Genomic DNA, 88,411 nt, shown 5'->3' with positions numbered 1-88,411 from the left:
TGAAGGGCGTCCACACGCTCTCTTATCAGCCGTTCCACCGCCCCGGCAAAGACGCCTTTGGCCTGTCAAAGGACTGGGAAGCGGCCGCAGGCGCGGGCTTTGGTGCGGTGCAGGCGCTGCAGGAGTTTCAGCGCGAGACCGGCTTTAAACCCGATATTATTCTGGGTCACACCGGCTGGGGCGAGATGTCTTTCCTCAAGGATCTGTGGCCGGATGTGCCGGTGATTGGCTTCTTTGAATATTACTACAATATGGACGGCGGTCTGGTGGGCTTTGACCCCGAAGCGCCGCCCAATCCGCAGACGCCCTTTTTCAACCGCGCCCGCAATGTGGTCCCTTGGATCAACTTGGGCGCTGTGGATCAGGGCCATGTGCCCACCTATTGGCAGCGTGACCGCTTCCCGGATGTGTTCCACGACAAGATGTATGTCTGCCATGATGGCATCCGCTGTGACCGGCTGGGGCTGGATCAAAGCGCCTCTGTCGGGTTGGGGCGGCTTGATCAGCCGCTGACCCGCAACGATGAGGTCGTCACCTATATTGCCCGCAATATGGAACGCGCGCGCGGCTTTCATGTGATGATGCGGGCGCTGCCCGAAATCCAGGCCGCCCGTCCCAATGCCCGCATTCTGATGATCGGCGGCAATGAGACGTCATATGGCCGCGAAAGCAGCCACCCCGGCGGCCTGCGCGGGGAAATGGAGGCCGAACTTGGCGACCGCGTCAATTGGGACCGGGTGCACTTCCTCGGTCGCGTGCCCTATGACGACCTGTGCCGGATCATCCAGATCTCCAGCTGTCATATCTATCTGACCATGCCCTTTGTGCTCAGCTGGTCGCTGTTGGAGTCTATGGCGATGCAGGCCACGGTGGTGGCCGCCGATGTGGCGCCGGTGCGCGAAGCCATCACCCATGGCGAAACGGGGATGCTGGTTGATTTCTTCGACCCCTCAGCGCTGGCAGCGCAGGTGGTCGATGTGCTGGCGCGCCCTGATGACTACGCCCATCTTGGCCCCAATGCCCGCGCTCATGTGCTGCGCGACTATGATTTCCTGACCCGCTGCCTGCCGGAACACATCCGTCAGATCAACCAGCTGGTCACCACAGCCGCACCGATCCAGATCTGAGGGTGCAGGCACGTAAATCGCAGATAAAAACGGGCAGGAAATCCTGCCCGTTGTCCTGTCGTCTGGGGTCGTAATTTACCTTCCAACGGAGGTGGCAATGATCTGGTCGATGGTGCCATCTGCGATCATGGCCTTCAGCACAGTGTCCAGCGTGGCAATGAAAGAGGCCGCTTCCGGATCGTCCCAGCTGCCGCGGAAGCCAATCATGCTGTCCTCAACCGAAGTGTCGAGCACCCGCTCAATACCGGTCAGCCCCATGGTATTGATGGCACTTTCCACCGCCAGTTGCTCCTGCACGTAACAGTCAATGCGCCCGCCCGCCATTTTCTTCAGGTTCTGCTCGGTTGTGGGGGCCTCCTGCAGGGAGATCAGACCGCCCTCGACCAGAGCAAAGAACTCTGCACCGGGGGTGCCGAAGCCTGCATTATTGCCAAAGGTCAGCCCTTTGAAATCCTGCGGATAGGACCAGTCGGCCTGGGCAACCCCTTCGCGGCAGTAAACAGAGACTTTTTCGGTGAAAGGGGCGACGGAATAGGTGCCAATCCAGGGACGGCTCTCCGGTTTGTGGTAGGTGCCGACCAGACCATGGGCCTGACCGCTTTCCACCAGGTTGACGGCGCGGGACCAGGGCACCGCCTGAAGCTCCACCTCGTGATCCCCGCCGACACGGGTCAGGGCCTCTGCAATCACATCGGCCCAGATGCCGCTGGCCGCTTTGCCATCTTTGGTCATATAGGGGGCATAGGCCTGATCCTGCACCAATGTGATGGAGGCAGCAGGGGCAGAGGTTGCAACGACGGCCAGAGACAGGGCCGCGGCAGAAGGGGCGTGTTTGAACATGAGGAACTCCGATCGCGCTATGAAGGCTGTTGAGACGCAGAAAAGGCTGGGGGAGAGCCATTAATTTTGTCTTCCCAGCTGTGCATGGGGTGGCCTCGGGTGGGGGAATTCTCGATGGGATTTAATGGATATTTGACGCGGTTTTGCGCTGTATGAGGCGGCGCGCAGTTTTACAAAGGGAGCCGATATGAGTGTTTCAGCAGGAGAAAGCCGCAGTCTGGTGTTGGGGGCTGTGCCGATTTAGATGGCAGGCCTATGCCTGAAAACGGGCACTCTTTACCTGCGTAAAGCATCCGATGCTGGCGAGCTGGGGCCATTCTGTATATATTGGGCAGGCGGGGTTTTGTGTTTGCCCCGCTGGCAGCTTGCTTGCACGCTCTTTCGTCGTGTAATTGAGGGGATGTGTTTGATACTGCCACTGAATATTGTGTGTTACAAAGATGTTATGCGAAGGGTTCATTCATGAAAATCGCTGTTGCCGGACTGGGCTATGTCGGCCTGTCCAATGCCGTGCTGCTTGCCCAGCACAATCATGTCACTGCTGTTGATATCTCGGAGGAGCGCGTTGCGCTGGTCAATGCGGGCAAATCCCCCATTGTCGATGCGGAGCTGGAAACATTCCTGGCGGAGAAGAAACTGCATCTGTCGGCCACAACCGATGCAGAAAGCGCCTATCGGGATGCGGATTATGTGATTGTGGCCACGCCCACAAATTACGATGCCAAAACCAACTATTTTGACACCTCCAGCGTGGAGGCGGTGATCAAACAGGTGATCGCGGTCAATTCCAAGGCCTGCATTGTGATCAAATCCACGATCCCCGTGGGCTATGTGGCCTCGGTGCGCGAGAGCCTCGAGACCGATCAGGTGATTTTCAGCCCGGAGTTCCTGCGCGAAGGTCAGGCGCTTTATGACAATCTGCATCCCTCCCGGATCATTGTTGGCGAACAATCCGAACGCGCCACGATCTTTGCCAATCTTCTGTTGGAAGGGGCGATCAAAAAGGATGTGGAGATCCTTTATACCGATGCAGATGAGGCCGAGGCGATCAAGCTCTTTGCCAATACCTATCTTGCGATGCGGGTGGCGTTTTTTAATGAACTCGACAGTTACGCCATGGCCGGTGGCATGGACTCGCGCCAGATCATTGAAGGGGTCAGTCTGGACCCGCGCATTGGCAGCCATTACAACAACCCCTCCTTTGGCTATGGCGGCTATTGCCTGCCCAAGGATACCAAGCAGCTTCTGGCGAACTATTCCCATGTGCCGCAGAACCTCATTCGCGCCATTGTCGATGCCAACCGCACCCGCAAGGATTATCTGGCCGATCAGATCCTGATGACCGGGGCGCGCACGGTGGGGATCTACCGTCTGGTGATGAAGGCGGGCTCGGACAATTTCCGCCAGTCCTCGGTGCAGGGGATTATGAAACGTCTCAAGGCCAAAGGCGTCGAGGTCATTGTCTATGAACCGGTGCTGGAGGAAGAGGATTTCTTCCGCAGCCGGGTGGTGCGCGACCTGCAGTATTTCAAGGACAATTGCGATGTGATCGTGGCTAACCGCGTCACCGAGGACATCGAAGACGTTGCGGAGAAGATTTTCACCCGCGACCTCTTTGGCGGCAATTGAGGGCAGCGCACATATGCAAACCGTTCTGGTCACCGGCTCTGCCGGCTTTATTGGCTTCCATCTGTCGAAGCTTCTCCTGTCCCACGGCTATCGTGTCGTGGGGCTGGATTGCATCAGCGACTATTACGATGTCTCTCTGAAAGAGGCGCGCCACGCCATGCTGGCGGAGGCCGGGGGCGATGCGTTCCTGCCGGTCATTGGCAAGGTGGAAACACCGGGGTTGATGATGGCGCTCTTTGAGGAACATAACTTTGATTATGTTATCCATCTGGCAGCACAGGCCGGGGTGCGCTACTCGATCGAGAACCCGCGGTCCTATCTGGAAAGCAATCTCATCGGCACCTTCGAGATCCTCGAGGCCGCGCGTGCGCATCCGCCGAAACATATGCTGCTGGCGTCGACCTCTTCGGCTTACGGCGCCAATACGCAAATGCCCTACCGCGAAGATCAGCGCGCCGACCATCAAATGTCCTTTTATGCGGCAACCAAGAAATCGACCGAGAACATGGCGCATTCCTATGCCCATCTGTTTGATCTGCCGGTCACCATGTTCCGGTTTTTCACCGTCTATGGCCCCTGGGGCCGGCCCGATATGGCGCTGTTCAAATTCACCAAGGCGATCCTCGCGGGGCAACCGATCGATGTCTATAACCACGGCGATATGAAGCGCGACTTCACCTATGTCGAAGATCTGGTCGAAGCCATTCGCCTGCTTCTGGATGCGGTGCCCGTCCGCCCCGAAGACGGCGTGGTCCCCGAAGGCGACAGCCTGTCGCCGGTGGCGCCGCACCGGGTGGTGAACATCGGCAACTCAGACTCTGTGCAGCTCACGGATTTTATTGCCGCGATCGAGAAAGCCACCGGCCTCACGGCGACGCGCAACCTGATGCCCATGCAGGCCGGTGATGTGCCCGCGACCTGGGCCAATGCGGAACTTCTGAAAACCCTCACCGGTTACGCACCACAAACAGACGTCGAAGACGGTGTGGCCGCCTTTGTCAAATGGTACCGCGCGCATTACCGCCCCAATGAGGCGGGGCAGAGTTAAGCGATCTTGTCTGCCCTTTTTGGGGGCAGACCTTTTTCAGTAAGGCCGATAGAGCTGAAACGCAGGTGGGAACAGTGTTCCCGGAGTTTGTGACAAGTGAAATGAGGTTTTACTATGAAAAGCGCTCTGTTTGCGATTTCTGTGCTTCTTGGTCTTGCGGCCTGCCAGACGACAACCGTCTCAGCCCCATCGGCCTCTTCTGCGGTCAGCCGTGATGCCATTCTCGCAGCTACGACTGCGTCAGAGCTTCTGGCATTGGGGGCCCGGCGCCTCAACGGGCCTGACATTCGTGCTGAGCTTGTGGGCCAGAAGCTCAGCGAAGGCAGCTGGACTTGGAATATAAACAGTGATGGAACCGCGAATTCCGCCGCAGCGGATGGCACATGGGAGAGCACATCGGTCTGGGACATTGTGGGCAATCAATATTGTCGTCAGGGTGAAGACGCGCCTCGTAAATGCAGCGATGTGTATGAGCAGGACGGCATCTACCGGTTTTCCGAGACCGAAAGTGAGCTAGCAGGCTGGGCAGTCTCGGTCGTGCAGTAGCGCGACCATCTGTTCAGCCTGATCACCGTGCCCGCCAGCCAGAGCCATTGGGTGCTGTCATTTTTGCTGCACTGGAGCTTTCTGCCAGAGCTGCTGATCTGGGGATGGGCGATCTGGCTCTGGGCGCGGGCGACCCCAAACAGCATGTGATCCGTGACGCTGCACGGCACCTCTTGCGGATATATCTTCTGGGCGCTCAGGCCCGGTCTCCGGGCTATGTCTTTCGCTGATGTGCTTTGTCAAACCGCGTATAGCGTCGGCTTCTGTCGGGTGCGGGATCTGTGTCCTCTGTGGCCGCATCCGAGCCTTTGGGCTGGGCATCCAGCATCCAGACCCCGGAGGCAAAGATGAAGAACACAAAAGAATAGATATTTGCCCAGACATGAACCGTGCAGAGGGTGAAGGTCAGGCCGACAAAGCTGAAGACCCAGGCCCGGCGCACCTGCCACAGGGCCGGATCGCTGTCGAAATCCCGAAACATCACCTTCAACAGCACATAGAGATAGCCAATGATAATGAAGATGGCCGCGGGAAACCCATAGCGCACGGCCACAACCAGCCAGAAGTTGTCCATACTGTCGCCATACATCCAGGACGGCCGTTCCCAATCATTGAGCCCAATGCCAAACAGCGGGTTGTCCAGCGCGTTCTGGAAACCGTATTCAAAGATCAGCGCCCGCCAATAGGCGGTGTGGGCAGAAAACGTCGCATAGCTGAGGAACACCCGCAAAGGGGTGCGGTTCGACAAGAGGTCAATGGCGATATAGGCCAGCACGCCCAGGGCCACCAGAAGCCACCAGCGCCCTTTGAACCCATTGAGCACAAAAGCCCAGGTGATCAGACCCAATTGCAAAAACAGCGCCAGCATCGCACCCGAAGACAGAGCGAGAAAACAGCCCAAACCAATGAGCGCGCTGGAGACCCAGCGCCAGGCGGTGCCGCTGACCCCTTTGAGGGCGATGAAGCTCAGTGAAAACACAACCGAACAGAACAGACCGTAGTGGATCGGGTGGTTGAACGCGTTTTGCACGCGGTTCAGCCCCATCCGCCCGGGAATATTGACGTCCGGCACGGAAAACAGCCCCGGTATGCGTCGGATGAGGTCGGGAATAAACGGATCCGCCGTGCGCACCTCGAGCAGGCCAAAAGGCAGCAACACAAGGGTGAGGACCGCAAGCTGCTTGCACAGGCCGATGAAGGCGCCGGTCGACCGGATATAGGCGCGCCCCAGAATATAGCCGCCCAGAAACTCGGCCCCCGTCGAGCCACTTTGCTGCACAACCGCGTCCGGATTGTTCACGACCAGCGCCGGTATCGTCCACAGGAAATAGGCGACAAAGAAATAATCGGTGAGGATCACACGCCCGTAATGGCCCATCAGAAGCTTGGCCCACAGCGGGATCATCACCACCAGAAGCAGGGCGCGCAGCGTATTGAGATAGAGCGGCCCGACAAAGAAATAGACCGAGATCACAACGCATAGAATATAGGCGGTCACGAGCGGATGGACTTTGTCCTGCGGCCGTGTCTTTGACGGCCCGCGCTGTGCGGGCGCTGCGCCTTCAGTTACGCTCACCAAAACATATTCCTTCCGTGCATCCCAACCCAGCGCTCCAAGACGTTAACAGTAGCCGCTGAGATCAATGGGGTGGGTCACAAGCTCTGCCAGTCTTTCATTATGCGCAGTGTAGCGGCCTGCAAATCGTTTGGCGACATAGGCGCTGATCGGGCGTTTGCTGCCACTCAGGGATTTGAGCGGCCAGCGCCGGCTGAGCCCCCCGGCCAGACGATAGACGCCACCGGGGGTTTCTCCCAGATTGACGATCGGACAGGGGTTCAGGGTGCTGCGCTGCAGGTGATTGGCCCGCCGCAGCAGCGGGGCTGCATATTCGGGATAGCCTGCGGCATGGACCCGCTTGGCCTCGGGGCGCAGGCCGGAAAACAGGGAGGCGCCCATGAAATCCGCCAGATCACGCGCGGCCTGCTCCATATCGACCTGCAGGGATTCCTGCGTCAGCACATAGACATTCTCGGCTCCGAACAGCTTTTGGTAATGGGCGACAAGCACATCATATTCAAAATGTTCGTCGGTAAAGCCAAAATACCCGGGTCGGTTGGTGCCCTCATAGAACTGGTCAAAGGGCATGGTGCCGCCGCGCTGCAGGTATTGCATATAGACCGATGGAATGATCCGCATCTGATCGCGCACAGAAATCAGAATGCGGGCCTTGGGGGCGATCCGGGCCAGACGTTCGGCGTAGACATCGCTTTCATGGCCGCCCTGGAACGGGTGGCCGGACAGGACCTCAGATGACAGGACCGGCACTTCGCCGGGGGTCAGGGCGGCTTTGGCTTCGGCAATGGCGTCTTGTGCCGGGGTGGGGTCAAACCGCAGCCCATGCGGTTTGACGATCTTATCAAAGATCTCCTGGTGGCCGAGAAGCTGGCGATACCCGTGATGGGGCAGGAACAGATGTTTCTGCATCCATGTGGTTGCGGTCTTGTGATATCCGACGTGCAGCAGCACAGGGTCAGTGTCAGGCATTATGTCGTGGTGCCTCTTGGTTGTGAGGAGAAAAATGCTGTGCCGCAAACCGGCGCAGGTCGCCGGTCGCAGCAATCAGCAGGACAGGGGCGCAGAGGACAAACAGGATTGAAGGCCAGGCCCCCGTTAGCCCATCGGTCTGGCCGATCACGGGCAGGATCAGGGCAATGCCACCCAGACCCAGTGCCACGATCAGGCCCGGGATCATGGGGCCAACGCCGACGCCCAGTCGCACCTGCGCCAGCGCCAGCGCGGCAAAATACCCCAGAAGCTCGGCGCCAAGGGCGATCAGCACCACATGCCACAGCGTGCCGCCTTCCAGCACCACACCCCAAGCCAGAGGCAGCGCGGCCAGGCGGATCAGATTGGGCAAAAGCGCGTTTGTGGTGATGCCCTTGGCAACGGCGGCCGTGGAGGGGCCGCTTTTGAACACCCGCACCGCCTGCCCCGCGGCCAGCCAGATCAAGAGCGGCCCCAGATCGGCAAATTTGTCACCAAACAGCCAGCTCAGCAGGGGCACGCCAAGGACAAAAATCGCCAGCATCAGCACCAGACCGATCAGAAGGCTGGCCTGAAATGCGGCCCGCGCCGTGGTGACAAAACGGGCTTCATCCCCTGCCCGCAGGGCCGCCGACAGCAGCGGCAGAAACAGGTTCTGGGCGGATTTTGCCAGTATGAGGGTCGGTGTCAGGGTCAGCGTGACCCCCATGCCAAAAAGCCCCAAGGCCACCATGCCCAGTTCCCGGCCCACAATGATCTTGTCGCCCTGCATCACCGCAAACAGCAAAAACCCATTGAGCAGCAATGGCCAGCCAAAGCGCAGCGAGCCCGCCATGATCTTGCGGTCCAGCACCAGCCGGTAGCGCCGCTCGGCCATCACCTGCGAGGTCAGCGCCCCAAGCGCCTCCTGCAGCACCAGCGCAAACAGCATGACCCGGAAATCCCCCAGCCACAGCGCCAGCGGATAGACCGCCAGAAGCGACACCAGCGCAGGCACCCCGGCCGTCAGCAGCATCGGCCCATAGCGCAGCGACCGGCTGAGCCGGTGAATGTCAAAATGCTGCAAGGACCGCAGCACCGGCATCACCGCCATGACCTGATAGGCCCAGGCAACTTCGGGAATGCGCAGCAAGGTGGCAATCGGCCCGGCGAGCGCAAACAGCAGCGCCCCCGCCAGCACGCCGCGCAGCAGCTGAAAGCCCTGAAGGGCGGCCTGAAACCGTTCGTCTTCGCCATCTTTGCTCTGGATGATCTGCTGTTGCAGACCAAATTGCGTCGACATTTCGACCAGCGCCATGGTGATGGCAAATGTGGCCGCGATTCCATAGTCCTCGACCGGGATCAGGCGTGCCACCAGCAGGTTGCGCGCCAAGAGCATGACAGAGGCCGCCGCATTGCCGGACAGCAGCATAAGAACCTTGCGCAGCATTATTGCCCTATCGATTTGGGTTGCAGGGGACGCGACGACAGCAAACAGCGCGCGTCACTGAAAGAGGATCTGATGGCAGTCAAAGGTGATGGTCCAGAGCGTTGTGGAGGGAGTTGTGGCATGCCCAAGGGCCTCAATATCCGGCGCAGCCTGCTGCCGCTAACTTTTTTTTAATAAAACGGACACCCCGAGCTTTATCTTACGGCATCGTTACGGCTATGGAAACGTCAAAGCAACTAGACCAACGGACATTTCAATGACCAAGACTGTGACCCTTGCTTTGCTCTGGCATTCCATGAATTCGGATAATTTAGGCGTTGGTGCCTTAACCTTAAGCAATGTTGAAATCCTGCGCGCCGCAGCTGCCAAGGCAAATGTGAAGGCTCATTTTCTGGCCATGAGCTGGCAGGACCCGCGGCCGGACTACGGCACATGGGATGATATTGAAAACCTGCATTTCCGCACCCGGCACATTCCGGCGCCCTCGGGGCCGCTGAACGAAGGTCTGCGCCGCTCGGATATGGTGGTGGATATTGGCGGCGGTGACAGCTTTACCGATATTTATGGCCCCAAACGGTTCTTCACCATCTGGGCCACCAAACTGCATGCGCTGCGCATGGGCAAGCCGCTGATCCTGTCGCCGCAGACGGTGGGGCCGTTCAACACCCGCTATGCGCGGATGCTGGCCAAATGGTCCTTGAAACGTTCGGCGCTTGTGGTCAGCCGCGATGCGCCGACCACGGCGTTTCTGGATGGGATGGGGGTTGCGGACAATGTGCTCGAGGCCACCGATGTCGCCATGCGCCTGCCCTATGAGAAACCCGCAGAGAAACCCGCAGGCGGGCCGATCAAAGTGGGGCTGAACGTCTCGGGCCTGCTGTTTAATGGCGGCTATACCCAGTCCAACCAGTTTGGTCTGAAATCCGACTACCCGGCGCTGATCCGCAAGATCATCGAATATTTCCAGGCGCAGGACAATGTCGAACTGCATCTGGTGGGCCATGTGCAGTCGCGCGAGATCGAAGTCGAAGATGACCACCGCGTGGGCGAGGCACTGGCGGCGGAATACCCGGGCGTCGTTGTGTCGCCATTCTTCAAATCTCCGATCGATGCAAAGACCTATATCGCCGGGCTCGATTTTTTCCTGGGCGCGCGGATGCATGCCACCATTGCGGCGTTTTCCTCGGGCGTGCCGGTGGTTCCCATGGCTTATAGCCGCAAGTTCAAAGGGGTCTTTGGCACCCTGGGCTATGCGCGGTCGGTGGATTGTCAGAATGACAGCGCCGAGGACATTATGGCCGCGATCGACACCGCTTTCCATCAGCGCGACACCCTGCGCGAGGAGATCACCGAGGCCCTGACCCGCGTGGATGAACGTCTGGACCGCTACACCGATCTGATCGCCGAGCAGATGCGCGCCCTTTAGCCTGTTGTCCGTCCGGGGTCTGGTCAGGGATTGAACCCCCTGCTGCGCTGTCGCAGGATGGCGCAGCCGTGTCTGAGTGAACCACGAGGAGATCCCCTTTGGGAGAGGCCATTATTGAGGCTCTGGCGCAGGAGCAGTTGGTTCCCGCCTTGGTGCAGGACAGCTCTGAGACCGGTTTTGGCGGCAGCTTTGGCACCCGGATCGGCGCGAATGTCGCCTGGTTTTCCGGCAGCCGCGCCAACAACCTGGTGATCTTTGTCAATCAGCTCAAGGGCGCCCGCCCCTGGGATGATCCCGCCAACACCGGCCGCATGGCCTATGATGCCAATGGCTATCCGACGCGTGTGCCGGACGGCTATGTCGCCTCGCAGCTTCTGGTCCGTTCCAAAGATGTTGCCAATATCCCGCCGCATACGGGGACCTTTCGCCTGTTTGGTCAGGGCAGCGGCGTCTTCAGCCTGGTCCTGTCCAGCAACAAGGGCGCGGAGCGGCAGATCCGCACGGCGCTGCTGCCAACCGAAGAGATCGGCGGCAAGACCTATTGGTATGTGGATGTGGATTTCGAGATCGGCGAAGACGCGCTGACCCAGCTGCGCATGCGCAGCTTTTCGGTGATGCCGGGCGATCATATTCGCGATCTGGCCCTTGTGCATCACACGCATCTGACCGCCTTTCGCAATGGTCACATCTTTGCGCCCGAGTTTGTCGCCGATCTGCAGGCCTATGACAGCCTGCGGTTCATGGACTGGATGCGGGCCAATAAGATCGAAGAGGACGGCGACGGCTGGTCCAAGGCGGGGTCGGACTGGACATCGCCCAATCCCGAACAGCGCTTTGTGTCCCCCAGCTATTATACGTTTAACAACCACGCGGGCGGGCCCAAGAACGAGGGCCGCTTTGAGGTCACGGTGCCCATTTCGCATATTGTGGCGCTGGCCAATAGGACGGGCACCGACCCGTGGATCACCCTGCCGGTGGACACCACAGATGCCCGCGCCGCAGAATTGGGGCGCTATGTGGCCACACATCTGGACCCGTCCCTGACGGTGTTCTGGGAATATGGCAACGAGCTGTTCAACACCAGCCGTGGCTTTGAGGGCTATCGCTATGCGATGAAAATGGCAGGCGAGACCTTTGGCCCCCTGCCCGAGGCCGAGGGGCCCTTGGCTGTGGTGGAATGGGCCGCCTATCGGGGGCCGCAGCTCTATCAGATCCTTGGTCAGGCATTTGAGGCGCAGGGGCGCAAGGCGCGTTTTGTGGCGCCGGGCTGGGCGTTTTCTGGATCATTGCGCCGCAATGGCAGCCTGAATGACAAGGGCTATCTGGTGCGTTACTTCCGCGCCGCCGCCAGCCGGGCCAAAAACGATGGCACCCCGCTGCCGCTGGAGGTGGTCACAGATTATTCCGTGGCCATGTATTTTGGCGGCACGCTGGCAGACACCCGCCCCGACGCCCCGGTGGTCTATCACATCCGGGATAGTGTTCAGGGCGCCGAGGCGCAGGCGCTGGCGCTGGCCGATTGGCTGACCTTTGGCGCGGACCCGCAGACCACTGTCGAACTGACCCCGGCGCAGATCGAAGCCCCGCGGCGCAATGTGGTCTGGTCCGAAGATCTGGATATCGCCGCAACGCCGCTGATCTGGGCAGATATTCAGGCCGGTCTGGATCCGATCAAGGATCTCGACAAGGTGCTGCGCCTGTCGGGGACGCAGTTGCAATACAAAGGAGTTTCCGCGCCGGATTGGGTCACGGTGGCCCAGTTCGACAGCGTTCCCCCCCTCACCCTGCAAGAGATGATCGACCGGGTGCAGCTGATGGGCTATGGCGGCCGCCTGTTCGGGCAGGTCTTTACCGGGCTGCGTTCGGGGCTGGCGCTGAGCTCCGAGTGGCGGCTGGATGCCCATGCGGATTATGCCGCGGCTCTGGGTCTTGGGTTTCTGGCCTATGAAGGGGGCAGCCATGTCTCCTATCCGGTGGAGGGCAGCTTTCAGATGTATGACGCCTTCAACACCGGGCCCGCGTCGGCGTCCGTACTGGCGAATTGGCTGTCCTTGATGAGCGCGCATGGCGTGGAACAATACATGCATTTCATGTCCCATGACCGCACCAATGGCAACGACTGGTGGGGGGTGCAGGCCCATATTGGGCAGGATGTGTCGCAAGCCCCCGAGGCGCAGGTGCTCGCTGCGGCCCGGGCCGCCTATGACCCGGATGTCAAACGCGGCATGACCGGCCCCTTGCGCAGGGCAACGCGGGTCGCGACCAACCGCTTGGGCGACTTGTCCAGCCTCCCCAGCATCAGCTGGGCTCCGTCCGGGAGCTGGCAGGTCACGCCGCAAGGCGTCGCGGTCGAGGCAGAGGGCGGCATCAAGCAGCTGCGCTTGTCCAAACTGTTACCGGTCGACGGGGGTGCGTCCTACCAGCTGAGCCTTGATATTGGCCTGAATGGCACGGATAGCACCGGCCTGCGCGTCGTTGTTCGCGCGCGCGGTGGCGATATTGTGGAGGTGCTGCGGTGGCAGGGCGCGGTCGCGGAGGGCAGGCTTACGCTCGATCTGGCGCCGTTGGCGGCAGATCACCGGTCGTTGGCCATTGTGGTGCAGCGCGTTGGTCAGGACCGTGCGGGCACCCTGTCGATCGGGCAGGCCCGCCTGAACAAACTGGCCCGTCAGGACAAACAGGACGAGGGGTAATCCGGTGCGGCGCATGGTTTTCTGGGGGGGGCTGGCGGCGCTTGCGGGGCTGCTGGCGTTCTTGGTTCTGCCACGCTCAGTTGCCCCGGTTGTTCAGGCCTCTGCGCCCCGCGACCGCCCTCTGGCGCCGATCTTGGCAGACAGCGCGCCCCTTCATATTCTGGCCTTTGGCACCTCTCTGACGGCGCGCAATCACTGGCCTGACCGGCTGGCGGCCACACTGCGTGCCTGTCTGGAACACCCGGTGACCCTCAATCGTGTGGCCGCCCCCGGTGCCAATGCGCTCTGGGGTGTGCAGGCCGTGGAGCGGGTGATCGCCCAGGCCCCGGATGTGGTTCTGATCGAGTTTGCCATCAATGACGCCGATCTGCGCGACGGGGTGTCTCTAACACAGGCCAAAACGCATCTGGAGATGATCCTGACCCGGTTGCGCACAGAGCTGCCCCAGACACAGCCGGTGCTGCTGACCATGTCACCGGCCACTGGTTTGCGCGGCGGGCTGCGACCGCGTCTGGCCGCCCATTACGCGCAGGTGACAGAGATTGCTGCGGCGCAGGGTCTGGCGGCCATTGATCTTTATCCGCGCTGGCTGGCCGCTGGGCTGACGCGGGAAGAGATGCCCGATGGGTTGCACCCCACCGATGCGGCCACCGCGCGGGTGGTCGACCCCGCCCTGCGCGCGGCGTTTGTTACTGCGATGGGGGCGACTTGTCCGGCAGGGTAAATTCGGCGCGCAGCCCCAGATGGTTCGATCCAAGCCCCTGCCCCCAGGTCGCGATCCGGTGCAGCTCGACCCCGCCGCCAACCAGCATGTGATCAATCGGCACCCCCCAGCGGCCCAGCTTGGCAGGCCATGTGGCCAGCGGCCAGGGCGCGTGTTTCAGGGCAAAGCGATCCGACAGCCCCCGCAGGCGGCGGCTCCACGGCGCGGCATTGAAATCCCCGGTCAGGATCAGCGGCGGTGGCACTTTGGCGTCCAATGCAGCCTCCAGCGCTTCCATGTCTGTGTCGCTGAAGCCCGTGTACCAGGGTTTGACCAGATGTGCGCCAATGAGGTGCACGGTCGGATGGTTTTCCGAGGCATAGGTGACGCGCAGAAGCCGCCCTTCCCCCGATGAGAGATCGCGGATCATGCGAAACGCCAGCGGCACACGCGACAGCAGCAAAAGCCCGCAGTGGCTCTCGGCCGGGCACTCCAGAACATGCGGGTGCGTTTCCTGCATCAGCCCCGGCAGGGTCGCGGCCATGGGGGTGCTTTCTGCGAGGATCAGAATATCGACGTCTGCCGCGGTCAGGGCCTCAGCCAGACGGGTGTCGGGGATCTCATTGCTTTCGAGCATATTGAACCACAGGACCGACAGATCCGCGCGGGGCCCGGGGGAGGAGGCGCGCGCGCGGGTGTCGACAATCACCAGAACGGCAATGATCCCCGCACAGACCAGAGCCGCCAGCGCAATGCGCCCCTCGCCCAAGGTCCAAAGCAGCGCACTCAGGACAATCACGCCCAAAAGCAGATGCAGGCGCAGGCTGTCAAACACCCGCACGATCATGCTGACAAACTGACCGGCGCTGTCGGGAATGTACTGGCTGAAGCCCGCAAGGCCGAGCGTTGCCCCAAGCCCCAGAAGCAAAACCCCAATGAGCCGTTCTGTCCACATCGGTCAGCTGTCCGGCAGGCTGCGCTGGCTGACAACGCGGGCGGGGGAACCCACGATCACCGAATAGGGGGGGAAGGTGCCGCGCACCACCGCATGGGCCCCGACAATACAGCCCTGCCCCAGTTCGGCGCCCGCCAGAATGGTCGCCCCCCGGCCCAGCCAGCAATCGGGTCCAATGGTAATATCCGCCTCGTCCATGGCCTGATCGGTGACCGGCGCGCCGTCGTTGTAGCGGTAGGTGGTGGCCGTCACCATGACGTCCGGCGCAAAGAGCGCATCCTTGCCAATCACCACCCGGGCTTGGTTCGGGCCTGCCCAGATCTGGCAATAAGCGCCGAGGGTGACATTGTCCTCGATGACAATGTTCTGCGCATTGGCAAAGCCCGCATTGGGCGCAATATTGGCGGTGGGCGACACGGTCGCTTTGCGCAGCTCTTGCACATGGGTGTAATTGTAATAGTTCATCACCTTGACGAAATGGGCCCAGGCCCGCGGGTCAAAGGTGGCGAGGATCAGCCGGATCAGTCTCTGAACACGGCTTTTGCGCACTTTCTGTACGCCATCTGCCTCTGCGTGTTTCATGCGCCATACCCTTTGATCCAGTCCCGGCGATCGGACCAGATCTCGGACCATTTGGCGGCCGCCTCGCGCTTCTTGCCGGTGAGGCGCGCCAGCAGGCCCAGCGACAGCGCCCGGCTGCCCGCCCAGATGGTCATCATCAGCGCGCCAAAGGGCACGACCGGCGCGGCCCAGTGATCGCGGATCAGGGTCATGCGCGCCTTGGCGATCATCGAATATTTGCGCGCCTGCGCTTTGGAAGAGGCGCCCACCAGATGCATGATCTGCGCCTCCGGGGTCACCGCGGGCTGAAAGCCCAGGGCCTTGGCGCGCAGACACATGTCGGCCTCTTCGCCATACATGAAATAGCGCAGATCAAACCCGTCCAATTGGGTCCAGAGGTCGCGCGACATCATCATGAAACAGCCCACGACAATATCGACCTCGCGCACCGTGTCACGCTGCCAGTCGCCCATGGCTTCGGGGTTGAACAGGCTGGAGCGCGGAAAGATCGAGCTTAGCCCAAAGGCCGAACAGAAGGCTGACCAGGGGGTGATGCGCATCCAGCAGGACGCAATATTAAGAGAGCCATCGGGAAAGACCGTGCGCCCGCCGGTGATCCCAGCCTGCGGGTTGGCGCGCATGAACGCCATCAGATTGTCGACCGCGCCCGCATGGCATTCGGTGTCAGGGTTCAGCAGCAACAGCCAGTCGGTGCGGGCCTCAGCCGCGACAATATTATTGGCCTTGGCAAAGCCCAGATTGTCCGGCGAGGCAATCAGCTCCACCTGCGGGAAAGCTTCGGCAATGGCCTCGACAGAGCCGTCCGAGGAGGCATTGTCGAACACAACCGTATGAAAAGACGTGTGCTTGGTCGTGTCATACAACGTCTCAAGCGCTTTGATCGTCAGGTCTTTGGTGTTGTAGCTCACGATAATGACAGTCAGCTCAGGGACAGTCCGTTCAGGAACAGTCAGCTCGGGTGAGACGGGGGGAGTGTCAGACGCCATAATACCATTCGATTATGCAATTTTGAGGTTTTTATATACAGGCACAAGACTGCGGCCAAGGACATTTGGAGCCAAAGCGACGCCCCTCCCGATCTGCGCCCGCGAAACCCTAATTTCTGTGCGCCAGAGGGCAGGCGCTGAGGGGGCAAAACGGGGCGCCGCCCGTGCGGCCAGCGGGCGCAGTCAGCGGCGGCAAGGCCGCGCTGGCCGGGGGCGGATGTCAGGCCCCCCCCCCGGCAAGAGAGCCACTGATTCGGGTCATCGCGGCCCGCAGGGGCAAAAGGGTGACCTTGGGTCACCAACAATGCAGCTGTCCCTGCTGGATTGTGCGCATTGGATCAACAGCGCTTTTGATTTTGTGCCACTTGCGCAAGCGCAGATGATAAAATCAGGACGATTGCGAGAATTCTCGAACATTCGGTTAAAAACTTTATTCAAATGGTTTAGGTCCAACGGCGTTCTCCTCTAGTTTGAGGCGTGTTTAATGAATTTCCCCTGCACGCGAAGGCAGGCGTTAAGACAGACTAAGATTGGCATCCTGCTGGCATGACTCTTTGCCATCGAGACATTGGTTGGGAAGACTATGAAAGATTTCGACCACGATTTGCATTCTCAGGCTTTGATACAACCAGCGGCTCTGGCCTACGGGGACAGCTGGTATCTGACAGTCGGAAAGCGCCTTTTTGATGTGCTGTTTGCGCTGATGCTGGCGCCGATCCTTCTGCCCATTGTTTTTATGTTGTGGCTGGGCGTCCGGCTGGACGGCGGCCCCGGCTTCTTCCGACAGCCGCGGGTTGGGCAAAACGGGCGCGTTTTCATGTGCTGGAAACTGCGCACAATGTGCGTCGATGCCGAGCAGGAGCTGGAGCGTCTGTGCCGCGAAGATCCTGAAATTGCAGAAGAATGGCGCGTTCACCAGAAGCTCGACAAGGACCCGCGCATCACCCGTCTGGGCGGTTTCCTGCGCGCCACCAGCCTGGATGAGCTGCCGCAGTATCTGAATGTGCTCTTGGGGGATATGAGCTTTGTTGGCCCACGCCCCTTCCTGCCGGCGCAGGCGGATATTTATGACAGCGTGCCCGGGTCTGATGCCTATTATAAACTGCGCCCCGGCATCACCGGCCTGTGGCAGGTGCTGGGACGCAGCGAAACCACCTTTGTGTCCCGCGTCCGCTATGATGCGGAGTATATGCGTCAGCTGAGCTTTGCCTCCGATCTGCAGCTCATCTGGAAGACCGTGGGCGTGGTCCTGAACAAAACCGGAAAGTAAGACCCGCCTGTCTTCGGGCGGGGCGCTGGTCAAGACGGTGTCGAGGCGATCCGGGGCCAGATCCTGAGGGGCGCCTGCAGGCTGCGCCCGGATTTGAGGGGCTTTTGCCCCTCTGGCCTGCGTATGAAAGGCCACAGTGCCCTATTCATTTTTCTGAAATGACTGGCGAAAACGTAGAATTTATCTTAAACATTTCACTCTCTACTACGGGCATGGATTCAGTTTAAGAGGTTGAAGATGAAGCGCGGTATTGGTCTTGCAACGACATCTCTCCTTTGTATGGCGTCACTGGCGTATGCGGCACCGGTAGACGTCAATGGGCTGGATCAGAACGCCGATCAAACCATTGACCTGACCGATGGCTTGCTGGATGCGATTTCAGGGCAAGATGCAGGCTTTGTCTGGTCGCCTGAGTTTGGCTTTAGCCCGCTGCCGATTTTGGGCGGCAATCAGAAAATCATCGGACTGGCCGGCGCCTCTCTGCCGGGGGCGGTGCTGTCCTGGGATCCTGAAAAAGGCCTGGTCGAAGGGCTGGGGGAAGCCGGCGAAAAACCGGTGGCCTGGTCCCACGAGGGCGCATCCGTCAGCCCCGTCACCTGGTCTGCCGATTCCATTGCCGGGCTGTCCGATATGCTGGCGGACCAAGACGGCGCCACCATTACCTCGGTGATTGATATTGCCAGCAGCGGCCTCCTTCTGGGCAAGCTGCAGCTGAAAGACAGCGCGACAGAGCGCTTCTTTGTCTGGTCCAGCGACAGCGGCCTGACGGTCATGGATCCGGACAATCTGCCCGCCAACCTGTCCCTGCATGCCCTGTCTGACACCGGCCATGTGATTGGTCAGATCGCACAGGATGACGGCACGGATATTGGCGTGATCATCACCGCCTCGGGCGCGGTCATTCCGCTCCCCGGTCCCGATGGCGCGGGGGCGCGCGCCGAAGGCGTCAGCAGCCAGGGCCAGGTGGTCGGGCAAAGCCTGACAAGCCCCGCGGCGGCTTTGATCTGGGATGAGACCGGCGCACCGACCGCGCTGCAGGATATTCTCTCCAGCCCCCTGCCCGTCGATTTCCGGCTGACAAACGCCTATGACATCAACAGCAAAGGCCAGGTTGTCGCCGAAGCGGTTGGCCCCAAAGGCTCTGTGCAGGCTGTGGTTCTGACACCAACCGAGGATGGCTCCGGGCTGTTCACCCCCTCCCTGATCGGTGAAATCTATGCCGAAGGCAGTGACGTCCCGTCCCGCGTGCTGGCGCTGGCTGAAAACGGATCTGTTGTTGGCTCTTGTGGGGCGGGTTCGCGGGACTGTCCCACCCCCTCGATTGAATTTGGCGCTCTGGATCCAAGCATCACCAACTTTACCGCGCCTTTCGGGGATGCAGGTGGGTTTCTTCCGCTGATCAGTGGATCGTTCTTTGCGCCCGCCCCAGCCCCGGCGCCGGCCCCCGGTGGCGGGACCGGGGCGCCAAGCGGCGGTGCAGGTCAGGTGTCCAACGCCTCAGCATTTGGGCCCGCGTCTTTTCCAACGCTGACCACCGGCACCGGTGAAGCGGCCGATGCGGCCGCTGGCTCTTCTGCGATCCCGCTGCCGCCGACTGTGTTTATGTCGGTTCTTGGTCTCTTGGGTCTGCTCGGCGTCGGACGTTTGCGTAGCCTGCGCCGGCATCGCAGGGTTTACTGACCCCCAGCTGGATCAGATCCGAGCCTTTGAGCAGGAGCAATTCGCTCAGGCTGTGTCGCGCCACCGACAGATACCAGGTTTTCAGCACGCCGGGATAATGGGCTGCGATCAGACGAGAGGCGTGATCAAAGGTCGCGCGCTCAAGCGGCACCCCCCGTCTGGATGGCCCGTGAAAGCCAAACACCGTATTGGGGTTCACGCAGGTGCGCTCTAACCCCAGCAACATTGTGCAGCTGGAAAAGCAGACAGAGCCCTGGATTTTGATCGGCCGTTTGGTGGTGCGGAGACTGCGAATATCTCTCAGCCGGTCATTAACCGCTCCTCCATAATCTGCGCGTACAATGTAGGGAACACCAACGCCATATAGGGCGACCGAATCCTGTGCCGCTGTCACGGCGCTGCTGTTGCCAAAAAACGCAATGGCGCCCCCCATGACGGCGCCAGCCAGGGTTCGAAATGCTGTGTTAAGGGCCATTGATGTGCCGCCTCTGCAACTGTCCTAGATGCAGAAGGTCGGTCATCAATTTGGTGAAGCTGGATCTGAAATTTGGCTTTTCCTAGAACAAATTGGGCGCAGTTGCCTTATTCCGGAATAAAACGCGGCAAGTGTGGCAGAGATTGCGCCATAAAGGCCTGCAAGCGCGCATCGGCCGCCGCTTCCGGTGCGTCCCGGTCAATCGGCGTGATAAAGCGCACCATGGCCCCATCGGTCCGCCCCCGCACCAGCCCATCGCGCAGAACCGAGATTTTTGCGGCAAAATCATTGGTCATCCGGCGGCCGCGCTGTTCAAACCAGTAATAGACCAGCTGCCGCTCAAAGCCTTTCTCAATCACCGCCCGGTTCACCGCAAAGGTGCCATAGACCGTGCCGGGGATGGTCACCTCGTGCGTCTCCAGCGAGAAAATCTCCCAACCTGACGACGGCAGGCACACTTCGGGCGAATGGATCCCCTCGCCTTCGGTCTGGCTGTCATACCAGGCGGCGAAGAATTCGATCGAGGCGCTGCCATCCATCGTGCGATACAGCGAATTGTGGTAATCTGTGGCGCCCAGCACATCTTCGATGTCAGGCGTCAGCTTAAAGCTGTTGCCGACCCAGTCATCGATCATCAGCGGAAATTCGACAAACGGGGTGCGCTGCGGCAGATCCACGGGGGGGCGTGGCGTCAGGATAAACACGCAGGCCAGCCCCACCATTAGAAGCGCCGCCCCCCACTGCCAGACCAGGGGGCCGATGTGCAGGATCCGGGCCATATGGGGGCCCATCCCGCTGAAATCAAAATCCAACACCTCGCCCAGCGACAGAGGGTTCGGACGCAGGCGCTGCAGACCCAGCGCGGTGAAGAACAGGATTGTCACGCAGACGCCAAAAATCACCCAGCCTTCAAAGAAATGCAGGAAGCCTTCGGCATGGCCAATGCCATAGGAATTGACCAGCACGCCAATAATGCCGATGCGGATCGCATTCATCAGCACGGTCAGGGGCGCCGCCATGACAAACAGCAGCACCTTGTGCCAATAGGGCCCGCGATAGAGGATCGCGACCAGATAGCTGAAGGACAGGATCGGGAACAGATAGCGCAGGCCGGAACAGGCCTCGGCCACCAGAAGCTGATAAGAGCCAAGGTCAATAATATTGCCGTCCAGATAGACCGGAATATCAAAGGCCCGAATGACCATCACCCCAAGCTCTGACGAAATCGCCTGCAGCAGTGTCGTCATCTTCCAATAAAGATACTGCGGCAAGGGCAGCATAAAGATCAGATGCAGCACCGGCAGCTGATGGCGTTTGCCCTCGTGCCAGCCCATGGTCAGCAGCACCAGCCCCGCCACAAAGAAAATATAGGCATAGGTGACAATATCCGGGATGCCGGACAGGTTGCCGATAATGCTGAGGCAGACAGCGCCCAAGATCACCAAAAGCCCCGGCCATTGGATCATGGGTTGCGGGGTGGTGATGGCCGGTTTGTCACGCAGTTCGCGGGCAAAAAGATATAGCGAAATCAGCGGGATGAGGGGGCCGTGGCTATACTCCGGGGTGACCCAGGCGCGCGCCAGGGACACAAAGCCCAGCCAGAACAGCGGGAGCGAGGCCACTGTGATCAGCACAAACCAGACAAAGCCGACAGAGAAGGCGCCTGTTGTTCCTTTTGCAAAGTTCGACTGACTGGTCACCCTGTTTTCCCTGTCTCAGCGACTCTTGAATTCCCGGATAGTCTAAGGTTTCCGGGCAAGAGGAGAAATCCCAAACGGGCTGTCTCCTCTGCCATGACGCAACTGTGAGCGCGGCTCCGAAGGCCTAGGGGCGACGGCCGCTCCAGGCGCGGCTGACATTGACAAACAGCTCCTCAGAGCTGGCATTGCTTTGGCCGGTTTCGCGACGGTTGATGTAGTTGGCCCCGACCGCAAGCATCCAGTCTTTGTTGAGCTGGCGGCTGTATTGAATACGGGCCGAGGTCTCGCCGGTTGTGGTATCGGTTGCCAGCACGTTTTCATCGACAAAGAACATATCCAGCGACAGGCGCGACAGGGAGGTCAGCGCCAGATCATAGCCGATCGTGCCAACGGTGCTGCGGACCGGGTCATTGTCGTTGTTTTCCGTGATGCCCGAATTGAGGCTGACCTCAAAGGCGCTCTGCCGGGTCGGCTGGACGCGGTAATTCAGCCGCGCTTCCAGTTCGGTGTCAAAATCGTCCGAAACGGTGCCGCCAATGTCAAAGGTCAGCTGGCTTTGGGCGGTGGGGCGCAGCTGCGCGCCAATGGTGGCGGTTGTCCGGCTGGCGCTGGTGTCGGGATCGGCAAAGGCCAGACCGCTGCGCAGGGTGAAGACATCCGACCGCACCGCCTGCAGGCTCAGCGACAGGGCATTGGTGGTGCCTTCGGTCGCGCCTTCGGTGTCGCGGGTTGTGTGCGACAGTCTGCTGTCCAGACGCACGGCGGGGGTGAATTCAAAATGCGCGTTCAGCGCGGCATTGCGCGACGAGGTGTCTTCCAGCGAGGCAGAGGTCACGTCCGAATAGGTCAGATCAGACCCCGAAACGCTGGCGCCCCAGCCGAACCGCTGATCCTGATAGAATTGTGCAGACAGCCGGTAGCTTGTATTCCGGCGGGTGCCCGACCCAGAGATTTCGGTGGCATCTTCATCGACAATGATCGCGCCGCTGTCATCAACGGTGATCAGGTCCTCGAAATCCAGAAAGGAGACATCATCCTGCAGATAGCGCAGATTGGCAGACAGGGTGAAATTCTGGCCTGTATAGCGGTAGCTGAGATTGGCGTTTTCGCGCCCGAAATCAAAGCCTTTTTCATCTTCATCAAGATCACCAAAGGCATAGCGGGCCCGCGCGCCAATGCCGAGTTTGATGTCGGACCGGCGCGTCACAGAGGCAATCGAGAACCCCAGATCTGTGTTCAGGACAGACCGGACATCATCATTGTCGGGCGCCAGAGTGGGGTTGCTTTGGACCTCAAATCCCTGGCTCAGGGTGAATTCCGTTGTCACACCGCCCGTCTGCTGGCCGACCGCCGGAGCGGACAGCACAAACGCCAGAATGCCTGTTGCGAGGGCGGTGTTCCCCACGAAGAGATTATGTTTCATGTCTCGTGTCTGCTCGTTTTTTTGTTGGTCGAGACAAGGCTGATGTCAGCCGGTTGTTACTCGAACAGTCTGCGGGCCGGAACCACGATCAGGTCGCCTTCGACCATCTTCGACAGGCCCAACCCAATTTGCCCATCCAGAACGTTTTGGTAGTTCAGATAGAACAGCTCTTCCCGGCCATTGACAACCCGGCGCAGCTGGATCCGTTTTACGGCCGCAAAATCTGTGACCCCACCGGCAACCGCCAGCGCCTGCAGCAGGGTGGCGCCCGGCTCAACCGCGACCACGCCGGGGTTGTTCACTTCGCCCAGAACAAAGATGCTCAGTGGCTCTGCCAAGGAGGATTGCGTCGGCTCACGCAGACGCAGCAAAGAGACAACAACGGTCGGCTCTGTTGCAAAGCTTGACGCCAGCTGTGTCCGGATCCGCGCCTGTGCCTGCGGGATTGTAATGCCAGAGACCGAGACATTGCCGGCCAGAGGCAGCGAAATCCGCCCGTCCGGTGCCACCAGAACCTCACGGTTGATGGTTGTGTCTTCCAGCACTTCGACGCGCAGCAGGTCGCCGGATCGAATGACGAAGTTATTCGCCGAGGCGATGGACGCAGTCAGCAGCAGGATGGCTGCCATGAGGGGTGCAAAAAGTCTTTTCATTTTCACTATCCGTTCCTATGCAAGCGTTTCCGTTGCACCACCAAATTATCAGCGCCCTCCACTGCGGGCGGCCAATGGTTTATTGCCACTACCTCTACGGAAAATGCCAGATTCATCAATACGAAAGAGTCATTTCCCGCGCGGGCGTGGTTTCAGTGATACATGTCTTTTGGGTCTATTGAGAAAGTTCGGCGGCCAGGGCGCGCGCGGCATCCAGCTTGGGGATCAATTCGCTGTCCCCGGCCAGGGCAAAGCCGCGCTCCAGCTCCCGGCGGGCATCTTCGGCGCGATTGGCGCGGGCATAAGCAACAGCCAGATTGAACGCGACGGTCGGATTGTCCGGCAGACCACGCGCCGCCACCTGGAAATTGAGGATCGCCTCGGCCAGATCCCCCTGACGCAGTTTGATATAGCCCAGCGTGTCCAGGAAGGCCGGCACATTGCTGCCCACCAGAGGCGCGGCAATGCGTTCTGCTTTGGCCAGCGACTCCGGATCCTCACGGTAATAGGCCAGCATGCTGGCATAGTTGTTGATCACCGTCAGGTTCTCGGACTCCGTTTCATAAAGCACCTCATAGCGCGCCAGGGCCTTGTCGATCTCGGCATTGGCTTCCCACTCCAGCGCCTGCAGCAGGATCAGCGGGGTGGCATCCGGCTGCAGCTCCAGAGAGGTCACCAGCAGCGCACTTGCTTTTTCGACTTCTCCGGTCTGGCGCAGCAGCGCATAGAGGCGCTGCACCAGGATCAGTTCGGTCGGGTCTTCGGCCAGAAGATCGCTAAACAGCGCGATGGCGCCGTCAAAATCCCCCAGCAGCGACAACAGGTTGCCCTCGATGATCTGGATGGCGCGGCTGTTTGGGAACCGGGTTCTCAGATCGTCCAGCAGCGCCCGCGCCTCGTCAAAGCGCCCAGACAGCATCTGGATGCGCAGGATCTGCAGTTCCGCGCCGAGGTCATCAAACCCGTCGCCGTTCTCATCCAGAGAGTTGCGCAGGAAATCGAGACTGTCGTCGATGCGGTTTTCCTTAAACAGGATGGTTGCCTGCAAATTGCGGATCAACGGCGCTGCGGCCGGGTTGTTGCTGTCGACCAGCCGGGTCAGCAGGCTGCGGGCCCCGGCATTGTCCCCCAGACGCAGCTGCAGATCCGCCAGCAGCGCCACCGCTTCCAGATTGTCGATGTGCTTGGCCACGCTTTCGCGCATGATCCGTTCGGCGGCTCGGGTCTTGCCGCGTGCATCCTGAAAACGGGCAAAAATAATCGACGGCTGCGGTGCGCTCTGGCTGATTTCCACACCCTGTGCCAGACGCTGTTCGGCCAGTTCCACATTGCCCAGCCTCTGCTGCGCCTCCGCAAGGATCATAACCGCTGCCAGATTGCGCGGCGCCTGATCCAGCGCGGCGCGCAGATCATTGATGGCGCTGGTCGGATCGCCGCCGGCAATGGTCGCGCCCGCCCGCGTGATCAGGGCATCCACATGGTAGGGGTCACTTGTCAGCACGCGCTCAATGGTGGCGGAGGCCTCCGGAAGTTGTCCCAGCTCGCGCTGCACCCGGGCCAGGGTGACAAGACCATCATTGCGCAGTTCTTCGCCCTGAATGCGCTCAACAATATTGCGCAGGGTCGCCGGATTGCGGTCTGCGGCGGTGTTAAAGCGGATCAGCGCCGCCTGGGCTGCATAGCGCAGACCAAGGTCGGTTTCGCCATTGGCCTTGGACAGGCGGTCCATTTCCACAATCGCGGCCGCCGGCCCTCTGATCTGCTGCAGGAAGCGGGCCAGCACCATATGGGCTTCGGGATTTTCATGATCCGCGCCTGCTTTTTCGCGCAGAAAGGCCTCGGCCTCATCATAGGCGCGGCGCGAATAATACCACTGCAGCGCCAGTTCCGAGATTTCGTCATCGTCGGGGAAGATGTCATACATGGCCCGCAGACCTGCGCCCACCTCGTCAGTGCGTCCCGCCGCCTCAAGCGCGCGCAGACGGGCCAGCAAAAGGGATTTTGACTCGGGGTATTGGCTCAGCAACCGTTCGATATAAGGCAGGGCGGTGGCGGGTTCGGGGCCTGTGGCGCTCCAGTCGATCATCAGGCGCAGGGCGGTGCGCAGGGCGGGGTCAGCCGCCAGCATGACGCGCGCCTGCTCGGCCACTTCTGCGGCTTTGCGCAGATCGCCCGCGCGCTTGGCCTCATTATAGTCGATGATCAGCATCAGGGCGACGTGATCTGGGTTTTCAGGCTCCAGCGCAAAGGCCTCGCGACCGTGGCGTTTGACCTCGTCCCAGGCGCCGGTGTCCAGCGCGATTTCCGCCAGCAGCCGGCGCACATCAACGGTGTTTGGATATTGTTCGATCAGCCGCAGATACTGGCGATAGGCATCCGACAGCTTGCCGTCTTCCAGCAGGATTTCGGCAAACAACCGCCGGGCCTCTGCGTGGGCTGCATTGTTCTTGAGCGCATTGCGCAATTCAATCACGGCGGCTTCGCGGTTGTCTTCGCTCAGCTGGGCGACTGCGCTTTGGTAATATCGTTCAGCCCGCTCTTTTTCGTCATAGCAGCCCGACAACGCCAACAGCGCGCCCAACAGAAGCACTGACTTTAAAAATCCGGTCATATTCACACTCTCGCCCTCGCGGCATCCGTAACTGACGCGCACCCCCCTCGCCAAGGCGAGGTGCATTCCGATTTAAGTGATTAATTCTAACGCACTTGTAAAGATAAACGCTGGAAAGCCCCTTCTATTGAGGCAAGGCTGCCACCCTCCGTATCCGATTGCGCGACGATAGTAAATTTTTGATATGATTGAACATTCATTCCAGGCCTACTGCTCAAAAAGGCGCCACGATTGTCAGCCGTCCTGCGCGAAGGCATTGAGTATCATTAAATGAGAGCTTATAGACCAAGGTTGGAAGCATGCATATGGTAAGCAACGGATGACCGGCTTTGCTCCAAGGCATTAGGGTAGTTATATGAATTTTTCTTTGTCACAGGTGCTTGAGCATTTTGGAATGCCCCAGCGGCCCTTCACATCCGCACCTGACCCGCAATTCATGTACTGGTCCGCGCGCCACAAACGCGCGCAGGCGGTGCTGGACTACGGGATCATGACATGCGCACCGATCACCCTGATCACCGGCGACATTGGCCTCGGCAAAACCAGCATCCTGCGCAGCCTGCTGAACACGCCCGACCCCAAGCTGACCATCGGTCTGGTGGGCAATGCCTCGCCCGAGGATCGCTCCGAGATGCTGCGCCTGATCCTGATTGCTTTGGGCCAGACGGCGGCAGAGGGCATCGGCTATGCCAACCTCTACAGCCAGCTTGAAGCGCTTCTGATCGAAGAATACCGCGCCGGACGCCGCGTGATCCTGATCTTTGATGAGGCGCAGAACCTGTCCGTCCAATCGCTCGAACATCTGCGGATGCTCACCAATATCAACTTTGCCGAACATGAGCTGGTTCAGCTGGTGCTGATCGGACAACCCGAATTGCGCGAAACCCTGTCGCGCCCCGAACTGCGCCAGCTGGCACAGCGCATTTCGGCCAATGCCGCGCTGACAGAGCTGACGGCGGCGGAAGTTCGCGAATATGTGGCCCACCGGCTTGCGGTCGCAGGGGCCACACGGCAGATCTTCAGCGACAGCGCTCTGGAATTGATCTATGAGCGCAGCGGTGGTGTGCCACGGGTGGTCAATCAGATCTGCGAATACTGCATGCTCTATGCTTTTGGCGATGATGCCCATGAGGTCACCGCCGAAACGGTAGAGCTGGTTGTGCAAGAGAACTTTGTTTTCGGCGTTGGCCGGGACACGACCCTGCGGTTGGTCGAAGATGCGCGCGACGCGCGCTCCTGAACTTCTGAGGACTGAGTAGTCAATCATGCAAATTGCGTTCTACTGGCAACTGTTTTTGCGCCGCGTGCCAATGCTGTTGTTCTTCACGGTAATTGGGGCTGGGGTCGGTGTGTGGCTCGCGCTGACGCTGCCGACCGCTTACAAATCCGAAGCTGTTCTGGTTGTTGAATCCGGCCAGATCCCGGATGAGCTGGCCGCCAGCACGGTGCGCACCGGTGAGATCGAGGCGCTGCAGATCATTCGCCAGCGCATCCTGAGCCGCGACGTGCTGCTGGAACTGGCCAATGACCTCAATATCTTTCCCGCCGGCAGCGATCTTGGCGCGGACAATAAGGTCGACAGCCTGCGCGAACGTATTGAGATCGCCACCCGCGGCGGTCAGGTCAATCGCCGCCTGCCCCGTGACGCAACCATTGTGAGCGTCGGCTTCACCGCCAACAGCGCCACCCTGTCGGCCAATACGGTCAACGAGCTGGTGACGCTGATTTTGCAGACCAATGTCGAAATGCGCACCTCGGTGGCGCGCCAGACCCTGGAGTTTTTCACCCAGGAGGTGGAGCGTTTTGAGGCGGAACTGGCGCAGCTGAGCGCCCAGATCCTCGACTTTCAGGAAGCCAACCTCGAAGCCCTGCCCGACAGTTTGGAATTCCGCCGGGATCGCCAATTGCGCCTGCGCGAGCGGCTGGCCGATCTGGAACAGCAGCAGGTCGCCCTGCAGGACCGCCGTATTCAGCTGATCAGCCTGTATGAATCCACAGGCACAACCTCGGTCGAAGGCGCCCTGCGCCAGCCTGCAATCGCCGCCCAGTCCCTGCGTCCGGCAGAACAGAACCTGGCGCAATTGCGCAATGAATACGCCTCTCTGGCGGCGGTTCTGTCTGAAAGCAACCCGCGTATGGCGCTGCTGCGGTCGCAGATTGACGTTGCAGAACAAGTTGTTGCCGCCCTGCCCCCCCTTGGGGCCAGCACCGGAGGTGACAGCAGCACGCAAGATCCGCAGAAGACCCTCTACGAGATCCAGCTGGCGGATCTGGACACGCAGATCGGCTATATTGACGACCAGAAAGAAGCCGCCCGCGCGCAGCTCTCAACGATCACCCGGTCGATCGAGGCCACGCCCGGCAATTCGGTCACCCTGTCGGCGCTGGAACGTCAGTACGAGGCGCTGCAGGCCCAGTACAATCAGGCCATTGCCAGCAAATCCCGTGCAGAGACCGGCAGCATGATTGAATCTCTGTCCCGCGGGCAGCGCATCACCGTTGTCGAACAGGCGGTTCCGCCGGACAACCCAAGCAGCCCGAACCGGCCCATGGTGGCCATGGCGGGCACCGCTGCGGGCTTTGGCTTTGCCCTTGCAATTGCCCTGCTGCTGGAGCTGCTGAACCAAAAAATCCGCCGCCCGGAAGACCTCTCTGCGCTGGAGATCGAAGCCTTTGCTGTGATCCCCTATATGCAGACCCCGGGTGAAACCACGGCCATCATAATCCGGCGTCTGGTGCTGACGGTGGTCTTCTTCACGTTAACTGTTGGCGGCCTCTGGTACATCGATCAAAACGTGCGCCCTTTGATTCCTCTCGTTGAGGATCTCATGTCCTCTATTTTGTAACGGGAGCGGAGCGTCCATGGAACGACTTCAGGCTGCAATCGAAAAAGCCCAAAGCGACAAACTCGGCAGAGGGCGCAGCCCGCTGCGCGCAGGCTCGAGCCAAGAGGTCGAAGGCCGCTGGCAGCAATTGCCCGAACTGCGGCTGGACCATAAGGCCATGCAGCGGAACAGGATTTATGCCGCCGAAGCCAATCAGGCCGCCATTGCCTTTGACATGCTGCGCACCCGCACCCTGCGCCATATGCAGCAGAACGGCTGGACGCGTCTGGCGATCACCTCGCCCACCCCGGCCTGTGGGAAAAGCACGCTGGCGCTGAACCTGGCCTTTGCCATGGCACGCCAGCCCAACACCCGCACGGTTCAGATCGAAGTGGACCTGCGCCAACCCAGCCAGCGGCGTCTTCTGGGCGCCAACGCAGGCGGCCAGCGCGCCCTGCCCGACACCGGCCACAAGACCTTGGAGCCACTGTTTGACGGCTCCAAACCTTTTGGTGAAATCGCGCATCGCTATGGCAAGGGTCTGGCCCTGGCCACCAACAGCCATGGCATCCACAATGCCTCTGATCTGCTGTTGGGAAGCGAGGTGGGCAATGTGCTTCAGAAAGTCGAAGAAGACTATCAGCCCGACATTATGATTTTTGACCTGCCGCCGATGATGGTCAATGACGACACCATGGCGTTCCAGAAACATGTGGACTGTGTGTTGCTGATTGCTGCGGCCGAACAGACCTCGGTGGCAGAGATCGATCACTGCGAGCGGGAACTGGCAAGCCAGACCAATGTGCTTGGGGTGGTTGTGAACAAATGCAAGCTGCTGCCTGCAAACAGCCGCTACGCATATAATTACGCCTACGGCAGCTAAGATCCCGGCGCGCCCCGCGTTCTCGGGGCATGTTCCAGACACAAAAAAACGGCCATTGGCCGTTTTTTCTATTGGATATTCGGGGTGGTGCGTTACGCGGCCTGAAGCGCGGTGGCGTCTTCAGACTTGCGCGCCCGACGCCGCACGGCCCAGCCTGCGCCGATCGCAGACAACAGCAGCAGCATGGCCGGTGGCAGCGGCACTGTGGTGGTCGAGCTGAAGGATGACAGGATACCGGTCGCGAAGAATGTCGCATCATGCTCCAGCGTGAAGACCAGCGTTTCGCCCGGATCCATCACCAGAGAGAACGGACCTGTCGCACTTACAATGTCGGTGCCCAGAGAGAAGGTCGCATTGTTCAGCGTGTTCACAAAGAAATTGTTGCCGAACTCAAATGTGCCGGCATGCACAAAATCGTTCACAATGGTCAATGTGAAAGACCCAGCGCGGGTGCGCGGAGTACGCAGCCCCAACAGAAACAGTGCCTCATTCCCATCAGAGAGATTATAGGTATCCCCATTCTGCAGAGAGGCTGGATGCGCAACAAGGCGTGTGTCCGGCAAGGAAGAGCTGCTCGGCACGGCCAGCGCATTGGCGGCCAGAGGAGCTGCAATAAGGCTAACTGCTAAAATACAAGACTTTAGAACTTTGAGCATTACATTGCTCCCTATAAGTACACCAAAAATACAGAGACTCCGCAGGCGGATTTAACCTGCGGAGCCCTATAAAATATTAAGCTGCAGTCGCAGAGTTGCGACGGCGGCCCATGACAGCCAGACCGCCCAGGGCGCTCAGCATCAGGAGAACGCCAGCCGGGAGCGGAACCGCAGAGAAGCGTGCGCCCAGAACATCGCCGCGAACCACATCATCGTAGAACACGGTCAGAGTTTGCGTTTCACCTGCAGCCAGTGCCACGGAGAACGGACCGGTTGCGCCCACAACGCTACCCATAGAGAAGGTCGCGCCAGGCAGGCTGTTGTTGAGGAACGTGTCACCGAAGGTGAAGTTCCATGTGGACGCGCCATTGTTGGTCACGTCAAAGGAGAAGCTTCCGCCGACCTCATCCGCAATACCCACTGCAACGAGCTGACCCTGCGGGTCGGTCACGTTGTAAGTGGAGCCAGGAGCCACTGTGCCAGCGAAGGACAAAGCGGATGCGATACCAGGGAGCAAAGCAAGAGCTGCTGCTGCAACTGTTGTTTTCATTTTACCGTACATTAATCACCTATCCCGAAAATCCAATTCGTGTGTACGCGACCCTGCAAGTGTTTCCAACACATTTCATTAATTTTATCAGAAAATAAGAAGAAAACTTCGGCGGTGTGGCGCTGTGCGCAGCCTTTTTGGCAGCTTCGTTTGCGAAACCAAGCCAAAACAACGCACAGCGCCGGGATTGTTTCCACCCCAACCTATTATGGCGCAACCCTATGCGCGCGGGGGTGACAGAATCGATCAGGTAAAGGCGCCGCCGACCCGCCAGGGATGAAGGTTGGTGTAGCCCGGCCCGCCCGATACTGTAAGAAAAGGTACATCTGTCGGCGCGCCACCGTCCCCGGTTGCAGCATCCCACATCTTGAACCAGGCCATCTGCAGGCCTGCGCGGGCGGCAAAATTCATCACCGCAAGATCATTCATCTCTTCCCCTGCGCCAGAATAGGCCTCCGAGATCCTGACCCCCTCCACATCCAGCCAGCAGCGGCCCGCCACCGCATCCCAAGACACCCGGAAGGTGCTGAGCGTATCCGGCACATAAGACAGGTTGGCAGAGCGCAACAGCGTCAGCCCCCCCCCCGAGGCAATCGTCTGCCGCTTGGTTGGCCGCGTATCGATCCGGATGGAAATGGAAGACGACAATTGAAACAGGTAGTTGCCAAATTCGGTATCGGCCTGATCCGGCACAGCCCCCCGGAATTCAATGGTGCCCCGGGGGAGAATGGCCTGATCGTTGGAATAGCGCCCAAACAGGATCGCAGACAGGGTGCCGGGGGATCGGAACGCGCTGGTCACATCGCTGCGCACAGAAACGCCGGGGGCCACATCAAGCGGGTTGTTCACCGTGATCTGGTCAAACCGCGCCGGGACCGATGCAGGGACAATCCGCGCGCCTTCGGCATTGGCAGGCAGGCCGGGCTTGGCCCAGCCGGGAAACTCCTTCCACGCCTGCAAGGTCAGATCCTCAATATGGCCCAATTGCCCGGCCCCAATCCCGCGCCCGAACTGCAGGCCGAAATCATTCAGCGTGACCGTAGGTGCGCCCCCCAGCGGGCCAATATGGACGCGGCCATTGACCACATCCGCCTGCGCCACCGGCAGGCCTGCCACCTCAAAGCCCATCACCTGCGTCTGATGCGCCGGGCGGCTGGGGTCCTGGGCCTCGCCACGGGCAAGCCGGGTGGTGGTGATATCAACCGGGCCTGCCGCGGTTTCAAAGGCCACTTCGATATGCGTGCTGGCGTAGGTCGCGGACGCCAGGCGGGGCTGATCCGCAGACACCACGTCGCCCACCATGCCCAACCCCTCGAGCAGCGCATAAGAGGTGTAGCGCTCGAACTCCGCGTCTCCATCCTCGGACCCATTATAGGTCACCTCCGGGTGCTGTTCATCGCCGCCGCCACAGAAAATATGGTTGCCCTGAAGGCCGCGTGTGACCACCGCCGGGTGTTGCGCCAAGAGGTCATAGGCCAGGCGCACCTGTTCACGACCCAGCGCGGCCGGCACCGGAGCAAATCCAACATCGGCCATCGACATGGGCTGCGGCGGCGATTTGTAGGTCCAGGCCGTGTCTGGCCCGCCGGGCTGACCGTTGTAGTCGATGGTGGCCAGTTCGTGCCGGTTGGGGCCATTGAGGATCAGGCGCACCTCAGACCAGTCGTAAATATCCGCCAGCGACCGATCAAAAGCATAGGTGTCTTCCACCCCGACAAAGCTCTGCGCGCTCCCCGCTGCCTGCGTGGTCTGACGCGGCGTGCCATCTGCCAGGGTCGAGAAGACAAACAGATGCAGCAGATCGGCATTGTCGCGATGGGTGGTGGTAAGATTGTGATACCAGTCCACCATCACCGCCCCCACAGCGGCCCCATCGGCGGCGGCAAAGGCATGCACGGGGGCATCGTCAAGCGTCCAGTCGCGCTCGGTTGCGGCGCTGGCGCTGTCATCCATCAGATCCACAAGCCCGGTGGCCCCGCGCGCATGCACCACAATGCAGAAGCGGTCATTTGGGGCGACTGCGTTCAAAGAGTTGGCAAAGCGCACGGTGGCGTCATTGACCAAAGCGTCGTTCTGCACAAACAGGCGGCGCGGGTCCGGTGTGGTGGGCAGCGTGGCGTCCACCTTCTGGCCAATGATCTGCAGGGTATTGGCATTGGCCACGGAATAGACCGCCCCAGGCTGCGTCTGATCAAAGGCCACCTCTTCGCGGAAACCAAACAGACCCGCATACCAGCTCTGCCCCCAGACGGCGATCCTGTGACCCGCCACATAGCGGCGATCCGCAGCACTCAGGACAGTGGAGCCATCCGCCTGCAAGACCTCAATGCGCAGGTCATGGGGGGACTTGGGGCAGGTGACAGCGCCGGCAAAGACGCCGCCCGCCACCGTGGCAATTTCGGCATAGTTGGTCACCGGCACACCGGTGTCGGCGCGCACGGCCCGGGCCAGCACCACTGCGCCTTCGCCCACCGCAGAGCCAGAAACCGGCAACTGCGCCGCGTTCAGCCCACGCGCCGCGCCCACATCATAGACCCAGCGGTCATGGGTCAGCGGGGTCAGAGCGACCGATTGAACAGTTGTGACCGGTGTCGGGGGGGCTGGCGGGGTTTCTGGCCCCAAAGCGGCGCCAGAGACCCCATCCAGCGCCAGGCCCAAGGCAAGACCCACCATCAGACCAGCCCCACAAGACCGTCCGCATCCGTGCCCGTGGCCCAGACCCGCTTGATGCGCACCGGCAAAGGCGCGCCCGCCGCGACATAGACGGTGGCTGTTGTATCTTCGACGGTGGTGACCTGCACCATGCCGGATGTGGTCACGCAGAGCCCTCTGACAAACACCGACAGGTCGGTCGCGTCATCCGGTGTGATGGGGAGAAGGCGGGTCGCGGGGGCGCTCAGTCCGGGCTGATGGCCTGCAAAAGGATCGCTCATTTCTAACTCCTCAATGTGCAACAAGGCGTTCAATTGAGGGCCTATAAAAAATGAAATTGATCTAGGAAGGCATAAGGGGGCGTGCGCTGCCTGTTGCGTGCGGGGCCGCATGCATAAGGGGTCTGGTGCGCGTGGCCTGTTCTGAAAACGGGGCCTGTTCTGAAAACGGGGCCTGTGGCCTGTCCGTTCAGCGCCCGCGGGTCCAGGCGGTGGCGCTGCGGCCGCCGAATTTCACCGCCAGCATGACACCGACATAAACCACATAGCTCAGCCGCAGGCGCAGCAGCAGGCTCAGGTGGTCGGACAGGCCCATGGGCGGTTTGGACTCGTTTTGCATGATCTGCGGAAACTCTGCCTCGAGCTGGCGCACGCCGGCGTCCTGACGGCGGCGCACCTTGGCCAGCGCAGAAAACCCTTCGACCATGGGCCAGATATAGGTCGCCTCTACCTTGATCCGTTCGTCGGGGGCAAACATCAGCCGCACATAGGCATCATCGGCAATAATATCCGGAAAAGCGTCCCAGCGTTTGCGGCCCTGTTCATTGACCGCAAACAGCCCCGCCCCCTGCACATTGGTTTTCATAAAGGGCAGTTCCTGCCAGGTGCGGGCAAACTGCCGGGTGACCCAGCTGCGGGCGGGGGCGACGCGCAGATGGCCGCTGGCATAGCGCGGCGCATCGGTGTCGAGCGCCCCCACCAAGGCGGCGATCATCTCGGGCTCAATTATGACATCGGCATCGAGGTAGATCAGGATCCGCCCCGCCGCCCGGGCTTCGGCGGTATTGAGCGCATTGAGCTTGCCGGGGGTTTCAAGATCGAGAACATGCAAGGCCCATCCCGCCGCCTCCAGCGCCGCCCGCTCGGCCTCTGTTTCCGCGACCGTCGTGTCGCTGCAGGCATTGGCGGCCACGATCACCTCGCAGCTGTGAGGGGGCAAAGCACCCAGCTGCTGCGCCGCCACCGCCGCCAGACAGGGGCCAATATAGCCGCTTTCATTGTTGGCGGGGATGATGACGGAGAGAACGGGAGAGGGGGTCATCTGCTACTGCTCGTCAAAGATAACGGTGCGAATGCTGGCAAGCAGCGCGTCGCTGGCATAGGGCGACAGGATCGGCGCCACGGCGTCGGTCGCAAGAAGGCGGGTGATGGCGGGGGCCAGCTCTGTCGGATCAGAGACAATCGAGATCCCGTCGCGGCCGGCAAAGTGATTGGCCGTGGCCACCTGATGGTCATTGCGGTGCTCGCCAAATTCGGCCCGGCGCGGCATCGCCAACAGGGGCGTGCCCATGGACAGGGCCTTGATGAAACTGCCGGTTCCCGCATGGGCAATGACCAGTCGGGCGGTCTTGCAGCGCTGGTCATAGTCCTGCGCGGGCAAGCTGGCGGCAAAGTCCATATGGCGCGGCGTGTAGCCTTGCCGCCCCACTGCGCCAACCTGTGCAAAGACCGGCACCGACGGGTTGGCTTCGGCCCAGGCGTCCACGCTCTGGACCAGGCGGTCAAAGGGCAGCTGGGTGCCAACGGTCAGAAAAATCATAGCACCGTCCCCGCATAGGCCGCGCCGGTCTGGTCTGCCAGATGCGGCCATTGGGTCAGCCACAGATCGCTGTGTTTGCGGGCCAGCTTGCCCGAAACGGACAGCTCTTCGGCATTGGCAATACTGTCGACCCAGATCGTCCGGGCCCCCATCATTTTACCAAAGCGAATGGCAAAATATCCCGGCGCCGCCCCGGTCGAGATGACCACATCCGGGCGCACCCGCAACACCACGCGCAACACGGTCAGCGCCGAAAAAATCAGCCGGATCTTATTGGTCGCATTGGCGTCGGTGACAACATAGAAATCGGGGCAGGCGGTGCCGGTGTCAGCGGCCTCTGCGGCCAGTTCTTTGCGGTAATCCGCCTCGGTCACCGCATAGCTCACCGCGGCCTCGGCCCAAGACGGGCGCAGGCGGCGCAATTCGCTCCAGTGGCCGCCCCCTGATGACACCGCAAGAACCCTGATCTGTTTGGGGCGCGCATCCATAAGGTACCCTATCCTTGGCCGTCCAGAACTACCCTTGTGTTTTACGACGCGGGCCAGATTTTACAACACGCGTTTTACGACATGTGTTTGACACCCCTGTGTGCCCCCACGCGGGAGACGACTTAGGCTCATACTTGGGCTAATCCTTGGGCAAAAATCCGTCAATTGCAGACCGGGCTCACACCACAGAACATCTCTGATTGCCCGCTTTTGCAGCACATGGTATCGGGCCAGTTAAGGAAATTATTGGCGTGAAACGATGACAAGCCTTCTGCATATTCCAGCTGTACGTGAACGCCTGCGCGCCCTGCGCCCCTATTACAACATGCTCTTCCGCCGCAAACAGAACTTTGACAACCGCCCCACGCCCGAGGCCTATCTGCGCCAGATGGACGGGCGGGGGGTGTTTCTGCTGTGTTACGGGCGCTCGGGGTCGACCGTTTTTGCGGATTTCCTCGGCACCCACCCGCAGGTTCTGACCTTTGGCGAAGTGCTGGGCGAAGAAAGCTACTATTCCTACTTCCAATGGCTGAGCCGCGGGGTGCTGTGGGTCTGGCCGCTGCGACCAACACAGATGCAGCGGGAGTTTTACCGCTTCTGTGCGCAGCTTGTGCGCCGCAAACCGGCCATGCGCTGCCTGTTTGACCTGAAAATAGAAAGCCTGCATCTGATTGAGGGAAACTGGCGTATGCCGGGGCCGGATTTCGATCTGTTTCACCAGCTGAAAAAGGCGCAGGCGCCGGTGGTTCTGCTGACGCGCAAGGATCTTGTGGCGCGCTATACCTCTGGCCAGATCGCCGAACGGCGCGGCGCCTTTCACAGCTATCAGGGGGCGGCCGCTCAGGAGGTTGCACCTTTTGAGATCAACACGGAGGCGGTGAAAGCGCAGATCGCGCAGATCAATGCCACCCATGATGTGATCCGGGACATCTTTGCCGGTCAGGAGAATTTTGTCGAGCTTTGCTACGAGGATCTGTTTGTGCCCGACGAGACCAGCCCCGCCGACAGCGGCCGCACCCGCTTTGCCGACGGGCTGTCTGAACAGATGGCGGCGCTGATGGGGATCGACGATCAGTTCGACCCCATCCCGCGTCTGCAGAAAGTGTCCGGCGGCAAGCCCTATTCCGAACAGATCACCAACTGGCCCGAGGTCGCGGCGCTGCGCGACGCCTAAGTCAGAACCTGAGCCTGAACCTGAGCCTGACGCTTAGGCGCTGTGTTCTTCCAGCGCCTTGCTGGCCTCGATCGCATCGGCTTCGGGCAGGCGCCCGTATTGCCCGAGCTTCAACCCAGAGCGCAGAACCCGCGCCGGATTGCCCGCCACAATGCTGCCCGAGGGGACCGATTTGGTCACCACAGAGCCCGCCCCCACGACGCAGTCATCGCCAATGCGCACACCGGGCATAATGATGCTGGAGCCGCCAATAAAGCAGCGCGCGCCAATATAGGTGTCGGTAAACAACCCGCGCGGCATGTCATGGGACAGGATGCGCACATCAAAGGCCACATAGCTGTCCGCGCCCACATGCACGCCCTTGGGCCAGGTCTTGTCGAACTTGGTCGAGAGCGAAAACTGACAGGTCGGATGCAGGTCCAGCCCCCAGATACGGCGATAGTACCAGCGCACCAGATCGATCACCAAATAGCGCACCCGGTGCAGACGGTTGAGCCCCGCCCGTTTGACCTTCTGCGACGAACCGTTGGACTGTGTCATCTGCTGCGATGCTCCCGACAATATGATTGCAAAACCCTGTATGTAACCGCCCATACTGCAAAGCCTGTGACAGTGCAAAGGTCACCGCCTGAAACACCGTCTGAAAACACTGCCCCAATACACTGCGCAAAAACACTGCGCGAAATATCGCTCTGCGCACCGCGAATGAGCAACGAACGGCCGAGACGCGTAAAATTGACACTTAATCTTCGGTTTTGAGGTGTAGGAGAAGCTACCTTTCAACGCCAAAAAGCCACAAAAAAATACCAATCCTGAGGGAATGAGAAACCGGTGAAAACATTATTCGAGTGGATCGTGACAATGACACAGGCGACATCCTTTTTGGGTTTTACTGCAATGAATGTGGTCGCTGGAACGGATGGCCGGGACAACATTATTGGCACCGATGAGGCGGATTATATTATCGCCGGCGGCGGGCAGGATTTTTACCTGCTGGGCGGCGGCGGCGCAGACGCGTTCGAGGTGAACTACGGCGATGATGTCGTGCGTATTGCCGATTTCGAGCTGGGCCAGGATAAGATCGTTCTCAATGACCCGTCGGTTCTGGACGGCGCTACCTTTACGCAGGACGGCACCCGTTTTGACATCCGTCTGAAAGATGGCACATTGGTGCGCATCGATGGCGTCACCACAGCCGATCTTGGCGAGATTTTCGCCTTCAAAGCAGATCTTCCCTCAGACTCCATCAACTTTGATCCCATCGCTTCCGACAGCTCCGTCAACCTGATTGAGGGCACCGATGGCCGCGACAAGATCTTTGGCTCTGATGGCGACGATTACATTATCGCAGGCAGCGGCCAGGATTTCTGGGTCGAAGGGGGCGCAGGCGCCGATATCTTTGAGGTGAACTACGGCGATGACGTCGTGCGCATCACCGATTTCGAACTGGGTCAGGACAAGATTTCGCTCGCCGATGAGACGGTTCTGGACGCAGCCACGATCACCCAGAACGGGGCACGTCTGGACATCCGGCTGGAAGACAACACGCTTTTGCGCGTTGACAACACAACCGAGGCAGACCTGTCCGATATGTTTGTGTTCCGCGCAGATGAAGACACAGATACAGGGGATGACACGGGCAGTGAGACCGGTGGCGATGCCGACGAGGACACCGGAGCTGGTACAGGTGGGGATACGGGCGGCGCCGAAGAGCCCGCAGATCCCCCCGCAGATCCCCCCGCCGAAGACCCGCCCGCAGCCGCAGAAAACCCCCTGAAGATCGTGATCTTTGGCGGCCAGTCCCTGGCCTTTGGCGCCACCGGGCGCGACTGGGTCAACACCGGTCCGCAATATGAAAACTCGCTGATGCTGGATTTCGACAATCCGCAGAACGGCGCCCGGGGCTGGGACACCGCAGCGGTGGATGACGAGGCCTTCAATGGCTTCACCCCGCGGTTTGAAGTGGCCCAGGAAACCCCTGCAACCGGCGCCATGAATGTGCTGGCCGAGGCCAACCCGGATACCACCTTTGTCTCGCTCCACTATGGGCAGTCCGGCAAATCGCTGGATTACATTCGCGAAAACACGCTGGACGGTCTGACCGGCCAGCTGGAGCTGCTCAAGGCGCACGCCGACAGCATGGGCTATACCATTGACCCGCAGATCGAACTGGTCTGGATTCAGGGGCAGTCGGGCTCTGAGGGCGATTATTCCGATGGTCTCTCGGCCCATCTCGACGAGGTGCAGGATTTTGCCACCTCGATCTTTGGCAGCGACTTTGACGTGAACATGTATTCCACCATTGTGCGCGGCTTTGGCGGCAAGACCACCACCGGTGAACAGTTCCAGGCCATTCAGGACGACCCGGATATTTTCCTCGGCTCCACCGAATGGATGTTCAACGCGCAATATCCCGCCGGCGGCCAGGCCTCCAATGCCCATCTCAGCGGCGAAGGCTACTATATGATGGGCACGCAGATCGGCACGCATATTCAGGCCAATATGGACGGCACCCCGGTTGCCCCCATCACCATTGAGGCCGTGCGCGCCATGGGCGGCAATACGTTCCAGATCGACTTTGCCAATGTCGTGGGCGCCCTGCAATCGAACCCGGATGTCTATGCAGATGATGATTTTGCCGGCGTGCCGGACAATTTCGGGATCGGCATCTATCGCAGCAATCAGGGCTCTGCCCCCGGTGAGATTGTCTCGGCCCATATTGTTGACGAAGACACGATCGAATTCACCTACAGCGAAGCGCTGAGCGGCACGTTTAACCTCTGGATTGGTCGCAATGACTCCGAGGGCTGGATGGCCGATGGCGGCGGCAAAGGCTGGGGCGGCACAACGCTCTATGACGACGGGCAGTCCTTCACGGCGACGGACCCCGGTGGCCATCTGAACCTGCAAACCGACACGCTGTATGAATTCATCCCGCAACAGTACCTTGAAGTCGAGTTCTGATCGGACACAGACAGATGCCCTGATTTTGAGGGCGCACAATAGCTGGGCGATTGCCGCAGAAAGGATACAGGTTTCGGCCAAATCCCTGACCCGCGGACAATCGCCCAGTCTTTGTCTTGTTGTTGTCGTCTCGTCATGATTGTTAGGCGGCGACGAATATAAAGGCGCGACAGTGACAAAAAGCGGAAAAAGCAGTGCAACACATGCCCCCCTGCTGTGTCTGGGATGTGGTGTGTGCAGCTATGTGTGCGGTGCAGACAAAGCGCCGATGAAAGACATCGACGCGGTCGGGCTGCGCCCGGAGATTTCTCCCGACATCAGCGCCCAGACGCGCGCGCTGGCAACCAAGGTCTGCCCGACCGTGAATGCCGATTTCGGGATCCTGAAATCCCGCCCCGATTACGACCCCGCTGTCGACAAGACCACCGAACGCAACTGGGGCGCGATCACCGGCATCTGGGAAGGCTTTGCCAGTGACGAAGAGATCCGCTTCAAAGGCAGCTCTGGCGGCGCCTTGACCGCCCTGTCGCTTTATTGCCTGAATGAACTGGGTCATCACGGTGTCCTGCACACGGGCGAAAACCCCGAAGATCCCATTCGCAATAAAACCCGCCTGTCGCGCAGCCGCGACGACCTGCTGGCGGTGGTTGGATCGCGCTATTCGCCGGCCTCGGTCTGCGAAGGGCTGGGACAGGTGGAAGCCGCGCCTGCGCCCTGTGTTGTGATCGGCAAGCCGGTGGAAATCGTGGCCACCCGCAATGCCATGGCCGAAATCCCGGCGCTGGCGAAAAACATCGGCGTCACCATGTCGTTCTTCTGCGCCGAAACCCCGCCGACCCTGGCCACGCGCAAGCTGATGGGGGAATTTGACGTGCCCGAAGAGGGGCTCGAGACCCTGCGCTACCGCGGGCACGGCTGGCCCGGCTATTTCACCACGCGCAACGCAGGCCAGGACCCGCGCCAGCACTGGATCTACCAGAAAAGCTGGGCCTATCTGCAACGGTTCCGCCCCTGGGCCACGCAGCTGTGGCCGGATGGGGCGGGGGAACTTGCCGATATTTCCTGCGGCGATCCCTGGTACGAGGAACCGGATGGCGAAAACCCCGGCTTTTCCCTGATTGTCGCCCGCACCAAACTGGGCAAAGAGATCATCGAAGGCGCTATTGCCGCAGGCTATCTGCAGGCCACCCCGGCCGAGACCTGGAAGCTTGATAAATCCCAGGACGGCCTGCTGCGCAAGAAAGGCGCGATCTGGGGGCGCCGCATGGCGCATCGCCTGTTCCGGCTGCCCAATACGAATTTCCAGAACCTCGACCTGTTTGGCATCTGGTTGACCCTGCCCCTGCGGGAAAAGCTGGGCTCGACCCTTGGCACCGTGCGCCGGATCATCAAAAAGAGGCTCTGGGCATAGCGGTCGCCGCACCGGCCCGCCCCCTGACCTGTGGCGGACGATATTGCGGTCAAGGGCAGAAATCTGGCAGAACCAGAAGATGATCCGTTCCCTGTTTCAGAACCTGCGTGCACGCCTCGCCCCCCCGTTACCCGCGCCCTGCCCCGGCCAGACCATCGCGGTTGTCGGCGATATTCACGGGCGCGTGGATCTGCTGCAGGCCTTTCCCGATCTGGGCCATATCGACCAGCTGATCTTTGTCGGCGACTATATCGATCGGGGCGATTTCAGCGCTGAGGTGCTTCTGACCCTCAAAGAGCTGCCCGAGGCCATTTGCCTGATGGGCAACCACGAAGAGATGATGCTTAGCTTTATTGATGATCCCGCCACATACGGCCCGCGCTGGCTGCGCCATGGCGGGGTGCAGACGCTGGCGAGCTTTGGCATTGGCGGGATCACGGACACCGCCTCCCCCGACCGGCTTGGCGCGGCCCGTGATGCCCTGGTCGAGGCCATGGGCCCGGCGCTTCTGGACTGGCTGCGCGCCCTGCCCTCCTTCTGGCAAACCGGGAATGTCGCGGTCACCCACGCCGGTGCAGACCCGTCCCGGCCCATGGCTCAACAGGACACGGCCGCCCTCAGGTGGGGGCATCCAAATTTTGAAAAAACGCGACGCGACGATGGGCTTTGGGTGGTGCATGGCCACACGATCGTCCCGGTGCCAACGCTGACCCCGGGCCGGATCAATGTGGACACCGGCGCCTATGCCACCGGCCGCCTGACCGCCGCCCGGATCAGCGACGCGGACATCACCTTCCACATGTTCTCCTGACGGTAGAGGGCATGATCGAAGACATGGCCATCTGGACAAAACCCATTCCCTCGTTCTAACCGAGCAGGACTATGTCCCACAACGCTGAGCGCAGGGACGACGGATCTTGCGGTTGCGCCTCAGTTGAGCACCGCTTGGGAAACCCGTACAACACTTCCAAAGAGTCCTATTTCAGGTACAATCTATGACCATTACCCCCGTTCTTCTTTGTGGTGGCTCTGGCACCCGCCTTTGGCCCCTGTCGCGCAAGAGCTACCCAAAGCAATTTGTGCCCCTGATGGGCAAAGAGACGTTGTTTCAGGCTTCGGCCAAACGTCTGTCTGGGCTCTTTATCGAGGAGCAGGACGAGGCCTGCTTCGCGGCCCCTATGGTGCTGACCAACTCTGACTTCCGCTTTATTGTCACCGAACAACTGCAGGCGGTGGGCATAGATCCCGGCGCTATTCTGATCGAACCCGAAGGGCGCAATACCGCCCCTGCGGTTCTGGCCGCCGCTCTGCGTGCGGCGGCGCAGGACCCTGACGCCATTCTTCTGGTGGCGCCCTCCGATCATGTGGTGCCCGATGTCGCCGCCTTCCATGCCGCGATTGAGCGCGGGCTTGAGGCGGTGCGGGCAGGGCAGCTGGTGACCTTTGGTATTCAGCCAAGCCACGCCGAGACGGCTTACGGCTATCTGGAACTGGCCGAGACCCCGGATGCCTCAGGAAACCCGGTGGCGCTGAAACGATTTGTGGAAAAACCCGATGCCACCCGCGCGGCCGAAATGCTCGCGGCCGGCAATTTCAAATGGAACGCGGGCATCTTCCTTTTTGCCGCAAAAGACATTCTTGCCGCCTTCCAGACCCATGCGCCCACGCTGATTGCGCCGGTGCAGGCCGCATTGGACGCGGCCGAGGTGGATCTGGGGTTCCTGCGTCTGGCGCCCAGCCCCTGGGGCGAGGCCGAGGATATCTCGATCGATTATGCGGTGATGGAGAAGGCCGAGAACCTGTCGGTCGTGCCTTTTGATGCGGCCTGGTCTGATCTGGGCGGCTGGGATGCGGTCTGGCGCGAGGCGGGCCCCGATGCAGATGGTGTTGTCACCACCGGCGAGGCCACGGCGATTGACTGCAAAGATACGCTTTTGCGGTCGGACAGTGAGCGGCTCGAGGTTGTGGGCATTGGTCTGGAAAACATCATGGCGGTGGCGATGAATGACGCGGTTCTGGTGGCCGATATGTCGCGCGCGCAGGATGTGAAAAAAGCCGTCACCGCGCTGAAGGCCAAAGGATCTGCCCAGGCCACGACCTTCCCCAAGGATCACCGCCCCTGGGGCTGGTTTGAAAGCCTTGTGGTGGGCGAACGGTTTCAGGTCAAACGGATCATGGTGCACCCCGGCGCCTCCCTCAGCCTGCAAAGCCACTTCCACCGCTCTGAACACTGGATCGTGGTCGAAGGCACCGCCCGTGTCACCGTGGATGACGAGGTGAAACTGGTGACCGAGAACGAAAGCGTCTACCTGCCGCTGGGCTGTGTCCACCGGATGGAAAACCCCGGCAAAGTGCCGATGGTTCTGATCGAGGTGCAGACCGGCGCCTATGTCGGCGAGGATGATATTGTCCGCTACGAGGACGTCTACGCGCGCGGCTAAGGCCCGCGGCTTGGGTCCCTGCCCCCGGATGTGACACAGCGGCCGGGGCGGAGCCATGCTGATATAGGGATCGCACGGAGACGATTTTCATCCGCGCGCTCTTTGTCGGCATTTAAGGAACAGGCCTCTAAGGGCCCTTCACCTACGCAAACCGTTTTCGTCACCGGCTCTGCCGCCCCTATCGGCGAGGTGGACCCTGATCGGGTTCTCAAGACCATGCGCAAAGGCGATTTCCATGTCTAAATCCTACTGCACGAAATGCGCACCTGCGACAAAATAGGGTTATATCGACTTTAGCGCCACAACACCCATTCACTTTTGATTTCGCCATTTGTTAACATGACTTATAAAACACTTCAGGCATTCTTCATTTTTATTAACGGACAGTTCTACACTCTATGGCTTTTCTGCTTTCTTCTTTTCCTGAACAACTGCTCAAGACCCAAATGATATTGTCTGCTGGAGGGCTGCATCATGTGTGAACTTTGCGCGCTGACACAGACTTTTGATCCTTCGCGTCATACTGGCGGGCATAATGAGGGCCAAACCATCTTCGAAGACCGCGATGCGGAGGGCGGCACCTCGACCAGTTACTATCTGAACATTGGGGACACATTCAGCGGCGCGTTGTCGGCCGCGACTGGCGAAGATGAAGAAGATTGGATCGCTGTAGAGCTCGAGGCGGGTCAGGCCTATGAGTTTGATATTGACGCCTATTGGGGCGGGGGCGGCACGCTCTTGGACAGCTATCTGACGCTCTATGATGCCAACGGCAATTATGTCGCGCATAATGACGATGCCGGCTACGGGAATTACGACTCTTTGCTGACCCATACCGCCAGCACCAGCGGCACCTATTACATTGCCGTCAGCTCCTATCAGGATCGCTTTGCTGGGACCTATGATCTGGTGGTCTCTCATGTGGGCACCGGACCCGCCCCGACCCCGAGCGCAACCGAAGGGGATCTGGACACGCTGGCCGAGTACCTCACCGATGGGTACTGGGAAGACAGCGGACAGTCCGGGCGGCGTTTCGACACCAGCATCAGCAACGAAATCCGGGTCGATATCAGCAATCTAACCGCCGATGGGCAACGTCTGGCCCAATGGGCGTTTCAGGCCTGGGAACTGGTGGCAGATATTACATTTGTTGAGGCCGATTACGACTTTGACATCACCTTTGATGACGATGAAAGCGGGGCCTATTCCACAAGCGACGTGAGCTATTATGGCTATATCAACGCCTCGCATGTGAACGTCTCCACCAACTGGCTAGACGGTTCCGGCACCAGCATCGACAGCTACTCCCTGACCACCTACATTCACGAAATCGGCCATGCGCTGGGTCTGGGGCACCAGGGGCAATACAATGGCAGTGCCACCTACGGCAGCAGTGAGACCTTCAGCAATGATAGCTGGCAGATCTCGATCATGTCCTATTTCTCCCAAACCGAGAATTCGACAATCGATGCGGATTATGCGCTCCCGGTCACCGCAATGATGGCCGATATTGTCGCCATTCAGAACCTCTACGGGGCGCCTGAGGTGTCCAGCCCCACCACCGGAGACACCACTTGGGGCTATGAAACCAATCTGGAAGGCTATTTTGAAGATCTGCTGAATGGTGAAACCGACGCGGCGGTCGCCTTCACCATTTACGACGCCAATGGCACGGATTTGCTCAACTTGACGCATATCCACACCGCCAATCGGATCAATATGAACGATATGACCTATTCCGATGTCGGCGGTCTGACAGGCAATATTGGCATTGCCCGCGGCACGGTGATTGAAAACGCAAGCCTTGGCAATGGCGATGACACCGTGATCGGCAATGCGACGGCCAATACGATTTCTGGTGGGGCCGGTAATGACAGTCTGGAGGGCAATGCCGGGTTTGACTCGCTCTATGGCGAAGACGGCAATGATTCTCTGGTGGGGGGCACCGGCGAAGACTATATCAGTGGCGATGAGGGCAATGATGAGCTCTATGGCAATTCCTCGCTCGACACTATCTATGGAGGCCGTGGTGATGACTATGTCTCCGCCGGTGATGGCGTCGACTGGGTAGATGGTGGCAGCGGCGATGACACCATCCACGGCCGGTCAGGCTGGGACAGCCTGTATGGCGGCGCAGGCAATGACAGTATTGTCGGCTCGTCTGGCGACGACCAGTTGGCAGGCAATGACGGCAATGACTGGTTGTCGGGGGGATCTGCGTGGGATGTGCTGTTTGGCAACAATGGCAATGACACGCTCTTTGGCAACTTCGGCTCAGACGTCCTGTCGGGCGGCGCAGGCGAGGATCTGCTTTATGGCGGCTCCGGCGATGACACCATGCGTGGCTTGGAGGGCGACGACCGCCTGGAGGGCAACCAGGGTATTGACCGTCTGGATGGCGGCAGCGGCAATGACATCCTGCGCGGTGGCACGCTGGCCGATACCTTTATCTATGGTTTGGGCTATGATGAGGACGAGATCGAAGATTTCCGTCTGGGCGAAGATCAGCTGAACCTGTCGCTGGAGCTGCTGGACGGACTGAGTGATGCCGACGAGGTGCTGGCGCAATTTGGCGCAACCACCAGTGACGCATTGGTGCTCGACTTTGGCGATGGGGATATCCTGACCATCACCAATCTCTTTGGCGAAGAGGCGCTGGCGGCGCTGGCCGACGATATTCGCTTCTTCTGATCCAAAACCCGCCCGGAGACAGGCTCCGGGCGGGGGATCCAGAGCGATTTGGAATGTCGTCAAACCGGCCGCGCCATCGGTTTCCCCTCGCCTTAAATGGAGGTGCCTCCAGACAGGTAGAACCGCAGCGCCACCAGAATGTGGTAGAAGGTAGATGCGGGCATATTGTCCGACACAAGCACCCCATCCAGACTGCGCTTGTCATACCAGCCCCCCGGCACCTCCGTTTCCAGATATTGCTGCCACATGCGTGCCAGAACCGCGTCGGGCTGCGCCTCTGCGGGCAGTTCAACGCCACGGCGGCTCAGCGCGATCCCCGCTTTCAACAATTCGGTCTGCGGCCAGAGGCGGCGGCTGTCAGATTGCACCGGCTCAGACCGATCAGGCAGCAGCCCACCAGCGTCACGGCGCGCCCAAACGGCTGCAAACAGGGGGGGCAGTGCCACGCCGCTGTCGCGACCGGTCACGGTCTCGTAGCGGTCCAGGAGATAAACCCACTCCGCCATATGACCCGGTTCAATCACCTGCGCGTCACCGGTGAGCGGCGCCCAGTCCCCATCGAAATACTCCAGCACCCGGCTGTCTTCCGCCAGGAACACCTCGCGGAACAGGCCCAAGCACTCCTCGGCCATATCGCGGAAGCGGAGTTCACCGGTGGCCGCAAACAGCGCGGTGGAGGTTTCAAACATGTGCATATGCGGGTTTTGACGACGCGGCAGATCGCGGGCGGCGTTCTCGTACCAGCCGCGCGGCGCTTTCAGCTTGTCCAGCTCTGCCTCGAGGCGCTCCAGATCCCTGTGTACGTCAAATCCTGCCTCAATCAACGCTGAGGCGGCCAGCAACATAAAAGCAATGTCATAAAGATCATGGGGCGCTTTCAGAATGCTTGTGTCAGGGGCCAGGCGCGCGGCCAGCAGACCACTGCCTGCATCAAAGCCATGATCCATTGCAAAGCGGAACAGCTGCAGCGCCAGAGCACGCTGCGCCGGGATGTCAGATTTGGCAAAACAATAGGCCTGACGCACCTGCACCCGCAGGCGACGTTCCATACCCGCCAGCGGCGCGCCCGCATGGTTCAGCGCTTCCCAGACCGTTCCCGTGGCGGTGTCCACACCAACTGTGCTCCACAAAGGCAGCGCCTGTTTTTCCAGCCACAGCGGCAGCTCGGTCTGCCAATCCCGAGATGAATCCATGTCAGATGTCCTTTTTGAGTTTGCGAAAGAGGGCGCTGCCCCACCGCAGAAATTTCAACACTGCAATTGGGTAGAGGCCACTGCATGAGGCCCAATCAGACGGCGCGTTGCGGGCAATAGACTCAGCCTCATGCCCTCGGAAAAAATCGGCGTTTTGACCCGTATTAGGGTCGGTATTCAGATCAGTCGGCGCAGGCAAGCCACGAGGTTGCGCAGGCGCGGCCAGATCTGCAAGCGCCGCAGGAACGGGCGCTGCACACAGCAGCCGCACGCCACCTTCCTCGGTCAGATAGCGCAGGATCGCCAGATCCAGCTGCACATCATGCAGATGGCCATCCAGCCCTCGCACGCCCAGATCCTGCCCCATCAGCGCCCGGTAATTGGGTCCCAGCTCATAGGGGTAGCGGCGCGGGCCATCATAGAAATCAACCCCCACCAAGATCACGTCCGTGGCGCCCAGAGCATGGGCCGCCAGTACCGCATAGACCCCACTGGTGGGGTGGCGACCAAATTGCGCAATCAGCGTCGCCACCGCAGCTTCGGTTGCCGCATCCCGGTAGCGCATCGGCTGATAACTGGCCCCAAAACGACGCTGCCCGGCGCGCACCACCTTTGGGTTATGGCTCGTCCAAGCCTGCAAGTCATAATCCTGACGGCAGCGATGGAGAGTTTCAAACATAAAAGGCGCAACGCGCGGATCCCCTGCCATAAAGGCCAGATCAACGCGATCCCCCACATAAAACTTGGGCTCAAAGAAGAAATTATTGACCCGGATAATAAAATCATCGGGCTGGATTATCCCTGCCGGGATCTCAGTAATGGACGGACCGTTGCCTGCGACAACAAAGGGTCGCGCCGTCATGATCAGCGATCCTGCTCCGCAGCAGGCGCAAGAGCCGACAAAATGGCATCCGCCATGGCCCGCAGGGCGCCATGGCCGCCCGGCAACGGCAGGATCCAATCGCTTATGCCCAAGATTTCGGGATGAGAGTCACTGGGACAGGCCGACAGCCCTGCATGCTCAATCGCGCCACGGTCATTGACGTCATTGCCCACATAAAGCAGGTCGTCCCAGCCAAGCCCGCGATCGCCAAGCCAGCTTTCCAGCGCCGCGACCTTGTCATCCACTGCGTGATGCACTTCGAGCTGCAGCTTTTCGGCACGTTTCAGCACGACCGGATTGCGCTCTTTGGACAGGATCATCATCGCAAAGCGCCCAGAGCTGCGCAAATGCGAAAGCCCCATGCCATCTCCGCGCGAGGTGCGCACGCTTTCAATGCCGTTTTGGTCGGTGATCACCAGATTATCAGTATGGACCCCGTCGAAATCCATCACGATCGCTTTGACGCGCGCCAGACGGTCAGCGCTGATTTCACAGGCCCCACCTGCCTGCGCAAGCTGCGAACAAAGCGCAAAATCATCCAGCGTGTCGATTTCCACCGGCGGGTGGTTCACCGGATAGAGCGCCACCGAGCCGCAGAAACGTTGGCCGGTGCGCAAAAACGGCTCCAGCCGCACGCTATAGATGGCGCCGCTTTCACAGAACTGCGACGGCAGGTCCTGCCGACGCTTGCGCTGCTCTCGCTCGTTATGGTTGATCCCCACACCGCGCCCCTCGGCATCAAACCCCCAAAGGAAAGAGTGATCTTCCGTGACCGACAGCGCACAATCGGTGGATTTGGCAATCATCTCTGCCAGACAACCGTCAATATCGGCGCCCGTGGTGAACGGAGAGGTGCACTGCAGGAACACCAGTTTATCCAGAGCGGGCAGATCTTCGCGGATCAGCGGCACCGCATGCAGCCAGCCGGATTCCGAGGTGGCGGTGTCGCCGGACAGCTCTGCTGGACGGTCAATAATACGCGCCCCATGCAGTGCTGCCTCGACGGCAATCTCGGCATCATCGGTCGACACATAGACAGCAGCCACCTGTTCCGCCGCACGTCCCGCCCGAACAGCCCGGCCAATCAGCGACACACCGCCCACTGGGCGCAAATTCTTGCCGGGAACCCCCTTAGAGCCGCCGCGTGCCAAAATGATGCAGGCCGTGGTGGCAGATGCGGAAGGAATATCTTGGGGCATGGGGGGAGATCCGGACGGCCTGAGGGGTAATCTGTTCAATGAACGGTCAATCTTGTCACCACCCGTCGGCAAAGCAACAGGCAGGCTTGTCCCATCGTTTACAAGCCTCGCCTGCTTGTGTAAATCCCGAAGGAAAATACGCGACCAATGGTGCGGCAGGGATGATTGCAAAATTAAAGAAGACCGCCTTGGGAAAGGCGATTTACAGACTCTCTCGCGCACGCCTCGGCGCTCCGCTGCAGATGCTGTCCCGGGCGGTGCAGCATGAGGCGCTGCAACTGGAACATCTAAAAAGCGCCCATCGCAGCCACAATCAGAGGCAGATTGACATCCTCGCCCACTTTGAGGCGCAGATCGCGTCCTCTCAGCCGGGCAAGGTGCCGCGTGCATCGGAACAAAACACATGAACCTGCTGCCCGACCTGGCCCCGCTGGCTGCCGCGCTTCGTGACTTAACCCCACCAGAGCCAACGCCACTGCCCTTTTTGGAGCGCCCGGTACTGCTGTTGTTCAGCGATGACTCCACCCTGTTTTTTGCCCGCCGCATGCGCGACTGCCTGCAGGCGGCAGATCCCGATTTGGTGGTACATATGGGCTGGGTGGTTGGCGAAAATGCCCTGTCGTACCGACAAATGTCACAGCTTCTTCCCGAAGGTCCCGATCATGCCGTGCATGGCAAAAACGCCTTTGCTGAGCTGATGGAAGGGTCCGAATACCGCGCAATTTTGACCAGCCGTGTTTATGGACCGCTGGGGGCACAGATGCGCCGCAAAGTCCTGTCGGTCCGCAAAGACCGACCCTGTGTGCTGGCCTTTTTGGGTGGGCTCGATTTCTTCCCACAAAATGGCTATTTCCGCCGCCGCAACTGCGATGGGGTCTATCTGTTTCCACACAGCGAGCTGCCAGTTTATGCGGGTCTCGCCGAAGGCTGGGATGACATGATGTGGCAGGAAGTAGGCTTTGGCCACCCGTCTTTCCTACAGCCCCAGACCCTGTCGCCCGAAGATCTGGCCAGCCGCCGCGACATCTATTTCTTCACGCAGGCACTTTCACCAAGCACCCGGCGCGGGCGGTTGCACATACTACAAGCACTGGCGGCCATGGCCCGCGCCAATCCGGACCGCACCGTCTGGATCAAGCTGCGCCATTTGCCCGGCGAAAACCAAAAACACCTACATCTGGAAAAACACGACTACCCGGGTCTGCTGACCGAGCTTTCGGACGTCCCGGCCAACCTCAAGCTCACCGCCTGTACCATGGATGAGGCGCTCGAGACCGCAGCCCTTGGCATCACCTGCACCTCGACCGCGGCCATTGACGTGATCCGTGCAGGCGTGCCCTGCATGGTGCATCTGGATTTTGTCGACAACTATGTCGATCCGCTGGTGGAGCCGATGCGCAAGCTGTTTGCCAAAAGCGGGCTGATCACCTCGCTTGAGGATATGCTACATTTGCGAAGCTCGGCTCCGGATCCCCAATGGCAAGACGATATGTTCTGCCCCCGCGACCTTGGCACGCGGGTCTTGGATACCGTCCGCCGCTTTGCCGATCGCCCGTTCCAACTGTCTCCGACAACAACCTGAGCATCCGCCTCGACCCAATCCCCCCTGTGCCTTCGAACCGACCACGGCAGAGGTTGCAAAAAGGACCTTTCTTTTGACCCTCTACCTACATCTTGGCGCCCACAAGACGGCGACCACCTTCCTGCAGAACGTGCTGAAGCACAATGAAGCCGCGCTTGAAGCCCGCGGAGTGGCGCGGGTAAAGATACAGCCACGGCATCTGTTTTGGCATTTCCTGCGCGATGGAGATCGCGAAGCCTACAAGAAACGCCGCCGCACATTGGGGCGCAAGCTCAAGACCTTTGATCAGGATTGGCCCAATGCTGTGCTGACTTCAGAGACCATGTTCGGCACCTCGGATTTGGACAGTGCCGACAGACTGTATCCCAATGCCGATATGGCTTTGCGAGTGCTGTCCCAGCTGACAGAGGGTATGGACCGCAAGGTAATCTTCTATGTGCGCCGCCAGGATGACTTTATTGAGGCGAGCTTTATCAACCGGCTGCAAACCCTGGCCACATCAATCCACCTGGACCACACCAAGTTGCTGGCTGATGACAGCTGGAGCAATTTCGACAGCTATCTCCAGAGCTTTGACGTAACCGCCCTGTCCTGGCTCAATCTGGCAGAGCGCATGGCGACACATTTTGGTGCCGAGAACCTGATCATCCGCCCGTTTGAAACCATTCGCCGCAGCCGTGAGGATTATGCCCGTGATTTCCTCGCTCCAATGTGTGACACGGCCGGGTTGGATTTTGCGCCAGATGTCTATGAAAATCGCAGCTTTTCAGCCCCTGCAATGGCCGAATTCCTGCGCCTGGCCCCATTACAGGATTTTCAGGATCTGCGCGCCCTACGGCTTCGCCTTCAGGAAGAATACCCCAATACGGACCACCCGCGCCCAACCCTGCTGAGCCCCGAACAGCGCAGCCAGATCCGCGCGATGCATCAAGACAGCAATGCCGATCTGTTCGACCGTTTTATTGCGGCACCAGATCGCGAAGGAATTTCTTACGCGCCCTGAACTTTCCAAACTAGGCTCTAACATTTCTGACAGAGCCTAGTCCCACCGTTCATTGCACCGAGCGAAGCGTCACTCGCACTCGTCAGCCGCCTCTTCGATACGTTCAGGACGGGGCGGCAACCGTTCCAACATTTTCCGGCCCGGCGGATGCGAACGGCGAATGCCAAAGACCCGGTCCAGATAGCCATAAGTGCCTTCCACATCGCCTGAGCCCTCGCAGCATTGCGCCGCCAGAAAGGCAAAGTCGATCGCCCCGGGGTTCAGATCCGACAGCGCACAGGCGCTGGCTTTCAGATTGCGCGGTGGCACACCGGCACGGAACCCCGACAGCAGCCAATAGTAATGCAGCGCATGCCAGTCCGGAAAGGCCATGCAATCATCCTTCAGATCTGCATAAGCGCTGACAAAATCCTTTTTGAGCATGTAGCCAATATAGCGTCGCAGCACCGCCAGACGGGTATCATCCAGCGGACGTCCTTCGCGATAGGGGATCGACAGCTGTGGCACCGTGGTCTTGACCAAAATCTGCTGGAAATAACGCTTCAGCGTACATTCATCTTCCAACCGCACCGGCAACATGTGATCCTGACCTTCATACTGCAGCACGCGAATGTGCAAGGGCATGTGATCGCCCTCATAGAGATGAGCAATATTATAGGTGTCAATCAGATCAAAGCTGCCAAATACAATAGTACATTGGGTCCGGGTGGCGGCACGAACCTGCTCGGCAATATCAGGGGTATGCACTTTTACGCCCGACCGTGGACCGCGCGAAAAGCGGCTATCGACCAGAATCTGGGGCGCAATAGCTAGGACCCTCTGTGCCTGCAGTCGAGTGCCAAAATGAAGTGCCGCATAGCCCCCCATAGAGGATCCCACCATCCAGACCTCACGGTAGTTCTGAGCCACTTCAGCAATGCGGGTTTCAATGTCATGCAGGGTTTCACCCTCGGCGAGGCCATTTTGGTACCAGGCATTGCCGTCGGGATCGCGAATGTGCAACCGGTCCGGGCGCAACTCTTCGGTACTGCGGAAGAAGGTGAAACTCGAGGCATTGGCAGCCGAGAAAACCACCAGCAACCGCTGCGACGGGGCATCACCAACCTGATGATGTTCAAAGACATTGGGAATATGCAGAGAAAGAGCCGTCACGCAGACCTCTAATGTTCAGATCGATCTTTTCGTGCAATCCGGCAGCCCAGGAGGGCTACCGGCAGGTATTCACGACACCTGAATTACGCTGTTCAGCTTAGGACCAAGACGGGATTGGGCGTCCCAAACGAGTCTCGATCGCATCTACGGTCGGCTGCAACAATTCCTCCAATTGGGCCACCGTGTCCGGCGCGACCGGGAACTTCCGCTTGATGACAGACCGGCCCTCATTACTGTGCGGCAATTCCAGCTCGACATCGTTCGGCAGTCCCAGCCAATTCAAAAGCTTACGGGTTTCCGCCGCCGGATCAGCGAGCAGTTCTTCGAAGATCATAATATACTGACGCTCGGCTGAGAAATGCTCTGCGAAAGCCGCCAAATGACGTTCGTATTGCGACCGGAACAAATAGGCAGCGGGGCTGTTTTTGGCAGCCAGTTCCTCAGCCTGCGCCAGTGAACTCTCCAAGCTCATGGCCTCTTGGTTGCGCTTCTTGGCATGGTGGAAGTTCGACACTGCCCGTTTCACCGGATTGCGAAAAATCCAGATCAGCCGCGCTTCGGGGTTATAGGCGTGAATGCGCGCAGGGGCGTCTTTATCGAGACTGTAAGAGGGGCTTTTGTCCCCATGCAACACACCCGATTTATCCATCTCGAAATGGTCGTGATACCAGTCGTCACCCTGCTCAAACAGCGTCTCTTTGTCAAAGTAATGAATTTCCCCGCGGTAGATATCCACCCCGTCATGCTGCCGCAGCAGGTCTCTGAGAGAGGAGGTGCCGGACTTCATTGCCCCGACAATAAAGAAATCAACCAAGGGCTTTTGCCGAGAAGAGCTCACCATATTAAATTCCTGTTTTCCAAAACATAGATCACATGCCCATGTTGATCGCAACCAACCGTTCAAAAGCGGATGCATTGGAAGGTTTCTTTTCCTGAGCCCGGCGGACACTCGTGGTGTAGCGATCCTGCCACCTGCGACGCTGGATATCCATCAGCTGGAACAGACTGCGCTGGCCGTGGTCTTCGCTGGCCCGGTGCCAGAAGGCATCCATCGCGCTATAGGCTTCTTCGCGTTGGCGCACCTTTGGGTTCCAAGGTTTTTCCCCCACATAGTGGAAAATGCGCACATCTTCCTCGTCCAGGAACGCTTCGACTGCATCGGGGTCGTCCACATCCAGCCCGCGGCGCTGCATTTCGACCATCACCGACCGCTTGGTGTAATTGAACCGTGGCGGCAAATACCCCAGAACCGCATTATGCATCAGAATATTTAGGATCGCCTGATCCGCCTTCCCGGTGCCGGGGCGCGGGGTGCGATCGCCAAGGAATTCGCGAATGCGGCTGAACTCAAACCCCTTCAGGAAGGTCTCGTTCAAGACCATGACGCCGGTATTGACAAAGGTCATCGGCTCATTGCGTTCCGAATGGAAGGCGCGCACGGCCGACAGCGGCGCAGAAGCATGCAACAGCGGCTCCAGCGAGCCCCGGATCAGCACATCGCTGTCGATCGCGATCACCCGTTTAAAGAAGGACCAACGCAAGATTTCCAGCAGCGCAAAGGCCGGAAACAACCGGTCCGGGGTGCCGATCACTTCACGCGCATAGTCATAGATCGGTTCCATGGCCACGTCATTGGTCGTGGCGAAATGCACATTCTCGCAATGTTCGCGGATCACCTGTTTCGTCAGCTCGGAGAGTGGCTTAATACTGCTGTGCACAGCAATGATCGGATAGGTCCAATCCGGGTTGTGCGCCCGCAGGCTGCGCTCCATCAGAATGAACCCTGCCGCAAAATCATCGCTAACCACAGAACAGATCACGGTGCCCTCGTTTGCCCCCGAAGGGACAACGGACGAGGTGTCTATGAAAGGGGCAACCTGGGTGTTCATGCCTTACTCGCTACCACATCTTCATATCGGGCGCGCGGGAACACTTCGAGACGGCCGCCATCGGTGCAGTTCACGATCTGAATGCCATCTTGCAGGAAGCGATTGCGCACCACCTCATAGGTTTGGAAGACCGGGCCATTTTCCGCCCAGACGCGGGTCAGACCCTCATGTGAGGTGGTTTTAGTCGTGTGCTTAGAGAAGTCATAAAAGTAAGACTTCGGTGCATCCGGGGTGGTCAGACCATAGTCACAGTCACAGCCAATCAAATAGATTTCTGTGATGCCCATGAAATGCGCAAGCGGCAGGCAGAAGGTGACAATGCCGGTATAGCCATCGTCCATCGGCTGGGTCAGATCGAGATTGATATCACCGCGCTGGTCGACCTGATACTTGGGGCGGTCAAACAGCAGGAAGTCACATTGATCTTCCGGAAACACCCCATCCCCGATCAGGAAGTCGCGGAACGGGTATGAGAAAAACTTATGCGCATTGCCTGCACGCGCCAGCATGCCCTGCAACCAGTCCTGGTTGGCTTTAGGTTCGGGCGTGCCCCAGCCGCCAAACATCTCGTGAGAGGAGACGCAGAAATAGCTCGGATCGATTTCATTGTATTGCGGGTGGTTGATGAACCAGTTGGTGACAAAGGTCACCTCATCCTTCAACAGCGTCAGGTCTTGCTTGTTGATTGAGGGGCCATTGCCAATAATGAAGGCACGTTTACCTGCATGCATATTGCGGAAACGAGTCAGCTTGCGATACGCGCCGGAGGCCAGATAAGCTTCGCGTTTCTCGCGACGCTTTCGCTCTTGGCTTGGAGTGTTGATGTCCACCTTCATAATTGCTGGCGCCGTACGCTTGACGTCGTTCATCTCTTCCTGAACCACCTCATCGGTCTGGGACGACGTCAGCCCGTCAGAGCGCAGCAGATCACAGGTTTTGATCGCAAACGCCGCCCTGCCGCTGCCCTTACGCTTGGACGAACGCGCAGTGACATTGCCCATGGCGATCAGCTCCAGCTCAATGGGAGCATCGCTCATTTCCAGCCCGGTCTCGATCTTGATCCGGACCCAGCCTTCGCGCAGGTTGGTCACAGCCACTTCCCGTCGACCCAGAGCAAAAGTAGTTTCAAAATTGGCGTGGCGCAGGGTTTTGAGGTCAATATTGACCTCCGAATTGTTGCGCCAATCGTCGCTTTGACGGATCCGCACCCGCAGAGCGCGAGTTTCCAGCGGCTTGACCTCGAGTGTGACACCGCGGAAGCCCGTGGCGGACACTTCAGCCACAGGGAAGATCAGGCTGTGCACACCGGTTTCGCCATTTTCTTCCAGCACGAGGGCAATATTACCGCCTGTGGCGATATTGGCATCCTGCACCAGCTTGCCGCGCAGAGCTCTGATGGAGGAATCCTCGGCTAATTCAACGCGGTGTTTTGCCGTGCGTTCAACGGTACGGCCAGTGACAATACGGCCAATGGTGTCGGCAAAAGCCGCAGAGCGATCCATGGCATGGTTCAGCAGAAGATCGGTCGTGCCACCGGTGTCGGATTTTCTATCGCCCTGGCCAATCATACTCTGCGCCAGAAGACGATAGACCATATCAAACTGGCGTCCTTGTTGTTCGGACAGACGCAGCACCATATTGGTCAAAGAGGACAACTCAGAATTGATACCATCCTGACGATTGGCAAACCAAGCCTCGCGTTCTTTTGCATGGAGTGCAACCTCTCCGGACAAGGCATCGTTCTTGTCCAAAAGCTCCCCGATGGTGCGCTCGTAACGCACAATGTCTTTCATCAGAGAAGAAAGCTTATCATCTGATTGCATCATTTACTCCACATGCAGTTCTTCATTTATTCCACGTTTAACCAAAACAACCTAAGCCATACACCAGACCACTTATCCGGGTCCGCTGTCACAGAGGCGTTCTTAGTCGAGCGCGCTCCGCTTGTCCCGGACAAATGTTCCAGTTCCAAGAACAAACCGAAGCCTGCCTTCCAAACTGTCAAACCTGTGACGGTGGCGCAGCATATAGACAGCCCGCACCGCCAGAGCCCAGCGGCCAAAGACCCGGGCAATCACCGCTTGGCGCGCCGCCATCAGGGTCGGATCGGACCACAAATCTCCAGTGCTCTCCTCGGGGTGGGAGCCGGTCACAACCGGCAGGGTGATGCCGCGCAGACCTGCGCGCAGCGCGTCGGTGACAAAAACATATTCTTCGCCCAACCCAAAGCGCGCCCCAAGGCCGAAGTCAGGGTCAAACCGCACGCCCGCAGTCCGGAATAAGCTGCGGCGGACCATGAACTCCGGCGCACAAATGCGACCGCTGTTGAAACGCGTCAGATAAGCGCGACGTGCTTGCGACGGGAGCCGCTCGGCGCGCCAGCCCACGGCCAAGGCCAGATCAGGCGCTGCTGCAAGGCTTTGCGCTAGGGACTGCACCCCATCGAGAAAGAGGGTGGTATCATCATCCGCAAAGATCAGGAGATCTGTTTCTGCCTGCTCCAGAGCCGCATTTCGGCTGTTGGATAGCCCAACCGTATCCAGCGCCACCACGCGGACATCAGCGCGCAGTAAAACAGAAGACACCTGTTGCGGGCACTGATGCAGCACCAGATAGCGGATCCCAGCCACTGGCTCTGGCAGTTGAATGCGGTCAATACCCGCCCCTAGCGTTGAAATCGCAACTGTAAGGTCAACAGGCCCACTCACTGCTGGACGCGCGGCTTCGTGCCCGCGTAATGCACCCGCACGTTTTCTCGCCAACCGCCAAGCGCATCACATTCGATCATATTGCCATCGCGACCGCGCAAATCGCGGCGGCGTTCGGTGTAGTCAAAATCCGCGTGCAGGCATTCGAGCCCGCCAAACAGCGACTTCAGCCCCTCGGCCGAATAACGCCAATAGTCAATCGGGCAAGGGTGATAACGCCACGAGAACAAAGTGCTGTGCACGGTGACACCACCCGGTTTCAACAACCGCTGGATCTCTTTTGCTGCCAACCAAGGGCGGTCGATATGTTCGAACACATCAAGGCTGAAGATGAAGTCAAAGCTCGCATCAGGAATATGCGGGCAGTCAGTGATATTGCCCACAGCCACCTCGACCCGTTTCTCCCCTGCTGCGCCGGGCGCCTCGGCCAGATCCAGCGCGGTATAGTCGAACTGGGGAAAATTCATGTGCCTCGGATTGAGACGACCTCCGATTTCGAGCATCCGCCCAGAGCTGAGCCCCGCCTGTTGTAATGCGACCTTGGCAACAGTTTCGACCCGTTCCCAGCGGCCTTCACCGCCTTCCCAGGCCTGTTTTTCGACTTCGGCCCGTTCGAGCCGCTCCACCACACGCGGCAACACCACTCGGTCGGGGTTGCGAAAGGCCTGAGCCGCTGCCAGGAACCGTCTTCTCAAAGTCATTCGTACCTCTTTGCCCATCAGAACCAGCACCAGCCCAGACGCGCGATCAGAACATTTTGATCACGGTCTTAGCGGGAATTGCCTGAGCTGCCAACCGCCCGCCCACACCGCTGGTGGAGACCCCAGATCCCTGCCTAGCCTCTGCGCAACCGGCGCAGCAGATGACTGGCCATATAGCAGACGGACTGCCCGACAGAGAGCTGCAGATGCTGGCGATACATCCGCCAGGTGGCCCGCATGGCCCGCCCGCGCGGCGAAGACAAAGAAGAAGCCATCACATGATGCACCGCCAAAGGCTCATCCAGACCATAGGCACGCGGGCAATGCGCCAGCAGTTGCAGCCAGAAGGCGAAATCCTGCCGCATGCGCAGCTCAGGCATGGATTGATCCCGGAGCTGGCTGCGATCATAAATTACCGTCAGACAGCCAATCACATTACCCCGCAGCAACTCGGCCCGATCCACCGAGGCGGGCACATGTACCTGATGGGGTGGCTGATCGGCCCGGGCGCGCCAGAAGCCAGTATAACTAAAAGCAGCCCCCCTCTGCGCCATGAAGTCCAACTGATGCGACAGTTTTTCGGGCAACCATTCGTCATCGGAATCCAAAAAGGCAATAAAGCGGCCGCGTGCCTGAGCTATTCCCGCATTGCGTGCAATCGCTGCGCCAGTGTTGCCCGGTTGCCGCAACAGGCGCACACGCGGGTCCGCGGCAGCCAAAGATGCGCAAAGATCCGCCGATCCATCCTGCGATCCATCCTCGATCAGCAGCAATTCCCAGTCTCTGCGGCTTTGTGCCTGCACAGATTGCACGGCCCGCTCAAGGGTTTGAACCGCATTATACACAGGCATTATGACAGAAATGACCGGGGGATCTGCCGGAATGTTGTTAGCGTCTGTCATAAGTACATTTCCCATTTGCGGCAGGGGAGCTGGGTCGCTACAAAGCAGAAGCCCACGGCTGTGGTGGTCTCTTTCATAAGAAAGGCTGATACCCGCAGCAGATCTGTCTTGGAACACATTGGATCAAACATATGAGCGAAGAACACACTCCCGTTAAAGTTATTGCGGAGATCGGCTGCAACCACAAAGGCGATCTCGAAATTGCCAAGGAACTGATCCGCGTTGCGGCCCATGTCTGTAAAGCAGACATTGCAAAGTTCCAAAAGCGCCACAACCGCGAATTGCTGACCCCGGAGCAATACGACACCCCGCACCCGGTGCCGGCAAACGCCTATGGTGACACCTATGGGGCGCACCGCGAGTTTCTGGAAATGGACACCGACCAGCACAAAGAGCTGATCGACTGCTGTACCGAGAACGGCATTGCCTATTCCACCAGCGTTTGGGATCTGACCTCGGCCAAGGAAATGGCTGCGCTGAACCCGCCGCTGCTGAAAATCCCCTCTGCCACCAACCAGCACTATGACCTTCAGGGCTACCTCTGCGAGCATTACGCCGGCGAGATCCATGTCTCCACCGGCATGTCCACCGGTCAGGAAATCGTTGATCTGGTGAACTTCTACGCCGAGCGCGGCCGTGCAAAAGACCTGGTGGTCTACTCCTGCACCTCTGGCTACCCGGTCGCCTTTGAAGACATCTGCCTGTTTGAAATCCGCAACCTGATGGAAAAATTCGGGGCCACCGTCAAAGGTATCGGTTTCTCCGGTCACCACCTCGGCATTGCCGCTGACGTGGCTGCGCTGGCCGTTGGCCGGGCGATGGAAGCAGACGGTAAGGGTAAATTCACCCACATCGAACGTCACTTCACTCTGGACCGCACCTGGAAAGGCACCGACCACGCCGCATCGCTCGAGCCCGATGGGCTGCGCCGCCTGTGCCGTGACCTGAAGCACGTCGATGCCGCGCTGGCCTACAAAGGCCAAGAGATCCTGCCGGTTGAGCAGGTGCAGCGCGACAAGCTGAAGTGGGTCAAGGAACAGCACGAGACCGCCGCGCAATAAGCGCCGCTTCGGGCCTCTGTTTGAGCCTCCTATCACAGACCAAAGGCCGCCCCCAACAGGGCGGCCTTTTTTATCAGCCTCTCCAAGTATCAAAGGTCTCAGGCCACCACCGACGAGAGCCTTTATTTGTAGAGGATGTCCTTGGAATAGCGGCGCAGCATCAACACCCCAAAGAACATCGGGATACAAGCCACCAGCGCCACATACAGAAGCGAGATATAACCAGGATCATAATCCGCATAAAACCCCATCCGGGCGAGGCCCGTCAGATGGATCAGCGGATTATACCACAGCACCGTTTGGGCAAATTCCGGCAAATCCTCATAGATATAGAAGATCCCCGACACCAGCATCAGCGGCCGGGTCAGAATACCCCAGACGGTTTTATAGACCGGGAAAGAAAAGCTGGCGTAGGCATTGAAAGTCCCAATGCCAAAACCCAACAAAATCGCCATGCCATAGGCCAGCAAAATAGGCGCAAAATCCAAAATCACCCGCACATCATCATAGAGAAAAATCCCGACCAGCACGATGGCAGAGACCATGATCTGGGTCAGCAGCGCCAGCACGCCACGCGCCACCAGCGTGTCCACGTACGTCACCCGCGGATAGGCCAGCAGCGCCTGATTAAAGCCGATGGCCCAGCCCACCGCAGAGACCACCTCCTGAAACATCCGCATGATCAGAAAACCGCTGGCATAAAACAGCAGAAAACTGGTGCCCAGAGACGGCGAGCGCAGCAGCACCGAAAAGGCCAGTGTCAGCATAACGATCATCGCCACCGGCTGCAGAACGGCCCAGAGGTACCCCCCCGGGCTGCGTCCATAGGTGGTCGACATCTCACGCAGGATCAATGCGGTGATCGCCCGTGCTCCACGAAACCGCAGATGCGGGTGCGCAGCCGGTTTCAATGCAGGCATCAGCGGCGGAGCAACCTCCGGGAGAGAAGGGTCTGTCATAAAGACTGGTACTTTCGTGCAGTTTGTGAAATCAGAGTAAGGCGTTTGGAAAGCAACTGTTTGGACCATACTCTTGGCTGACATTCAATCAAATCCCCGCGCTCTGGCCGCAAAGCCGCAGAGTGCTGCCGCGGGCACCCCGCATACCCCTTCTCAGACCGCGAGCGGCACGGGACAGACACAAACGCAGAGTCCAAACCACGCACAAGCCCCAAACACTGCCGCTAAGCCGAGCCCCCCATCGGGGCCGCAGTCCAGCACCAAGCCAAGCCCACAGTCTGCGCCCCAATCGCCCCCCCAATTGGAGTCCCAGTCGGCACTAACGGCCAAACCCGCCCCGGATTCCACCGCGGGGGGGGAGACACCCCGACAGAAAACTACCAAAAACCGGAAAGGTAAAGGCAAAGCCCCACCTCGCCCTCCGGTCAAGGGGCAGTCCCGTGCCAAAGCCAAACAGCGCGCTACGCGTCTGGCGGCCCGAGCCAAAGAACAGGCCGCACAGAAAGAGACAAAACCGGCTGCCAAGCCTGCCCCGAAATCACCCCCAAAACCCACCCCTAAACAGGCGCTAAAACCAGACAGCAAAGCCCCCCACAAAGATCCGATCTATGCACCGGCCCGTCAGGCCCGCGCCAAGAAACGTCATTGGCTGCTGCTGTGGAGCTTCCTTCTATGTGTGCTGATCCCGGCGGGCCTGTCCGGCGTCTACTTGTGGGAACGTGCGGTGGATCAGTATAAATCCAGCCTCGGCTTTACCGTTCGGCGCGAAGAGGCGCCTTCGGCAGTGGATATTCTGGGCGGCCTCACCAACCTGTCTTCGGCGTCCTCCTCGGACAGTGACATCCTCTTTGAATTCATCCAGTCGCAGGAACTGGTGGAAAAGGTCCACGCCCGCATGGATCTGCAATCCGTCTACAGCCGCTACTATGATCAGGACCCGCTGTTTTCTCTGGCACCCGACAGCGCCATTGAAGACCTCTTGGCCTATTGGCAGCGCATGGTGCAGATTTCCTACGCCCCCGGCACCGGTCTGATCGAACTGAAAGTTCTGGCCTTCACCCCGGAAGAGGCGCGCGCCATTGCGCAGATGATCTTTGAAGAAAGCTCGAAGATGATCAACACGCTCTCGGCGATCGCGCGTGAAGACGCCATGCGCTATGCCCGCGAAGAGCTGGATCAGGCCGTTGAACAGCTGAAGGTGGCCCGGCAATCCCTGACCGCCTTCCGCTCGCGCACCCAGATCGTCGACCCCAGCGCTGATATTCAACTGCAGATGGGGCTTTTGACCACCCTGCAGCAGCAGCTGGGCAGCGAACTGATCAACTATGATCTTCTGGTCACCAATACCCAGGCCAATGACCCGCGTCTGCAGCAGACCGAACAGCGCATTTCCGCCCTGCGCGCCCGTATCCGTCAGGAACGCGAAAAATTCGGCGGCGGCGGGGTCGCAGCTGATGGTGATAACTATGCCACTTTGGTGGCCGAGTTCGAACGCCTCTCCGTGGACCGCGAGTTTGCCGAGCAGAAATACGCAGGCGCCCTACAGAACTATGATGCCGCCCAAGCCGAAGCCCAGCGACAAAGTCGCTATCTGGCCGCCTATCTGAACCCAACGCTGGCCCAAAGCGCCGAATACCCGCGCCGGGTGCTGATCTTTGGTCTCGTCTGCCTGTTCCTGCTGATATCCTGGGCCACGCTGGCCTTGATTTATTACTCGCTGCGGGATCGCCGCTGAGGATCTGCCCATGATTGTGCTGGAGAACCTCACAAAGAGCTTTGCCACCCCAAACGGGCGCAAATATGTGGCGCGTGACATCAATCTGACCATTCCCAAGGGCAAGGCAATTGCCCTGCTGGGGCGCAACGGGGCGGGAAAATCCACCATGTTGCAGATGATCTCGGGCAATATGAACCCCGACAGTGGCCAGATCCACCGCCATGGCAGCGTGTCCTTTCCGGTGGGGTTTGCGGGCTCGTTCCACCGCGATCTGACCGGCGCACAAAACGCCCGTTTTGTCGCCCGGATCTACGGTGTGGACACCGATGAACTGTTGGATTTTGTCGCCGATTTTGCCGCGCTTGGGGGGCATTTGCATATGCCCGTGCGCAGCTACTCTTCGGGTATGCGCTCGCGGCTGGCCTTTGGTATTTCCATGGCCCTGCATTTTGACACCTATCTGGTGGATGAAGTCACTTCGGTGGGGGACAGTGCCTTTCGCCGCAAGAGCTCCGCTATTTTCCACGCCCGGATGAAGACCGCCAGCGCCATTGTGGTGACCCACTCCCTTATCGAAGTGCGGAACCTCTGCAATGCTGGTGCCGTCTTGGAAAATGGCCGTGTCACCTACTACGACGATGTCGAAGAGGCCATCGCCCGCCATGTCGCCAATATGAAGAACAGCCGCTGACAAAGTAAAAACTGTGTACCCTGCGCGGGATTACCGCAAAACCCGGAAACAATCTTCGGTATTTGCCCCTTTTTGACCACAGACCCCCCCCAACTCCACCCCCCTGCCACGGCAGCCTAAAGCCCATAGCAATGGGCGCGGCATATGGGGGCGTAGTGGCATGGGGTGGTTTCAAATCGAAGCGGTGGTGTCTCTGGACCGTGGCCAGCATGTGGCTGTTGCCCCACGGTTTCAGGTGACCGAAGCCGCAGGCAACACAACGCTGGCCATGACGGCGGCAGGCCTGAGCCATCACTTCGATTTTGCAGCAGGTACACTGTCCTTTGAGCGCAGTGAGAGCGCGGCCAGTGGCGCGCTCCGCGCTCTGCCGCTAGGCAGCCGTAGCCGCTCCCTGCAGCAAAGCGATCTAGAGCAAGTGCTGGAAGAGGCCCCCCCCCAGGCGCGCAGCGCGCTTTATGACACCGGACAGTCCGGGTTCACAGCCGATGCGGTCTGCCTGATGGCGGTGGAGATCGACGGCACTTCCCTGCTTTTGGCCAGCGGCGCCGGGCAGTCCGGCTTTTTCAGCCTGCGGCCAAATAGCGATGGCAGCTTGCGCGCGCTCCATCACAGTGGCGACAGTAGGGCAACCTACGCCGCGGATGTGCATCTCATGGCCGCCGTCGAACGGGCGGGGCAGTCCTTTGTACTGGCGGCTTCCCGCACGGAACCCGGCCTCAGCGCCTATCGTCTGGAGGCACAGGGTCAGCTCAGCCACAGCAGCAGCCTCGGTGCTGAAGAAGGAGTTGGCGTCCACGCCCCGAGCGCGCTTTTGGTGACCGAGGCCGGAGGCGAGCCGCTGGTGCTTCTCGGGGCGGCAGGCAGCAGTTCCATTTCGGTGATGGCCCTCGATAGCACCGGCCATCTGACCCTGCGCCATCATCTCAATGACACGCTTGCCACACGGTTTGGGGCGCTCTCCGTCCTCGAGGCCGTGACCCACAACGGCCAGACCTGGGTGGTGGCGGGAGGCGGCGATGCTGGGCTGACACTGCTGGCGCTTCTGCCCGGCGGCCGGTTGAGCGTGGTCGACACCATTGCCGACAGCGCCGCCCTGTCGCTGGCCAATATAAACGGCCTGCAGCTGCATATGGAGGACAATCAGCTGCATGTGTTTGTCAGTTCCGAGCGGGAGCCCGGCCTGACCCATCTGAGCCTGTCACTCTCGGAAGCGCGGCTGCAACAGGGCGGCAATGACCGTGATGATCTGGTGGCGCCCAATAGTGGTGGGGTCCTGCTGGATGGCGCAGGCCAGGACCAGCTGACCGGCGGGGCGGGCGCAGATGTCTTTGTGCTGGCCGCAGATGGCGATCAGGACGAGATCCGCAATTTCGACCCCAGCCAAGACCGCATTGATCTCAATGCTTGGAGCGGGCTCAGCTCCGTTGGGCAAATTGACATTTCTGCCACCAGCGACGGCGCGGTGCTGCGCTACGGCGGCGACGAAATCAGGCTCTACACAGACGATTTGAGGCCATTGTCCTATACGGATTTCCTGCGTTACGATCTGCTGGGGCTGCACCGCCCACCCCTGGTTGAAGAACCTGCCATAAACCTGCGCGGCAGCGGGCAGCTGGTGGGTGGCGCGGGCCATGATCAGCTGACCGGGCAAGACGGCAATGACACGCTTTATGGTCAGGATGGCAATGACCAGCTAGACGGCGGCGGTGGTCATGACCAGCTGTTCGGTGGCCTGGGGCAGGACACGCTGGAGGGCAGCGGTGGGCGCGATCACCTGGAAGGTGAAGACGGCGCCGACAGCCTGTCTGGCGGTACCGGAGATGACACGCTTTATGGCGGGATCGGCAATGACCAGCTTTACGGCAACACCGCGCTCGACACGCTTTATGGGGGTGCGGGTGACGACTATATCTCGGCTGGGGATGGCGTTGACTGGGCGGATGGTGGCCTTGGCAATGATACGATCCACGGCCGGTCCGGCTGGGACAGCCTCTATGGCGGCGAAGGCCAGGACCATCTCTATGGCTCCTCTGGCGATGACTATCTTGCCGGCGGGCGTGGGCACGACTGGATCTCGGCCGGGTCGGCGTGGGATGCGCTCTATGGCAATTCCGGCAATGACACGCTCTATGGCAATTTCGGATCGGATGTCCTGTCCGGAGGGGATGGTATCGACCAGCTCTTTGGTGGCACTGGCGATGATACCCTGCGCGGTGGCAGCGGGGCCGATCTGCTGCAGGGCAATCAGGGTGTGGATGTGCTGGATGGCGGCGCAGGCAATGACACCCTGCGCGGCGGCACACTGGCCGATACTTTTGTCTTTGGCCGCAATGACGACCAGGACGAAATCGAGGATTTCCGCCTCAGCGAGGATATCTTGCGGCTGGAGGGAGCTTTGCGAGACGGATCAGAAAGCGCCGCAGACCTTCTGGCCGACCACGCCCGCATCACCAACGAAGGACTTGTGCTGAACTTTGGCCGCGGCGATGTGCTGACCTTCAGCAATCTGCTTGATGCCGAAGCGCTGTCTGCCCTGGCCGATGATATAATTTTTGGCTAGGCCCCCTTCAGCGACGCATGAAGATATTGCCGATGGTCTGGAACACCAGATCAAAATCATAGGCCATATTCTGATGGCGCTGATAAATCAGATCCAGCCGCGCCTTCGCGGGCACACAGATCCGGGAATAGATCGCATTGGTCTCTTCCCGGGTTTCGCAGCGCTCCAGCAGTGCGGCCTCGTGGCGGTGATAGACAATCGAGGCAAGGCCCGTGACGCCGGGGCGCGACTTCAGCACCTCATTGTAGATCTCGGGGTAGGCTTCGACATATTGGCGCAGGGGCGGACGCGGGCCGACAAAGGACAGATCGCCGCGCAGAATGTTCCACAGCTGCGGAAATTCATCGAGACGTTTAGAGCGCAGCCAGGCCCCGGTCTTGGTCACCCGGGCCGCCTTATCGCCGCCTGACACGCCACTGTCTTCATCAACCACGGTCATGGTACGCAGCTTCCACAGGTTGAACGGCTCTCCCGGCGCCTTCATCCGTTCCGCCACATAGAAAATGGGGCGGCCTTCTTTAATCAGCAGCCAGACCAGCAAAGCCAGCAAAATGGGCCCCAAGATCACAATCAGAAGCGAGGCAAAAAACAGATCGAACAGGCGCTTGTCCCAGGTCATATTTCACGGCTCATAGTTCAGAAAGCTTCCTTCAGTTCCGGCTCTAATAAGGCAAAATCGCGCACCATGACATGAGCATCCGCATCTGGCAGACGCTCTGCCCCCAAAAGCGCTTTCAGGCGCGAAAGGTCAAGCCCCACCGCAGGGATGGCGGTATCCGGCGCAGGACGGGTGGCAAATTCATATCCCGCGGCCTCAAGCAGCGCCCCCATCTCAATCAGACCGGGCTGGGCAATATTGAGCGCTGTTGGCAAATCGTCCTGCTGCAGCAGCGCCCCCAGCACATCGGCAAGGCAGCTGAGGCCTATATAGCTGCGCATTGGGGTGGTGCCGTCTTGAAACCGGTCCAGCGTGAAGCCCGGCCGCCAGCCCCCGAGGGCTGCGTCAAAACCAGCAATATTGCCGATCCGCAGATTGCACACCCGCACGCCCAGGCGCGCGCCGAGGTCCAGCGCATGGGCCTCCATCTCGGCTTTGGCGATGCCATAGGGGTTGGCCGGGGTCAGGGGCTGATCTTCGCGCGCCTTGGGCTGCGCACCGTAAACCGCAGCGGACGATGCCAGAAGCACATCCGCCCCGACGGCCGCCCCTGCCCTCACGGCCGCCTCGGCCAGACGGCTGTGATCCGCCAGATCCGCACCGGAGCTGCGCCCCGGAACGGGCCCGGCCAGACAGAGAATGCGACGACATCCCATGGCGGCTTGCTGCAGAGAAACAGGCTCTAATGGGTCAAAAACGGCCACCTCCCCTCCCAATCTGCGTCGGCTCTGCCACACCGCGGCGCCGACGTCCCACTGCTGGCGGAGCAAGCGCCCGATCCGCCCTGAGGCGCCCAGGACCAGCCCCTGGTTCTGCCTCAGTTTATGGCCCCGTTCATGACTCGGCTGTGGCCCGCCGTCCGTCTCTGCACCACCGGTATTGCCTGTCATAAAATGTCACAGCTCCTGCATCTTTCCGCGGCTTCTCCCCCGTCCCGGCTCTCCTGTGTTGACGGCTATATCAGTGCCAGTATCTTGCCGGAAGAAATTTCACATATTCTACAGGCTCCGCATGCGCTCCCACCACTTCCTTCTCGCCGCCCTTTGCCTCTGTCTTGTGCCAGTGGCCTGCGGGCGGTTGCCCGGTGGCGCCCCTGCCAGCGAAGAAATCCTGCGGGAATCCAGCCGCGAAGATGCAGGCTTTGCGCTTTATGAGGTCAGCCGCGCCTTCCTGCCCACGGTCGCGCAATGGCCGCTGACCGGTAAGCAGGAAACCCTGCAGTGGATTGCAGCCTCGCGCGGGTCCAAGACGCAGATCTTGCAGCCGGGCGACCTGCTCACGCTGCGGATCTGGGACAGCAATGCCAACTCGCTTCTGACTTCGACCGAACAGAAAATGGTGCAGCTGCAAGATGTGCGCGTGGGCGCCAATGGTACGGTCTTCATGCCCTATGTCGGTGAGGTCTATGTCAAAGGTATGAGCCCCGATGATGCCCGCACCAGCCTGCAACAGCAGCTCGAAAGCATTGTGCCCTCTGCGCAACTGCAGCTGGACATGAAAGAGGGGCGCAACAATTCGGTCGATCTGGTCTCGGGTGTGGCCCAACCCGGCACCTATCCCATGCCCGATCGCAATTATTCGGTGCTGGGTCTGATCGCAGCCGGGGGCGGCATTTCTGCCAATCTCAACAACCCCCAAATCCGCCTGATGCGCAGTGGTCAGCTTTATGGCACCTCGGTGGACAGCCTGCTGAATGCACCCAACCAAGACACCCTGCTGCGTGGCGGCGACCGGGTCTTTGTCGAAGAGGACGAGCGTTATTTCTTGTCCTTTGGCGCCACAGGCCGAGAAGATCTGCATATCTTTACCAAGGACGAGGTCTCGGCAATGGATGCGCTGTCGATTTCGGGCGGCTTCCAGGACGGGCGCGCCGACCCGCAGGGCCTGTTGGTGCTGCGCGAATATGAGCCCCGGGCCGTGGCCCCGGGCCAACGCGGACCGCGCCAAACTCGGGTGGTATTCACCCTCGATCTGACTTCGGCGGACGGACTCTTTTCCGCGCGCAACTTCAAAATAAACCCCGGGGACCTGGTCATGGCCACCGAAAGCCCGATCAACGATGCGCTGACGATTTCCAACCTGATTGGCAACTTCTTTGGCGTCTTCAGCCGCGCAGGCGCCCTTTAACGGACCTGCTGACCCGGATCAGTCCCACCGTCCAACGGCAAAACACTGCAGGGGGTCACCGGTCTGCTCCGCCCCTGCAGGGGTCTCACTGCGCGGTGTTGCTGCACTGGCCGAAACCCCATCCGCCCAGACCAGACGCCCGCCCTGTGTGGCGGTCACCATCACCTGCGGCGGTGCAATAAAGGCGCGTGGGAAGCTCCAGACCGTGCCGGACGCCCGCGCGCCCCAGACCATCTGACTGCCATCCGCCAGACGCAGATAAGCGCCATTTGCATCCTCGCCACGTTCCATAACGGCGCCGGTGGGCTGACCTGCGGCGCGACTGACCGCCCCAAGAAGATTGCCGGGCCCATAGCCGTAATCCGCCCGCATCAACCGCCCCGGAGTCACATCATCTGCTGCCGCCTGTACTGCCACCCCGCCAAGTGTGGCGGTGGCTGGGTCGACTTTCAGAACTTCGCTCCAACTGTTGCCATCGGGGCTGGTTTTCACCGACAGCCCCAGATCACCGGCCAGCCCGATCTCGGCATGGCCGGTGAAGCCCGACTGGAACAGCAGGCTTGCGGTGTCCGCCGCCGTGGCCTTGTTGAGTTTCAGCTGATGGCCTGTGCCCGCATGGGTGAACAGCGTTGCAGGCCCTGCCACCGCCAGAGGGTTCTGCGCATCTGCCGAGGTGCCCACCCCAAGGCGGGCGCGTTCTGCGCTCTCGGCCAATTGCCAGGCCGCCCCATCCCAGACCTGCATCTGGTCGAGATCCCGCACCCAGGCTCGCCAACCAGGCTGCGGTGTCAGAAAATGCCAGGCGTCGCCTTCAAAGAAAGCAAGCTGCCCCCCCTGCCCGGCCCAGGCACCGGTTGGATTTGCCGCCAGCCCATAGGCCGCACCATTGGCGGGGGCGACCGGCGGATCCAGCGCGTCAACCTGCGCCAACACCAATTGGCACAGCTGATCCAGACGCAGCAGGGCTTCATTATGGGTCACATGTTTCTGCGCCTGCGCAGGCAGCAGATAAGGCAGGTTCAGACGAGAAGAGCGGTTGGCAGAACTGGCGGGCATTGCGGGCCTCCTATTGGCGCAGAACGTCAGTCCTGCACTCTGCCGCATCGGACTGAACAACGCCTCACCAAGGCGCCCGCTGCCCCCGCAACACCAGAGGCGCGCCCAAAAGAAAACCGCCGGGACAGATGATGTCCCGGCGGTCTCACATCTTAGATCACCAGCAGTGCGCCAGAGGGCGTGCAGCCAACCTCCGAATTATTCGGTGGTGGTGGTGGTGGAAGTTGCATCGTCATCGTCAGTCACAACAGCAACAACAGCAGCGGCGGCAACAGCAACACCCGCAATGGCTGCGGCGCTCAGGCCACCAACACCCAGACCTGCGGCGCCTGCGCCTGCTGCGCCAGCACCGCCAGCACCAGCGGCAGCAGCACCGCCTTCAGCTTGGGCAAACGCACCGGTTGCAGCCATGATCGCGATCGCGGAAACGGCAATAATGTTTTTCATGACTCTAAACTCCACTCAGAAGTAATGTGTTCGTCCTGACCCTATGTCAGGTTCCAGGGCATTTCAACGTAAGGGATACACCCAATCTTGTTGAAATTTCGTTTTTATTTTGCAGGTGCCGCATAAGCGGTCAACTTCCGCGCATGAGCGTGACATTTTTACGCGCGCCCAGGCCCAAATGCACCAATCGGAAGCGGATATAGCCCGTGTTGGGCCCCAGCCACTGCCGCGATTGCCACAAGCGGCCGTCGCGCCGATCCACCCAGTAATCATTGGTGATTGTGCCTCCCGCGCCTTCACATGATTCGCGCAGATGGGTTGTGGGGTAGACCTCTTCAACCACCTCAAGTGTGACCGGTCCCAAATTCTCCAGATGGCAGCTCAGGGAGAGCGTGAAAACCTCATTATCGCCGCCCCGGTACTGCATCACCCGCGCGCCACCACGGGCGGGCCCGGCAGCCCCCTGCCCGTCTGCGGCGACGGCGGCTGACAACAGCCCGTCAAATGGCACGCCGCGGCTGGCCACCAGCATCCCGTCGCGGAAGGTAAAGGTGATATCATCCACAGCGCGCCATTGTTCAATCCGCCCCGGCGTGCCATCACCGCTGCGCCGGGCTGTTCCCCGCCCCAGATCCTGCGGCACCAGATAGTCACGCAGATCGACGCGTTCGACAATCATCTCGAGCTGTGGCACCGGAACCGTGTTCAGCAGCGCCCGGGTCAGCACCGGCGGCTCTGCGGGCGTTTTTTTGCGGATCCCCTCCCGCACCGCATTCAGAACCTCCAGCTCCAGCGGGGTGCGATCGGGGCCCTGGGCACAGGCCGCCAGCCCAAGCCCCGCCATCAGCCCAAAAGCCCGCGCCATCTTTGCCAGCCCGATATGTCCCATTCCGATCCGTCCCAGCCTCATTCCCAGATCCTCGCGGTTTGTGCCTGCAGGCTGTGGGTATGAGCGCGGCGGATTTCCCCATAAAGCCGGCCCGGCACACGCACCCGCTGGCCGCCATCGCGCTGTACGGGCCGAATGGTCAGACCATAGGCGCTGCGGGTGGTCTTGCCGACCAGCCAGCCCAGAGGAATGGACACCCGGATCCCCTTGTCAAACGACCCCTCGCCAAAATCCTCGGCCGAGACATCGGTCAGCGTGAAGAACCCGCCAAAGCGCCAGCCATTGGAGAAGGTCCGTTCCAGCGCCACGGTGGCGCCAATATCGCCGGCCAGATAGCGGCCCGCATCCACCTGCAACAGATAGTTCTTTGGCAGCTCCAGATAGGCCGAGGCATGGCCGGTCAGCACGTCATAATCCTGAAAGCCCAAACGCTGATCAAAGGCGCGCTGGCGCACATAGTTGGCCTCCAGCCCCAGGCCCAGACGGCTGTTCACCGGCTTCCACAGCACCTCGCCCGAAACCCCGCCAAACATGCTCTCGAAGTAACCAACGGTGGCGCGGGCATAAAGATCCTGCCCCATCTTCCAGCGCCGTTCGGCATAAAGCCGGTTCAGGGTGACATTTTCCTGCGCGAACTCGCGCCCATCAGTGCGCACCTGCGGCAGCCGCGAGGAACCGGGGCGAGCGTCCGCCACATTGCCCCAGATCCGCTGACGAATGGCCCCGGCAAAGCGCCAGCCCGGCGCCGGGCTGTAGCTGGCGTCATAGTCAAGACCCACATCCAGCCGGAACGGCACCGAGGGGTCGAAATAAGACGGCGAGGCATAGGGGCTGATCGAGGCGGAAAACGCCGGATAGAGCTCCGGATCCAAGAGCGCCTCTGCACTGGCCGGGCCCGCATCGCTGACGCCCGTCACCGCCCAGAGCGCATCGGATGCATTGGGGGCAAACTCCAGCGCCTCCAGATCCGACCGGCGCAGGGTCACCCGGCTCAGGCCCAGACCGCGCGAGACCAGCACAATATGGAAGGTTTCAACAGAAGCCGGCAGGGTCGCAGCCATGGCGCGGGCAGCCCGGCCCACAGCGTTTGTTTCGCTGCGGAACTTGGTATTGCGGAACCGCACCTCGGCCTCGGTCGGCCCAAAGGTCACGCTTTCCAGAATGAGGTTCTGGGCGGTCATCGCTTCGGACAGCGCCTGACGCAGGCTCTGTTTTGCGGCCTCACGCTTGACCCAGCCCTGCGACCACAGGGTGTCGTCCTTGGCCCAGGCGCTGCGCGGCACCACCGGGTAGGGGGCGGCCACCTGCAGCGGCGTGGCCGCGTGGCGCGGGTTCAGCTGTAACTGAGCGTTGACCCCAATCGCATCGCCGTACAGATAGTAGGCTCCAAGCCGCAATTGACGACTGGCCTGATACTCGACCCCGAAGTTCAGCGAGGAGCGCCGCTCAAACACATCCGACTGCCGGGTTTCCTGATCATAAATATCCGACGAATATTCGGCCTTCAGCCCCCATTTGCCATGTGTCCATTCAATACCGCCAAAGGGCGCAATATCGCCGCGAAACCATTGGTCCACCGACAGTTCACCACCTGTGTCTCCCGAAGCAAATCGCGGGCGCGTGCCGACACTGGCAATCGATCCACTGGTGGCCAGACGCCCCCAACCAAGCCCGGTGGTCACCTTGAACCGCCCCGGCACCTGCGGCAGCTCAAAGCCTTTGGTTGCCACCAGATATTCGCCGCCAAAGATGCCGGTGCCCGCAAAATCCTGTAGCCCCAAAGCCACAGCTGGACGATAGCGCCCCTCTTTCAGCAACCGGAACCGCACATCGAAATTACGGTCATAATAATCGCCAAAGCCAAAGAGATTTCGATCTTTGATCACGCTATAGCGAAAAGCGCCGGTGACCCATGGCAGGGCTTGGAACTGCAACGAATAACGCGTCTGACCCGCGAATGAGGCCACCGATGTAACAAATTGCGCATCGGGAAACATCTCGGCGCTTGGCATATCCACAAGCCCTGGCGCACCATAGAAATTAACGCTGGGCGGCGTCGGCCAGGGCAGGGCGCGCGGGGCCTCCTCTGCGGTGGCCGCAGGCGATGCGGTGGGCTGCACCGATTGTGCAAACGCAGGGCTCTGCCACAGCGGCAGGCCCAAAAGGGCCATCGCCCCAAGCAAAGTGATTTTTGTATGTGGCACGCGGGGCCTGTCCCTGTTTGTCGTCTTACGGCTTCAAATGGCCTGTCCCCGCCAGCTTAGACCCGAAGGCCGAAACCCGATCAAGGCAGGATCACACGCCAAGGCCACCGGCGGATTGTGGGGTGGTTTTCGGGGCACGCTTGCCCCGGTCCACACCCTGATCGGCAGCCGGATCCGCGCCGGGATCCGCAAAGTCAGCCCCGGCCGGATCCAGCCCTGCCTCCAAAGCGGCTTCCCTGTCTGTGCCCACGGCATACCCCGCCCGAGCCGGCACGCCTGCCAAGGCATCGCCCCGGCTCAGCTGCTGATCCGCCAGCGCCGCGCCATAGCCTTCGACCCAGCGCGCAATCAGGGTTTTTGCGGCCAGTTCATCGCCAGCCGCCACCACCTGCCGCAGGTTGCGCAGGAAGCCCGCCACCTCGATTTCCGAGAGCACCGCCTCGCGGGCACAGAAGATCTTGGGGTGGCCCGTGGTGATCAGCTCTTCGCAGATGGTCAGCTCTTCCTCGAGCTTCTCACCGGGGCGCAGGCCAATAATATTGATCTCAATATCCCCATCCGGGCGTTTCTCATCGCGCACCGCATAGCCTGCGGCCTCGATCACTTGCCGCGCCAGCTGCAGGATCGAGATGGGTTCGCCCATATCCAGCACAAAGACCTCGCCACCGCGGGCTTTGGCGCCCGCTTGCAAGACCAGCTGCACGGCCTCGGAAATGGTCATGAAATAGCGTTTTACCCGCGGGTCGGTGACGGTGACCGGTCCGCCGCGGGCAATCTGTTCCTGAAACAGCGGAATGACCGAGCCGGACGAGCCCAGCACATTGCCAAAGCGCACCATGGTGAAGACGGTGTCGCTGCCGCGCGCGGCCTGATCCTGCACCACCAGCTCCGCCAGCCGTTTGGAGGCCCCCATCACATTGGTCGGGCGCACGGCCTTATCGGAGGAGATCAGAATAAACCGTTCCACGCCCTGGTCTGCGGCCGCGCGCGCAAGCGTGCGGGTGCCAAAGACATTATTGGCCAGACCGGGCAGCGGGTTGGCCTCCACCAGCGGCACATGTTTATAGGCGGCCGCATGCAGCACCACCTGCACCTCGTGATCGGCCAGAACCCGGCGCACCTGACGCGGATCGGTCACCGATCCCAGCACCGGCACCAGTTCGATCAAGGTGCCATCCACCACCTGAGACAGTTCCTGATGGATGGTATAAAGCGCCAGTTCCGACAGTTCATAAAGCACCAGTTTGGCCGGGCGGCAGGCCAAGACCTGACGGCACAGTTCCGACCCAATAGAGCCGCCCGCGCCGGACACCAGCACCACACGCCCCGTGTAAGAGCTGCTGGCCTCATTCAGGGACAGGCTGCGGGTGTCACGGCCAAGGAAATTCTGCGGCGCCACCGGTTTCAGCTTATCCACCAGCGCCTCTTCGCCAATCAGCTGGGCAAAGGAGGGCAGGGCCTGCACCTCGAGCCCCAATTTCTGCAGACGCTGGATGATCTGGACCTGTTTCGGCTGGGACTGCGATGGCATGGCCAGCAGCACCCGGCTGATGTCGCGATCGCGCGCCAGGGCGGCAATCTCGCCCGGGGCCAGAACCGGCAGGCCCACAAGGGTCACCCCCTGCAACGAGACATTGTCATCAATAAAGGCCACTGGGGTAATCTGGTCATGGGCCTTCAACGCCTGGGCCAGCTGGGTGCCCGTCGCGCCCGCGCCATAAATCAGCACCTGACGGCAGGGGCGGACGCGGCGATAGATCGCCAGCACCACCTGATAGAGCACGGCGCGCACCGCCACCATGAAAAGGAAATAGCAAAGGCCAAACACCACATGGGTGCCAAGCGCCAGATCGGGGCCAAAGATCAGACAGAGGGTCGCCTCAATCGCGGTGGCAGAGGCGGCAACAACCACGGTCTGGCCCACCGCATGGCGCTCATAAGCCTTGAGCTGGATCTGCGGCAGCCCAAGCCACAGCGACAGCGCCGCAACCGAACCCAGCACATAGGGCAGGGTGGGCAGCATCTGCCCCAACAGGTGGAACGCCGATTGCGGCTGGGGTTGCAGGGCAAAGGCAAACAACAGGGCCAGTGGCAAAAGCACCATATCCAAAGACAGCACAATGCCGGCCTTATGGCCGCGCGTCAGCCGCTGCAAAAATAAAAATAGTTTCATAGTCCGTCTCGTTCCTTTGGAGCGCGCGTCACATGTCCCTTTCGGGATTCTTAAACGTCACAGCACCCCAGCCCTGCGGAGAATATGCGTAAAAAATTACTCAAATTCATAACAGAGCGTCTTTACCTGCATTTTCTTTTCATCTGTGCTTCTCCTTCAGCCATAGCACAGTTCACGCGAGGCGCGAGTAAGGCTTTCTCGAACTGCGCAAGGATTGCGCAAAACCCCGCCCGTTTTTTAATTTCGACGCCAAATACTAAGCACATCGCCCGCAGCCCCCACCGCGTCACAGCCGATCAGGGGGCAAATTGGCGTGCTTGAAAATACGTCACATATCTTTACCCAATGTTGCGCATGCGAAACAATAGGTAAGCATAACTGACCCAATGTTTCGCGCACGAAACAATATGTCACCACTACTGACCTATTAACTTTTCTCACAGACACCCTACGGCTGCCGTCCCAAATGCAAAACCGCCCCCTCAAAAGAGGAGGCGGAACCAGCACAGCTGTTCTCTGAGCGCTGCGCGCCCGCATCTGCTTAGCGCGTCGCAAGCCAGATCTTCAGCGCAGCCACAAGCTCTGCATCGACACCTTCGCCGCTCAACTCGACCCGCCCCCGGTCCGGGGCAAAAGACAGAGCCACCCCCGGCAAAATGGTCTCGGCCTGCGCCGTCTTCAAAGGCGGCGCAGTCGGGCCAGGCGGGACCGAAGACACAACAGACGCAGACCGCGGGGCAGGGGCCGGTTCTTCTGATTTTGGCGTCGCAAGCGCGCCCTTCTCTTCAGTCTCTAATTCGCCATTTAGAGACCAAAGCAACGCGGTATTGAGCACATCGACTTCACGCCCTTGATCGCGGTCATCACCACGCGGGCCGGCCGCCGAGAGCGCGGCCCGCAGGCGATCGGCAAACGCTGGATCCGTCTCCAGTCGTTGCGCCAGCGCCAGCCCCAGCTTCTCTGAAATCGCACCGGGATAGCGCAGCTCGGCATCAAAGGCTTCGACAAGGGTGGCAAAGCTCGAGATCTTGGAGCGTTTGGTGCGGCTGGCATTGCCAAACAGCCCCAGCACCGCTTTGCGCAGATCTTCATAAAGCCCCATCTCGACCGCCTTCAGCGCAATGCGGGCGCGTTCATAATGGGAGAGGTTCACCCGGATCTCGTTTTCCTCGACCATAGAGACATAGGCCTCTTCCGCGCCTTCGGGGGCAACCACCCGGGCACGGACCGTCGCGAAACGGGGATCCGAGGCCTCCGCATAGAGCCTACGCAGGGCATTCAGCCGTCGCCAGCCCGAGATCAGACCATAAGGTTTGTCAGCGCCTTCCAGCTTTACCACCTCGATCGGGGTCTGCTGGCCGCGCGCGGCGATGGAGGTCATCAGCGCCTGCATGTCTTCTTCGTCCTGGGTGATCCGGTCGCGCACCAGATAGGTCTCATCGACCAGATCCAGCGCCAGCTCTTCGATCATCAGCCCTTTTGCACGGGCATTTTCCAGAACCCCCGACAGTTCCTCCAGCGCCGCTGTGGCCGAGGCCTCGGAGGCCACCTGAGCAATCGGGGCGGCCCCAACGCCAAGCGGCGCGGCGGGGGCTGGCGCCTCTGAGGCGTCAGAAGCCAGATAGCTGGCCTGTGCGGGCATCAAACGTTTGCGTTTTGCCATGGGTCTTGTCCTTTTCCTTGCCAGCGCGCCGACGTCCGATGGGGCAGCGCTTACTCTGGCAGATCCTTCTTCAGGCCGCCTCAGGAGGCCGCACGGTCCTCAGATGTCTCTTGCACTGCAGCCAGCTCCTCGCGGCGCCAGACGCCGATCAGAAGTTTCTTGAACGCCGCATAGGTCTCGTCAAAGGTTTCCCGGCCGCGCGCATAAGTTTCGCGGTTGAAGTCGCGGTAATCGGCCTCGTAGATGCCGTTGACCTGCTCGCCGGCCTGGCCGATCAGCGCGGTGAAATCCTGACGGTGCGGCGACAGGGTCGGGCCCATATAGGCCTGCATCAGCCCCGCGAGCTCGCCCTGCTGGGCGCCGTCATAGCGGGTGATGACCGCCCGCACCGCATCCCATTCAAAGCCGATCTCCGGCCGCCCCAGCGCGCGGGCGGCGAGGTTCTCGCCTTCCTCAATGGAGGCAAAGGTCGAATGCAGCATGTCAAAGAAACGGCCCGTGGAGTCAAACTCAAGGAAAGACGCCCCCATCGGCACCAGCAGGATGTCTGCGGCCGACAGACCATTGATGGTCAGATAGCCAAGCGCCGGCGGCGTGTCGATGAAGATCACATCATATTGGTCGAGAACCCCATCCGCCTCCAGCCGTTCGGTGAGCGCATCCCAAAGCTTCCAAGAACGCGCGGCCATGCGCCAGACCGGGATCTGAAACTCGGCCCAGTAGAGATTCAGCTGCGCGCCAATCAGATCAATGTTGGGCCAGTGGGTCGGCTGGATCACATCCTTGGCCGTCATCTCCATCGCGGCCGTCAGGGATTCATCGAGCGGCTGCGGGGCATCGCCGCGATCGAGCCGGCGCTGGTTTTCAATGCGCAGATGTTCACCGTAGTGACGCGCCAGAAGCGGGAAGGCGGTCTGCCATTCGTCTTCCACCTTGCCACCAAAGATCGAGGTCATGGACCCTTGGCTGTCCAGATCAATCACCAGAACTTTGTAGCCGTCTAATGCGGCCGACATTGCCAGATGCGCCGAGGTCGAGGTCTTGCCGACGCCGCCTTTGAAGTTCGCCACCGCCACCAGTTTGGCAGGCAGCCCCTCGGGGCGGTAGGGCAGGTAGTCTTTGGCTTTGGAGCCTTGGGCGGCAAAGAAGGCGCGCAGGCGCAGCACCTCGTCCAGCGTGAACCATTTGGCACCGCCTTCGGTTTCACTGCGTCCCTGCGGCAGATCGGGATTGGCCTTCAGCACCCGGCGGAAATGGGCTTGGGCGACGGGGATCAGATAGCGGGTGATTTCCCAAGTGGAAAACAGCCGCAGGGTTTTGCCGCCCTCGTCATCCATACCGCGACTGGCGAGGTCAGAACGGCCTCGGGCGCAGGCCTCGGCAATGGAGGCAAAGCGCGCGGTGTCGGTGGGCTGGTCCAGTTCGGCCAGCGCCTGATCGGGATCAATATTGAAATAGGGGGGAAGGCTCGCTGCCTGTTTCTGCGTCTCTCGTGCCATCTGATTTGCCTCAAGCCTTGCTCAACCTGTTGTGGCAGCTTCTGTTCGGTTTTTGCCAATGTGCTGCCTTTTTCGCAAGATAGCACAAAAGGCGACACATGGAAGTATTTTGATGATTCCCATCTTATTTTCTAAGCAAATCCGGGGTTTGCAGCAGGGTATATGGGGGTTTTCTGCAACAGATCGTGCCAAAGGGCGCACATCGATCTCTGTTAAAATCTAGTTATTTATAGTTAAGGCAGAAAAGCCGTTTCGGCAAAGCCCTTTTTTCATTGGGGATTTTGGCCTTTTGGGGACCTCAAGTGAATCTAAAACCCCGATAAAATGAATCTGATCCCCCGATCACGTGACTCTGAACCCCCGAAGCCAGACGTTGCCCGAATGGGACCTGCGCCTTAGGGTGGGCGTAATCAAAACCACGAAAGATGACTCGCCCAAAAAGAGGCGGCACGCGTGGTGAGCAGAGCAGTGAACACAGGACAGGCATCATGGCATCCGGCGGTGCGACGGGCGGCGCGGTGAGCGCAAATGCGGTGGGTTACCCACCGGAAGGGCAGGGGGATTTCTTCCTCTGCGATCTCTTTGACGCGATCCCCAAAAACGATCTGGCATCTATGGAACACCCGCTGTTCTCTCTGGGGACGCGGCCGGATCTGCGGGTGCTGAGCTATCAGCACAATGGCGCGCAGATCACGGTAACGCCCTCGGTCAAGGGGCTGGCGACCATCCACGACAAGGACATTCTGATCTTCTGCATCAGCCAGCTGATGGCGGCGCTGAACGCGGGCCGTCAGGTCAGCCGCGTCTTGCATCTGAAGGCGCATGATCTGCTGGTCGCCACCAATCGCGAAACCTCAGGCGATGCGTACCGCCGCCTGCGCGAGGCCTTTGAACGTCTCGCTGGCACCCGCATCACCACCAATATTGAAACCGGCGGTCACGAGGTGACATCGGGCTTTGGTCTGATCGAGAGCTGGGAGATTGTCCGCAAGTCGCGTGGCGGGCGGATGGTGTCGGTGGCGGTGACGTTGTCGGATTGGCTTTATCGGGCGGTGCTGTCGAAATCGGTGCTGACGCTGAGCCGGGGGTATTTCAGTTTACGCAAACCGCTGGAACGGCGCATCTACGAGCTGGCGCGCAAACACTGCGGTCGGCAGGACAGCTGGCAGGTCTCGGTCGAAACCCTGCTGAAAAAATCGGGCTCGGCCTCGCCCCGTCGGGTGTTTCGCAAGATGATCCGCGACATGATCGAAAAGCAACCTTTGCCGGATTACGCGCTCGAAGAGCTGCCGGGCGATCTCATTCGGGTGACGCCAAAGACCCCGGTGCTGGAAGCCGCGCCGCCGAATTTGCGGGCCGAGACCCTGGAAGAGGCCCGCCGCCTGATGCCCGGCGCCGACGTCTATGCGCTGGAGGCCGACTGGCGCGCCATGTGGGCCCGCATGGGCGGCCGCCGCCTGCGCAGCCCCGACGCGGCCTTTCTGGGCTGGGTCAAGAAACGGTCTGGCCATAGCTGATCGCGGGCCGCAGTCAGCTATGGCCAGACCGAAAAGCCCCGAGATCAGAGGAAGGTGATGTCATCGGCCAGCGCGTTCAGCTGGTCGAGCGTGGTGATTCCCTCGAGCAGCAGCGTGTCGCCATCGCCAAAATCCATGACGGCACCCGCAGCGGTGAGGGCTGTGAAATCCGCCACCACAGTCGCCGTATCGGTGACCCCACCTGTGAGCCCACTGTCGAGGGCGAGGATGTCTTCGCCCAGACGGAAGTCTTCAATCACATCCTGATCGTCGCCTTCGGTGAAGATGAAGGTATCGGATAGGGTGCCACCGCGCAGTGTGTCATTGCCCGTGCCCCCCTCCAGTACATCGACGCCCTGATTGCCCTGCAGAAGGTCATCGCCCGAGATCCCCCGCAGGGTATCATCGCCTGTGCCACCATAAAGCGCATCATTGCCACTCCCTCCTGACAGGACGTCAGAGCCAAAATTGCCATAAAGCGTGTCATCCCCGGAATTGCCAAAGAGCTGGTCCCAGGCCGAGCCGCCCGAGATCCAGTCATTGTCACGTCCTCCACTGATATAGTCATCACCAGATGAGCCATAGAGGCTGTCGTCGCCATCGCCGCCATAGAGGCTGTCCCAGCCAGAGCGGCCGTGAATGGTGTCATTGCCGCTGCCACCATCGACCCAATCGACGCCATCGCCGGCAGAGATGTAATCATTGCCTTCATTGCCATAAAGGGTGTCGCGGGCGGTATTGCCAAACAGGCGGTCATCCCCGCTGCCGCCGTGCAGGGTGTCATCGCCGGTGCCCCCGGTCATGCTGTCATTGCCGGCCCCGCCCATCAGCATATCCGTGGAGCTGTCGCCGCGCAGGGTGTCATGGCCCTCTTCGCCCTGCAGGGTATCGGCGCCGGTGTCGCCGCGCAGGCTGTCATTGTCATCGCCGCCCATCAGGCTGTCAGCGCCAAAGCCGCCATCCAGCTCATCATCACCGCCGCCGCCGATCAACGTGTCATCGCCGGCATAGGCATCGACCACATTGGCCGAGTCATTGCCGGTGATGTGGTCATTGCCATTTCGGGTGCCATGAACCTGTTCCACATTGCTGAAGCTGTGGCTGAAGGCTTTGCCGGACCAGTGGCCGCTGGCGGTGCCTGCGCTCAGATCAATGATGACCTGTTCGGCGCCAGCATTGTCATAGCGCAGCAGGTCAATGCCCCCACCGGCATTCAGCGTGTCATTGCCTCCGCGCAATATGAAACGCTCATCATTGTCGGTGCCGACCACCATGTCATCGCCCATGCCGGTGCGCAGTTCCCAGACCGCGCCATTGATGGTGTCCTGCCCGCCAAAACCGTCATTGATGGCCAGGCTCTGGTCCAGGCGCACAGTCACAGCGGTGTCGCCGGCATCAGAATAGTCTAGGCGCACATCGCCCGCGAGATTGAAGGTGTCATTACCCGCCTTGCCGCGCAGCGCCACCCAGCCATCGTCCTTCGCCGAGACATGGAAGACGTCATCATGAGTGGTGCCAAAGAACCGCAGGCTGCCGGGGCTGTTGGGGTCTTTCAACGTGGTCACACCATTGTGGCCTTTATCGATGCTGCCGGTATTGGTCACGCCATCAAGTGTTACAGTAATGCCCGCATCCAGCGCGGTCTGGCTCAGCATCACAAAGCCCTGGGTGTTGTCGGTCATCACCACGGTGTCATTGCCGCTGCGGGTCTGAACATAGTCGCCGTCCTGCTCCATGTCATTGCCGGTCATGATCATGTCATCGCCCTGCGAGCCACGCAGATTATCTCCATATTCGGTACCCTCGATATTATTACTGGTGGGCCCGTTTTGCAGAATGTCCACCAGTGGAATATCGGTATTCGGGGCCAGCGCACCGGTGGCCGGATCCAGCGCAGAGATTGAGACGTCAAATGTCTGCCAGTCCAGCGGGACGGTCAGCACCGGCAGCGGATCTCCGTCCAATGCAAACATATACCGCTCGTGGCCAAGGCCATCTGCGGCGCTGCGGTCAAGGATCAACACGGTGGTGGAGCGCGAGCTGCCGCCTTCCACCCAGGTCATCTGCGCAATGAGGCTTTCACCGCTGTCGCTGTCAAAATGCAGCCCATCCAGATAAAGCGCGCTGTCATCAAGGTTCAGATCGGACAGGAAGGTGCCATCGCCTTGATCGCTATTTGTGTAGCGCAGCTGCGTCACCCCTGTGGGGGTGTACAGGGCCAGAGTGGCCTTGCTGCTGACGAATTCGGGAGAAAGGGAGACGTCATCGGACGCCCAAATGGTCGCAATACCACTACGGGAATAAGTCGCCATAGAATACCTCTTAACATATGTACCAAGTAACAAGTCACAGTCCGCAACAGCGGGGGGCTTAAATCGGGCAAACGCCTAACATACCCCAAAAGGTTATGTGGTTTTATTTAAAAGTCAACACAGTGGCCCTGCGAGAGCTGGCCACCGGCTGTCAATATTCTGTGTGCCGCATTGCAATATCACGCCTTTAAAGAGACCCTAAAAAGGAAATTCTGGGTCTCCGCAGAGGGGCGTTAGTCCCGCAACAATGCCAGAAGATAGCGGCCATAGGCGTTCTTCTTGAACATCTCGGCGCGTTCGGCCAGCTGCGCGCGGCTGATCCAGCCGGCGTGATAGGCGATTTCTTCCAGGCAGCCGGTCTGCAAGCCCTGACGTTCTTCCAGCGTGCGGACAAAATTGCCCGCATCCAGAAGCGAAGCATGGGTGCCGGTGTCGAGCCAGGCAAAGCCACGGCCCATGGTCTCGACCTGCAGGCTGCCCTCATCCAGATACATCTGCAGAAGGTCGGTGATCTCCAGCTCGCCGCGGGGCGAGGGTTTCACGGCCTTGGCGCGCTCAGACGCAGTGCCATCCAGGAAATAAAGCCCGGTCACCGCATAGTTCGAGGGCGGCACTTCGGGTTTCTCAATGATCTCGGAGGCGCGGCCGGTGTCATCAAAGGCGACCACACCATAGCGTTCCGGATCGGCCACATGGTAGCCAAACACCGTGCCGCCGCTGTCTTGGGCGTTTGCCGCCGCCAGAAGATCGGGCAGGCCGTGGCCAAAGAACACATTGTCGCCCAGCACCAAGGCCGAGGGCGCCCCATCAAGGAAGTCTTCGGCCAGCAGATAGGCCTGCGCCAGACCATCGGGGCTGTCTTGCACCACATAGGTGAAGTCGACGCCCCATTGGCTGCCATCGCCCGAAAGACGCTGGAACTGGTCCTGATCCTGCGGCGTGGTAATAATGCAGATCTCGCGGATCCCGGCCAGCATCAGCACCGAGATCGGATAGAAGATCATCGGTTTGTCATAGAGCGGCAAGAGCTGTTTGGAGACAGCCATGGTGATCGGGTACAGCCGCGTGCCCGAGCCGCCGGCCAGAATAATGCCTTTGCGCGTCTTGCTCATGATGTCTCTCCAAGATCGTTCAAAATCTCAGCCAGACCCTGGGTCCAGTCCGGCTGTGCAATGCCAAAAACAGTCTCTAATGTGGCGCAATCCAGCCGCGAATTCAGCGGCCGCGCTGCCGGGGTTGGGTAGTCAGAGGTGGGGATATTGACCACCTCGCAGGGGAGGTCGGCCTGGGCAAAAATTTCGCGGGCGAAATCCGCCCAGCTGGCCAGCGGCGCGCCCTGCATATGATAGATGCCGGATTTCCCCGCATCTTCGCAAAGCTGGGACGCAATGCTGAGGCAGGCGCGGGCCAGATCGCGCGCGGGCGTCGGCGCGCCGACCTGATCATGAATAATGGTCAGCCGGTCGCGGTCCGCCCCCAAGCGCAGCATGGTTTTGATAAAGTTATGGCCATGGGCCGACACCACCCAGGAGGTGCGCAGGATGGCATAGGCGCCGCCCGCTGCCACCACCGCTTCGTCGCCTGCCAGTTTGGTGCGGCCATAGGCGTTGATCGGGGCAGTCGGCGCATCCGGCGTCCAGAGCTGGGTGCCATTGCCCTCGTACACATAGTCGGTCGACACATGCACAAAGGGCAGGCCCCGTTCGGCGGCGACCTGTGCCAGCAGGGCGGGCGTGGTGGCATTGATCTGCAGCGCCAGCGCCTCTTCCTCTTCGGCCTTGTCGACAGCCGTATAGGCCACCGCATTGATCACCGCATCGGCGTCTGTTTCACGGATCCACTGGGCGCAGGCCTCGGGATTGGTGAAATCGGCATCTTCCAGACCGCGCACCTCAAGGGTGATATCGCCCGCCTGCAGCTGCAGCTCCTGACCCAATTGGCCGATGTCCCCAAAGACAAGAATCTTCATGTGCGGCCCTCTTTCATCTTTTTCCAAATATCCCCGCCGGAGGCCGGCTTTTCCGACCGGAAAAGCCGTTTCTTCTGTCTCATGCTTTTACGCCCAGACGTTCGCCGACACCGGCGCGGTTCTGCAGCGCGCGCCACCAGTCCTCATTGTCCAGATACCATTGCACCGTCTTGGCAAGCCCCTCTTCCACCGTGACCGACGGACGCCAGCCCAGCTCTTCGCGCAGGCGGTTCGGGTCAATCGCGTAGCGGGCGTCATGGCCCGGACGATCGGTCACAAAGGTGATCTGATCGCTGTAGGCTTTGCCATCTGCGCGCGGACGTTTTTCATCGAGGATCGCACAGAGGGTTTTGACCAACTCCAGATTGGTGCGCTCGTTTTCGCCGCCAATATTATAGGACCGGCCCAATTCGCCCTTTTGCACCACCAGAAGCAGCGCATCGGCGTGATCTTCCACATAAAGCCAGTCGCGAATGTTGGAACCATCGCCATAGATCGGCAGATCCTTGCCCGCCAGCGCATTGAGGATGACAACAGGGATCAGCTTTTCCGGGAAATGGAAGGGGCCGTAGTTGTTGGAACAATTGGTCAGCACCACCGGCAGGCCATAGGTTTCCGCCCAGGCGCGCACCAGATGGTCGCTGGCCGCCTTGGACGCGGAATAGGGCGAGCGCGGGTCATAAGCGGTGTCTTCCGTGAACATCACCGCAGGGTCATTGGGCAGGGAACCATAGACCTCGTCCGTCGAGATGTGGTGGAAGCGGAAGCTTTCAGGTTTGCCCGCCTCGATCCAATATTTGCGCGCGGCCTCCAGCATATTGAAGGTGCCGGTGATATTGGTCTCAATGAAGTCACCGGGGCCGTCGATGGACCGGTCCACATGGCTCTCGGCGGCCAGATGCATGATCACATCCGGTGTGTGGGCGGCGAAAATCCGGTCCAGCGCCGCGCGGTCGCGAATGTCGGCCTGTTCAAAAGCATAAAGGGGGCTCTCGGCGACCGAGGCCACATTCTCCAGACAGGCCGCATAGGTCAGCGCATCGAGGTTCACCACCTGATGGCCGGCCTTCACGGCCTGGCGCACAACCGCGGATCCAATAAAGCCGGCGCCGCCGGTGACAAGAATTTTCATGGCTTAGGCCTCGTATACAAAGGGGCTGTCGAAATCCGCGAGGCTCTGGGCGAGCTCATCTTTTTCGGAAATCACCGGTGTGATCCCGTCGAGCGGCCAATCAATGCCACAGCTGTCCCATTTGACCGCGCCATCGCACTCGGGGGCGTAGTGGTCGGTGCATTTGTAGATGATCTCGCTGTCAGGCTCGAGCGTCATGAACCCATGCAGGAACCCAGCCGGGATCCACAGCTGCACACCGTTTTCAAACGACAGGGTTTCGCCATAGGACTGGCCATAGGTGGGCGAGCCTTTGCGCACATCGACGGCGACATCAAAAATCGCCCCCCGGCCGCAGCGCACCAGCTTTCCTTGCGCATGGGGCGGTGACTGAAAATGCAGGCCGCGCACGGTGCCCACTTCGCGCGAGAGCGAATGATTGTCCTGTACAAACTCTGGCAGATCGAGGCCTGCGTCCTGAAGTTTCTGTTTGTTCCAGCTCTCAGAGAAAAAACCGCGATGGTCGCCAAAACGGGGGGGCGTGATCCGCATAACCTGCGGCAGGCGTGTTTGTTCAATCATACCATTGAGCTCTAAATCTACGGTTGCTGTCGGAATACTGGCTTTAACGATTGTTGCCAAGCACGCAGGCCGGGTGGGTTGGGCAGAGCCTGCAATTCTGTGCCGGTGTGCTTTCTTTGCGCGCGTTCTACGCTCCGGGGCGGCATGATCCCGCGCCAGACAGTTGTGTTGACGAAGGGGATCAGCCAAATATGCCCCCATGAAATTTTTGTTTGTCCATCAGAATATGCCCGGCCAGTATCGCGAGATCCTGCAGTGGCTGACCGCGCAGAATGCCGGTCATGAAATTGTTTTCCTCACCCAGCGCAAAGATGTGCAGCTGAAGGGCGTCCACACGCTCTCTTATCAGCCGTTCCACCGCCCCGGCAAAGACGCCTTTGGCCTGTCAAAGGACTGGGAAGCGGCCGCAGGCGCGGGCTTTGGTGCGGTGCAGGCGCTGCAGGAGTTTCAGCGCGAGACCGGCTTTAAACCCGATATTATTCTGGGTCACACCGGCTGGGGCGAGATGTCTTTCCTCAAGGATCTGTGGCCGGATGTGCCGGTGATTGGCTTCTTTGAATATTACTACAATATGGACGGCGGTCTGGTGGGCTTTGACCCCGAAGCGCCGCCCAATCCGCAGACGCCCTTTTTCAACCGCGCCCGCAATGTGGTCCCTTGGATCAACTTGGGCGCTGTGGATCAGGGCCATGTGCCCACCTATTGGCAGCGTGACCGCTTCCCGGATGTGTTCCACGACAAGATGTATGTCTGCCATGATGGCATCCGCTGTGACCGGCTGGGGCTGGATCAAAGCGCCTCTGTCGGGTTGGGGCGGCTTGATCAGCCGCTGACCCGCAACGATGAGGTCGTCACCTATATTGCCCGCAATATGGAACGCGCGCGCGGCTTTCATGTGATGATGCGGGCGCTGCCCGAAATCCAGGCCGCCCGTCCCAATGCCCGCATTCTGATGATCGGCGGCAATGAGACGTCATATGGCCGCGAAAGCAGCCACCCCGGCGGCCTGCGCGGGGAAATGGAGGCCGAACTTGGCGACCGCGTCAATTGGGACCGGGTGCACTTCCTCGGTCGCGTGCCCTATGACGACCTGTGCCGGATCATCCAGATCTCCAGCTGTCATATCTATC

Annotated in this window: 74 protein-coding genes; 29 read left to right on the top strand and 45 right to left on the bottom strand. The window is 60.1% G+C overall.

Annotated elements, in window-relative coordinates; all coding sequences use genetic code 11:
• A partial coding sequence (locus TRM7557_RS15560) for a glycosyltransferase (RefSeq protein WP_058291147.1) occupies nucleotides 1–1,127 on the top strand: 1,127 nt, incomplete at its 5' end.
• A 75-nt stretch (nucleotides 1,128–1,202) separates the two neighbouring features.
• Here TRM7557_RS15560 and TRM7557_RS15555 read toward each other — a convergent pair.
• Nucleotides 1,203–1,967, bottom strand: coding sequence for a substrate-binding periplasmic protein (locus tag TRM7557_RS15555; protein WP_058291146.1), 765 nt, complete (start codon nucleotides 1,965–1,967; stop codon nucleotides 1,203–1,205).
• A 462-nt stretch (nucleotides 1,968–2,429) separates the two neighbouring features.
• On the opposite strand from TRM7557_RS15555, the gene TRM7557_RS15550 reads away from it, so the two are divergent.
• From TRM7557_RS15550 to TRM7557_RS20390, 4 genes are all read left to right on the top strand, one after another.
• Nucleotides 2,430–3,596: a nucleotide sugar dehydrogenase gene (locus tag TRM7557_RS15550; protein ID WP_058291145.1), complete on the top strand. Its 1,167-nt coding sequence runs from the start codon at nucleotides 2,430–2,432 to the stop codon at nucleotides 3,594–3,596.
• A gap of 13 nt (nucleotides 3,597–3,609) precedes the next feature.
• Entirely contained in the window at nucleotides 3,610–4,644 is a 1,035-nt protein-coding gene (locus TRM7557_RS15545; protein WP_058291153.1) for an NAD-dependent epimerase/dehydratase family protein, read from the top strand.
• Nucleotides 4,645–4,758: 114 nt separating this feature from the next.
• Nucleotides 4,759–5,190, top strand: a complete 432-nt coding sequence (locus TRM7557_RS15540; RefSeq protein ID WP_058291144.1) for a hypothetical protein — start codon at nucleotides 4,759–4,761, stop codon at nucleotides 5,188–5,190.
• Between the two features lie 104 nt (nucleotides 5,191–5,294).
• A complete protein-coding gene (locus TRM7557_RS20390) occupies nucleotides 5,295–5,420 on the top strand; it encodes a hypothetical protein (RefSeq protein ID WP_268873724.1) in 126 nt (41 codons plus the stop codon).
• Here TRM7557_RS20390 and TRM7557_RS15530 read toward each other — a convergent pair.
• The 3 genes from TRM7557_RS15530 to TRM7557_RS15520 are packed head-to-tail and all read right to left on the bottom strand — an operon-like array spanning nucleotide 5,405 to nucleotide 9,164.
• Complete coding sequence (locus tag TRM7557_RS15530; RefSeq protein WP_131727567.1) at nucleotides 5,405–6,766, bottom strand: O-antigen ligase family protein; 1,362 nt, start codon at nucleotides 6,764–6,766, stop codon at nucleotides 5,405–5,407. The genes TRM7557_RS20390 and TRM7557_RS15530 overlap by 16 nt on opposite strands.
• Nucleotides 6,767–6,811: 45 nt before the next feature.
• On the bottom strand, nucleotides 6,812–7,735 hold the full coding sequence (locus TRM7557_RS15525; RefSeq protein ID WP_058291141.1) for a sulfotransferase: 924 nt from the start codon (nucleotides 7,733–7,735) through the stop codon (nucleotides 6,812–6,814).
• Complete coding sequence (locus TRM7557_RS15520) at nucleotides 7,728–9,164, bottom strand: oligosaccharide flippase family protein (RefSeq protein WP_058291140.1); 1,437 nt, start codon at nucleotides 9,162–9,164, stop codon at nucleotides 7,728–7,730. The genes TRM7557_RS15525 and TRM7557_RS15520 overlap by 8 nt, the downstream gene beginning before the upstream one ends.
• Before the next feature lie 256 nt (nucleotides 9,165–9,420).
• On the opposite strand from TRM7557_RS15520, the gene TRM7557_RS15515 reads away from it, so the two are divergent.
• From TRM7557_RS15515 to TRM7557_RS15505, 3 genes are all read left to right on the top strand, one after another.
• Entirely contained in the window at nucleotides 9,421–10,590 is a 1,170-nt protein-coding gene (locus TRM7557_RS15515; protein ID WP_058291139.1) for a polysaccharide pyruvyl transferase family protein, read from the top strand.
• A gap of 98 nt (nucleotides 10,591–10,688) precedes the next feature.
• A complete protein-coding gene (locus TRM7557_RS15510) occupies nucleotides 10,689–13,283 on the top strand; it encodes a hypothetical protein (RefSeq protein WP_058291138.1) in 2,595 nt (864 codons plus the stop codon).
• 13 nt (nucleotides 13,284–13,296) lie between these two features.
• Nucleotides 13,297–14,007, top strand: a complete 711-nt coding sequence (locus tag TRM7557_RS15505) for an SGNH/GDSL hydrolase family protein (protein ID WP_058291137.1) — start codon at nucleotides 13,297–13,299, stop codon at nucleotides 14,005–14,007.
• On the opposite strand, the gene TRM7557_RS15500 is transcribed toward TRM7557_RS15505, so the two are convergent.
• The 3 genes from TRM7557_RS15500 to TRM7557_RS15490 are packed head-to-tail and all read right to left on the bottom strand — an operon-like array spanning nucleotide 13,973 to nucleotide 16,509.
• Nucleotides 13,973–14,941, bottom strand: a complete 969-nt coding sequence (locus tag TRM7557_RS15500; protein ID WP_058291136.1) for an endonuclease/exonuclease/phosphatase family protein — start codon at nucleotides 14,939–14,941, stop codon at nucleotides 13,973–13,975. The genes TRM7557_RS15505 and TRM7557_RS15500 overlap by 35 nt on opposite strands.
• 3 nt (nucleotides 14,942–14,944) lie before the next feature.
• Complete coding sequence (locus TRM7557_RS15495) at nucleotides 14,945–15,523, bottom strand: acyltransferase (RefSeq protein WP_058291135.1); 579 nt, start codon at nucleotides 15,521–15,523, stop codon at nucleotides 14,945–14,947.
• Entirely contained in the window at nucleotides 15,520–16,509 is a 990-nt protein-coding gene (locus tag TRM7557_RS15490; RefSeq protein ID WP_058291134.1) for a glycosyltransferase family 2 protein, read from the bottom strand. The genes TRM7557_RS15495 and TRM7557_RS15490 overlap by 4 nt, the downstream gene beginning before the upstream one ends.
• Nucleotides 16,510–17,092: 583 nt before the next feature.
• Here TRM7557_RS15490 and TRM7557_RS15485 point away from each other — a divergent pair.
• Both TRM7557_RS15485 and TRM7557_RS15480 read left to right on the top strand, forming a co-directional pair.
• Nucleotides 17,093–17,779, top strand: a complete 687-nt coding sequence (locus TRM7557_RS15485; protein WP_058291133.1) for a sugar transferase — start codon at nucleotides 17,093–17,095, stop codon at nucleotides 17,777–17,779.
• A gap of 279 nt (nucleotides 17,780–18,058) precedes the next feature.
• Entirely contained in the window at nucleotides 18,059–19,459 is a 1,401-nt protein-coding gene (locus TRM7557_RS15480; RefSeq protein ID WP_074942123.1) for a hypothetical protein, read from the top strand.
• On the opposite strand, the gene TRM7557_RS19890 is transcribed toward TRM7557_RS15480, so the two are convergent.
• From TRM7557_RS19890 to TRM7557_RS15460, 5 genes are all read right to left on the bottom strand, one after another.
• On the bottom strand, nucleotides 19,380–19,934 hold the full coding sequence (locus tag TRM7557_RS19890; RefSeq protein WP_131727565.1) for a hypothetical protein: 555 nt from the start codon (nucleotides 19,932–19,934) through the stop codon (nucleotides 19,380–19,382). The two genes, TRM7557_RS15480 and TRM7557_RS19890, sit on opposite strands and share 80 nt — an antisense overlap.
• A 107-nt stretch (nucleotides 19,935–20,041) precedes the next feature.
• Nucleotides 20,042–21,634, bottom strand: coding sequence for a VPLPA-CTERM-specific exosortase XrtD (gene xrtD, locus TRM7557_RS15475; RefSeq protein WP_058291131.1), 1,593 nt, complete (start codon nucleotides 21,632–21,634; stop codon nucleotides 20,042–20,044).
• A 124-nt stretch (nucleotides 21,635–21,758) separates the two neighbouring features.
• On the bottom strand, nucleotides 21,759–23,057 hold the full coding sequence (locus tag TRM7557_RS15470) for a TonB-dependent receptor (RefSeq protein WP_058291130.1): 1,299 nt from the start codon (nucleotides 23,055–23,057) through the stop codon (nucleotides 21,759–21,761).
• Nucleotides 23,058–23,113: 56 nt separating this feature from the next.
• A complete protein-coding gene (locus TRM7557_RS15465) occupies nucleotides 23,114–23,686 on the bottom strand; it encodes a polysaccharide biosynthesis/export family protein (protein WP_058291129.1) in 573 nt (190 codons plus the stop codon).
• Nucleotides 23,687–23,885: 199 nt separating this feature from the next.
• On the bottom strand, nucleotides 23,886–26,321 hold the full coding sequence (locus tag TRM7557_RS15460) for a tetratricopeptide repeat protein (protein WP_058291128.1): 2,436 nt from the start codon (nucleotides 26,319–26,321) through the stop codon (nucleotides 23,886–23,888).
• Between the two features lie 394 nt (nucleotides 26,322–26,715).
• Between TRM7557_RS15460 and TRM7557_RS15455 the strand changes: the two genes are divergently transcribed.
• The 3 genes from TRM7557_RS15455 to TRM7557_RS15445 are packed head-to-tail and all read left to right on the top strand — an operon-like array spanning nucleotide 26,716 to nucleotide 30,029.
• A complete protein-coding gene (locus tag TRM7557_RS15455) occupies nucleotides 26,716–27,561 on the top strand; it encodes an ExeA family protein (protein ID WP_235811496.1) in 846 nt (281 codons plus the stop codon).
• A gap of 25 nt (nucleotides 27,562–27,586) precedes the next feature.
• A complete protein-coding gene (locus TRM7557_RS15450; RefSeq protein WP_058291126.1) occupies nucleotides 27,587–29,167 on the top strand; it encodes a GumC family protein in 1,581 nt (526 codons plus the stop codon).
• A gap of 16 nt (nucleotides 29,168–29,183) precedes the next feature.
• Nucleotides 29,184–30,029 carry a CpsD/CapB family tyrosine-protein kinase gene (locus tag TRM7557_RS15445; RefSeq protein WP_058291125.1) on the top strand — a complete coding sequence of 282 codons (846 nt, stop codon included), beginning with the start codon at nucleotides 29,184–29,186 and terminating at the stop codon, nucleotides 30,027–30,029.
• A gap of 92 nt (nucleotides 30,030–30,121) precedes the next feature.
• Here the strand turns inward: TRM7557_RS15445 and TRM7557_RS15440 are convergent, their stop codons facing one another.
• The 7 genes from TRM7557_RS15440 to TRM7557_RS15410 all read right to left on the bottom strand — a co-directional run bounded on the left by TRM7557_RS15440 (nucleotide 30,122) and on the right by TRM7557_RS15410 (nucleotide 36,193).
• Nucleotides 30,122–30,685 carry a hypothetical protein gene (locus TRM7557_RS15440; protein WP_074942120.1) on the bottom strand — a complete coding sequence of 188 codons (564 nt, stop codon included), beginning with the start codon at nucleotides 30,683–30,685 and terminating at the stop codon, nucleotides 30,122–30,124.
• Between the two features lie 76 nt (nucleotides 30,686–30,761).
• Nucleotides 30,762–31,136, bottom strand: coding sequence for a VPLPA-CTERM sorting domain-containing protein (locus TRM7557_RS15435; protein ID WP_165592471.1), 375 nt, complete (start codon nucleotides 31,134–31,136; stop codon nucleotides 30,762–30,764).
• A 345-nt stretch (nucleotides 31,137–31,481) separates the two neighbouring features.
• Complete coding sequence (locus TRM7557_RS15430; protein WP_058291122.1) at nucleotides 31,482–33,908, bottom strand: hypothetical protein; 2,427 nt, start codon at nucleotides 33,906–33,908, stop codon at nucleotides 31,482–31,484.
• The gene (locus TRM7557_RS15425) at nucleotides 33,908–34,168 is read right to left on the bottom strand and encodes a spike base protein, RCAP_Rcc01079 family (RefSeq protein ID WP_058291121.1); all 261 of its coding nucleotides are present in this window, start codon (nucleotides 34,166–34,168) and stop codon (nucleotides 33,908–33,910) included. The genes TRM7557_RS15430 and TRM7557_RS15425 overlap by 1 nt, the downstream gene beginning before the upstream one ends.
• A gap of 187 nt (nucleotides 34,169–34,355) precedes the next feature.
• The gene (locus TRM7557_RS15420; protein ID WP_058291120.1) at nucleotides 34,356–35,207 is read right to left on the bottom strand and encodes a glycosyltransferase family 2 protein; all 852 of its coding nucleotides are present in this window, start codon (nucleotides 35,205–35,207) and stop codon (nucleotides 34,356–34,358) included.
• 3 nt (nucleotides 35,208–35,210) lie between these two features.
• Nucleotides 35,211–35,705 carry a glycosyltransferase gene (locus TRM7557_RS15415; protein WP_058291119.1) on the bottom strand — a complete coding sequence of 165 codons (495 nt, stop codon included), beginning with the start codon at nucleotides 35,703–35,705 and terminating at the stop codon, nucleotides 35,211–35,213.
• Nucleotides 35,702–36,193, bottom strand: coding sequence for a glycosyltransferase family protein (locus TRM7557_RS15410; RefSeq protein ID WP_058291118.1), 492 nt, complete (start codon nucleotides 36,191–36,193; stop codon nucleotides 35,702–35,704). Before TRM7557_RS15410 ends, TRM7557_RS15415 begins: the two co-directional genes overlap by 4 nt.
• Before the next feature lie 259 nt (nucleotides 36,194–36,452).
• Between TRM7557_RS15410 and TRM7557_RS15405 the strand changes: the two genes are divergently transcribed.
• Nucleotides 36,453–37,367, top strand: coding sequence for a hypothetical protein (locus TRM7557_RS15405; protein WP_058291117.1), 915 nt, complete (start codon nucleotides 36,453–36,455; stop codon nucleotides 37,365–37,367).
• Between the two features lie 33 nt (nucleotides 37,368–37,400).
• On the opposite strand, the gene TRM7557_RS20435 is transcribed toward TRM7557_RS15405, so the two are convergent.
• On the bottom strand, nucleotides 37,401–37,907 hold the full coding sequence (locus tag TRM7557_RS20435) for an acyltransferase (RefSeq protein ID WP_058291116.1): 507 nt from the start codon (nucleotides 37,905–37,907) through the stop codon (nucleotides 37,401–37,403).
• Nucleotides 37,908–38,228: 321 nt separating this feature from the next.
• On the opposite strand from TRM7557_RS20435, the gene TRM7557_RS15395 reads away from it, so the two are divergent.
• The 5 genes from TRM7557_RS15395 to TRM7557_RS15375 all read left to right on the top strand — a co-directional run bounded on the left by TRM7557_RS15395 (nucleotide 38,229) and on the right by TRM7557_RS15375 (nucleotide 46,874).
• On the top strand, nucleotides 38,229–40,331 hold the full coding sequence (locus TRM7557_RS15395; protein WP_058291115.1) for a calcium-binding protein: 2,103 nt from the start codon (nucleotides 38,229–38,231) through the stop codon (nucleotides 40,329–40,331).
• A 268-nt stretch (nucleotides 40,332–40,599) separates the two neighbouring features.
• Nucleotides 40,600–41,742, top strand: a complete 1,143-nt coding sequence (locus tag TRM7557_RS15390; RefSeq protein WP_131727564.1) for a Coenzyme F420 hydrogenase/dehydrogenase, beta subunit C-terminal domain — start codon at nucleotides 40,600–40,602, stop codon at nucleotides 41,740–41,742.
• A gap of 79 nt (nucleotides 41,743–41,821) precedes the next feature.
• Complete coding sequence (locus TRM7557_RS15385; protein ID WP_058291114.1) at nucleotides 41,822–42,553, top strand: metallophosphoesterase; 732 nt, start codon at nucleotides 41,822–41,824, stop codon at nucleotides 42,551–42,553.
• A 184-nt stretch (nucleotides 42,554–42,737) separates the two neighbouring features.
• Nucleotides 42,738–44,183, top strand: coding sequence for a mannose-1-phosphate guanylyltransferase/mannose-6-phosphate isomerase (locus tag TRM7557_RS15380; RefSeq protein ID WP_058291113.1), 1,446 nt, complete (start codon nucleotides 42,738–42,740; stop codon nucleotides 44,181–44,183).
• 474 nt (nucleotides 44,184–44,657) lie between these two features.
• Nucleotides 44,658–46,874, top strand: coding sequence for a M10 family metallopeptidase C-terminal domain-containing protein (locus tag TRM7557_RS15375; protein ID WP_058291112.1), 2,217 nt, complete (start codon nucleotides 44,658–44,660; stop codon nucleotides 46,872–46,874).
• 92 nt (nucleotides 46,875–46,966) lie between these two features.
• Here the strand turns inward: TRM7557_RS15375 and TRM7557_RS15370 are convergent, their stop codons facing one another.
• Genes TRM7557_RS15370 through TRM7557_RS15360 form a run of 3 tightly spaced genes read right to left on the bottom strand, consistent with a single transcriptional unit; the run spans nucleotide 46,967 to nucleotide 50,149 of the window.
• A complete protein-coding gene (locus TRM7557_RS15370; protein WP_058291111.1) occupies nucleotides 46,967–48,067 on the bottom strand; it encodes an AGE family epimerase/isomerase in 1,101 nt (366 codons plus the stop codon).
• Nucleotide 48,068: 1 nt separating this feature from the next.
• Nucleotides 48,069–48,929, bottom strand: coding sequence for a hypothetical protein (locus TRM7557_RS15365; RefSeq protein WP_058291110.1), 861 nt, complete (start codon nucleotides 48,927–48,929; stop codon nucleotides 48,069–48,071).
• A 2-nt stretch (nucleotides 48,930–48,931) separates the two neighbouring features.
• Complete coding sequence (locus TRM7557_RS15360) at nucleotides 48,932–50,149, bottom strand: acylneuraminate cytidylyltransferase (protein WP_058291109.1); 1,218 nt, start codon at nucleotides 50,147–50,149, stop codon at nucleotides 48,932–48,934.
• A 38-nt stretch (nucleotides 50,150–50,187) separates the two neighbouring features.
• Between TRM7557_RS15360 and TRM7557_RS15355 the strand changes: the two genes are divergently transcribed.
• The 3 genes from TRM7557_RS15355 (at nucleotide 50,188) to TRM7557_RS15345 (ending at nucleotide 52,734) form a co-directional block, all read left to right on the top strand.
• Nucleotides 50,188–50,556, top strand: a complete 369-nt coding sequence (locus tag TRM7557_RS15355; protein WP_131727563.1) for a hypothetical protein — start codon at nucleotides 50,188–50,190, stop codon at nucleotides 50,554–50,556.
• Nucleotides 50,553–51,731 carry a DUF6716 putative glycosyltransferase gene (locus TRM7557_RS15350; RefSeq protein WP_058291107.1) on the top strand — a complete coding sequence of 393 codons (1,179 nt, stop codon included), beginning with the start codon at nucleotides 50,553–50,555 and terminating at the stop codon, nucleotides 51,729–51,731. Before TRM7557_RS15355 ends, TRM7557_RS15350 begins: the two co-directional genes overlap by 4 nt.
• A gap of 73 nt (nucleotides 51,732–51,804) precedes the next feature.
• On the top strand, nucleotides 51,805–52,734 hold the full coding sequence (locus tag TRM7557_RS15345) for a hypothetical protein (RefSeq protein ID WP_058291106.1): 930 nt from the start codon (nucleotides 51,805–51,807) through the stop codon (nucleotides 52,732–52,734).
• A 69-nt stretch (nucleotides 52,735–52,803) separates the two neighbouring features.
• Here the strand turns inward: TRM7557_RS15345 and TRM7557_RS15340 are convergent, their stop codons facing one another.
• The 7 genes from TRM7557_RS15340 to TRM7557_RS15310 all read right to left on the bottom strand — a co-directional run bounded on the left by TRM7557_RS15340 (nucleotide 52,804) and on the right by TRM7557_RS15310 (nucleotide 60,086).
• Nucleotides 52,804–53,886 carry an alpha/beta fold hydrolase gene (locus TRM7557_RS15340; RefSeq protein WP_058291105.1) on the bottom strand — a complete coding sequence of 361 codons (1,083 nt, stop codon included), beginning with the start codon at nucleotides 53,884–53,886 and terminating at the stop codon, nucleotides 52,804–52,806.
• Between the two features lie 97 nt (nucleotides 53,887–53,983).
• A complete protein-coding gene (locus tag TRM7557_RS15335) occupies nucleotides 53,984–54,727 on the bottom strand; it encodes a sulfotransferase family protein (RefSeq protein ID WP_058291104.1) in 744 nt (247 codons plus the stop codon).
• Nucleotides 54,728–54,755: 28 nt separating this feature from the next.
• On the bottom strand, nucleotides 54,756–55,775 hold the full coding sequence (locus tag TRM7557_RS15330; RefSeq protein WP_058291103.1) for a glycosyltransferase: 1,020 nt from the start codon (nucleotides 55,773–55,775) through the stop codon (nucleotides 54,756–54,758).
• Nucleotides 55,772–57,568, bottom strand: coding sequence for a hypothetical protein (locus TRM7557_RS15325; RefSeq protein WP_131727562.1), 1,797 nt, complete (start codon nucleotides 57,566–57,568; stop codon nucleotides 55,772–55,774). The genes TRM7557_RS15330 and TRM7557_RS15325 overlap by 4 nt, the downstream gene beginning before the upstream one ends.
• A gap of 132 nt (nucleotides 57,569–57,700) precedes the next feature.
• Nucleotides 57,701–58,483, bottom strand: a complete 783-nt coding sequence (locus TRM7557_RS15320) for a glycosyltransferase family 2 protein (RefSeq protein WP_165592470.1) — start codon at nucleotides 58,481–58,483, stop codon at nucleotides 57,701–57,703.
• Nucleotides 58,480–59,184: a class I SAM-dependent methyltransferase gene (locus TRM7557_RS15315; RefSeq protein ID WP_058291100.1), complete on the bottom strand. Its 705-nt coding sequence runs from the start codon at nucleotides 59,182–59,184 to the stop codon at nucleotides 58,480–58,482. The genes TRM7557_RS15320 and TRM7557_RS15315 overlap by 4 nt, the downstream gene beginning before the upstream one ends.
• A 134-nt stretch (nucleotides 59,185–59,318) precedes the next feature.
• Nucleotides 59,319–60,086 (bottom strand): glycosyltransferase family 2 protein, encoded by a 768-nt coding sequence (locus TRM7557_RS15310; protein ID WP_058291099.1) that lies wholly within the window; start codon nucleotides 60,084–60,086, stop codon nucleotides 59,319–59,321.
• 131 nt (nucleotides 60,087–60,217) lie between these two features.
• Here TRM7557_RS15310 and TRM7557_RS15305 point away from each other — a divergent pair, with 131 nt between their 5' ends.
• Entirely contained in the window at nucleotides 60,218–61,147 is a 930-nt protein-coding gene (locus tag TRM7557_RS15305) for an N-acetylneuraminate synthase family protein (RefSeq protein ID WP_058291098.1), read from the top strand.
• 122 nt (nucleotides 61,148–61,269) lie between these two features.
• Here the strand turns inward: TRM7557_RS15305 and TRM7557_RS15300 are convergent, their stop codons facing one another.
• Nucleotides 61,270–62,106: an ABC transporter permease gene (locus tag TRM7557_RS15300; protein WP_058291097.1), complete on the bottom strand. Its 837-nt coding sequence runs from the start codon at nucleotides 62,104–62,106 to the stop codon at nucleotides 61,270–61,272.
• A gap of 676 nt (nucleotides 62,107–62,782) precedes the next feature.
• Between TRM7557_RS15300 and TRM7557_RS15295 the strand changes: the two genes are divergently transcribed.
• The 3 genes from TRM7557_RS15295 to TRM7557_RS15285 all read left to right on the top strand — a co-directional run bounded on the left by TRM7557_RS15295 (nucleotide 62,783) and on the right by TRM7557_RS15285 (nucleotide 67,074).
• The gene (locus TRM7557_RS15295; RefSeq protein ID WP_235811494.1) at nucleotides 62,783–63,841 is read left to right on the top strand and encodes a sugar transporter; all 1,059 of its coding nucleotides are present in this window, start codon (nucleotides 62,783–62,785) and stop codon (nucleotides 63,839–63,841) included.
• A gap of 10 nt (nucleotides 63,842–63,851) precedes the next feature.
• Entirely contained in the window at nucleotides 63,852–64,514 is a 663-nt protein-coding gene (locus TRM7557_RS15290; RefSeq protein ID WP_058291096.1) for an ABC transporter ATP-binding protein, read from the top strand.
• 160 nt (nucleotides 64,515–64,674) lie between these two features.
• The gene (locus tag TRM7557_RS15285) at nucleotides 64,675–67,074 is read left to right on the top strand and encodes a calcium-binding protein (RefSeq protein WP_058291095.1); all 2,400 of its coding nucleotides are present in this window, start codon (nucleotides 64,675–64,677) and stop codon (nucleotides 67,072–67,074) included.
• A gap of 7 nt (nucleotides 67,075–67,081) precedes the next feature.
• Here the strand turns inward: TRM7557_RS15285 and TRM7557_RS15280 are convergent, their stop codons facing one another.
• Nucleotides 67,082–67,693, bottom strand: coding sequence for a sugar transferase (locus TRM7557_RS15280; RefSeq protein WP_058291094.1), 612 nt, complete (start codon nucleotides 67,691–67,693; stop codon nucleotides 67,082–67,084).
• A 17-nt stretch (nucleotides 67,694–67,710) separates the two neighbouring features.
• Entirely contained in the window at nucleotides 67,711–68,529 is an 819-nt protein-coding gene (locus tag TRM7557_RS15275; protein WP_328586552.1) for an NAD-dependent epimerase/dehydratase family protein, read from the bottom strand.
• Nucleotides 68,530–68,743: 214 nt separating this feature from the next.
• On the opposite strand from TRM7557_RS15275, the gene TRM7557_RS15270 reads away from it, so the two are divergent.
• Nucleotides 68,744–69,859, top strand: a complete 1,116-nt coding sequence (locus TRM7557_RS15270) for a polysaccharide biosynthesis/export family protein (protein ID WP_058291093.1) — start codon at nucleotides 68,744–68,746, stop codon at nucleotides 69,857–69,859.
• An 18-nt stretch (nucleotides 69,860–69,877) separates the two neighbouring features.
• Here TRM7557_RS15270 and TRM7557_RS15265 read toward each other — a convergent pair whose 3' ends face one another.
• From TRM7557_RS15265 to TRM7557_RS15235, 7 genes are all read right to left on the bottom strand, one after another.
• Nucleotides 69,878–70,915: a DUF2793 domain-containing protein gene (locus TRM7557_RS15265; RefSeq protein WP_058291092.1), complete on the bottom strand. Its 1,038-nt coding sequence runs from the start codon at nucleotides 70,913–70,915 to the stop codon at nucleotides 69,878–69,880.
• Between the two features lie 198 nt (nucleotides 70,916–71,113).
• A complete protein-coding gene (locus tag TRM7557_RS20095) occupies nucleotides 71,114–71,362 on the bottom strand; it encodes a hypothetical protein (protein ID WP_058291091.1) in 249 nt (82 codons plus the stop codon).
• Between the two features lie 130 nt (nucleotides 71,363–71,492).
• Nucleotides 71,493–72,251, bottom strand: a complete 759-nt coding sequence (locus TRM7557_RS15255; protein ID WP_235811492.1) for a YjbF family lipoprotein — start codon at nucleotides 72,249–72,251, stop codon at nucleotides 71,493–71,495.
• Between the two features lie 17 nt (nucleotides 72,252–72,268).
• Nucleotides 72,269–74,455, bottom strand: a complete 2,187-nt coding sequence (locus tag TRM7557_RS15250; protein ID WP_235811491.1) for a YjbH domain-containing protein — start codon at nucleotides 74,453–74,455, stop codon at nucleotides 72,269–72,271.
• A 91-nt stretch (nucleotides 74,456–74,546) separates the two neighbouring features.
• Nucleotides 74,547–76,628: a polysaccharide biosynthesis protein gene (locus tag TRM7557_RS15245; protein ID WP_235811490.1), complete on the bottom strand. Its 2,082-nt coding sequence runs from the start codon at nucleotides 76,626–76,628 to the stop codon at nucleotides 74,547–74,549.
• A gap of 541 nt (nucleotides 76,629–77,169) precedes the next feature.
• Nucleotides 77,170–78,291 carry a ParB/RepB/Spo0J family partition protein gene (locus TRM7557_RS15240; RefSeq protein ID WP_058291090.1) on the bottom strand — a complete coding sequence of 374 codons (1,122 nt, stop codon included), beginning with the start codon at nucleotides 78,289–78,291 and terminating at the stop codon, nucleotides 77,170–77,172.
• Nucleotides 78,292–78,371: 80 nt separating this feature from the next.
• A complete protein-coding gene (locus TRM7557_RS15235; protein ID WP_058291089.1) occupies nucleotides 78,372–79,790 on the bottom strand; it encodes an AAA family ATPase in 1,419 nt (472 codons plus the stop codon).
• 488 nt (nucleotides 79,791–80,278) lie between these two features.
• Here TRM7557_RS15235 and TRM7557_RS15230 point away from each other — a divergent pair, with 488 nt between their 5' ends.
• A complete protein-coding gene (locus tag TRM7557_RS15230) occupies nucleotides 80,279–81,307 on the top strand; it encodes a replication initiator protein A (RefSeq protein WP_058291088.1) in 1,029 nt (342 codons plus the stop codon).
• A 44-nt stretch (nucleotides 81,308–81,351) separates the two neighbouring features.
• Here TRM7557_RS15230 and TRM7557_RS19770 read toward each other — a convergent pair whose 3' ends face one another.
• The 5 genes from TRM7557_RS19770 to rfbC all read right to left on the bottom strand — a co-directional run bounded on the left by TRM7557_RS19770 (nucleotide 81,352) and on the right by rfbC (nucleotide 87,281).
• Nucleotides 81,352–83,619 carry a calcium-binding protein gene (locus TRM7557_RS19770; RefSeq protein ID WP_058291087.1) on the bottom strand — a complete coding sequence of 756 codons (2,268 nt, stop codon included), beginning with the start codon at nucleotides 83,617–83,619 and terminating at the stop codon, nucleotides 81,352–81,354.
• Nucleotides 83,620–83,852: 233 nt separating this feature from the next.
• On the bottom strand, nucleotides 83,853–84,731 hold the full coding sequence (rfbA, locus tag TRM7557_RS15220; RefSeq protein ID WP_058291086.1) for a glucose-1-phosphate thymidylyltransferase RfbA: 879 nt from the start codon (nucleotides 84,729–84,731) through the stop codon (nucleotides 83,853–83,855).
• Nucleotides 84,728–85,588 (bottom strand): dTDP-4-dehydrorhamnose reductase, encoded by an 861-nt coding sequence (gene rfbD, locus TRM7557_RS15215; RefSeq protein ID WP_058291085.1) that lies wholly within the window; start codon nucleotides 85,586–85,588, stop codon nucleotides 84,728–84,730. Before rfbD ends, rfbA begins: the two co-directional genes overlap by 4 nt.
• Nucleotides 85,589–85,667: 79 nt before the next feature.
• Nucleotides 85,668–86,720, bottom strand: coding sequence for a dTDP-glucose 4,6-dehydratase (rfbB, locus tag TRM7557_RS15210; RefSeq protein WP_058291084.1), 1,053 nt, complete (start codon nucleotides 86,718–86,720; stop codon nucleotides 85,668–85,670).
• A gap of 3 nt (nucleotides 86,721–86,723) precedes the next feature.
• Nucleotides 86,724–87,281: a dTDP-4-dehydrorhamnose 3,5-epimerase gene (gene rfbC / locus TRM7557_RS15205; protein WP_058291083.1), complete on the bottom strand. Its 558-nt coding sequence runs from the start codon at nucleotides 87,279–87,281 to the stop codon at nucleotides 86,724–86,726.
• Nucleotides 87,282–87,480: 199 nt separating this feature from the next.
• Between rfbC and TRM7557_RS15200 the strand changes: the two genes are divergently transcribed.
• Nucleotides 87,481–88,411: glycosyltransferase family protein (locus TRM7557_RS15200; protein WP_058291082.1), on the top strand; the 931-nt coding region annotated here is incomplete at its 3' end.

The organism is Tritonibacter multivorans (genome assembly GCF_001458415.1).
Lineage (GTDB): Bacteria > Pseudomonadota > Alphaproteobacteria > Rhodobacterales > Rhodobacteraceae > Epibacterium > Epibacterium multivorans.
This window is presented reverse-complemented; position numbering and strand designations above follow the sequence as displayed.

Excerpts from the sequence above, each read along its gene's own strand:
- TRM7557_RS15555 (WP_058291146.1), bottom strand. The coding sequence starts at position 1,967 with ATGTTCAAACACGCCCCTTCTGCCGCGGCCCTGTCTCTGGCCGTCGTT.
- TRM7557_RS15550 (WP_058291145.1), top strand. The coding sequence starts at position 2,430 with ATGAAAATCGCTGTTGCCGGACTGGGCTATGTCGGCCTGTCCAATGCC.
- TRM7557_RS15545 (WP_058291153.1), top strand. The coding sequence starts at position 3,610 with ATGCAAACCGTTCTGGTCACCGGCTCTGCCGGCTTTATTGGCTTCCAT.
- TRM7557_RS15540 (WP_058291144.1), top strand. The coding sequence starts at position 4,759 with ATGAAAAGCGCTCTGTTTGCGATTTCTGTGCTTCTTGGTCTTGCGGCC.
- TRM7557_RS20390 (WP_268873724.1), top strand. The coding sequence starts at position 5,295 with ATGGGCGATCTGGCTCTGGGCGCGGGCGACCCCAAACAGCATGTGATC.
- TRM7557_RS15525 (WP_058291141.1), bottom strand. The coding sequence starts at position 7,735 with ATGCCTGACACTGACCCTGTGCTGCTGCACGTCGGATATCACAAGACC.
- TRM7557_RS15520 (WP_058291140.1), bottom strand. The coding sequence starts at position 9,164 with ATGCTGCGCAAGGTTCTTATGCTGCTGTCCGGCAATGCGGCGGCCTCT.
- TRM7557_RS15515 (WP_058291139.1), top strand. The coding sequence starts at position 9,421 with ATGACCAAGACTGTGACCCTTGCTTTGCTCTGGCATTCCATGAATTCG.
- TRM7557_RS15505 (WP_058291137.1), top strand. The coding sequence starts at position 13,297 with ATGGTTTTCTGGGGGGGGCTGGCGGCGCTTGCGGGGCTGCTGGCGTTC.
- TRM7557_RS15500 (WP_058291136.1), bottom strand. The coding sequence starts at position 14,941 with ATGTGGACAGAACGGCTCATTGGGGTTTTGCTTCTGGGGCTTGGGGCA.
- TRM7557_RS15495 (WP_058291135.1), bottom strand. The coding sequence starts at position 15,523 with ATGAAACACGCAGAGGCAGATGGCGTACAGAAAGTGCGCAAAAGCCGT.
- TRM7557_RS15490 (WP_058291134.1), bottom strand. The coding sequence starts at position 16,509 with ATGGCGTCTGACACTCCCCCCGTCTCACCCGAGCTGACTGTTCCTGAA.
- TRM7557_RS15485 (WP_058291133.1), top strand. The coding sequence starts at position 17,093 with ATGAAAGATTTCGACCACGATTTGCATTCTCAGGCTTTGATACAACCA.
- TRM7557_RS15480 (WP_074942123.1), top strand. The coding sequence starts at position 18,059 with ATGGCGTCACTGGCGTATGCGGCACCGGTAGACGTCAATGGGCTGGAT.
- TRM7557_RS19890 (WP_131727565.1), bottom strand. The coding sequence starts at position 19,934 with ATGGCCCTTAACACAGCATTTCGAACCCTGGCTGGCGCCGTCATGGGG.
- TRM7557_RS15470 (WP_058291130.1), bottom strand. The coding sequence starts at position 23,057 with ATGAAACATAATCTCTTCGTGGGGAACACCGCCCTCGCAACAGGCATT.
- TRM7557_RS15465 (WP_058291129.1), bottom strand. The coding sequence starts at position 23,686 with ATGGCAGCCATCCTGCTGCTGACTGCGTCCATCGCCTCGGCGAATAAC.
- TRM7557_RS15460 (WP_058291128.1), bottom strand. The coding sequence starts at position 26,321 with ATGACCGGATTTTTAAAGTCAGTGCTTCTGTTGGGCGCGCTGTTGGCG.
- TRM7557_RS15455 (WP_235811496.1), top strand. The coding sequence starts at position 26,716 with ATGCCCCAGCGGCCCTTCACATCCGCACCTGACCCGCAATTCATGTAC.
- TRM7557_RS15450 (WP_058291126.1), top strand. The coding sequence starts at position 27,587 with ATGCAAATTGCGTTCTACTGGCAACTGTTTTTGCGCCGCGTGCCAATG.
- TRM7557_RS15445 (WP_058291125.1), top strand. The coding sequence starts at position 29,184 with ATGGAACGACTTCAGGCTGCAATCGAAAAAGCCCAAAGCGACAAACTC.
- TRM7557_RS15440 (WP_074942120.1), bottom strand. The coding sequence starts at position 30,685 with ATGCTCAAAGTTCTAAAGTCTTGTATTTTAGCAGTTAGCCTTATTGCA.
- TRM7557_RS15430 (WP_058291122.1), bottom strand. The coding sequence starts at position 33,908 with ATGGTGGGTCTTGCCTTGGGCCTGGCGCTGGATGGGGTCTCTGGCGCC.
- TRM7557_RS15425 (WP_058291121.1), bottom strand. The coding sequence starts at position 34,168 with ATGAGCGATCCTTTTGCAGGCCATCAGCCCGGACTGAGCGCCCCCGCG.
- TRM7557_RS15420 (WP_058291120.1), bottom strand. The coding sequence starts at position 35,207 with ATGACCCCCTCTCCCGTTCTCTCCGTCATCATCCCCGCCAACAATGAA.
- TRM7557_RS15415 (WP_058291119.1), bottom strand. The coding sequence starts at position 35,705 with ATGATTTTTCTGACCGTTGGCACCCAGCTGCCCTTTGACCGCCTGGTC.
- TRM7557_RS15410 (WP_058291118.1), bottom strand. The coding sequence starts at position 36,193 with ATGGATGCGCGCCCCAAACAGATCAGGGTTCTTGCGGTGTCATCAGGG.
- TRM7557_RS15405 (WP_058291117.1), top strand. The coding sequence starts at position 36,453 with ATGACAAGCCTTCTGCATATTCCAGCTGTACGTGAACGCCTGCGCGCC.
- TRM7557_RS20435 (WP_058291116.1), bottom strand. The coding sequence starts at position 37,907 with ATGACACAGTCCAACGGTTCGTCGCAGAAGGTCAAACGGGCGGGGCTC.
- TRM7557_RS15395 (WP_058291115.1), top strand. The coding sequence starts at position 38,229 with ATGACACAGGCGACATCCTTTTTGGGTTTTACTGCAATGAATGTGGTC.
- TRM7557_RS15390 (WP_131727564.1), top strand. The coding sequence starts at position 40,600 with ATGAAAGACATCGACGCGGTCGGGCTGCGCCCGGAGATTTCTCCCGAC.
- TRM7557_RS15385 (WP_058291114.1), top strand. The coding sequence starts at position 41,822 with ATGATCCGTTCCCTGTTTCAGAACCTGCGTGCACGCCTCGCCCCCCCG.
- TRM7557_RS15380 (WP_058291113.1), top strand. The coding sequence starts at position 42,738 with ATGACCATTACCCCCGTTCTTCTTTGTGGTGGCTCTGGCACCCGCCTT.
- TRM7557_RS15375 (WP_058291112.1), top strand. The coding sequence starts at position 44,658 with ATGTGTGAACTTTGCGCGCTGACACAGACTTTTGATCCTTCGCGTCAT.
- TRM7557_RS15370 (WP_058291111.1), bottom strand. The coding sequence starts at position 48,067 with ATGGATTCATCTCGGGATTGGCAGACCGAGCTGCCGCTGTGGCTGGAA.
- TRM7557_RS15365 (WP_058291110.1), bottom strand. The coding sequence starts at position 48,929 with ATGACGGCGCGACCCTTTGTTGTCGCAGGCAACGGTCCGTCCATTACT.
- TRM7557_RS15360 (WP_058291109.1), bottom strand. The coding sequence starts at position 50,149 with ATGCCCCAAGATATTCCTTCCGCATCTGCCACCACGGCCTGCATCATT.
- TRM7557_RS15355 (WP_131727563.1), top strand. The coding sequence starts at position 50,188 with ATGAACGGTCAATCTTGTCACCACCCGTCGGCAAAGCAACAGGCAGGC.
- TRM7557_RS15350 (WP_058291107.1), top strand. The coding sequence starts at position 50,553 with ATGAACCTGCTGCCCGACCTGGCCCCGCTGGCTGCCGCGCTTCGTGAC.
- TRM7557_RS15335 (WP_058291104.1), bottom strand. The coding sequence starts at position 54,727 with ATGGTGAGCTCTTCTCGGCAAAAGCCCTTGGTTGATTTCTTTATTGTC.
- TRM7557_RS15330 (WP_058291103.1), bottom strand. The coding sequence starts at position 55,775 with ATGAACACCCAGGTTGCCCCTTTCATAGACACCTCGTCCGTTGTCCCT.
- TRM7557_RS15325 (WP_131727562.1), bottom strand. The coding sequence starts at position 57,568 with ATGAAAGACATTGTGCGTTACGAGCGCACCATCGGGGAGCTTTTGGAC.
- TRM7557_RS15315 (WP_058291100.1), bottom strand. The coding sequence starts at position 59,184 with ATGACTTTGAGAAGACGGTTCCTGGCAGCGGCTCAGGCCTTTCGCAAC.
- TRM7557_RS15310 (WP_058291099.1), bottom strand. The coding sequence starts at position 60,086 with ATGACAGACGCTAACAACATTCCGGCAGATCCCCCGGTCATTTCTGTC.
- TRM7557_RS15305 (WP_058291098.1), top strand. The coding sequence starts at position 60,218 with ATGAGCGAAGAACACACTCCCGTTAAAGTTATTGCGGAGATCGGCTGC.
- TRM7557_RS15300 (WP_058291097.1), bottom strand. The coding sequence starts at position 62,106 with ATGACAGACCCTTCTCTCCCGGAGGTTGCTCCGCCGCTGATGCCTGCA.
- TRM7557_RS15290 (WP_058291096.1), top strand. The coding sequence starts at position 63,852 with ATGATTGTGCTGGAGAACCTCACAAAGAGCTTTGCCACCCCAAACGGG.
- TRM7557_RS15285 (WP_058291095.1), top strand. The coding sequence starts at position 64,675 with ATGGGGTGGTTTCAAATCGAAGCGGTGGTGTCTCTGGACCGTGGCCAG.
- TRM7557_RS15280 (WP_058291094.1), bottom strand. The coding sequence starts at position 67,693 with ATGACCTGGGACAAGCGCCTGTTCGATCTGTTTTTTGCCTCGCTTCTG.
- TRM7557_RS15270 (WP_058291093.1), top strand. The coding sequence starts at position 68,744 with ATGCGCTCCCACCACTTCCTTCTCGCCGCCCTTTGCCTCTGTCTTGTG.
- TRM7557_RS15265 (WP_058291092.1), bottom strand. The coding sequence starts at position 70,915 with ATGCCCGCCAGTTCTGCCAACCGCTCTTCTCGTCTGAACCTGCCTTAT.
- TRM7557_RS20095 (WP_058291091.1), bottom strand. The coding sequence starts at position 71,362 with ATGAAAAACATTATTGCCGTTTCCGCGATCGCGATCATGGCTGCAACC.
- TRM7557_RS15255 (WP_235811492.1), bottom strand. The coding sequence starts at position 72,251 with ATGGGACATATCGGGCTGGCAAAGATGGCGCGGGCTTTTGGGCTGATG.
- TRM7557_RS15245 (WP_235811490.1), bottom strand. The coding sequence starts at position 76,628 with ATGAAACTATTTTTATTTTTGCAGCGGCTGACGCGCGGCCATAAGGCC.
- TRM7557_RS15240 (WP_058291090.1), bottom strand. The coding sequence starts at position 78,291 with ATGGCAAAACGCAAACGTTTGATGCCCGCACAGGCCAGCTATCTGGCT.
- TRM7557_RS15235 (WP_058291089.1), bottom strand. The coding sequence starts at position 79,790 with ATGGCACGAGAGACGCAGAAACAGGCAGCGAGCCTTCCCCCCTATTTC.
- TRM7557_RS15230 (WP_058291088.1), top strand. The coding sequence starts at position 80,279 with ATGGCATCCGGCGGTGCGACGGGCGGCGCGGTGAGCGCAAATGCGGTG.
- TRM7557_RS19770 (WP_058291087.1), bottom strand. The coding sequence starts at position 83,619 with ATGGCGACTTATTCCCGTAGTGGTATTGCGACCATTTGGGCGTCCGAT.
- rfbA (WP_058291086.1), bottom strand. The coding sequence starts at position 84,731 with ATGAGCAAGACGCGCAAAGGCATTATTCTGGCCGGCGGCTCGGGCACG.
- rfbD (WP_058291085.1), bottom strand. The coding sequence starts at position 85,588 with ATGAAGATTCTTGTCTTTGGGGACATCGGCCAATTGGGTCAGGAGCTG.
- rfbB (WP_058291084.1), bottom strand. The coding sequence starts at position 86,720 with ATGAAAATTCTTGTCACCGGCGGCGCCGGCTTTATTGGATCCGCGGTT.
- rfbC (WP_058291083.1), bottom strand. The coding sequence starts at position 87,281 with ATGATTGAACAAACACGCCTGCCGCAGGTTATGCGGATCACGCCCCCC.